Source organism: Pontibacter sp. CAU 1760 (assembly GCF_054482735.1).
Genome location: NZ_JBTLRL010000004.1, coordinates 240,350 through 355,692, shown reverse-complemented (window position 1 = coordinate 355,692; position 115,343 = coordinate 240,350). Strand labels below are relative to the sequence as shown.

The window sequence follows — 115,343 nt, the reverse complement described above, 5'->3', positions numbered from 1 at the left end:
ACCAGCTGCAGCCGGACTACATCGAGTTCTGGCAAGGCAGGCCCAACCGCCTGCACGATCGTCTGGTATATGAACTGGCTCCGGAAAATGAATGGCACATCAAACGACTGGCCCCCTGACCTGTAAATCACCAAGGCATACCATCACCCAAATCAAAACTACTACACCTTAAATGGCTGAAATACTCCCTTTGCGCGCGTGGCGCTACAACCATACGCTAGACCAACAGATAGAACAACTCACCGCCCCGCTTTTCGATGTGGTGTCGGAGAAGCAACGGCAGGCGCTTTACCAGAACCCGATCAACAGCATCCACCTTTCGGTGCCGCGCGGCGAAAACCCTGCGAGGGAGGCGGCAACTTTGCTTCAGGAATGGAAAGAGAAGGGCGTGCTGCTACAGGACCATATGCCGGGCATCTATGTCTACTACCAATATTTCCGGTTGCCGGGAAGCGAGAAAGAGTATGTGCGTAAGGGATTCGTCTGCAACATCAAAGCCTACGACTGGGACGAGGGCGTGCTACTACGCCACGAGAACACCATCCCGACAGCCGTGAACGACCGCATCGCGCTGCTGGAAGAAACCCTGATGAATACCAGCCCGACACATGGCCTCTATACGGATGCTGCTTTTTCGCTGGAGCCTTACATGGACGAAAGCATCCTGACGCCTTTGTATGAAACGGAAGATTACCAGGGGGTGCGCGACGTGTTGGCTGTGATTCATGACCATACCGTGATCAAAAAGTTTGTGGAGACACTGCGGGGGCAACAGATCCTGCTGGCTGACGGGCACCACCGGTATGAGGGTTCGCTGGAGTACCGCAAAAAACGAATGGCGGAAAACCCTGCCCATACCGGCACCGAGCCATACAATTATCATCTGATGTACCTGACCAACTCCGAGCACGACGACCTGCGCATCCTGCCGACCCACCGCGTGCTGAAGCAGATGGACATGACGGATGCGGAGTTTCTGGAGAGACTTGCAGATTACTTCATTATCAAGCCCATTGCCGAACCTTTGGAATTGAACGAGGTGATCATGGGCAAACAGTGGGCCTTCGGGCTATACATGGGTGGCGAAGCCTATAAACTCCGGCTGAAACCAGAACTGCACGAGCAGATAGACTGGAATTTCCCGCAGGAGGTGAAAGAACTGGACCTGACGGTGATGCACTACTTTATATTCGAGAAGGTACTGGGCATCTACCGCAAGGCACAGCGCGATTACAAAGAGCTGAGCTATGTGCGCAATTTCACGTCCTGCATCCGGCTGGTGGATACGAAGGAAGCCCGACTGGCCCTGATCACCAACGACATCACCATGGACCAGGTGAAACGGGTATGCCACAGCGGTGCCGTGATGCCCCAAAAATCAACATATTTTTACCCGAAAGTAATCGGTGGATTTTTATTTAGCTCAATCAAAGAAGATGAATTTGTCACGGCCCCTTCTGCTTGCCTCTAACTCCCCGCGCCGAAAAGAACTGCTGTCGCAGCTCGGCCTTGCCTTTGAGGTAAGGGTAAAAGAAGTACATGAGGAATTTCCGGAGCACCTGGTGCGCGCAGAGGTGGCCGAGTACCTGGCCTCCCACAAAGCCGACGCCTACCTGCAGGACCTGCGGCACGAGGCCCTGATCACGGCAGACACCATCGTGTGCCTCGGCGACAAGGTACTGAACAAACCGGCTACATACGATGAGGCAGTAAGGATGCTAAAGGCGCTCTCGGGCCAGGTAAACGAAGTCATCACGGGGGTATGCATCCTGACCAAAGAGCAGAAAACCATCTTTCACGACAGTACCAAGGTGTATTTCAAAAACCTAACGGACGAAGAGATTACGCACTACGTGACCCACTACAAGCCTTACGACAAGGCGGGTGCCTATGGCATTCAGGAGTGGATCGGCATGATCGGGATCGAACATATCGAAGGGTCTTATTTTAACGTGATGGGCCTGCCGGTACAGAAACTTTATACCCACCTGCAGCGGCTGGGCCTGGTATCGCTTTAAAACAGTTATACCACTAGGATAAAGGGATTCAGAATGGATTCCGTACTTTTGCAGCACGGTGACAGCCAATGCACCGACACAAATAACAACAGCATGTCTTTTATCAAATTTTATTTAGCGCCCGGCAAAGAGCACTCGCTGCTGCGCCGGCACCCGTGGGTGTTCTCAGGGGCAATCCGGAAAACGGACGGAGAGCCTGCCGAGGGCGATGTGGTGGAGGTATACTCCAGCAAAAGAGAGTTTTTAGGGATGGGCCACTTTGCACCGGGCTCTATTGCCGTGCGGCTTTTCTCGTTTGAAAAGGTCGAGCCGGACTATGCCTTCTGGAAAGGAAAAGTACAGCGAGCCTACGATTACCGCCAGCGCCTCGGCCTGACGGAAAATCCGCAGATAGACGTGTACCGCCTGATTTATGCCGAAGGCGATGGCGTGTCGGGCCTGGTGGTGGATGTGTATAAAGACACGGCCGTGATCCAGACGCATACCGTGGGCATGTACCTCGTGCGGGAGCATATCACTAGGGCCCTGCAGGAGATTTACGGGGACCGTTTACGCGCCATCTATGATAAGAGCGCCGAGTCGTTGCCAGCCAAAGCGCACATCGCACCCGTGAATGGTTACCTCTTCGGGGAGTCGAACGGCGGCGTGGTGGTGACTGAAAACGAGAACAAGTTCTTCGTGGACTGGGAAAGTGGCCAGAAGACCGGCTTCTTTATCGACCAGCGCGAAAACAGGGAATTGCTGGCGCGTTACGTCAAGGACAAATCCGTGCTGAACACGTTCTGCTATACCGGTGGATTCTCGGTTTACGCCTTGAACGCCGGGGCCAAGGAAGTGCACTCCGTAGATGTGTCGAAAAAGGCCATCGAGCTGACCATAAAGAACGGGGAACTGAGCCAGGCGCCGGAAAAGCACGAGGCCTTTGCCATGGATACGTTTGATTTCCTCAAAGGCAAGGAAGACCAGTATGATGTGATCATCCTGGACCCTCCTGCATTTGCAAAAAGCCAGAAAGTGCGCCACAATGCCCTGATGGGGTATAAGCGCCTAAATGCCGATGCGATGAAGAAAATCAAGCCGGGCGGCATCCTGTTCACCTTCTCCTGCTCGCAGGTGGTAGACAAATACCTGTTCAACAGCACCGTGATGGCTGCTGCCATTGAGGCCGGACGCACGATCAAAATCATGCACCACCTGTCGCAGCCAGCCGATCACCCGATATCTATCTTCCACCCAGAAGGGGAATACCTGAAGGGTTTGGTGCTTTTTGTGGAATAGCATCAAGAGGGTATAAGAAAAAGGCCTTTGGTATATGCTTTGAAGTAAGCACGCACCAAAGGCCTTTTTAGGTATAGGAAGGCTAGCTACCCTTGCAGCAACTCAAAAGCAGGCAGTTCCTGGGGCAAATCCATCCGGATGCGCCATTCTTTCGGGTAGTAGTTGTTCATGCGGGCTCCGATGAGTTTGGCCCATCCTAAAGGCACTTGCTTAAACTGCAGCAGCACCCAGTCGGTCCCGTTCATACCCAAGTTGATGTCTTCTTTGCGGAGATAGCGCAAGGCCTGTTCCAGATCCAACTCTATGGTGTTGAAGGCTGCTTTGTTCAGGTGCTGCGACAGGGCCAGCCCCTGCAGGGGTTTGAGTTTCCTGCCTTTCACCTCGGCCACTTCAGTACCCGCATAGATTACGTAAAGTTGTTGGTAAAGCTCGTCTATTGCCTCAAACAGGTTGGCAGGTATAGCCGAGATAACCTCCCCGTGCTGCACCCACTCAAACCTGCCCGGTTCCAAAAGCCAATCCTGCACCAGGGCCTGCTCTTTTTTGCCAGCTGGCGTAAGTTTATGCTTCTTCTTTTTAGCTTTGCCGATGGTTTCAGGTGTGGCAACTCCGCCTTTCCGGATAACCGCCATAAAAAAGCCTTCGCCCTGTACACGGTGTGGATAAAACCGGTATCCCTCCACGCCATTGGTCGTCGTCGGTACAACTCCCCAATCAGGTTGCAATTCTAATTTAAGGCTCTGGGCTTCTTCCTGGTCCGCTAGCCAAGACATGTTTTCTTCGTTTTCCTGCTCGTTCCAGGTGCAGGTGCTGTAAACCAGGATGCCGCCTGGCTTCAGGGCTTCCCACACATCCATCAGGATGCGCTGCTGCCGCTGGGCGCACAGCTTCACGTTCTCCTCCGACCACTCCCCTATGGCCTGCGGGTCTTTCCGGAACATGCCCTCTCCGCTGCAGGGCGCATCCACCACCATCACGTCAAAAAAAGCCTTTAACCTACTGAAATCACGTGGGTCGCTATTGGTAACCACCACGTTGCCGCTGCCCCACTTGGCTACGTTCTCCGCCAGGATGGAAGCCCGCGTCCGGATCACCTCATTCGAAACCAACAGGCTTTCAGGAGAGATGAGGCTGGCCAGGTGCGTGGATTTTCCGCCGGGGGCGCCGCACAGGTCCAGCACTTGCAGCGGGTTTTCCAGGCTTACTACCTGCCGCAAGGCTTGCTCCAGAAACATCGAGCTTGCCTCCTGCACATAGTAAGTGCCGGCGTGCAACAAAGGGTCGAGGGTAAAGGCTGGCCGCTCCGGCAGGTAATAGCCCTGTTCGGCCCACTGTACACGCGGTAAATCAGGTATAACCAGGGTTTTAGCCGCGTTTAGCCGGATGCTGACAGGGGCATTCGCTTGAAGGGCCTGCACAAAATCGTCGTACTCGGTGCCCAGCAGGCGCTGCATCCGGTCGGTAAAAGCTTGGGGGAATCGCATGAAAGCAAAGGTACGCCAATTTAGAGGCAGATAAAAGCAACAAGGCCGTAGCTGCTTAGACCATACCCAGCAGTTGCAAATACTCTGCTACAACCGGAATGTCTGGCGCGCACCAGGTATAGCCGGGCAAATCATGCGGCTGTGCCCAGCAGTATTGCTGGTGCTCCAGTAGCTGTATGGTGCCGCCATCATACCCGCAACGGTATGGAATCAGCGCTAGCGTACAGGCAGCATCAAGCGGATACAAGACCGGTGTAAGGCGGGTGAGCGGCGTGATGGTGATGCTTAACTCCTCTTTGATTTCCCGAACAAGGCATGCCTGTTCTGTTTCACCGGGCTCCACCTTGCCGCCCGGAAACTCCCAGCGCAGCGGCTGATCCATGTAGGGGCCTCGCTGCGTGACCAGCACAAGGCCATTGTTTTCAATCAGGGCACAGGTAACGGAGATGATCATAAGGATTGAAGTGAGCGCTTAAACTAAACTAAATTACCGTCTGACAGTAAATTAATCATCTTTCAACAGATTTAATATGATTAACTGACACGGATTTAAGAATTCATCTGCTAACTTAAGGGTATAAGCGGAGAGAGATCGGACTTAGTAAATTGAAAGACGCATTTGAATCATGCATAAAACAATTCGAGAAGTCAATTAAGCCATGCATATGTCACGGACAGCTATCAGCCTAAACTACCGTTTTTTACTGCGCATGGCAGTGTTAATGGGACTTGGCACTGCTATCGTGAGCTACTTGTTTTTGAGGGTGCTGGGGCACCATACCAGCACAGTGCCAGTTTGGGGAAATGTCAGCATGGTGACAGACATCGTTGGGTTTAGCCTCGTCACGGGGTTTCTGCTGAGTTTAGCAGCCACTTACCTAACGCGCCAAGCCATACAGGAGCGGAAAGTGCTGCCGCTGCACTGGCACCTCAAGAGCCAGACCCTCATCGATCGGCTGCCCTCTCATCCGGTTCACCGGGCGTTCATGCTGAGTTTGGCCGGGGTTGTGTTGGCTGGTATCATGCTGTACATGCTACAACTCAAGCATACCGACGGGCTGCCTTATACCCACTATACCGTGCTTTTTGTGCTGCACGCCACGTCACTTTCGGTTACGGTTACCGTGATGGCGGTATACCGTGCCCTGGGCGACAGGGTAACCAAACAGGCTCTGACGGGAAATTATTAGTAACTACTTCCCGTTACAGCCTACTTAGCTTATTTGAGTTTATTCGTGAGAATCTCGAATTCGACTGCCGGGGAAATGCGCTCATACAGCACATGGTACACGGCATCGGTGATGGGCATGGACACCTGCAGCTTTTTGTTCAGCTCAAAAATACTTTGCACCGCATAATAGCCTTCGGCCACCATGTTCATCTCCACCTGCGCCGATTTGACGGTATAGCCGCGGCCAATCATGTTGCCGAACGTGCGGTTGCGGCTGAACTGCGAATAGGCCGTCACCAATAAATCGCCCAGGTAAGCAGAGCCGCTCAGGTCCCGATGAATCGGCATGATGGCGTCCAGGAAACGCTCAATCTCATTCATGGCATTGGATACCAGCACGGCCTGGAAGTTGTCGCCGTAGTTGAGGCCGCGGGCGATGCCACAGGCCAGCGCGATCACATTTTTCATCACGGCGCAGTACTCGATGCCATCCAGGTCGTCCAGCGGGTTTGCCTTTACATAGCGGTTGCGGAGCATTTCGCAGAAACGCTCTGCAGTAGCCAGGTCATGCGAGCCGATGCTGAGGTATGACTGTTTCTCCAGTGCTACTTCCTCGGCGTGGCAAGGTCCGGCAATAACCAGTTGATGCGAGTTGGGAACATGGAAATGCTGCTCCACATAATCTGTGATCAGGATGTTCTCGTTCGGAATCATTCCTTTGATCGCCGAGATCACGACTTTCCCCTGCAGGCACTCTTCTGGAAGTTCTTTTAATACTTGCTGCAAAAAGGCGGCCGGCACTGCCAGGATCACCCAATCGGCGGCGGCCAGCGCTGCGCATACGTCAGCGGTTGGCTTTGTGTACGCCAGGTCAAAGGAGACCTGGCTCAGGTAGCGAGGGTTGTGCTTGTACTGTATGAGGTGCTGCACATCGTTGGTGTTGCGCATCCACCAATGCACCTGCGACTTATTTTCCGTCAGGATTTTGGCGAGCGCCGTTGCCCAACTTCCTCCCCCTAGTATGGCTACTTTTTCCAAATGCTTAAGCTGTTACTTTAATCTATTCTGCCGCAATGGCTTCTTTGTTTAGCGAGGCCTCATCCTTTACGGCTACCTTGGCTCCGTCTTTCAGCGTCTGGCTTACCGCCCGGAAAGGACCAGCCACTACTTTCTGTCCTGACTTCAGCCCGCTGATGATCTCGATATTCTCAAAATCGCTGATGCCGGTTTTTACTTTCACGACTTCTACCGTGTTTGTTGCGCTGTTGTACACAAATACCACTTCTTCCACCGTTGCAGTAGGTGCGCCGGCCGGCTGCGGTGCCTGCTCCTCTTGTGGCTCTTCCTCCTTCTCGTCATCCCCGGCCATGTTGGCGGCACCCGGCGAGCGCGTGGTTACGGCCGACAAAGGTACGGATAAAACATTAGGTTTGCGCTCGGTGATGATGTCCACAGAAGCCGTCATGCCCGGTCGGAAAGGGCGGCTGGAGTTGTCAGCCAAGTGGCTGTACGAGTCGTTGATCAGGCGGATGCGCACTTCGAATTCCGTAACGGCTTCGAGGGTGGTGGCATCTTTCGCGGTGTTGGCAATAGCCGTGACCACGCCTTTAAACTTCTCGTCGCGGCTGGCATAGGAGTCCACCTCCACTTCCACCGAATCGCCCAGGGCTACCCGGATGATGTCGTTCTCGTTCACGTTCACGCGCACCTCCATGTTGTTTAGGTTGGCGATCCGCATGATCTCGGTGCCCGCCATCTGCGACGTTCCCACCACGCGCTCGCCCTGCTCCACGTTCAGTTTAGACACTGTGCCGCTAACGGGTGCGTAAATGGTGGTTTTGTTCAGGTTCTCGCGCGCGTCTTTTAACGATGCCTGCGCATTCTGCACGTTAAAGCTGGAGGCCCTCACGCTCTGCCGCAAAGACTCTACTTCCTGCCGCGTGGCCTCGTAATTGGATTTGATCTGCTGCCACTCCAGTTGCGAAATAACTTTTTTCTCGAAAAGGGGCTTGTTGCGCTCGTAGTTCTGCGCTACCTGGTTAAAGCTGGCCTCAGACTGCGCCAGCCTGGCCCTTGCTTGCGCCAGGTTGGCGCGCTGCGTGTTCACCGCAGCCTGCTGGGCATCCACCATCGACTGGTAGTTATCCGGGCGGATGCGCAATAGCAGCTGGCCTTTCACCACGGAGTCTCCCTCTTCCACGTGTAGTTCTATGATCTCTCCCGACACGTCAGGGCTGATCTTGATTTCTGTCTCAGGTTGAATCTTGCCGGAGGCGCTTACTTTCTCCACGATCGTTGCTTGCTTGGCCTCTGCCAGCACTACCTCGGTGCCTTCTTCCTTGCCTATCCAGCCTGCTTTCTTGGCCACAAGAATCCCGACGAGCACCAGTACCAGCACCCCGATCAATATAGGAATCAGTTTAGATTTTTTCTTCGTCATAGTTTTAGAGCGATATGTCTTTTCCTTGATAAAAGTCCAGCACCTTTAGCTTGAAGGTATATTCATACTTGGCCTGGAGTAAGTTGGACTGGGCAGAGCGGTAGGTGTTTGCCACGATATTAAACTCCGAGGTGTTGATCACCCCCGCATTGAGCCGGAGTTCGGCATTCTCATAGTTTTTTTCAGCGGCACGCAGCTGCTCTTTCGCCGCCATGTACCGACGCTGGGCCGCCACCGCATCCACATAAGCCTGCTCAATGGTTTGGCGGAGGTTGTTACGGGCCAGTTCGGCATTTACGCGGGCATTCTGCTGCCGTATTTTAGCGCGCTGCACATTCGAGCGGGCCTGAAGCCCGTTAAAGATCGGCACCTGCAGCGAGAGTCCAACCTGCTTGTATATGTTGTCTTGCAGCTGGTCCAGGAAGTGATAGTCGGTATAAACCGGCATTTCGAAGGCGCTGGGGACATATACGACTATGGGATCCGTGCCGTCAGCGTTGTTGAACCCTAATTCCCGGCGCTGCAGCCCATTGTCAATCAGTTCGCGGCCAACCAAAAACTGGTTGGTGCTGGAGTAACGCGTGCTGATACCGGCATTTAAAGAAAGGCGCGGGGAATAACTCCCTTGGGCCACATCGATCGCCTTCTCTGCACTCATGAGCCGCAGGTCTGCCGCCTTGATACTTGGGAGCGTTTGCGCAGCCACGTCGAACACCTGGTCACTGTTGATGAGGGCAGGCGCTTCGTCGGGTTCCGGTATGTTGGGCACTTCCACCACAAAAGGCGCAGAGGCAGGCAGATTAAGCAACTGCATCAGCGAAAGGCGGGAAATGTCGCGCTGGTTCTGTGCGTTGATCAGTTCCAGGTCATCGGCCGCCAACTGCGACTCCAGGTCCAGCACGGAGTTTTGGGCCACGCTGCCAGCCTCAAACAAAATGCGCGTGCGCTCCAGTTGCTCCTGCGTCAGGGTACGGGTCATCTCTGAGATCTTGATCAGCTCGCCCGCGAAAAGAATGTTGAGGTAAGACGTGATGATCTGGAGGGTGATATCGTTTTGGGCCGAGAGGACATCCTGCTGGCTGGCCTGCAGTTCCAACTCAGTCTGCTTGATCAGGTTAAGCTGCTGGAATCCCATGAAAAGGGGCACAGAGGCACTGACCTGGTAATTTCCGGTTTTTGCCTCCTGCGTAATCAGCTGAAATGTAACAGGGTCCTGGAAAGAACCGGTGTTATAGGTATAGCTTCCGCCGGCGTTCAGGCTGGGCAAACGGCTCATGCGCTGCTCCCGCAAGTCTACCCGGTTGAGGCGCTGGGCATTCTGCGACTGCTGCACCTGCAGGTTATGCTCGCGCGCATAGCGCACGGCTTCCTCCAGTGTCCATACCACATCGCCGCTGCTGTCTTGCTGCTGCGCCATGGCCCCGGTAGCACCGGCACAGGACAGCATCAGCAGCAACAGGAGTTTCTTGGATGCTTTATTCATAGGTTTCTTTTATCAAAGGTCGATATTCGGGATGTATACTACGTTGCGCACCCAGCTCAGCTGCCGGAGATACTCCAGCGTGATGGGTTTGATGCCGGAGTCCATTTCGATGAACTGCCGCGCCCGTTCGTTTCGGCCCTTCCGCGACACGTTCATGGTGGCAATGTTGCACTCGTCATGCGCCAGCACCGAGGCGATAAAGGCAATGCTGCCCTTCACGTCGTTGGCGTCGATGATGAGGGTATGCAGGGTGGCGGAGAAGCTGGCTGAGAAACCGTCTACTTCCACTATGCTGATCACACCGCCGCCCCGGCTCTGGCCTACCACTTCCACCTCATGGTCACCGGCTTTTAAATTCAGCCGGATGGTGTTGGGGTGCATGGTCGAGGCGTTTCCGATTGATCGGAAGGTATAGCTGAGCCCCCGCTCCCTGGCATGGTCAAAAGCGTCTTTGATGCGCTTGTCGTCTGTTTTAAAGTCCAGCAGGCCGGCCACGATGGCGCGGTCGCTGCCGTGCCCTTCGTAAGTGCGGGCAAAGGAGTTGTAAAAGGTGATGATGGCCTCTTCGGGCGGAGCTCCTAAAATACGGATGGCGGCCCGGGCAATACGCACCACGCCCGCGGTATGCGAACTGGACGGTCCGATCATCACCGGACCTATCATATCAAAAACGCTGCTTTTCTCAGCCATTGGCGTAGCATGGGTAAAATATCGCGAAAATCAAATTTACCAATAATCCGGCAGACTTACCTGTTGTGGCCCATAAATAGCCCTGAATTATACCAAACCCCTGTTTCTTTCTACGAATGCTAAAGCCGAACCCACTAAAAACAGCAGGCATCTGTAAATTGCTATGTATGGAAACAGCTATAAAAGGGCTTCTGTCAGGCCGCAAAAAAAGGCATTTTTTGAATGCGGATTGGCTGCTGAAGCCTAGATTTGCTTTATTTGTGCTTTGTTTCGATCACCTCGCACCTAAAACCGGCTGAAAATGGAGCATAAGTTTGACCCTGAAGTGCTGGAGCAGCTAAAGCGGCTGGAAGAAAAGTATGTGCCGCTCGGCCAGAACCTGGCTGCCTACCTCGAAGGGCTCTACCATACCGATTTCCTCAATTACTGGGATTACATCCACCTTGATACGCTCCTGAGCCTTCAGAACCCGAGGACCAACATCCCGGATGAGAAGATCTTTATCATGTACCACCAGATCACGGAACTGTATTTTAAGCTGTGCCTGGAGGAGTACCGCCAGTTAGGGGAAGCGCAGGAGATGAGTGCCGACTTGTTTTTGCGCCGCATCAACCGCATCAACCGCTATTTTGACAACCTCATCAATTCGTTTGAAGTGATGGTGGAAGGCATGGACCCAAAGCAGTTTTTGCAATTCCGGATGGCGCTGATGCCTGCCAGTGGCTTTCAGTCGGTGCAATACCGCATGATCGAGATCGCCTCGACAGACCTCCGCAACCTGGCCGATAAAGCGAAGCGCGCCGCCTTGGGCTTGGAGAGCACCCACGAGGAGCTGATGGGGTGTATTTATTGGCGCGAGGGTGCCACGGAGATCGCCTCGGGGGCCAAGACCCTGACGTTGCTGCAGTTTGAGGAAAAGTATACCGCCCAACTGCTGCACTTTGCAAAAGACTACCAGCACAAAAACGCCTGGGCAGTGTATAAGCGCTTGCCCGACGCAGACCAGCAACGCCCAGACCTGAAAGAAGCCCTGCGGATGCTGGATAGCCACGTGAACGTGGACTGGCCGTTGATGCACTATAAATCGGCGGTGCGCTACCTGCAGAAGGACCCGGAAGTGCTGGCAGCCACTGGCGGCACCAACTGGCAGAAATACCTGCCGCCACGCTTCCAGAAGCGCATTTTCTACCCTTCGCTCTGGACAGACCAGGAAATTGACGAGTGGGGCAAAGGCTGGGTCAATAAAGTGCTCCGCGATTTAAATGATTAGTTTCTGCAGCACAAGCATATCTGCGCAACACTAGTGTCCGCTCCTGCGAACTTCAGCCGGGGAAATTGTGTTGTGTGGCGACAGTGCGAGAAAATACCCGCCTGTGGATTAAATTAAATAGAATTTTTACGGTTTAAGGCTAACTCCCTTACCCTTGGTTATGAGAAAGAAAGAACTAGAACTGGTGTTGGCACCAGAGGTTGCCTTTGATGCGCAACAGTTAGAGCACGAAATCCTGAAGAGTGCAAACGTAAAGCCTGACGATGTAAAATTCCTGCATCGCATCAAGCGTTCTGTTGATGCCCGTGGCCGGGAGCCGCTGGTGCGCGTGAAAGCAGACGTATACCTGGATACTCCACCCGCGCATATTCTCACACCCGATTATACCTATCCTGACGTCAGCAACGCCAAGCGCATCATTATTGTGGGGGCTGGACCAGCAGGCCTGTTTGCCGCACTGCGTTGCATAGAGCTAGGGTTGAAGCCGGTTGTGCTGGAGCGTGGGAAAGATGTGCGGAGCCGCCGCCGCGACCTCGCTGCCATCAACAAGGAGCATACCGTTCACCCGGACTCGAACTACTGTTTTGGAGAAGGCGGGGCCGGCACTTACTCGGATGGGAAGCTTTACACCCGCTCAAAGAAGCGGGGGGATTTGCAGCGCATCCTCCAGATACTGGTAGAGCATGGCGCCACGCCGGATATTCTGTTCGATGCCCACCCACACATCGGCACGAACAAGTTGCCGAAAATTATCGAAGCAATCCGGGAAAGCATTCGGGCAGCGGGCGGCGAGGTGATTTTTGAGCAGCGCGTAACGGATTTTATACTGGAGAACGGCGAAATGCGCGGGGCCATCACGCGAGACGGCAAAGCGCATACCGGCGAGGGCTTGATCCTGGCCACCGGCCACAGTGCCCGCGACATCTTTGAGCTGCTGCACGAGAAAAACATCACGATCGAGCCGAAGCCATTTGCTATGGGCGTGCGTGTGGAGCACCAGCAAAGCCTGATCGACAGTATCCAGTACAAGTGCGAGGCCCGCGGGCCATACCTGCCTGCCTCCTCCTATGCGCTGGTACACCAGACGCACTACCAGAACAGGCAGCGCGGCATTTTCTCTTTCTGCATGTGCCCCGGCGGCTTTATTGTGCCATCGGCCACGGCGCCTGGCGAGGTGGTGGTAAATGGCATGTCGCCGAGCCGCCGCGACTCGCGCTTTTCCAACTCCGGTATTGTGGTGGCCGTGGAGCTTGAGGATATGGATATAGCGCAACATGGCCCGTTGGCCGGACTGCGGATGCAGCAGGAACTGGAACAGAAAACCTGTCAGCTGGCAGGCGGCACCCAGGCGGCTCCTGCACAGTTGCTGAAGGATTTCACCAACAAGAAACTGAGTGACACGCTGCTTGAAACTTCCTATCAGCCTGGCCTGGTGTCGGTGGATATGAATACGCTTTTCTCGGATGAGATGGCCTACCGCCTGCGGGAGGGCTTCAAGGCTTTTGGGGCGAAAATGCGCGGCTACCTCACAAACGAGGCGCAGATTGTAGGCGTGGAGAGCCGTACCTCCTCCCCTGTCCGGATCCCGCGGGACCGCGAGACGCTGGAGCACGTGCAAGTAAAGCGCTTTTTCCCGTGCGGCGAAGGGGCCGGGTACGCAGGCGGCATCGTGTCGGCGGCGATGGACGGCGAACGCTGCGCCGAAATGGCCGCGTCGAAAGCCGGCGTACGTATACAGGACTAAGCAAATAGTGTTCTCTCACTTAGTACCGGCTGTTTTAGCGTGAGGCGCTATCAGCGCCCTTCAAACTATTTTAAATAAGCAGGAGTACAAGGAATGGTATTTCATGTTGAACTGAAGAATTTTATATATGAAGAAGACAGTTGTATTAGGCGCTACCGATAACCCCACACGCTATGCTTACAGAGCCGTGCAAAGGCTGCAGCAGCATGGGCACGAGGTGGTGCCGGTAGGTATAAAAAATGCATCGGTGGGCGGCAAAAAAATCATCACGGATCAATCGGAGGTGATCGAGGACGTGGACACGGTAACGCTTTATGTAGGGCCACAGAATCAGCCTTCCTGGTATGATTACATCATCAACCTGAAACCCAAACGCATCATCTTTAACCCGGGTACCGAAAACCGCGAACTGGAGCAATTGGCTACTGATGCCAACATCGAGACGCTGCACCACTGTACCCTGGTCATGCTGGCATCGGACAGCTATTAATTTTTTTTATACGCGACCAAACTTAGGGTTTGTCCTTGCGTATAATCCATTATAAAGCAGATGGCATTAGTTGTCTATGCTAATCAAGAAGGGACCTCTAAAAAGGGTCCCTTCTTTCTTTTAGAGCACTATTGAAACAGCCCGCGCATACTTTCAGATAAAGTATGCGCGGGCTGTTTATGCTATCATTCACTTGATTTAGTACTGCTGTTCGGACGGTGCTTCCTCCGGCTCTTCCTCTTCCATCAGGTGGCGCATGGTGGCTGCCAGTGTACTGTCTGGCAGGATGCCTGAAGTGGTAGCCTGGAGCTTGTTCATCATTCCGGACACAACGCGCATTTCTCCTTTCATCAGGGCTTTATACCCATCTTTAGCCACTTGCTCAGGTTCTGAGAGTGTGCCATTAGCAGCACGGGTATGCGATGCGTCTGCCCTTCTGAAGAACATGGTGTTGCTCGCACCGGGGCATAAAGCGGTAACGGTGATATTGGTGGATTGCAGTTCATTAGACAGCGCTTCGGAGAAAGAAAGCATAAATGCCTTCGTCGCCCCGTAAATTGCCATTAGCGGCGAAGGCATAAACGATACGAGCGAAGCCAGGTTAAGGATTTTGCCCTCGTTGCGCTCTCTCATGTGTTTCAGGAAAAGCTTGGTAAGCGTAACCGGGGTGTTGATGTTGAGCTGAATGATCGCCTGCTCACGTTCGAGGTCGGTTTCGTAAAAATACCCGTGCGCCCCGGCTCCGGCATTGTTCACCAGCACATCCACTGTAATACCGCTTTTCTTCACCTCCTCATACACTTCCTTGGCGGCATCAGGCAGTGTCAGGTCGGCGGTGATCACGCATACATACTCCAACCGATGCTCGTCCTGCAGGCTGTGTCCTAACTTCCGGAGGCGGTCGGTGCTGCGCGCCACTAAAATCAGGTTATACCCATCCTGGGCGAAGAGTTTCGCGAACTCCATTCCAAAGCCATTGGAAGCTCCGGTAATCAGAACGGTTTTGCCTTTATTTTCTTCTCTGTTGTTTTCTTCTCTCATTGTTCTCATAGGTTAAGTAGTAGGTAAGGACAGCTTTTGCCACTGTCCCTATTCTTTTACAAGCTTACCAGAGTTTTGGTTACTCAGTAACTTTCCCCTTACCAGGGTTTGAGAACTTATGAGAACAAGGCAAGTGGGCTAGCTTTCACGGCGAAGCACCTCTAACGGCGGATTGTTGAGGATGCTGCGGCTGTTGAGCATGCCGATAACGACCGTGAGGGCAGTGATACCCAGGAAGACCGGAAGCAGCGGCCAAAGATCAGGCACAAACACCACCTCGAAGCTGAACACTGCCAGTGCCCAACTCGCGGCCACGGCCAGGATCATTCCAGTGCCCGACGCCAAGGCGCCCAGGAGCAGATACTCATACGCATTGATCTGTAAGATCTGCTTGCGGCTGGCACCCAAGGTACGGAGGAGCACGCTTTCCTGCACCCGCTGAAACTTGCTGACGTTCACGGAGCCGATGAGTACCAGCAGCCCGGTGATGATGCTAAAAAGGGCCATGAACTGTATCACAAAGGAAATCTTGCCCAGAATATCATCCAGGGTTTGCAGTATCAGGTTCAGGTCGATGGCGGACACATTGGGAAACTGCCGCACCATGGCTTGCTGGAAACTGGCCGATTGGGCATCGTTTTGCGTGCGCGTCATAAGCACATGAAACTGGGGCGCATCCTCCAGCACTCCCTTCGGGAAAAGAACCAGGAAATTGCTCTGTACCCTGTTCCATTCCACTTCACGCAGGTGCGCGACCACCGTAGGCACCAGGGCGCCCTGTACGTTGAAGATCAGGGTATCCCCCAATGCTACTTTCAGCCGTTCCGCATACCGGTCCTCCAAAGAAATCGGTATGGCGCCGTCGGCAAGAGCGGCCGTGCCTTTCCAGGTCCCTGCCACACCTTCTTCAGAGTCGATCAGGGTGTCTCGGTACGTGACGCGATACTCCCTGGTAAAACTCCAGTCAGGTATACCCAGCGTCGTGTCCTTCCTGACATCGGCTGCCGTGAGCCCATTCATTTCCTCTAGCCGCATGGTCACCACGGGCACCAGTTGCAAGACCGGTAAGCCTTGCTGCTGCGTCATTTTGGCCACTTCGTCCCGCTGGGAGTTCTGGATGTCGAACAGCACCAGGTTGGGCTGGTTCTCGCTTCCCGCAATCGCCACCTCACTCAACAGCAGTCGTTGCATCAGGAACAAGGTAGCGATAAGCGTAGCGCCCAGGCCGATAGAGACTGTCAGGAGCAAGGTCTGGTTGTTAGGCCGGTACAGGTTAGCAAGGCTCTGACGCCAGACATACCCCCAGTTAGTCGGGAAGAACTTCCGGACGAGCCGCATCATCAGGTGCGCAATAAAGGCTAGCACCACAAAGCCAGCCAACACACCGCCAGTAAACGAAAGCGCCCGCAACCAGGTGCCCAGCTGCATGTAGGCAAACAGGAAAATGAACGTGAGAATCAATCCGTACACTACCCAGCGCAGCTTGTCAGGTTGTTTGGACACATGCTCTATACCCGCCCGCAGGGTAATCAACGGCGATATGTTGCGGATGCTGAGGAGTGGCAGCAGGGCAAACAGCACCGACACAATCAGGCCAATGCCTATGCCTTGCAAAATCGCCAGCCACGACACAGCCACGGTTACCTCCACTGGCAAGAAGCTTTGGAAGAGTTGCGGCAGGTATAACTGAATCAGGCTACCGAGGATGGCCCCGATGATGGAACCCAGTAAACCCATCGCCGCCACCTGGAAAAGGTAAATCAGGAAAGCCTGTGTGCCGCTTACCCCCAGGCAGCGCAAGATGCCGATGGTGGTGAGTTTCTCGCGGATGTAGACATGCACCGCACTGGCCACACCCACACAGCCCAGCAGCAGCGCTACAAAACCCACCAAGGCCAGAAATCGGGCAAGGTTCGCATATGCCTCCCCGGTGCTTTCCTTGCGGCTCTGCACCGTGTCGAACCCAAAGCCGGCTTCCTCAAACCGCGGCTCCAGCTTCTCAACCAGCTTGTCGGCATCCGTGGCGGCGGGTAATTTATAGTAATGGTAATAGCTGATCCGGCTTCCCTTTTGCAGCAAACCTGTTTCTTCGAGGTATTGACGGGGTATATAAACGGCGGGCGCAATGGTAGCCGTCATGGCTGACTGACCGGGTATTTTATTCAGCGCCCCGACTATCTCAAAGGTTAGTTTCCCTATTTTAATGGAGTCTCCCGGCTGGGTATTGTACTGCAGCAGCAGCGTGTTGTCGACTAAGGCTTTCCGTCCGCCGGCACGGAAGGTGGCGCTGGCGGCCTGGGGTTCGGACTCGATCTCGCCGTAATACGGGAAACCGCCCTGCTCCAGGGCCCGCACCTGCACCAGCCGGGTCCCCTGCGAAGCCTTAAACACCACCATCGACGCAAACCGCACTTCATCCGACCTTTCGCCACCTACAGCAAGGGAATCCAGCAGTTTCTGCATGGGCGGCTCAATCTCCTTGTTGCTCGCCACCACCAGGTCAGCCCCGATCAGCGACTTAGCCTGGTTGTTGATATCAGCCTTCAGGTTGTCGGAGAAAGAGTTGATTGCCACCAAGGCAGCTATACCCAGCACAATGGACGACAAGAAAAGCGCCAGCCTTCCGCGGTTGCGACGGCTGTCGCGCCAGGCCATTTTCAGGAGCCAGTTTACATCAAGCTTTGCTTGGGGTATAAAGTCGGGTGTAGGTTCAGACACAGCGATGGGCTAGGTTAAAAGAATACGAATGAAGTGGATGTTACTAGTGTAGGGGTGTATGGCCATTGGTGCGCTTCAGCACTTTACAGGCCCTCTGCGCGATCCACGGGGTGCGGTGCGCCGGTATCCGCGACCAGAGTGCCGCCTTTGATGCGGATGATGCGCTGTGTCTTTTCGGCTAGTTCCAGGTCATGCGTTACAAGCACTAGCGTGGTGCCGGACGCACGGTTCAGGTCAAAAAGCAACTGCTCTACTTTTTCGCCTGTTTCCTCGTCCAGGTTACCGGTAGGCTCATCTGCAAACAAAATAGAAGGCCGGTTTGAGAAAGCACGGGCCAGCGAAACGCGCTGCTGCTCCCCACCCGACAATTGCGTTGGGTAATGGTCAAACCTGTCAGCCAGCCCTACCCGCTCCAGTAACTCCATGGCTTGTCGCTGCACGTTCCGCTCCCCACGCAGCTCCAAAGGCACCATCACGTTCTCCAGGGCCGTCAGCGTCGGGATCAGCTGGAAATTCTGGAAAATAAAGCCCACGTACTGATTGCGCACCTGTGCCCGCGCGTCTTCAGAGAGATGGTCAAGCTTCACGCCATTTAAGGTCACAGAACCGGAACTGGCCCGGTCGAGCCCGGCACAAAGCCCGAGCAAGGTGGTTTTGCCTGAGCCGGAAGGCCCCACAATGGAGCAGGTATCGCCTGCCTGCAACGAAAAGCTGATGTCCTGCAGCACCGTTAACTGTCGGTCGCCGCTGTTGTAGGTTTTTTGTAAATCCTGTATATCGAGAATAATTGACACGCTGAGAAGTTTCTATATTTGTCCTGAGAAAACGGGTAGCTAGTACAAACCCGTGCAATACCGTTAAACCAAATAACTCATACACCACGTTAATAGTTTTTGAGTTATCCCTATAAATTTAGCAAACAGAGCCAGATTAGAATGACAAACCATAAATTAATGCTGATTATTTTGGCCCTCGCACTGACCGTGGGTGGATGCGGCGAAGTGGAGCAGGCCAAGGACATTGCCAGCCAGGAGGTGACCGATGATCAGAAAGAGAACAATGCCCAGGCTGCAGAAGAAAGAGTCAAGACGATTCTTTTCTTCGGGAACAGCCTGACAGCAGGGTATGGATTAGAGCCTGAGCAGGCTTTTCCGGCACTTATACAGGAGCGCATCGACTCGCTGGACCTGCCTTATAAAGTGATAAACGCCGGGGTGAGCGGCGAGACCACAGCAGGCGGAAAAGGCCGGATTGATTGGCTACTGAAGCAGCCCATTGATGTGTTTGTGCTTGAACTCGGGGCCAACGATGGCTTGCGGGGCATCAAAACGGAGGAGACTTACAGCAACCTGAAGACGATCATCCAGAAAGTGCGCCGCAAAAACCCTGATGTGCAGGTAGTGCTTGCCGGAATGCAGATTCCGCCGAGTATGGGACAGCAGTATACCCAGCAGTTTAAAGAAGTCTATACCCGCCTGGCCCAGGAAGAGCAGGTGGACCTTATCCCGTTTTTGCTGGAAGGAGTGGCGGGCAACCCGGAACTGAACCAGGGTGATGGCATCCACCCCACGGTAGAAGGCCAGAAAATTCTGACTGACAATGTTTGGGCGGTGCTGGACCCAATTTTGACGGCGCATAACCCGGCTGCAGAAAATTAATACAACCTTCCGTACTTGCTGCCGTTAGATAGAATGGCTAAAAGTTGAAAATAAAAAGAGCACAGATTCCATGAACGGAGTTTGTGCTCTTTTTTTGTGCCCCTGGGTAAACGAAAAAATGTTAGTTGCCAGAGCAACAGCATTTTATGTCGCATTTCTATGCCCTGCTGCGCTTAAACAAAATAATCGCTATTTTTACCTGGGTTATCCCTTGCCGACAAATAAGATGGGTTGGCAGGACGCATACCAAAATTTATTTTCTCCTCCAGGCAACCCATGCCTGTATACCGTGCATCTATAACACACAGCGCGAAAGCGACCCTGTTAACATTAACATCCCCGTATCTGACAAATTTGTACGCAGCGTGACCGAAGCAGAACTGATTACCGGATGCCAAAAGGCAGACAGCAAGGCGCAGAAGCTGCTTTACGAGCGGTTTGCCGGCCCCATGTACGGGGTATGCCTTCGGTACCTGAAAAACGAGATGGACGCAGAGGAGGCTTTGCTGAACGGGTTCATGAAGATCTACCAGCATGTTGGCAGGTTCGAGGGAAAAGGCAGCTTTGAGGGTTGGGTACGGCGCATCATGGTAAATGAGGCGCTGGGGTTTTTGCGAAAAAAGGAGCCGATGCACTTCTCCGTGGATGATGCCTTTTTACAGATCCCCGGTGGAGGAACTGCCGATCAGGAATTATCTGAGAACGAGCTGCTGAATCTGCTAAAGACCTTGCCCGCTGGTTACCGTGCTGTTTTTAACCTGTATGCCATTGAGGGTTACAGCCATAAGGAGATAGCGGAGATGATGCACATTACCGAAGGCACCTCGAAGTCGCAGTTAAGCAAGGCCCGGACCATGTTGCAGCGCCGGCTAAGCGGACAGGAAGTTATAGATGCATAAAATGTGAAGATGAATATGAGACCAGAAGATATAGATAAGTTATTCAAGGAGCGCCTGGGCAACACATCCCCCACACCTCCTGCGGACCTATGGAACAAGCTGCAGGAAAAAATGCAGGCGCCCGCGCCGGATGAGGGAGCAAAGCTACTGCCATTCCAGCCTGCCCAGGGAGATCACCGAAAAACCACCTGGCTATATTCCTCTTTGGCAGCAGCCGTATCGCTGGTGCTTTCTGTGGGCATTGTGTTCTATAACCTTCAGACGGGCACACCGGAATTGAACGAAGCGCTAACCAAACAGAACCCTGCACTGGAACTGGAAGAAAAGCCCACTCCTGCCAGCCCTGAAACAATAACTTCACCTGCTACAGAAGAGGCATTACTAGCAGAGACCGAAAAAGAATCTGAAAATAAGTCTGACCTGCAGGCAACCGTAGCGCCCGTTACTCCATCTAAAGAAACAAAGGCACCGACCGAGGCATTGGCAGCAGTAAAGCAGAAGCCAACACCGACACAGCCTAAGGCACGCAAAGGGGCTTTGGCGATACATACCCAACCGGCTGCTCTGGCCTCAACTGTTTCAGGCAAACAAAACCTGAAGCCTGAGCCGAGGCCTGCAGCGACAGCTACCGCAGTGGCTAAAGCCGATGTAAGCCTGAGCGCGGCCCCGGTTGAGATCACCATCATCCGGTCAGCGGCACCGGGGGAAAACGCGCAGGAAGTTGCCGTGGCGAGTGCGGAACCAGGCAATAAGCGCCAACTGGCAAAAAACATATTCAAGCAGGTGCGCAACCTGGCTACCGGCCAGGAGGTAGAGCTCTCCGAAATAGGTATAAAAGCCGATAAAGTGGCTTTAAATACGCAAATAGGCAATAAGAATTACTCAAAAGTTATCAACCTCTAATACCTCTAAAATTATGAAACGATTATTTCTACTGCTTGGCATCTGCCTGGCAACGGCTACCGGTACGTTCGCATCAAACGGACCAACAATTGGTCAGCGCCTCCAACCCGAACAGGATACGATTGTGATCAAGATGGCCAACGGTGCCAAAATGATCCTCCAACTCCAGAACATCGAGCAGCTGAAAGCCTTCCAGAACTATAGCCTGGACTCTTTGATGCGCGAACTGAACACCTACGTGGCTCGCGTAGACAAAATGGAAAAGACAGGGGACGGCCCCAAGGATATGACTGTGACATTTAACACCTCTAAGTCAAAGGACGGAAAAACGGAGCAGGTCACAGTAACGGTGCAGGAAAACGAACAGCAGACGCAAACAGGAGAAGTGAAAAAGGAACGCCACGAAATCCGGATCAACAAAAAATTTAAGATCGATGTGGAGATTGAGGAAGAGAACGGCAACACGAAGGTGAACGTGGACATGCCCACCAAAACCCAACGCGACTCCATCCAGCACAAGCGACACGAAGAAGAATATAAAGCTACCAGATTTGGGTTTGATGTGGACCTCGGTTTGAATGCCTTCACCGATAAAGGCACTGTGGACCTGCGCCCGGGTGGCTCCCGGTATGTTAGCCTGAACTGGCGCTTAAAGTCCCGGGTGGGTGGCAAAAAGAGTCCTTTCAACCTGGTATCGGGGCTTGAGTTTGCCTTCAACAACTATATGTTTGATGATAATGTAATACTGGAGGAAGTAGGCAACACGACGGTTTTCAGAGAGGTGGAGGGTGTCAACTTCGAGAAGTCAAAGTTAACGCAGTCTTCTGTGAACCTGCCGCTGATGGCCACCCTGGAGTTTGACCGTGATAACGGAAAAGACGGCTTCACGATTGGCGCCGGCCCCTTTGTAGGCTACCGCCTGGGCAGCCATACCAAACAGAAGTATGAGCTGGAAGGGCGCACGGAGAAAGACAAGACGCGCGACTCCTTTAACCTGACTGATTTCCAGTATGGCCTGGAGGGCGTGGTAGGATACGGCGGCGTAAACTTGTTTGCCAAGTACAACATGAACGACCTGTTCAAAGAAAACCGCGGGCTGCAAACCAGCGTGGTGAGTTTCGGATTCAGGTTGATGTACTAAGCAGTTCAGTTGAACCTAAAACAAAAGCGAGGAACCTGATTGGGTTCCTCGCTTTTGTTTTAGATACTTTAAGAAGCCTGCCTTCTGAAGTTGTCGATGATGATGGCCGTAGCCGTAGCCACGTTCAAGGACTCTGCCTGACCAAAGGCCGGGATTTTGATGAGTTGATTCACCTGAGCGGCCACCTCGGGCCGAATGCCGTTCGCCTCGTTGCCCAGCACCACAATGCCCTCGGGTTTTAACTGCATGGCATGAAGGTTTTCGCCGGCCAGCGAGGCTCCGTAAATCTTCGTATTAGCGTTATGCTGCTGCAGCCACACAGGCAGGTCGGTGTAGTGCACCTGCACGCGCGTGAAAGAACCCATCGAGGCCGCTATCGTTTTAGGGTTGTAGAAATCTGCGCAGGTTTCAGAACAAACGATCTTGGAGATGCCATACCAGTCGGCAATGCGAACAATGGTGCCCAGGTTACCGGGGTCGCGGATATCGTCCAGGGCAATCATAAAATCGTGCGGGTGGCATTGCAAGGGAGGCAAAGGGCGCATGCGCGCCACAGCCAGGGCCGCGTTATTGCTCGAGAAGGTGCCCGCTTTCACCAGTTCCTCTTCGCCAACGATGTCAAAGGCAAGGCCTTGCGGCAGGCTTTGGCTGTGCTGCCGGTAAAAATCACCGGTCATGAACACGTACTCTACCTCGAAATCTGCCTGCAGCAGTTCAATTACGCTCTTGGCTCCTTCCACCACAAATGCCTTGTGTTGGCTGCGGTATTTTTTTATTTGCAGGGATTTAATATACTTTACAACTGCTTTAGACAACATAAGTAGGCTATACGTTTGAAACCACGATTATACATATCTGTTCTGGCATTTACAACGGTGTGCCTGCAGGGCTGCATTACGACCCGCTACCTGGCCGAGGATGATAAGCTGCTGGTGGGCATTAAACCCGAAGGCCTTGAACTTGTAGAGCCCACTGCCATACAGGCACTTTACCAGCAGGACCCGAACCGCATCGTGCTTGCTTCCACGCCCTACCTGGCCCTGTACAACTTCGGTAAAAAGTTTTATGATCCGGCTAAAATTCAGGAGCGGATCGAGAAACAGCGGCTGAAAAAAAACCGCAAAATCGCGGAAGCCGGCACCGACTCCGTCCGGGTGCAACGCCTCCGGGCCAAGTTCGATAACCGGATTGACCGCCTCCAGGAAAGTAAAAAGGAAGGCAATTTCCTGATGAAGATTGGCGAGCCACCGGCCATCTATGATTCTCTGCAGATGCAGCGTACCATGGAGCAGGTTGACATTTACCTCAATTCCAAAGGTTTTTTTAACCATCAAGCAAGCTATACCAAAGAAGTCAAGAAAGACAAACTGGTATACATTACCATTAACATCGACGAGCACGAGCCATACCGCTACAGCGACTTCAGCTATGGTATACCTGACACGGCGGTGCTGAATCTGGTGAAGTCGGCCGCTGAACGCTCGCTGCTGCAGCTAGGCGACAGGTATGACGAAGACAAGCTGTCTGGGGAGCGGGACCGCTTGTATAGCCTGATGAAAAATAACGGGTATTATGACTTTGCCCGCGCCTACATCGAGTTTGAAGTAGACACCACCTATGCCGGTAAAACCGCTCAGGTAAAAACGCTGATCCAAAACCCCGACCAAGGGCAGCAACACCCGCAGTATACCCTGCAAAACGTATATATGAAAACAGATGCTGACCGCTTCGGCATCCCCCGCGACACAGTAACGTTCGACGGCATCAACTACCTGGCCTACAAGCATCGCTTAGCCCCACCTATACTCGACAAAAAAGTGGATATTTACCCGGGGCAGCGATATAGCCAGCTCCGCACCTCCACCACGCAACGGAAGCTGTCGGACCTGGACGTGTTTCAGTTCAACAACATCCTTTACAATAAAGTCGGCACGGATTCCACATACCTGCTGAATGCGTACATTAATGCCGTGCCTGCCAAGAAGTTTCAGGAGACCCTGGAGCTGGGTTTGAATTTCACTGAGCGTACGCCAGGGCCGTTTTCGAGCGTCAGGCTGCGGGTCAGGAACCTGTTTGGTGGTGCCGAGAACCTGGACATCGGCTTACGGGGTGGCATCGAGGGCCAGATCAGTATCGACGACAACAACCGCACCGTGCTCATCAGGGAAGTGGGCGGCGATGTGGCGCTTTCTTTCCCTGTTATCCTGTTCCCTTTCTCAAATAAGAACTTCCTCTCGTCGTACAGCCCGCGCACCCGGATTTATACCGGCTATACCAACAGCGACCGCCAGCAGTACGTGCGCACCAATTATGAACTGGGCCTGGACTACATCTGGCAGGTCACACGCAACCCGCTCAGGCCACCCGTTATGCAGTTCATCCTGTCGCCCGTGAACCTGAACGTGGTGCAGGGCGAAATTCTGGACCGCAATTTTGAGCGAAACCTGATCGCCAACAGCGAGGGCAGTCGCTCCCTGATCGAGAGTTTTTCGGATGGTATCATCTCCTTCATTGGCTTTAACTTTATCTACAATACCAACGACTTTACCCAAACCCGCGATGCGCGCTATTTCAGGGGCTTAGTTGAGGTCGGGGGATTGAGCAAGGAGTTGGGGCTGGACCTGAGCAATAACAAATTACAGACCTTCCAGTATTTCCGTATCAACCCTGATTACCGCCGTTACATTCCGCTGGGTGGCTCCCGCTTTTTCGTGTACCGCTTGAATGCGGGGGTGGCCGCACCCATCTTCGATTCGCAGGTGCTGCCCTATGAGAAGCACTTTTTTGCCGGTGGCGCCAGCAGCGTGCGGGCCTGGCAGTCGCGCCGTTTGGGCTTGGGCTCCTACGCCTCTGTCAACGCCGTCGAGAATACCGAACCGTATGACGTAGACATTACCCGCGACTATGAACTGGAGCAACCCGGCGAGGTGCTGGTGGAGGCGAACATAGAGTACAGGTTCAACATCTTCAGCTTTTTAAACGGGGCTTTATTTGTGGATGCAGGAAATGTATGGCTGTTAAGGCCTGACGCAAACAGGCCGCGTGCCAATTTTGAGTTTGACCGGTTTTACAGGGAACTAGCAGTAGGCACCGGATTTGGCATCCGCATGGACCTTTCCGTGCTCATCCTCCGCTTCGACCTGGCCACCAAGGTGTATGATCCCGCAGGTTTCCAGGGAGATAAGTTTATACTCAACAATTTCAATTTTGCTGATTTTTTCACCCGGAACAACCAAAGCACCTTGCAGATAGGGATAGGCTATCCGTTCTAAGCTTAGAGCAGGTATAAAAAAAGCAGAGGTGGCCGCATGATAACGGCCACCTCTGCTTTTTTTATACGGTCGAGTCCGGTTAGTACTCGAGCAGATTCTTAATTGCCCCGGTCACTTTGGTAGCATTGGGCAGCATCATTTTTTCCAGTTCTACATTGAGTGGTATAGCTGGGAGGTTCGCAGCGCCAAAGGTCTGTATCGGCGCATCGAGTTGCTGAAAGCAGTCTTTCGAAATCCGGCCAGCCAGAGATTCCGCGAAGGAGTTCATCAGCGGTTCCTCCGTCAGCACCAAGGCCTTTCCGTGGCGCACTACAGCGGCTTTCACGGTATCATAATCCAATGGGTTGAGCGTGCGCAGGTCCACGATCTCTATAGAACCCGGGAATTGCCTGGCAGCTGTTTTCGCCCAGTATACCCCCATGCCGTAGGTGATGACAGCCAGGCTATTGCCCCTCCTGATTTCCTGCTCATCGGCGTGCTGCACAATGTTAGCTTTGCCGAGTGGCAGGATATACGCCTCGTCTGGCTCGGGCATTTTGGCGTCTTCTGTGCCCGGCACCTTCGACCAGTAAATGCCTTTGTGCTCGAGCATCACCACCGGGTTCGGGTCCAGGAAAGCAGCTTTCATCAGTCCCTTCATATCAGCGGCATTGCTCGGGAACACGACCTTTATACCCCGGATGTTGAGGAGTGAGGATTCGATACTGCCAGAGTGATAGGGCCCGCCCCCACCATACGCCCCAATAGGGACACGGATTACGGATTGCACCGGGAACTGTCCGTTAGAAAGGTAACAGCTTTTAGACAACTCCTCCACCAATTGGTTTATACCGGGCCATATATAATCGGCAAACTGAATCTCCACGATGGCTTTCGCCCCAATTGCCGACATACCCGCCGTGGATCCAATGATATAGGCTTCCTGAATTGGCGTGTTGAACACACGGGCATCACCGTATTTTTTGGCCAGCAATGCCGCCTCACGGAATACTCCGCCTAACTCACCGCCCACATCTTGGCCATAGAACAGGGCCTCCGGGTAGGTGCGCAAAATATCGTCCACGGCATGCAGCGCGGCATCCACCATGGTTACTTTCTCGGCTCCGGCAGGCTGGCGTTCTCCTTGCTCAGCCGTAACTGGTGTGGGAGCGAACTCGTGCAAATCGAAAGTTTCAGGGTCGGGTGACGGGGCGGCCAGGGCCTTCTCATAATCCTCGGCTACCGTGTCACGCGCTTCCCGTTCCAGCGCATTTATTTCGGCCTCACTCACATCAGCATCCAGCAGGGTTTGGCGAAGTTGCGGGATCGGGTCATCCACCTGCTGCTCTTCCAGGTTGGTGCCACGGTACCACTCGCGGCGCACGCCGGAGGTATGATGGCCCAGCAGGGGCACTTTGGCGTGCACCAGCACCGGGCGGCGCACTTTGCGGGCATAGTCAAATGCAACCCGCATGCCTTCGAACGACTCCACAAAATCAGCACCGTTTACGCGCAAACGCTCCATCCCTTTAAAGCCGCCCGCATACTCATAGGCATCCATGGCGCGCATCTCGCGGCCTGTGGCAGAAATCCCCCAGTCGTTGTCCTGGATCAGGTAAACGATCGGCAGGCCTTTCAGCACCGCCATTTGGAACGCCTCGGCCACCTCACCCTCTGTCACCGAACCATCGCCCAGTGAGCAGAGCACAACAGGCTTTTCATCATTTCCCAGCAGCCCCTGCCCTTCCAGATAGGCAATGGCGTGGGCCATGCCCGTGGCCGGAATGGCTTGCATGCCGGTGGCAGAGCTTTGGTGCGGTATGGTCGGGAAGCCCTCGCGCTTCAGGGATGGGTGCCCGTAATACGTGCGCCCGCCCGAGAAAGGGTCGTCGGCTTTGGCCATCAGCTGCAACATCAACTCATACGGCTCCAACCCAATACCCAGCAGCATCGAATCGTCGCGGTAGTACAGGGAGGCATAATCGAAGGGCTGTAACTGGAAAGCTGCGGCTAGTTGAATGGCCTCGTGGCCACGCGAGGTGCTGTGCACATACTTGCTGCAAACAGCCTTGTTCTCTTCGTAAGTGTCTGCCAGGGTTTTGGCAGTTAGCATCAGCCGATACGCTTTTTTTAACAGATCAACGTGCAGCTTCGTAGCCGCCATAGTCTCTTTAGGCATAGCATTCAAAAGGTTTGCAACAAGGTACGAATTTAGGTCTTGGAAGTAAAATGTGCCCACAGGCTCGGTAGTGCCACTATAATTAGGTAATTTTGCGACATTGAAAGCCGGGATTTCGGGTTTGTAAACAGAACAATAACAGTTGCGGCTGTTTGTTCAGAAGATGGCAATATTTTAACTGATTGCCCGCGATAATTTTTTTCAAAAGAGCACCGTTCCTTTTCAAGAATGTTCAAAGACAAAGTAGAGGCGTTCATGCGCCAGTTTCAACAAGACCTGATTCAAGCCCTGGAGGCCTGCGATGGCGGTGCCACGTTTAAAGCCGATGCATGGGAACACGAAGGCGGCGGCGGGGGCATTTCCTGCATCATCGAGAAGGGGGCAGTGCTGGAAAAGGGAGGCGTAAACTTCTCCGCCGTGCAGGGCGAGCTCTCCCCTGCTTTCCTGAAGATGCTGCAAATGCCCGACCCGGCCTATGTGGCTACCGGCGTGTCAGTGGTGATGCACCCGCATAGCCCGATGGTGCCGATCACGCACATGAACGTAAGGTATTTTGAGGCGGGCAATGGGCAGGCATGGTTTGGGGGCGGCATCGACCTGACGCCTATTTACCTTAACCTGGAGCAGGCCAAGGCTTTCCATACCCAAATGAAGGCTGTCTGCGACAAGCACCATCCCGCCTATTATGCCGAGTTTAAAAAATGGGCTGATGATTATTTTTATAACGAGCACCGGGAGGAAACCCGCGGCGTGGGCGGCATCTTCTTCGACCGTTTAACCGAAACCGATGAAATTAGCCTGGAGGAGCGTTTTGCCTTTGTGCAGGATGTGGCCTATGCTTTTATACCTTTTTATACCAGCATCATCAACCAAAACCGCGACCTGCCTTATGGGGAGCGCGAAAAGCAGTGGCAGCTGTTGCGCCGGGGCCGCTATGTGGAATTCAACCTGGTGTATGACCGCGGCACGAAGTTCGGCCTGCTAACCAAAGGGCGCATCGAGTCTATCCTGATGAGCCTGCCGACAAATGCCTCGTGGCTATATAACTTTGTTCCGGAGGCGGGCAGTCCGGAGGAGCAGATGCAGGCCTACCTAAAAAAAGACATCGACTGGATAAACGCACAGTAGCGCACCATGGAGGAACTAGATCAACTGGACCAGGATGTTTTCCTGTACCTGAACGGGATGCACAGTCCGGCTTGGGACAGGGTGATGGTGCTGGTCTCTGACAAATACTTCTGGATACCCTTCTACGCCCTGCTGATCGGGTACCTGGTATGGCGCTACCGGCGCCAGAGCATCCCGATGCTGCTGTTGGCGGTGCTGGCTATTGGCCTGGCTGATTTCGTGGCCTCCGGTATGTTCAAGCCTTACTTTGCGCGCCTGCGCCCCTGCCACGACCCCGCGCTTTCTGCGGCCATAAACATTGTGAAAGGCTGTGGCGGAAAGTTTGGCTTTATGTCCTCGCACGCCTCCACGGGATTTGCGTTGGCCGTTTTCTTTAACCTGATCTTGGCTGACCGCTACCTCATTTTCAAGATCGTGCTGGTTGCCTGGGCCGTGGTGGTGTCTTATAGCCGCATCTACTTGGGCGTGCATTACCCCGGTGACACGATTGCGGGCGCTTTACTGGGTTCCTCGTTGGCTTATGGCTGCGCCCTCGGGTACAACTTCCTGTTGAACAAATACCCCTCGCTCGTGCGTTAAACCTTTACAGGGACTCGCTGTTCTTGCTGAAACCACAAGCGCCTATTTTGCCACGTCTTTCCTTCTCTTTTTTGATACTCCTTTTGCTTTGTGCGGTTGGGTCCTCCTTCGCGCAGCGCAGCTACGTGCTCTCAGGCAGGGTAACGGATGCGGTGTCCGGGCAGGGCCTGGCCGGGGCTGCCATTGGCTTGCGGCAGTATAACCTGGGAGCCACCACCGACGCCAAGGGATACTTTTCCTTCACTGCCCCGGCAGGCGCATATACCCTTGGGGTTTCCTACATCGGGTATACCCCACAGCAGCGCCTCATCGAGTTGTACAGCGACTCGCAACTTAACATAATGCTTGCACCGGCATCCTACCAGGTGCAGGAGGTAGAAGTGAAAACCACCCGCCAGCCCCCTATTACCGAAACCGCTACGCTGGGCCAACTGGAGTTGCCCATGGAGACCATCAAGACGCTGCCTGTGCTGTTTGGTGAGGTGGATATTCTCAAAACGGTGCAGTTGCTGCCGGGCGTGCAGTCGGGTGGCGAAGGGAATACCGGCTTTTATGTGCGGGGAGGCGGTAGTGACCAGAACCTGGTGCTCCTGGACAAAGCTACTATCTATAACCCGGGCCATCTTTTCAACTTCTTCTCCGTGTTTAACAGCGATGCCATCGAAAATACTACCTTGACCAAGGGTAGCATGCCAGCACGGTATGGCGGGCGGCTTTCTTCGGTGCTGGACATTGAGGGCAAGGATGGCGATACACAGGGTTTTCGGGCAGACGGCGGCATTGGGTTGATCTCTTCCCGGTTAACGGTGCAAGGGCCCTTGGCACAGGATAAAGCCTCTTTTATACTTTCTGGTCGCCGAACCTATATTGATGCACTGCTAAATCCTTTCCTGAAAAATACAGACCAGGGCGGCGTGCCTTACCGCTTCTACGATCTAAACGGCAAGCTGCAATATCACCTTTCTCCCCGGGACGAACTCTCGCTGAGCGGGTATTATGGCCGCGATATCGGAAACCTCAAACTGTCTGACGGCCGGTTTACATCCAAGTTTTTTTGGGGCAACGCCACTGCCACTGCCTTGTGGCGGCACCAGTTCAACGACAACTGGACGATGGACGTGAGCGGGGTGCTGAGCAAGTATACCTTTGAGTTTAACTGGGATTATGGCGGCTATGAGACCATCCTGCAAACAGGTGTCCGGGATTATACCTCTCAAGTGGATTTCAAGCACAAGCTGCATCCAAATCACAATTTGCAGTATGGCGTGCAGTATACTTACAACATGCTGCGGCCTCGTACCGGCGAGGCGATTGGCGAAGATGGCGAGAACTTTGGGACCACGCGGGTTTTGCCCAAATTCGGCCACGCGTCCGCCATTTATGTTTCCGACGACTGGAGCATTACACCCAGCCTGCTTTTGAGCCTGGGCTTTCGGAACAGCTTTTTCACTCAGGTTGGGCCTTTCAACTTATATAGCTATAACCCGGATGAAACGGTGGCTGACTCTGTGGTGTATGGCAACGGAGAAGCCGTGAAAAGCTTCAGCGCACCGGAGCCGCGCATTTCCGTGCGGTACCTGCTTTCCGGCCAGTCCTCCCTCAAAGCCGGGTTTACCCGTTCAGCGCAATACCTGCATTTGGTGTCGAATGCCTATACCACGCTGCCGCTTGATGTATGGGTGCCTAGTTCGGCGATTGTGGAGCCACAGCGTGCCACGCAATTTGCCCTGGGTTATTTTCAGAGCTTCGCAAAAAACCAGTATGAGGGTTCGGTAGAGGTATATTACAAAGACCTCGAAAACCAATTGGAGTACCGCCAGGGCTACTCGCCTGGCCCCAGTAACCGCGACCTGGAGTATGAGTTTGTGAGCGGAAACGGCACCTCTTATGGGGCTGAGTTCTTTCTCCGTAAAAACTACGGCGACTTCCAGGGTTGGATCGGGTATACCCTTTCCAAAACCACACGCCAGTTTCCGGACCTCAACAACGGAAACAAGTTCCCGGCTCGCTTCGACCGGCGGCACGACCTGTCTATTGTGGGCAGTTACCACCAAAACGAGCGCTGGACGTTTGGAGGCAGTTATGTGCTGGGAACCGGGCAGGCCACTACCCTACCGGTGCGCCGGTATTACCTGGAAGGCACCGTGAATTACCAGTATGGCAGCCGAAACAGTTTCAGGATGCAACCGACGCACCGCCTGGACCTAGCTGCCACCTTAACCGGGAAAAAATCGGAACACATCTCCTCGAGCTGGACCTTCTCAGTGTACAATGTCTACGGCCGCCGCAACCCTTTCCTGTATTACGTGGACAGCGAGGGCAGCCCTGACGGACAAAACTTTAAGCTGCAGGCTAAAAAGGTCTCCATCATACCTTTCCCCTTGCCTTCTGTCACCTGGAATTTTAGCTGGAAATGAAAAGTGCTTTCATACGATATTGCCTGGCACTATTGCTGCTGCTCACCCTTAGCCGCTGCGAACAGGACCTGACCATCGATTTGCCTGCCGGCAAGGAGTTGCTGGTGGTAGAAGGACATATGGAACAGGGCCATCCGCCTTTGGTCATGCTGACCCGCTCGGTACCGGTCTTCTCGGATGCCTCACTGGCTGCGTTGGAGAATAGCTTTGTGCATGGCGCGCGCATAACTGTTACCTCTCACGGAAAAAGTTACCCTTTGTGGGAGGTGCCCTCCGCTGAGTTCTCGGAAGAGTTACGGCAAGCCGTTAGCCTGCAGTTGGGTATACCCATCGCTAGTCTGCGAAATCCTGAGATATTTCAGGTTTATGTGTATACCACAACAGAACTCACCGGCGAGCTTGGTAATAGCTACCGGTTGGAAATTCAGCACCAGGGGCAAGAGCTTTCGGCTGTCACCACCATCCCGCAGTTAAACCCCATCGACTCGCTCTGGTACCTGCCGCACCCCGACCCCAAACAGGATAGCCTGAAAATACTGCACTACCGCTATGTGGACCCCGATACATTGGGCAACAGCATCCGCTATTTTACAAAGCGCAACAGCGAGCCCTTCTATGCGGGCCTTTTCAGTTCGGTGTTTAATGATGAGTTAGTGAACGGCAAAACCATTTCCTTCCCGCTGGACCGGGGAGAACCCAAAAACCAACGCGAAGTAGACCTGGAAAAGTACAGCTATTTTGGAGTAGGCGATACGGTAACCGTGCGCTGGGCCGCTATCGACATACCGCATTACCGCTTTTGGTATACCCTGGAGAACGAGCAGAACAGCAACGGCAGCCCGATCGGCACCCCCAACATCACTCAGTCCAACATCAAGGGAGGATTGGGCATTTGGGGTGGGTATGGCGTGTCATACCACCGAATTATTATCAAGTGAAGCAGTGTTAGAAGCACGTGAATCAAAGGGCATGCAGTTCCTGCGGATTAACTTTTACCCAGCAGCCTCGCCACGTACTTGCCGATGATATCGAACTCCAGGTTCACCGTATTGCCGGGCTTCACGTGTTGCAGATTGGTGTGTTCGTAGGTATAGGGGATAATGGCCACCGAAAAACGGTCATCATGTGAGTTCACGACAGTCAGGCTGATGCCGTTGATGCAAATAGAGCCCTTCTCTACGGTGACATTCCCTTTCGTAGCGTCATACTTAAAAGTGAAGACCCAGCTGCCGTTCTCATCCTCCACAGATTCGCAAATCCCGGTTTGGTCTACATGGCCCTGCACCACATGCCCGTCGAAGCGGCCATTGGCTTGCATGCAGCGCTCTAAGTTCACGACATCCCCTTCCTTCAGGTTGTTCAGGTTCGTCTTCTGCAGTGTTTCGTCGATGGCAGTAACGGTATAAGTATCGCCATTTATACCCACCACCGTCAGGCACACCCCATTATGGGCCACGCTTTGGTCTATCTTTAACTCGTTGGTAAATGAGGAGGTAAGAGTAAAGTGCTTGTTAGTGTTTTCTTCCCGTATGGCGGTCACGCGACCCAGTGTTTCTATAATCCCTGTGAACATATTCTGTGTTTTTAATCCAATGCCTTGTGCGGTAATAAGCCACAACGCACACTTGTGTTTCTGAGAATGGCAAATTAACAGCTTTTGGCATCATAAGTTCAGCTATATTTTTTAAAGTTTAAATCGTGCGGAAAGGCGAAATTCTAAGCTGAGATGATTATTTTCGCAAACTTACATTGTTAGAGCAGGTTTTAGCACGCATAAAGCTTCATTTTTAAAACGAAAAAAACAGATGCAGACAGACTCGTACAGACACAAGGGCATGCGCCGCGCTTTGGTTAAGGTGTTGCAGGAGAAAGGAATCCGTGACCCGCGCGTGTTAAATGCCATCGATGTTGTGCCGCGTCATTTCTTTTTCGAAAAAGCGTTCCTGGAGCAAGCCTACCAGGATAAAGCCTTCCCCATTGGCGAAGGGCAAACCATTTCGCAGCCCTATACTGTTGCCTTCCAGACAGAGCTGCTGCAGTTGAAGCCCTCGGACAAAGTGCTGGAGATTGGCACCGGCTCGGGTTACCAATGCTCTGTGCTTCTGCAACTAACGCCGCACGTGTACACCATCGAGTATAACCGACCGCTGTACGAGAAAGCAGTGATGTACTTTAAAAAGCAGAGCCTCCACCCCCATACCTTTCACGGCGATGGCTCCGAGGGTTTACCGGCTTATGCCCCATACGATAAGATAATAGTTACCGCAGGTGCGCCCGGCGTGCCCAAAACCCTGGTGCGGCAACTTAATGTGGGAGGTTCTTTGGTGATCCCCGTGGGGGATGAGAAAAGCCAGACAATGCTGCGCATTAACCGGGTGGCCGAGAACGAGTTTACCAGGGAGGAATTTCATGAGTTCAAGTTCGTGCCTTTGCTGGGCAAATCAGGTTGGGATAATTTGATGTAGTATCGGCTGGGATTGCGCTCGTTGGCCCGAATTGCCGTGGAAGTACGGTCCTTTATTTTCTGCTTACCGGAAAGGAGCGTATCTTTGAAGCTTCAATACACCATCATTTAAATGCGCAAAACTAAAAAAGTACAAGACTCTTACGTGATCATGACGGAGCTGGTGTTGCCTAACGACACCAATACCCTGCACAACCTGATGGGTGGCCGCATGATGCACTGGATGGATATCGTTTCCGCCATCTCGGCACAAAAACACTCTAACCGTATTGTCGTAACGGCTTCCGTAGACAATGTGTCGTTCTCTGAAAGCATCAAGCTTGGCAACGTGGTGACGCTGGAAGCAAAGGTTACCCGCGCATTCAATTCCTCTATGGAAGTACACATTGTGGTATTTGCCGAGGACATCCCGAGCGGCAAGAAAGTCATGTCGAATCAGGCCTTTTTCACGTTCGTGGCCGTAGACCAGCTGGGCAACCCGATTGATGTACCGGAGGCTGTACCTGAAACCGAGGAAGAAGTTAAGTTATACGAAGGGGCTTTGCGTCGTCGGCAGTTGCGCCTGGTTTTGGCGGGCCGTATGAAACCGAGCGAGGCCAATGAGCTAAAGTCAATTTTCGAGATAAAAGAAGACGCCAAAGGTATAACGGAATAATATGGCAGGGCTGCAGGCAGATAGCATGAACGAGGAACTTCTGAGGAACCTCTTCACCGAAACGATTTACGTGGTTGCGGGTGAAAGCCATACCCCCACTTCGTTGCCCTCATCCGCGCAAGCAGAAGAACCAATCGCTACTGCTGTGAATGCGCCCAAAGCGGTGCCTGCTACGAAGAACCTCATCACAGACCATAAGCCAATAGATACGCCGGTTATTCCCCATGCACCGGCACCCGTTAAAAAACCAGCGGCACCAGGCAAGATTGATATAAGCGGTACGAACGACAAAGGTATTGTGGTGCTGGTAACCATCACGCCCGAAGCGTTTGCGCAGCTCCCACAACTTGGGTTCCTGCAGAAGATTTTGGGGGCAATCGGACTGAAGCCGACAGATGTCGCCTACGTGAACAATGTTTCCGGCGAGATTGCCAGGTTTGAAGAGTTGCGCCAGGAACTGCAGGTGAGTTATATCATCAGCTTTGCTAGCCGCATCGACACCGACCTGCCACACGACAAGTTTACGCTATACCACCCGGTCATGCTGGGCGATGTGCCGATTGTCTTCTCGCATGCGCTGGCGAAACTGGAGCACGATGTGGAGCAAAAGAAACTGCTCTGGAATGCCCTGCAGCAAGTGTTCTTTTAAGTTAAGACCTGACTCTGTTTCATAACAAAAGAGGCTCTTTCTGAAGGGAAAGAGCCTCTTTTGTGCTTCTGATATAATCGCGTTGCGGGCTAGTTAAGCAGTGAAGCCAGCTTTTGTTCCAGGTCCTCACCTCTCAAACCTTTGGCAACTATTTTGCCTTGCGGGTCGATAAGCACTGTTTGCGGAATAGCGGAGACATTATAGAGTTGCGCCGCGCTGCTCTGCCAGCCCTGTAAATCGGATACGTGTGGCCAGGTCAAGCCGTCTTTCTCAATGGCCTGCACCCATTTGTCTTTCGATTGGTCCAGGGATACACCAAAGATCTCAAAGCCAGCCCCCTTGTTCTTGTAGGCATTGTACATCTTCACCACGTTCGGGTTTTCCTTGCGGCAAGGCGTGCACCAGCTGGCCCAGAAATCAATCAACACGTATTTGCCTCGCAACGAAGACAGTTTTTTGGTTCCCCCGTCAGGGGTTGGCAGCGCGATATCCGGCGCTGTTTGTCCGATGGCTGTGCTCTTGAAAGGCTCCAGCCGGTTCTGAAGCATGGTGGTATACTTCGACGAAGGCAGCGTTGTGCTGAAAACCGTGGCCATGCTGTCGGCAAAGGCAAAATCGTTGTTCGGGTCGATCAGGCTGGCTGTACCGAAAGCGCTTACCACGGAGTTTGGGTGTTTGGCCAGAAAGTCCTTAACCTGGTTTTGCAGGTTCTGGTAAGCGCCACGGGCTTCTTCCGCTTCCTGTACTTTCCCCTCCTGCATTGCTTTGCTGAACTTTTGCTCTAGTTCGGCCTGCTGCTGGCGGGTGTCACTCACGATCTTGTTTAACTCCAGAAACAGCTTCGTGTCCTCGGAGCCTTCCACGGTGGCCGACGAGTTCAGGTTTTTGGCATCTGCCTCCAATTGAATCTTGCCTTGGTCTACCACCAGCATGATACCGTTCTGCTGATCGGTGGCGATGCGGTAGAACGTCGGCTCCGTCACTGCGCCTTCAAACTTGAACGTGCCATCCGCCGCTATCTGTGCCGTGTCGCGGGCAATAAACTGTGCTTCACCCATCTCATACAAATAAATCGGCCCTGCCGTGGCATTGGACAGTTTACCCTGAATGGTATAGTTGTCGCCGCTGTTGCTGGCAGTCATGTCGTTGCCCTGGCAACCAGCCAGTAGGCTTAGCGTTGAGGCAAAGAAGGCAATGTTCATTCGTTTCATAAAATCAGGTTTATGCGTTCAGGCTTTCGCGGAGCAGCTTATTCGCTATTTTAGGGTCAGCCTTGCCTTTGGTTTTCTTCATGATCTCTCCCATGAACATACCAACCAGCGATTGCTTCCCTGCTTTATACTCCGCTACTTTCGCCGGGTTTTCGGCTACTACCGCTTTCACGATTTCGGCCAGTTCATCAGCATTCGAATCCTGAAGCAGGTTCTGCTCTTCGGCAACCTGTAGCGCAGTTTTTGAAGGCTGGTCCAGTAGCACAGGGTATAGCTTTTTGGCTGCCACCGAGTGGCTTACTTTATTCTCATCTACTAAAGCGATTACCTGGGCAATTTGTTCCGGCTGCAGCGGGAAGTCCTTGATATGTAATTGCAGTTCGTTGAGGTACGACTTCACAGGGCCCATCATCCAGTTAGATGCGGCCTTGTAATTTTTAGTGTGTTTGCAGAGTTCCTCAAAGTAAAGCGCAATTTCCTTGGCGTCTGTCAACACGGCGGCATCATATTCCGGTAAACCATACTCCCCTACAAAACGGGCATAGAGCTCCTGCGGGAGGCTGGGCATCCCGGCCTTGATCTTATCCAGCCAATCCTGCTCGATGATCAAAGGTGGCAGATCGGGCTCCGGGAAATAACGGTAATCGTTCATGGATTCCTTGGAGCGCTGCGAAGAGGTGAGGCCCGTGTTGGCATCATACCCGCGTGTTTCACCTTCCACCTTCTCCCCGCTTTCCAGGATCATGATCTGGCGCTCGATCTCGTGCTCAATGGCACGCTGCACGTTGCGGAAGGAGTTCATGTTCTTCACCTCCACCTTGGTGCCATATATCGTAGAGCCTTTCAGCATCACCGATACGTTGGCATCGCAGCGCAAAGAGCCTTCCTCCATGTTGCCGTCGCAAATTTCAAGGTAGCGCACCAGGCGACGAACCTCGGTCAGGAAGTTATATGCTTCCACAGAATCTCGGATGTCCGGCTCGGATACAATTTCGATCAAAGGCACACCGGCACGGTTCAGGTCTACTAGCGTCTCGATTTCGCCGGGCAGGTGCATTGACTTACCGGCGTCTTCCTCCATGTGGATGCGGGTAATCCCGATGCGCTTGTCTTCGCCATCCTCGTTTTTCACCGTTAGGTGGCCATGCGTACAAACGGGCGTTTTGTCCTGGGTGATCTGGTAGCCTTTCGGAAGATCGGGGTAGAAATAATTCTTGCGGGCATACAGGTTGTAGCGCGTAATGTCGCAGTTCGTAGCCAGGCCCATTTTCACGGCCATTTCCACTACCTTCTTGTTCACGCGCGGCAAGGTGCCCGGGTGGCCAAGCGTAATTGCGCTTACGTTGGTGTTCGGCAGCATACCGTATTCCGTGGAGTCGGCAGCATAGGCCTTGCTCTCCGTTAACATCTGCGCGTGTACTTCTAAACCAATTACGGCCTGATACTTCTCTCTTATTTCTATATCCATCTGTCTTTTACAGATTAAGCGTTCAACGTCTTCTTAACTAATTCCAGTGCTTTTTGCGGCACCGCCTGCAAGCCAGAGGCCTCTTTACCGCCGGCAGTGGCATAGAACGGCTGTCCGCCGCCGCCGCCTTTTATCTCTTTGGCGAGTTCGCGCACCAGTTGGCTGGCGTTCAGTTTTTTGTCGGCCACCAGGTTATCCGACAGCATCACCGCAATCTGCGGCTTTCCGTCTACCTCCGCTGCCAAAACCAACACCAGGTTGTCTACCACCTGCCGCAGGTCGAAGGCCAGCTTTTTAAGGTGGTCGGCATTGCCCACAGCAACAGTATCGGCCACAAAGTTCACACCGTCCAGCACCTGTACCTGCCTGGCCAGGTGATCTTTCAGAGTAGATAGTTCTTTTAACTCAAACTGCTCTAGTTGCTTTTGAAGTGCCTTGTTGTCGTCCTGCAGTTTCTGCACAGCGCCAGACAGGTTGCTTTGCGTTCCGATCGCTTCGCGCACTGCATGGAGCTCGTTCAGCTGCTGCTGCACGTATTCTTCCGCCACCGTGGCTGTTACCGCCTCGATACGGCGCACGCCGGCAGCCACGGAGCTTTCCGAAACAATTTTAAAGTAGCCGATCTCTCCGGTATTGTATACATGCGTTCCGCCGCATAATTCCACAGAGTGCTCCCGGTCAAAGGAGATCACGCGAACAAACTCCCCGTACTTCTCGCCAAACAAAGCCGTCGCGCCCATCTCTTTGGCTTCGGCAATCGGGGTGTTGCGTTGCTCATCCAGCGGGATACACTGTCGGATGCGCTCGTTTACGATGTGCTCTACTTCCCGCAACTGTGCTTCTTCCACCTTCGAGAAGTGCGAAAAATCAAAACGCAGCAGTTTCTCGCTTACCAAAGAGCCGCGCTGCTGCACATGGTCGCCTAATACCTTTCGTAAGGCAGCGTGTAACAGGTGGGTGGCCGAATGGTTTTTGCGTATAAAGTTACGGCGTTCCAGGTCAATCTGGCTTTTGAAACCCGCTTCCACGTTTTGCGGCAGCTTGGCCACGATATGCAAAATCAGGTCGTTCTCCTTTTTGGTATCCAGCACCTCTACCTGCTCCGTAGCAGAAATCAGGTAGCCGTTGTCGCCCACCTGGCCGCCACTTTCTGCATAAAACGGAGTCTGGTCGAGCACCAGGTGGTATTCGCTCTTGCTTTTGGTCTTCACCTGGCGGTAGCGCACGATGTGAGAGTCTGCCACTTCGCAGTCATACCCCACAAACTCATTTACCACATCCGGTTGCAGCACCACCCAGTCGGTTTGCTCGGTGGCAGAGGCGTTGCGGGAGCGGTTCTTCTGCTGTTCCATCTCGGCGGAGAAGCCAGCCTCGTCCACCTTCAGGCCTTTCTCACGGGCGATGAGTGCGGTTAAGTCCAGCGGGAAGCCAAACGTATCGTACAATTCGAAAGCAGTTTTGCCGTCGATGGTATTGCTGTTCGCTTTAAATCTGTCCTCCAGCGCGTCCAGGCGCTTCAGGCCGTTTTCCAGGGTGCGTAGGAAAGCGTTTTCTTCTTCCTCGATCACGCGCTGCACAAAGCTCAGCTGCTGCTTCAGTTCCGGGAAAACATGCTCCATCTGGTCTGCCAGCACAGCGGCCAGCTTGTAGAGGAATGGTTTCTTGAAGTCGAGGAAGGTAAAGCCGTAACGTACAGCACGTCGCAGGATGCGGCGAATCACATAGCCGGCTTTGTTGTTAGACGGCAGTTGTCCGTCGGTGATGGTAAAGGCAATCGCACGGATATGGTCTGACATCACGCGAATGGCGATGTCCGTTTTTTCGTTCTCGCCATACGTGACACCCGCTTCCTTAGCGATAAATTGAATAAGTGGCTGGAAAACGTCGGTATCGTAGTTCGAGCGTTTGCCTTGTATGGCCATGCACAAACGCTCGAAGCCCATACCAGTATCTACGTGCTGTGCAGGCAGTTTTACCAGTGAGCCATCGGCCAGACGGTTAAACTCCATGAACACGTTGTTCCAGATCTCCACGACCTGCGGATGGTCGTTGTTTACAAGGTCCTTACCCGGCACCTGCGCGATCTCCTCCTCGGTGCGCAAGTCAATATGGATTTCAGAGCAAGGGCCACACGGACCAGTATCGCCCATCTCCCAGAAGTTGTCTTTCTTTGAGCCGTACAGGATGCGGTCTTCTGAGATCATGGTTTTCCAGATCTCGTAGGCATCCTGGTCTTTCTCCAGGTTATCTTTTTGGTCGCCCTCAAACACAGACACGTAGAGCCTTTCTTTAGGCAGTTGGTATACCTCCGTCAGCAGTTCCCAGGCCCACTGCAGCGCTTCCTTCTTAAAGTAATCGCCGAACGACCAGTTGCCCAGCATCTCAAACATGGTATGGTGGTAGGTGTCGTAGCCTACTTCCTCCAGGTCGTTATGCTTGCCACTTACGCGCAAACATTTCTGCGTATCGGCCACACGCTTGTAGGGGGCCGGTTTGTTACCCAGAAAGTAGTCTTTGAAGGGTGCCATACCCGCATTGATAAACATCAAGGTCGGGTCGTCTTTCACGACAAGCGGTGCAGAAGGCACTACCTGGTGTTGTTTAGAAGCGAAGAAGTCGAAAAACTTCTGCCTGATTTCAGCTGAATTCATGTATGAGTATTAAGCCTTTATATATTGCGTGCTATACTTGTTGTTTAATAACAAAAAATATCGAATTTTTGTCTGTCAGAACCCCGCTCACGCAGCGCCATCTGATAGTCACAATAGAGGCAAAAGTAGCATATTTTGAGCGTAATGAGTAGTGTCTGCTTCAAAATTACTAACAGGGAGGCCTTAAATATAGCAGATTAATTATGCCTTATAAAGAAAGAGAGATCGAAAAGCAGTACTATACCATCGGTGAGGTGGCCGCGCAGTTTGACGTTGCCCCTTCCCTGATCCGGTTCTGGGAAACAGAGTTTGAGCAACTCAAGCCTAAAAAGAATAAGAAAGGTAACCGCCAATACACTCCTAAGGATATCGAAACTCTCCGTACGGTGTACCACCTTGTGAAAGAGCGCGGCTATACTATACAAGGGGCAAAGGAGGTGCTCAAAAACAAGTCTGTACAGACAAAGGACAAGATAGAGATCATCGAGTCTCTGGAGAAGGTAAAGGCCTTTTTGCAAGGAATTAAAAGCCAGCTGAATACAAAAGAGTAAGTTAGCCGTATGTGGGCGGTATGGAAGATGACCAGCGACTGTATGAAGTTGCCCTTACACGGCTGCCCGGTGTAGGTCCGCAGCTTACGCGCCAATTGGTGAGTTATTGCGGTTCACCTCAGAACGTATTTGCCTGCCCGTCCGGGAAACTCTTAAAGATACCGGGCATTGGGCCGGGAATAGCCAAAGGCATTTTAGATGGGGCCAAAAACACGCTGCTAGAAGCAGAAGCCTTGTTGCGGAAAGCGGAAGAGCAGGAAGTCGAGTTGCTCTTTTATACCTCTCCCCGCTTCCCGGACCGCCTTAAGCAATTGCCCGATGCCCCCACGCTGCTTTATTACCGCGGCAACGCCAACCTAAATCATCCCCGCATCATCAGTATCGTGGGCACCCGCCAGGTTACCTCCTATGGGCAAACGGTTACGGAGCGTATTGTGGAGGATTTAAAAGCGCATAACGTAATGGTGGTGAGCGGTTTGGCCTATGGCATTGACATCATCACTCACAGAGCAGCGCTGCAGGCAGGCTTACCCACAATTGGCGTAATGGCCAGTGGCCCGGATATAATTTACCCCGCCGTACACCGCAAATATGCCGAGCGCATGCTGCAGCAAGGCGGGCTATTAACGGAGAACATTTTCGGGACAAAACCAGACGCCCCCCGATTCCCGGCCCGCAACCGCATCATCGCGGGAATGGCTGACTGCACGCTGGTGGTGGAGGCCACTTTAAAAAGCGGCACCCTGATTACCGCTAACCTGGCCCACAGCTACGACAAGGAAGTGATGGCTGTACCGGGCAATATCAACTCTCCCTCTTCGGAAGGGCCCAATCACCTGATCAGATCCCTGAAAGCAGCCGCTTATACCACTATAACCGACTTGGTGGAGTTAATGAACTGGGACCTACAAGATGAAGCCGTGGCAAGAAACAAAGCCAGGACGCCCGTTTTTGATGCAACAGATTATACCCCCGATGAATTGAAAGTATTGCGGGTGCTGCAACAAATCAAAGAAGAACAAATGGACAACCTGAGCTGGAAATCGCAGATGCCGGTAAGTCTTTTGGCCTCTGTGCTTTTAAGCCTGGAGTTTAAAGGGATCATCAAGGCTATGCCCGGTAAAAAGTTCGGCCTGATCGGCTAAACAGTGATTGGGTGATGACTGGGATGCTCTAAAGACTGTGCTTTCGGTCAGCGATCACTTTGTCGAAATCCCACTCCACCCGGGCTTTGAATTCCTGCTGACGCACATCACAGTTATCCAGTTTGGCGCATACGGAGCATGAGTTCGGGATGCAGGGATCTGTGTGAATGAAGAACTCTACGTTGGTCGCGATTTTCTCCCGAACCACCCTGCCCACTGCCTCTACCTCGTCATGGGCTTCCTTCACGTTCAGGTACCAGGGCACGGTCAGGTGGCAGTCGATGTGCAGCGTGGTGCCGTACTTGATCACGCGTAGGTTATGAATGTCGATCCAGTTTTCGCGGCGGTTCTCATTGAGCACCTGCACGATCTCCTTCAGCAATTCGTAGTCTGCCTCATCCATTATGCCGGCCACTGACGACCGCAGAATGCGCGCGCCCGTCACGCAGATGATCCCGCCAAACAGCACGGCGACCACACTATCAATCCAGACCAGGCCGGTAAAGTAAATGAGCGCAAGGCCGAGCAGGATGCCCGCTGTGGAGTAGGCATCCGAAATCAGGTGCTTACCGCCCGCCAACAGCACCATCGACTTTGACTTAGCACCTTTTTGCGTGGTGATATAGCCCGTAATGTAGTTAATGAGGCCAGAGCCGGCAATCAGCAGCATACCAAGGTCCAGCTGTTGCAGCGGAACGGGGTCGTAGAGGTTATAGAGCGACTTTAAGATAATGATACCGCCCGCAATCAGAATGAGAGACCCTTCTAGTGTGGCAGCAATGAATTCTATTTTGCCGTGGCCGTAAGGGTGGTTTTCGTCCCGGGGACGAGCTGAAATGATCAGGCTATACAGCGAAAAGCCGCCCGCTACCACATTAATGATCGACTCGAGGGCATCGGTGAGGATGGCATTGGAGTTGGTCAGAAAGAAGGCCACGAACTTGGCCAGCAGCAGCAGTACTCCTACCAACACCACCGTTACCTGTAGCCTTATCTGTTCGTTTTGCTTTTTTATACGTCCTAACACGTTGCCTACCTGCTGCTTTTAAATCCACCTGAAAACCCTGTTTGCCGAACCGGCACCATAAGAGGGCTACAAAGGTAACATTTTAGGGTATGAATCTCTAAGAAAATCAAACCAGCGCTTACTTAAAAGCCAGGCAATCGTCCAGAAGCCATGTATAGCGAGGGGAAGAGTTTACCGGGTTTATACCAGCATGTCGCTTAAGTCCAGCCAGTTTGGGTTCATGGACTCGATCAGGCGATGCATGGAATCCTGGCCACTGCTCAGTATATCCTTTTCGCGCTTCTTGGCGATTTCCTCCACGTTGTAATGCTCGTAGTAGATCAGCCTTTGCAGGCCTGGCGCGGCGGCAGAATCAGCTTCTTTTATCTGATGTTGTAAATCCTGGGTGGTGCCTACTTTTAGGGCGTCATGCGGATGGTTTCCTAAAATGTAAACAAAGTAATTTGCCGGATTTGTCTGCATGATCTCGTGAGTTAATAGTTGAACATGATAACGGAGAGCTTGCGGTAATCTGCTGTTTGTCCCTGATTAAAAACGCCTGCTCCTGCTGCTTATTGCCGAAACGTATGTGAACCGAAGCAAGTTGTACCCGTGCACAAATTTGACCCTTAGGATTCCAACTGGTTTATACATGCCCCGCTCGTTAGCCCATACTCCTCTTTGTATCCTGCGTTAAAGCATCTAAACCTCCTGAAGACAAAATGGCATTGAGCCCAAAACTTTTGGCGGTTCTGGATAAGAGCTACGCCCCGAAAGAACGGTATGACCAGAAATTCCTGGGCAAGGACATCACTTTTGTGACAGACGCATATGGCGACCCTGCCACTTTATTTATCGGAAAAAGGCGGGCGGATGGCAGCATAGCCGGCGAGCGTTATGTACGGCGTGTGGTGCGTGACCCTGCGAGCCAGGTTATCCAGAAAAGCCACTGGGAAAATAAAGGCAAAGTGAGCCGAGGCTAGAGTTTAAATCTCCTCCAGGTCAAAGTCTTTTCCTTTGCCATACCTGATCAACTCATTCAGCAGGTAGCGGTCCAATGTGAGCAGGTCCTTTACGTTGTAGGCGCCCTCTTCGGGCATGTCAAGCACTTCAAAGTCGAAGGTCTCGCCATAATTGGTTAGCCTGTATTTTTTGCCTTTGCGGAGATTGTCAAGAGAGATAGCCATAGGGTGTCAGGCATGCTAGCGTTAAGTTCGAATAGGTGGTACGAGACCGATTTGCAAAGTAGCTAATATAAAACGAGAAAAGCCTGCTCCATCTGGGCAGGCTTTTCTAAAAATAATATAGCGGGTGATGCTTACTTGATCATTTTAGCAGACAAGAAAACTGTTCCGGAGGCAACCCTGGCAACCAGCATGCCGCTTGCAGCCCCTGAAACAGGTATCGTCAGGGTGCCGCTTCGCTTATCCAAGCTAATCTGCTTGTTGATGTAGGTGCGGCCTTTAATGTCGGAGAGCACTACATGCACTGGCAAGTCTGGGTTAAGGTTATTGTAACGAATCTCCAGGTTGTTGGTGGCTTTATTCAGGTAAATACTGCTGAACTGGGCTGCCTGCGCCACTTGCTCCACCGCTACCACTTTCGAGAAAGCGTATGAGCCATCGAAGTCAACCTGCTTCAGGCGGTAGAAAACCACAGGGGCAGCTACAGTGGCGAAATCGCTGTCGAGGCATTTGTAGCGGGAAGTAGTACTGGCATTGCCCTTGCCTGTTACCTGGTTCACGATGTCCCAAAGCTTGCCGTCTTCCGAACGCTGCACTTCGAAGTGGCTGTTGTTCGTTTCAGAAGCAGTAGCCCAGGAAAGCTCTGCATCGCCCGTTTGGTTTAAGACGGCCGAGAAGCTGATCAGCTCCACCGGTAGCGGCGCCGGCTCTGAGCCCGCCGCATACGTAGAGGGTGTCGGCTTCTCATCGGCCAAAGGAGCTGTTACACTACTCTGTGTTACCGACGTACTGCCAAATTTAACCCCTGATAAATTGTCAGCCGACTGGCTTAAGCCTGAGCGGTTGCCTCCAAGAGTAGTTACGCCTGTTGAAGATGCACGTATACCGCTACTTGAAGCTGCGCTAAAAGATGCATTAAATTGATCGACGCTTGAGATTGTTAAGCTTTTCTCTACAGTATTAACAATAGTATTTGATCTCTTTTCGAAGTTTTCGCCATCAGCCGTTTTGTAAATTTTCAACTGGTTGTCAAATAGTAGGTCAGTAAATTCATCCACCATGTATTGGAAGGTAACAGCGGCATTCAGACCGTTATTTTCGGTTGTAGCAATCTGATAGCTTCTGTTAGCAAACTTAACCTTACCCTTTTTATCAAGTAATGTGCCGGTTCTTCTTGTAACATATGTTGTACCTCCTGCCTTTCCGTTAAATTTTACACTGATGCCAATTCCATTTATATCGTAAGTGAGGCCAGCGGCAGTGGTAGGAAGTTCGGTTTCGATTGTGCCTGATATAAACCCTTTGGAAAACTCTTCCTTATCTTCCACCAATATTGACCCTAAAATAGAGTTTGCGTTGCGCTGCAAGATAACCTTATAGGCTTTGGTATAAAGCACCCCTTCATCCATGTAAAGTCTTCTATCTACAGTAAGGTTACCAACCATACTAAGTTTGGCATCGGCACTTGCTTTAATATTAAGGATGCTTAGGGTACCTGCGGGAACTTGCATGATGCCGCTACCTATAAATGCCAATTCTGAATTGCCTCCCCCCTCAATAGTACCAGTTTCAGTTATCAAATCTTTTTCGATTGTTACCTTGTTGCCGTTTAGGTCAAATTTACCTCTCTTCAAATTAAGCGATACTGTGTTGATGAGATTCTGAGACAAAGTAACGGTAGTTGGATTATCAATAATTAGTAGTTGATCCACTTTTGCAGGTAGGCCGGTACCGGTTACCTGCGCTTTAGTGCCGTTATAAACGTAGAAAGCACCAGACTTGAAATTTCTGAAATCAGTGCGGATGGCCCCTGAATTCCCATTGGCACTAATACCTTCAGTATGGCCAATGGTGAGGGTAGCATTGGCATTGACGGTGAAGTTTGAGCCGGAGGCACCTGCAGCAGTGAAGATGATGTTATTACCCAGGTATAAAGCACTGTTTGAGGCGACATCGAAAGCGCTAGCCCCGGACAGCTGAATGTCAGAGGCAAGCTGCACTTTACGGCCTGCTTCAATGGCTACTTTCTGGATAGACCCTGCCGCAGCCATGCCTTTAGAAAAGCTAAAGTCTGTAACCTTATCCTGTGCTATTTGCTTGAAGTATAGCTCACGCTTTGTAGCCAGAGGGTTGAAGCTAGAGCCAGTTGGGGCTTCCAAGCTACCGTGTAGGTATAGCTGCTCATGGACCTGCAACGTACCCGAACTTATCAGGTCACCCAGTATTGTTGTCTTTTTTGCCAGTGATAAGCTTCCAGTATTGCGCGTTAGGGGACCGTTAACGGTTAGCTCGTCTCTAGACGTTACAGTACCGGCATTAAGCAGGTTTCCACTGATGGTAGCCGTTTTAGAAAGTGAGGCACTGGCACCGGCTGCAACGTCCATTTTGCCAGTAACCGTTAGTGCTCCACTAGCTGTTGAAGTTATTGTACCGCTATTAATGAGATCTCCGGTGATGGCAGTGGTAATAGTAGACTGCTGAAACTGACCACCAGACATGATTTTCAAGTCACCTGCAAATATTTTGAATTCTTCGTATTCGCTTGCCACAGGAGGTGCCATGTTTCCTTTATTAACCACGCCGCCAGATTGTATATAGTTATACATTGCTAAATGGAAGTCGCCGGCCGCGTTGTGGGTTATTCCGCCAGAAACATCCAGCATGTTGAAACCTGCTATAGCTGTTATTGGGCCGTTGCTCGTTATGCCGCCACTTGTCACGTAAGTGTATTTTGCCAGTGGGAAAGCACTCGATGTGCTGTTGTGCTGGATACCACCTGTAACTCTCAGCATGCTAAATGCATTCGGTGCCGTTACGGTGCCACTGTTAACCAGACCGCCGCTCGACACGGTAGTTTGCAGCGCCATCTGCAGTTGGGCACCAGCCAGGTTCTGTAAAGCACCTCCGAAAGTCATGGCGTCTCTTCCCGACACCGATCCGGCATTGGTCAATATGCCGCCGATAGTGGCGGTTTTAGGCAGCGCTACACTGGCTCCGTTTGCAACATCCAACTTACCAGATACTGTCAGGGCTCCGCTAGCTGAAGAGGTGATCGTGCCACTATTCAGGAGATCTCCGGTGACCGTTGTTGTAATGGTAGGCAACTGAAGCTGGGCACCAGCTGCGTTTTGCGTATTTCCCACTACAATCAATGTTTCAAAGTCACTGGTTGTTGCAAAAGGCTTCATGGTGCCTTTGTTCAAAAGTCCGCCGCTTTTAATATCTGTTTTCTCAGCTAATTGAAACGTTCCGGTACTGTTGTGAACTATTCCGCCCGTTACCTGCAGAAGTGTTGTGGCAGCTGAGGCTTGCATAGGGCCATTGCTTGTTATACCCCCACTCAGCACGGTGGTTTGTGTAGCCAGTGGGAATGTGCCGGTCGAAATGTGGTCAAGCTTCCCACCTAGGCTTAGGGTTGTAAAGCCACTGACAGCGCTAACGGAGCCGTTATTGATCAGGCTACCAGTTGTTGTGTTAGTGGTTTTGGCTAAGGTGAGGTTAGCACCAGTGGCATTGTCGATGTTGCCCGCTACACTTAAGGTTGCAAAGGTGCTTGCTGACAACGGAAGCATAGTTCCTTTGTTTGTAAGTCCGCCGCTCTTGATGGTGGTGCTATTGGCCAAGTGGAACATTCCATTACTGTTGTGAGCGATGCCGCCTGTCACATCCAAAAGGGTAAAGGAACCCGTGGCTGTCATGGGGCCATTGCTCGTTATACCGCCGCTCGATACGGTGGTTTGCGTGGCCAGCGGAAAAGTGTCTGTTGTGTTGTGCTGTATACCGCCTGTCACGTTTAGAACATTGAATGTGGTTGGTGCCGTCATAGGGCCATTGCTGATTATACCGCCGCTCGATACGGTGGTTTGTGTGGCCAGCGGAAAAGTGCCTAATGCATTGTGCTCAAGCTTGCCACCCACCGTTAACGTTGTAAAGCCGCTTACAGCGCTTACAGTGCCGTTATTGACAAAGCCGCCGGTTGTAGTGCTTTTAGCCAACTTAATGCTGGCACCTACAGCATTGTCTATATTACCCGTCACGCTTAGTGTTGCGAAGTCAGTTTCTGACACAGGAGACATAATCCCTTTATTTATTATACCACCGCTCGTAACAGTAGTATTTGAAGCCAGCGGGAAAGTGCCTGATGCATTGTGCTGTATACCTCCCGTCACTTTTAGCACACTGAATGTGGCTGGGGCTGTGATGGTACCGTTGTTGACCAGGCCGCCGCCCAATACCGTAGTTTGTGCAGCCAAAAGCATTTGAGCATTAGCTAAGTTTTGCAAAGCGCCACTCACTGTTAATTGATCTTTAACCGACAGCGAACCGGCATTACTCAAAGCGCCACTGATAGTAGCCGAAGGAAGCGAGGAGCTGGACCCGGCCACCAAATCCAATTTCCCTGTGATTGTAAGTGTTCCGCTACCTGTATGGGTTAAGGTGCCTGCATTGCTTAAATCACCGTTAAAGGTAATTGTCTTAGTGGGCAACTGCATCTGCGCACCTTCCATGTTTTGACTATTGCCTACTATGTAAAGTTCTTCGAATGAACTACCAGCTAAAGGCATCATATTACCCTTGTTAATTAACCCACCACTCTTGATATCTGTCTTTTTAGCCAGGTGAAATATTTTGTTACTGTTGTGAGTGATTCCACCTGTTACCTGCAGAAGGTTTGTAGCAGTTGAGGCTTGCACAGGGCCATGGCTTGTTATACCCCCACTCAGCACCGTAGTTTCTGTAGCCAATGGGAATGGGCTCGATGTATTATTATGTATGATACCGCCCGCAACTTTTAGCTCTTCAAGCCCTGATGGAGTTGTCAAGGTTCCGTTATTGACCAGGCCGCCATTTACATAGGTTATCTTGGCAAGCGGGAAAGCATTGCTTGTGCTATTGTGCTCCAATTTTCCGGAAATGTCGAGCAGATCGAAAGAACTAAGGAGCGTTATTGTGCCGGCGTTTGTAAAGTTACCACCTAAGCCGTTCAGACCTAACTTGATTTTTTTAGGAAGCTGAATCGTAGCTCCGTTTTCATTTGTGATATTCCCATCAACAGTCATATCACCGGTCACAACTAAGTTGCCGGTGTTCGTAATACTTCCTTTAACTGCCAATTTCCCATTGAACCTTGTATCGCACCTGTTCTCTATGATAAGGTTTTTCCCCACTACATAATCACACGAACCAATGTTCAGTTGTTTGTTATTAGTTGACCTGATCGTCAGATCGCCAGTAACTTTCAGGTCGCATCCTAAATCTAAATTAGGCCCCTGACCTGCTGAATTCCAGATAAAGTTTGCAAAGGTTTGCTTGATACCGCTAGGCAATTCAAGTCCGGCCCACTCTACTGTGGACCCTGTGCTCCAAATGGCTTTTGGAATGGCTGTTTTATTATTGCGCAAGATGTACTTAGATCCACTATTGAAGGTGATTAGAGCATCTGCATCAAAATTTGAGGTTACATGGATGTCGTTTGACACATCGATAAGGCCATCTACTCGTATTATGCCCTCTTTTCTAACGATTAGCTCGCCAAACTTAGACATTAACAGTGAGCCGGTAGATGGAATGGTCAATACACCATCTTTAAGTACCTCTAGTTTGTCATTCTGAGCATTTCCCAAGTTATAGGTACCAAACACCTTCAGGTTACCACCAGCAGCTATAGTGAATAATCCTGCCCCATTATCGTAGGCCTTCCCATTCAGTATATTGAAAGAACCTTGTAAAACAACTGTGCCTTCATTTTTCAGATTACCACCCAACCAATTTAGCGTCCCCGAGGTGTTTATTGTGAGGGTTCTTCCAGAACTGACTTTAGTTGTTCCGTTAAGGATTACCAACAAGTCTGTTGCTATGCTGTTTGATATAGTTTCATCACTATTCACTACAACTATTTTCTTTGGCTCCGAGAAAATATTACCGTTTAGAGAATACAGTATGTATGTATTTGTTCCTTGGGCTAGCTCTATGCTAGTTGCGGAAGCAGCCAGGGTTTCCTTATCCCACAACGCAATCCCAGTTAAAGGAGAACTAGGAAGCTCACTGGTAATACCTGATTTCCGCAGTATTATATGAGACGTAATGCCTGTACTTGGAGTGAAATATAGTACAGGCTTAGAGTTTTCCAGTCTCACCTCCAGCTTTGTAGGGGGCGATTGCGCAAATCCCTGCTGTGCCCTTGTCACTAAGAGCAAAAGTGCCAGGAGATGCAATAGTGGTAGTAGTTTCTTCATAATCAATCTATATAATATATAAATATATGTATTATGCTTTGCAAATATATAGATATGTTACGATTCTTTAATACGTGTAGTTACACATGCTGCTTAAATAGTGTAACATTGGAGTGAAAAAGTACTAGCACCAATAAATTATTAAATGGAAAAGTTATATATATACATTTGTATATAGCTTTTTAAATCTAATAAGACCATATCATGGAGTGGATTTTATGACTGACTGTACAATACAGTGCTTTCCTAAAAAAAAATTAAAAAAATTTCTCTTGCCAAGTAAATCTTTTGCTTTCCCTTTGAATTTTATGCCTTTCGCCCAACTTGTCAACTGATACTATGCTTAATAAGTGTCGAGTGGAGTGTCAATCGACAGACTTAATGTTAGCCTACAGAAATGCTTTCATTGATTTATCCTCACTCCTACCCTTACCTCCCTTAAACTAGCTGCTTATAACCACTTTGACATGTTTCAGTCTGCTAATGCTGTTTGTTTTGGAAACCAAAGATGCTTGGGATATACTTATTATAAACAGCAAGAGCCTGCACAATGGCAGGCTCTCGCTCATGAAGACTAACGTACTATAGTTTACCTGATCACCTTAGCAGCCAAAAACAGTTCACCAGATGCTACTTTAGCGGCCATTATTCCTTTAGCAGAGCTGTTCAGGGGTATGACCAATGTACCTGTAGGTGCATCTAGTTTATAGGGCGCATTTACCAACAAACGCCCTTTCAGGTCAGCTAACACCACGTGCATCGGTAAGCCGGGCGCCAGGTTTGCGTAGTGCACCTCCAGGTTTCCGGTACCTGGGTTAATGCTGATGCGACGAATGCCAGTGGCCCTTTCCTGCTGCTGTACCGCGATCACCTTTGAGAACGCATGGGTACCCTTAAAGTCAACCTGTTTCAGGCGATAATACACTACAGGAGCTGTAAGCTGATCGGCTTCTTTGTCTGTATAGCTATAGGCTTTAGTGGTATTGGAATTGCCGGCACCGGCTACGCGAACAACCTGCCTGAACTGGCGGCCATCTGCAGAACGCTCCACTTCGAAATGGCTGTTATCTGCTTCTGATGCGGTTGTCCAGTATAATTGCACCTCCCCTGCCGCCGTTAGCTTAGCCGTGAAACTTGCCAGCTCCACCGGAAAAGGGTTGATGGTTGGGTCGCCCGCTGTCCAGGTAGAGGACTGGGTAGTTACTGCCTGCTGTACCCGTGAGATCCCCTCAAAACCGGAAACCGCAGGCGTGTTATGCGTAGCGGCTGTTGCACTACCCAATATAGTACTAGAGCCGGGGGGTAGGCTTTGGGTGCTGCTCGCAGTGGTAGCACCGGTAAAGCTATTGATGTTGCTTAAAGTAACCGTGCGGGCATCTTTGTTTGCCACCGATCCTTTTACAAGTCTGTAATTAGTGCCGCCGTCTTCGGAGCGCAACAGGTTGAATTTGTCCTCGAAGTTTAAAAGCAAGGCCTTTATTTCGTGCTTCATGTACTTAAACACCAGTTTAGCATCCAAGCCTTCGCCTACGGTTGTCTTGATCTGGAAGGCGCGGTTTACAACAAGATCCTTCTCGGTCGGTGTAGTGCTGCCTGTATAGCGCACCAGTTGAGTCGTTCCGGCGGGGGTGCCGTTGTAGGTTATCTCCAGGCCGATGTTGCTGAAAGCATACACTTTGTTTATCTCGTTGGTGATGTGCTCTGTTTCTACCATTCCGATCACAAAGCCTTCATCTGCCTCGTCTTCATCTTCCGTCAGCGTTGCGGTAGGCAACAGCTTCACCCGGTTGCTATGGGTATACAGGATTCCCTTTTCCATATCCAGTTTGTCATGTATGGTCACGCTGCCGGAGAGGTCTACTTTCTTCTTTACTTTTATATAGAGTTGCTTGAGCGTAACAGCGGGTATCGTGATCGTCGCGTTCTCATCATCATTCACAACAAGCAGCTCAGACTGGTTGCTTCCTTTTAAGGTGCCAAAACCCTGCGTCATTTGTCCATTCAGGGTAAGCACCTTGTGGTTGAGGTTAAATTCTCCCTGATTCAGGCGAAGGAGCTTCGTGACCGTGGTGTGCTGCGTCAGGGTCACAGCGCTAGGGTTGTCGATGGTGAGGCTGCCTTCCATTTTAGCTGGCAGCCCATACCCTGTTATTTGTGGGCTCGTGCCGGCATAGGTGTAAAATGCCTTTGCCCCGTAGTTGCGGGTTGTGGTTCTGATCGCCCCGGCTTGCTCTGAGGCAGGCGCAATTCCCTGCGCATGGCCAATCTCCAGAGAGGCCCCGTCTTCCAGTATAAAATCATTATTGGTCGCGTTCAAAGCATTTCTCACCTCGTAGGTACCTAAGTTCAGGGTAGCTCCTCCCTTTACCTGCAGCTTTCCGCTTTTAGCTGCATTGCCTGCCAGTTCCAGGTCAGAGGCCAGGGAAATACTTCTGCCATTCTCGATCAGAATTTCTCCAATGGCGCTATTGGCCAAATTTGCTTCAGGTATACGCAAGCGTGATGCTTTGTTGAGCTGAGAGGTATTGGTGAAATGTATCTTGCTCCAGCTCACCGCACTCTTAAAACTCGCCTCGCCCTGATTTTCCAGGCTGCCCTCCAGGTACAGTTCGGCATTTGGCACGAGCGTACCTCTGTTAATCAAGTCGCCTTTCACTTTTACTACTTTAGGCAAAGCAAACTTATTCCTGCTGTTGTTTTCCAGCCGGCCGCCAATGTCCAGCAGGTCATAGTCACTGCTGCTATAGGGCGAGATCTCCCCAAAGTTGATCATGTTTCCGCCAGTGGTGGTTTTCTTAGGCAATAGCATGGCTGCGCCTGCCTTATTTTCCAGGCTTCCACGTACTTTCAACTCGTTCACCACGGTCAGGGAGCCGTTGTTGTTAATGCTGCCTGTGGTACTGGTCAATTTATCGTCGAAGGAAACCATTGCATTTGTGCCTATCACTAAATCGCCTCCTAACGTATAGTCGCAGCTACCCAGGGTAAGCAGTTTGCTATTTGTGTTTTGTACAATGAGCTTGCCGTTGGGCTTCAGGTCGCAGTTCAGGTTTAGGGGACCACCCTGGTCGCTAACATCCCAGATGAAGTTGGAGAACAATTGTTTGATGCCCGTAGGCATCCCGTTGTAGTACCAAGCCATGGTAGAACCATCGAGCCAGGTGGCTTTTGGTATTTTCAGATTCTTGCGGAGATGGAAAAAAGCGCCTGGTCCAAAAGTAGTGATCGCATCATCTTTGATATAAAAGTTTGCCCTTACTTCGTCAAGCACATCCAACGTGCCGTCAACGGTGAAGATTGCCTTGGAGTCTACCCGTAGGTCTCCGTGTTTGAAAACAGTTAGTTTACCTATGGGTGCCACATGCAGTAAGCCTTTCTCCAGTATTCTAATGGTATTGTTTGGTCGGTCAACGATATTGAATTCCCCTTCAACGACTGTTTTACCCTCTGCGGATACTTGAAACAGTCCGTTGCCATTGTCATAGGTTATACCTGCGGGTACCCGGAAGACGCCTTTAACATCTATAATGCCCTGATTGCTCAGTGAGCCTCCCAACCATGCAAAACTTCCGCCTTTGGCAATGGTGAGTGTTCTGTTTGCCTGGATAGCCAATTTCCCGTTGGAGAGAACCAGTAGATTGGCGGCAAGATCACTGGAGACGTTTTGGTCGGTATAAGAGACCACAATGCGGCTGGGGGTAGAGTAGTTATAGGAATGATCGTACTGGTAAAGCAGGTAGGTATAGGTGTTTTGTTCCACTCCGATGTTCCCCCCGTTTTTAGCCGTGTTCACGGCCAAACTCCAGTCACTTGGTATATTTAGGATGGTTGGAGCAATTTTTGGCAGAAGTGTGGGAGTTTCATTCGTAACCCCCTCTTTTCGGAGAAGCAGGTAGCCCTTTAGGTCGGTGGCAGGGCTTTCTGTAAAAGAAATGCGCAGCTCACTGCCTGATAGCACTGCCGAGAGGTTTGCTGGAGCCTCAGGCGGCACATCATCCGCTAGCAAAGGCAATGGGTTGGCAACAAGGGTAGCCACCAACAAGAGCGTTAAGTAAGATAAAATTTTTCTCATGGGTTTTATTTTTAAATAGGGCGAATAAAGATGGTATCGGAAATATTATATTCGACATACTATATAGTTTTATATATGGTTTCATTTGTATTCCGTGAAATAGTTTAACTATAGATAGTTTTATATATAATAAATTATCTATTTAGAGCATAAAAATGTATATATTATATACTTTATATAATGAATATAAATGCCTTCTGAGGGAGCCAAAGCATGGATATTTATATTTATATATTAATATATATTGAATACAAGTGATTTTCACTCTCCATATTATTCTGTGTATTTTTGTCAAATAAATTTGGAAAAAGGTGCTGGAAATAATTTATGAGGACGCTACGTATGTGGCCATCAACAAGCCGAATGGCTTATTGGTACACCGCACACGGATAGCAGAAGAGAAAAAGGAGTTTGCCTTGCAGCTGCTGCGGGACCAGTTGGGCTACCGGCTATACCCCCTGCACCGCCTCGACAGAGGCACTTCCGGGGTGTTGCTTTTTTCTAAATCGCCGGAGGCGGCAGCGCCTGTCGTAAAGTCTCTTGTGGACCGGGAGCCTGATAAAACGTACTTCGCCATCGTGCGGGGCTACACTCCTGAATCCGGCATTATTGACTCTCCTATTCGCCCGGACAAAGACCACAAGCACAATCAACCCCAGGAAGCTGTGACCGGCTACACCCGATTGGCGACTGTAGAATTGCCTATACCTGTGGGGCCGTACCAGACGGCACGTTATAGCTTAGTGCGTGTAAAGCCAGAAACAGGCAGGATGCACCAGATACGCAAGCATTTTGCGCACTTACGCCACTATATTATAGGGGACAAGCGCCACGGGGATTGGCGTCATAACAAGATGTTCCTGGAGAATTTAGATAGCCCTTCCCTCTTGCTGCACGCGGCTTCGCTGACGTTCAGGCATCCGGATACAAATGAAGAGGTGCAGCTAAAGGCACAACTGCCTGCGAATACGCAAAGGCTTTGCAAGCAGTTTGGCTGGTTGGATGTGCTGGCTAGGCAGGAGGCTCTGCCGCAACCCTTGCCTATTGTTGATTGAGCACGCGGCGCACCATCTCAAGCTGCGCTCTGGCCACAATGTCGTTGTGCGAGTCAGCGTTTAGCACTAGCAGCAGGTAGGCTGTCGGCGACAAGCGCCAGTCCTGTACTACTTCGCCGTTGCTCGATCTGAACACTACTTTAAAGTTCTCGCGCAATGGCAGGTGCATGGTATGGCATACCTCCGTCGCTCTCTTGATAGCCATCCCTAGCTCTTGCATGGTATGGCAGGCATGTTGCGCTAACAGGTCAGACGCATAATAGACTAAATGCTGGTCTGCCAGGCTATCGATAAACTTATCGAACGAACTGTAATTCTGTGTTTGGTCTCTCGTAATCAGCATAACTCCCTCGTTTAATGGTGGCAGGTGCGTCTATACTATCTTCTCTTTTTTAATATCCCGAAGCTGCTCCATGAGTTTCCGTTCCTGGGCCGAAAGGTGCATTGGGAGGCTTACCTCTATTTTTACGTAAAGGTCTCCGAACTGGTCGGTTTTGCCATAAACCGGCATTCCTTTGCCTCGCAGCCGCAAGGTTTTGCCGGGCTGTGTGCCTTCAGGTATTTTTAGCTTTAACTGACCGCTCATGGTTTGCACCTGCGCCTCGCCGCCTAGTATGGCCGTATACATGTCAACTGGCAGGGTGGTGTACAGGTCGTTCCCTCGTCTCTCGAAATTGGGGTCGGGAATGATGTTCACTTTAATATAGAGGTCGCCAGCAGCACCGCCGCCCATTGCCGGGCCACCTTTCCCTTTAATCCGTAGCTGCTGCTCGTGGGCCACGCCGGGTTTGGTGGTGATGCGTAACTGTTGGTTTTTGAGGTTGATCAGGCGTGAAGTTCCCGAAAAGGCTTCCTGGAGCGTGATTTCCATCTCCGCCTGGTAGTCCTGGCCATTTTGTGCCCGGCTTCTGCCGCCGCCTTGGTTAAAGCCAGCCCCCCCACCACCAAAGAACTGCTGAAAGAAATCAGAAAAGCCGCCTCCGCCGCCACCTCCAAACATATCCTCGAAGCCGCCGCCACTATAGTAGCCCCCACCCGGGTGGCCATACTGCTGTCCTCCTCCGGCACCGGCATTCTGAAACTGCCGCCAGTTAGACCCTAACTGGTCATATTGCTGTCGCTTTGTCTCGTCGCCCAGTACCTCATAGGCTTCGCTGATATCCTTAAAACGGTCCTCGGCCGCTTTATTGTCTTTATTTTTGTCCGGGTGATATTTTTTGGCAAGACTGCGGTAGGCTTTTTTAATTTCTGCCTGAGAGGCAGATTTCTCCACTCCTAGTATTTTATAATAGTCCTTGTAGTCCATGCAGCTATCGTGTTGCTAATCTTATTGCCTTTTGTTACTTGGTTTATTTACGGAAATAAGTACCTGATGTGTCAGGATCAGGCAATTTATAAACATTTCGCACTCCTCTATCTGCTAAATCTTAAAACATTAGAGCAGAAGTTAGTGCACGTCCTGTTTTTATACTGTCTGATCGACTTTAGGATAACCGAACAATAACACATAGCCTAAAAATAAAAGCAGCACTGCCTGAGACAGTGCTGCTTTTGTTGCTATTAGTGTTCCTGTTTTCTTAAATCGAATCCGTTACTACCAATAAGGCATAAATTATACCCGGTATGAAGAACAGGAGTGTCAGGATGATACTGATCCAGAAAGAGGTGCCAATGCCGTCGTGCAGGAACACCGCCAAGGGAGGAAGAAGCACAGCCAAAATGATTTCTACAATAGAAGTGGTACTGGCTGACTGACGGTAAGCTTCCTTTACTTCCTTTTTAAAGGCTTTCTTCTCCGCTTTGGTCATGCGCTCCAGTCGCTCGGTAGCCATGGACAACACCTCTGCCTCAGCGGCCGACAAAGCTGGCTTCGCCGCAACAGTTTCTGTTCTGGCTGCAGGCGCTTTCACCACTTCAGACGATTTATTGGCTATTGCAGCGGGAACTGCTGCACCTACATTTGCTTCTAACACTGGAACTTCCGCAAGCTTAGTTTCCAGCTTAACCATATCCTCTGAAGCAAGGGCTGGGGCTACCGCATCATCTGTTGTTGCAGTGGCAGGCGCTTGCTTGGCTTTCACAGTATTATAGGCCTCTGGTTTAGCAGCTGAAAAGCGGTAATACTCGGCAGAGTTACAGGAGAACATTAATTGCCCGGCTATTAACACTGTCACTGCATGCAGTAAATTTCTGAATTTCATAGTTGTGTATTTTAAATGTGTTGAACTAGTTTGAACAGGCTGGCCTAGTATAGTTTAACATGCCAATGCCCGTTTGAATAGAATACTTTATATATCGCCTTTTTGTTATTGATTTAGCTATATATATCTTGTTTATATAGCATCGCTGGTCTGGTACCTGCTGTCGCTTTGCAGCACCTGCTCCAGGCTTTTTCGGATGACCTGTTGCAGTTCTAACCACGCAGTGCCTGCCTCTAGGGCAAATTTTTGGTTTACCTCCAGCTCAATTCCGATATACTCAGACGCGCTGAATTTGTGGCGCAGGTATGTCGGGAAGCCGTCCGCTATACCTAGGTAAGGGTAATTGAAGCGCACCAGCAAGTCAGGAGCCTGTTGGTTCAAGGCGTTTTTCCAGTCACGGCAGAAAGCCTGCTCTGGTTTGCGCTGCGGGTCGTAGAGTAGGCCAATGGCGGCATCCCGCTCCTCCCCTTTCAAGACTGGCGTGAACGTGTGCACGGCAATATGCAACACGGTTCTGCCCGCCATCACAAAATCATGGATGAGGTTTTCGACCTGCTCCCGATACGGGCTGTAATACGTCTTGATGATTAGCTGTTTATCTTCTTTGGGCAGTGGCTGGGTAACAACAGAGAAAAGCTTTTTGTGGTGCAATGACCGGTTTAACTCAATCAATAGCCGGGTCGTTTCAGCGCTGAAGGACTTTTGTGCCAAACCCTCTAACTGTTGAAAGAGCTCCAGCGCGCCGATGTCATAGCCCTCGTGCGAGGCAAGTAATTCCTGATGGTTTTCAAATAAGGGTTGATAGGGAGCGGGCACTTTATTGCCGCCGTGTTCGCAGGTTAGTATCAGTTTTATCATGTAGTATTATGGAGAAAAGATTTCGCCGTTCTGGAGGCAGTTGGCCAACTGGCGGTATACCGTTTTGATCTCATCTGTGGAAGGATCAGACCCCACCGCATTTAAAATTCGCCTGGATAAATTGCCTTGTGTAAGTAGTGTCTGTATCATCTCAATAGATGCTTTATCTCCTGAATCAGGGGCTATTTGCTGCACCACATGGTGCCATAGCGCTCTGGCAGTAACAGGAGCGCCTGTGGAAATGCCAAAGCAATGTAAATACGCTATATTCTCAATTATAGTTTCTTGCCCATCCCGGATCACTTCCAGCAGAAGCGCAGCCAAATCCTTCTCATGGAAGCTTCTTAAGTAACCCTGCGAGCACCATTGCCCTGACACCAATGCCTTTAGAGTTTCCACCACAGCTTGCAGCACCGCCATATCCGCAGCTGGACATTCCTGAATATCCAGTAACCTGATTTCGATGGTTTGGCGCGAGAAGCGCGCAATAGCACCCCGCGAGTTTAAGAACTCATCCTGCAGGTCGCCCTCCGGGTCGTAAGGCGCGATGTCCCTGAAAATGCGTTGGAAGATTTGCTCTTCATATTCTTGCCGCGTAAATACCGCCTCAGGCACGATGCTGCCCGCTATGGAAGGGATTTTGTCCTGGTTGTGGCGGTATACCTCCAGGCGCGTGTCCTGGAAGCCGGTCACCTTGCCATCTAAAATAGGAGAAGAGGCGCTGAGGGCAGGTATGATGGGCAGCAGCACCCGAATAGCCGCATGCAGCTTCCCGAATTCCTCGTCATTGGCAAAGGGTAAGTTAAGGTGGGTACTCTGCAGGTTTGCCCAACCGTGGCCCCTGCAGTCGAAGATACGGTTATAGGCTTCATACACCGCATTGTGCTCATGAGGCCACAGTGCGGTGTCGGTATAGGGGTTCATGAGCGGGTGCGCCCCGGTGGGCAGCAGCATCGCGTGGTGTTTCTCCAGCATCAGGTTTATTTTCTGCACATGCTGCTGGAACTTAGCTGCTAGTCCTGCAAAGTTTTTGACCGGGCCATTGGTCTTCAGCTCTACCACATGCAACACCAGCTCGTTGCTCCAGGCAATATCCCCAAACTCCACATCCGAGAGATAGGCCCCTACCGCCTCATAAATAAGCTTGTCGGTGATGGGCAGCACGCGCAGGCTTTCCCGCTCCACAATCATGTATTCCAGTTCAATGCCATACCCCTCAAAGAGGTGCAGCGGCCTTTTCAGCTCATTCATCGTTTCGGATCGTTTTGTAAGACTCTATGCGGCGCTTGATAGACTTCATGATGGACTTATAGAGTTCTTTTTTCAGAATCTTGTCCTCCACACCCGCATCAATGCTGGGGTTATCATTTACCTCAATCACATAGGCCTTGCCATCTATTTCTTTCAGGTCTACCCCGTATAGCCCATCCCCGATCAGGTTGGCGGCTTTTAAGGCAGTATGCAGCACATGAAAAGGCACCTGCTCAAAAGGAACGGTTTCCCCAGCTCCCTCCTCGTCCTTCTTTTTGGCGCCATTCCAGTTGTAGATTTGCCAGTGCCCTTTGGCCATGAAGTATTTGCAGGCATAAAGTGGTTGCCTGTCGAGCACCCCGATGCGCCAGTCAAAATCTGTCGGCGTATACTCCTGCCCGATAATCAACTCTGAGTCGGACAACATCAGCTCCAGTTCCTTTTTCAGGCTTTCCGCATCCTTTGCCTTCACCACCCCCTGCGAAAAGGAACTGTCTGGTTTTTTCAGCACGCAGGGTAAGCCCAAGTGTGCCTCCACTGCGCCGCAGTTATCCTTGTGGATGATCATGGTTTTGGGGATGGGCACCTTGGCCTTGGCCAGTAATTCAGCCAGGTATACCTTGTTGGTGCAGCGCAGGATCGAAACCGGGTCATCAATCACCACCATCCCCTCGGCGTGTGCCTTGCGGGCAAAGCGGTAGGTATGGTGGTTCACGGCGGTTGTTTCGCGGATAAACAGGGCGTCAAACTCGGAGAGGCGGCGATAATCGTCTTTGGTGATCAGTTCGGTATAAAACCCAAGCCCTTCGGCAGCCTCCACAAAATGCTGCAAGGCCCTCTCGTTAGAAGGAGGCGCTTTTTCCTGTGGGTCTATTAGTATCGCCAGGTCAAATATCCTGCGGGTGATGCGAACACTGGAAAAGCGATGGCGCGCAAAATATGCCAGGGCGAAACGCTTTAAGTCCGGCTGATGACTCTCAGGCACTTCATTCACGGGTATGGGCGAGATACTCTGCAGCACCCACTCATCCTTGAGCACAAATTGCGCACGCAGCAAAGGGGCCTGAAAAAGGTCATGCAACTGCTTGCACAGCTTTTCATACTTCATCGCGACGTTATGGCCAAAGTATATGCTGAGTGTAAAGTTTTTAGATTTTAATCCTGCCAGGCTTTTCTGTATCAGCTCATTCAGTTCTACCGTGATGGCCCGCACAATCGTCGGGCTTTTGAGGTCCTGCATCGTCGTGACGCTGGGTATGGCTTTGTGCCCCCGGGCCTCGGCCAACAAAGACACATAGTATCCGGCGCTCTGGTAACGGTAGGATCTGCTAAGGTTAAATATCCGGGCATTCTTGAGATCGGTATAGGCCGCATCCGTCAGGTAAGTTTGCGTATCCACCACTTCTGTGTTCTCGGTAGCCTCGTCCCAGTCTTTGGGATGGTCTACCACCACTATCTTACGCATGTATTAAGCTTGTTCAGGTTTGTTGGTATGTGCGGGTTGTATCGCCAGAAGGTTGGCATCAAATGTTGCCATCCCCAGCATGATCGAATTGATCAAGTGGGAGGCTTTCACTTCGTAGTAGTTGTCTTTGAAATACGGGTTCTCGCGGTAGGGGTCGGCCACGACAACGCTTTTCTGGTCTTCCCCAAAGCCGCATAGCACCACAAAATGCCCCATTGGGAAGCCCCGCACGTCATCATAGATGGAGATATCGTGCTCATCCGCTCTCTCGCGGGCACCCTGGTAAAGGTACGTGGCACTAAGGCCTGTGAGCAGCGGTATGTCCTCGTCAAAATACTCCCGCAGCATGGTTTTGGTTAGATCCCGGCATCGTAGCTCGCCACCTAACCGCAAAAAGTCGATGTAGGCATGCGATGCGCGGTGCAGTTTGCTCCCTTGCTTCACCTGCATTTGCAGCTCGAGTTTTTCAATAATCTCCTCATTGCTCAGCAAAAACCAAGTGGGGTCGAAAATGTGCAGGTTATAGGTATAGATGCGTGCCCGGTAGCCACGCTGCAGCGCATGGCAGGCCAGCAGCACTTCCAAAGTACCGCCTTCGTCCAGGTAAGGCACTTCTTTGATCACTTCCCCTAAAGAAATGGTGTCTTTGAAATAACGGTACACCGCATGCAGACTGGTAGGCCCACAGGTAGAATCGTCGGGTTGAGTATGGATTTTGATTGGTATCACACGGAGCCAAATGCAAAAAGAGTTCTATTCGAATCTGTATACGCAGCTTGCTTATTTTGTTATTTCATAATTCAAAGAATGTATAGCCGTAGCCTGGTAGGTTGGTCGTCGGCGCAGGTAGGTACGGTTTATAAAAAAACGGCAGGAAGAAAATGGGGTATGCAGACATCCCATTTCCTTCTTGCCGTTTCACAAGCCTTCGAAGCCTTTATTTCAAAAGCGCAGCATAAGCCTGACTAACCCTACCAAAATTGAATTGCGCCATAGCCTGTTGCATCAATTCCGCAATTTTATCATTGCACAGGTTTCCAATGCTACCCTCATGGGTATGGGTAACGGCTGCAGCAGGTTTGAAATTGCCGGCTTCTATCTGCGCGCCAACTACTTTGTAAGCATCGCGGAAAGGCATCCCCTGCAGCACCAGGGCATTCACAGCATCCACACTAAAGAGGTACTGGTATTTTTCGTCTTCCAGAATGTTATCCCTTACCTTCAACTCAGCTAGCATATAGGTCAGCATTTCGAGGCAGCTTTGTAGTTCGGCAAAACCGGGGAAGAGGTTTTCCTTCAGTAACTGTAAGTCGCGGTGATAGCCAGAGGGAAGGTTGATGAGCAGCATGGAGATTTCTGTGGGTAGTGCCTGCAACTTATTGCACTTGCCGCGCAGCAGTTCAAACACATCGGGGTTCTTTTTATGCGGCATAATGCTGGAACCGGTGGTTAGGTGGTCTGGCAGCGCGATGAAGCCAAAGTTCTGGTTCATGTACAGGCAAAGGTCCATGGACATCTTCGCGATAGTAGCCGCCACCGAGGCCATGGCCGTAGCCACCACCCGCTCAGACTTACCACGGCCCATCTGCGCGTATACCACGTTATAATTCATGGCCTCAAAGCCCAGCAGATCAGTCGTCATCTGGCGGTCCAGCGGAAAAGACGAACCATAGCCAGCAGCAGATCCCAACGGGTTTTTATCCGCAATTTTATAAGCGGCATGCAGCAAATGCATGTCGTCTACCAGGCTCTCGGCATAAGCGCCAAACCATAGCCCAAAAGAGGAGGGCATGGCCACCTGCAGATGGGTATAGCCAGGCAGGAGCACTTCCTTATACCGCTCACTTTGCTGTTGCAGCATGTCGAAAAGGCTTTTCACACCCTCCACGGTCTGCTGTAATTGGTGCCGGAAATAAAGCTTTAAATCCAGTAGCACCTGGTCGTTTCGGGAGCGGCCACTGTGTATTTTCTTCCCTGCATCGCCCACACGGCGCGTCAGTTCCAGCTCCACCTGCGAATGAATATCCTCTACGCCCGGCTCTATCGTAAAATCCCCCGCCTCAATGGCTCTGTAAATCTCCTTTAAATGAACGTGAAGCACCTCCAGCTCCTCTTGAGTTAACAAGCCAATGTGCTGCAGCATTTGGGTGTGCGCCAAAGAACCCAGTACATCAAAAGGGGCCAGCTGCATATCCAGTTCGGCATCCCGGCCTACTGTAAAGGCTTCTATTTCTGCGGCTGTGCCAGTTTCTTTTTGCCAGAGTTTCATGCGGTAAGGTGTGTATGATGATGCGTATCTATTTAATTTATAAGCCGCCTGATTTAGCAGCTTGATTCTATTTTATTGCTCGGTAAATTAACTGATAACATTCTCTAGTAAGGCGATATAAAGCGTTATACCCTCTTCTATTTCCTGCAGGTATATAAACTCGTCTGCCATATGCGACCGCCCAGAAAAGCCAGGCCCCATTTTAAGTGACGGGATAGGCAACAGCGCCTGGTCTGATGTAGTCGGTGAGCCATACGTTTGCCTACCCAGTGCAAGGCCTGACACTACCATGGGATGCTCTAAAGGGATAGACGAAGGCCGGAGTCGGACAGAACGGGGCTTCACTTCGGCTTTCACGTGCTGCTGAATAAACTCCACCGTTTCCTCAAGGGTATAAAGCTCGTTCAGGCGCACATCCACGGTAAAGGTGCAGGTATCGGGCACCACATTGTGCTGCGCTCCCGCCTGTACTACAGTCACCGTCATTTTAACTGGCCCCAGATGTTCCGAAACTTTCGGAAAGCGATACCCTTGTATCCAGACAATATCAGGCAAGGCCTCGTAAATTGCGTTGATCCCTTCTTCGCGGGCTGCGTGCCCTGCTTTTCCTTTGGCCACACAGTCCAGTACAAGCAAGCCCTTTTCTGCCACAGCCAGGTGCATTTCTGTCGGTTCTCCCACAATGGCTGCTTCCAGAGCCCCTAGTTTCGGCAGAATCAACTCTATCCCATTCCGTCCGGATATCTCCTCTTCCGCCGTAGCAGCCAGTACTAGGTTATATTTCAGGTCTGTGCGGTCATAAAAATGCAGGAAAGTCGCGATGAGGGAGACCAGGCATCCACCGGCATCATTACTACCCAGGCCGTACAATTTGCCTTCCTCCACAGTTGCCTCGAAGGGGTTTCGGGTCCACCCCGGGTTTGGCTTTACGGTGTCGTGGTGCGAGTTGAGCAGCAGCGTGGGCTTTGCGGCATCGTAATACTTGTTGAAAGCCCATACATTATTGAGCTCCCGCTTATAAGCTACTCCCTGTACTCCCAGAAAATCCGCTAAAAGGTCTGCCGTTTTATCCTCCTCTTTGCTCAGCGATGGGGTTTGGATGAGCGCTTTTAACAGGCTGACAGCGTTCTGGTAAAGTTGACTTTCGGACATGGAGAATTACTTTTCTTTGTGGTAAAGCTGCTCCGCCTTACCCGAGGATGTTTTAATGCCTTTAATCAAGGCAGAACTGAAACCGTGATGCTCCATTTCGTTCAAGCCTGCTATGGTACATCCCTTTGGGGAGGTTACCTTGTCGATTTCGTTCTCCGGGTGGCTGTTAAAGTGCAACAGCAGCGAGGCAGCTCCTTTGGCTGTCTGGGCTGCCATGCGCAGCGCGTCCTTAGCATGGAACCCGATCTCGGTGCCGCCCTGTGTGGCAGCACGGATAGATCGCAGGAAAAACGCGATCCCGCAGGCGCAAAGCGCCGTGGCCGAGGTCATCAGCTCCTCTTCGATTTCTACTGTCTCACCTACCGCCTCAAAAATCTCCCGCACAATGGCCTGGTTTTCCTGTGACGCCTTGCTACCCGAAATGCAGGTCATAGACTGCCGGATAGCAATGGCTGTATTAGGCATTGCCCGGATGACCTGCACCTCCTGCCCTAGCCGTGCAATAATATCGGCCACATTCACACCCGTAACGATGGATACAAACAGGTGGCGGGCCGGATCAACTTCGCTTTTGATGGTATCAAGTACAGCGTCAAGTTGCTGTGGCAAAATACCCAGGATGATGATGTCTGCTTCTGCCACTGCCCTGGCGTTGTCGCTGGAGGTGTGAAAGCCTTCGTTTGCCAGTTCATCCAAAGCGCGGAGGTTGCGCCGGGTCAGGGTGATGTCTGCCGCTTGGTGATTGCCGGAAGCCACCATCCCTTTAGCCAGTGCCACGCCCATGTTGCCTCCTCCCAGCACCGCTATTTTTTTATTCTCAGTACGCATATGGTTATGTCTAATAATGTTATGATCAGGAAAAGGTCTCGCTTATAAATATAAAAGGGAGAGCTCTCTGAAATAGTATATGAGATGGCTATGAAGTTTTCAGGCTTTGAACCTCCTACAAAGTATTACCTGGAAATCAGTGTACCAGCCTTTGCCCCTGCCACCATCTGACCAACAGCCGAAGCGTTGCAGATGTATACAGCGCTCACACCGCTTTCCAGCGCAGCGAAGGCATTATCTAATTTAGGCACCATACCATCCGAAACAATCCCGGTAGCCTTCAACTCCTGGTACAGGCTTCTGTTAATCTCGGGAATCACCGTTTCGATATCAGCGGCATTTTGCAAAACGCCTTTTTTCTCGAAGCAATAGATCAGCTTCACCTCGTAAAAGGGGGCCAGCGCAGTTGCCAGCACCGATGCGATTGTATCGGCATTGGTATTCAGCAATGTTCCGTTACCATCGTGGGTGAGTGGCGCAAAAACCAGTGTCAGGTCTAATGCCAAAAGGCCTTGAAGCACGGCTGCATTTATGCTTTTCGGCCCAGCCACATCTCCGGCAAAGCCATAGTCTATTTCGCGCACAGGGCGCTTCTGCGCGTATATCGCATTGCCGTCAGCCCCTGTCATACCCAGGGCATTGCAATGGAACGCTTGCAATTGGGCAACTACATTTTTGTTGATCAAACCGCCATACACCATCGTGACCAGTTCCAGCGTTTCGGCATCTGTGATGCGGCGGCCTTCTACCATGCGCGGCGTTATACCCAAGCGCTGTCCGAGAGACGAGGCAATTTTGCCGCCGCCATGCACCAATATCTTATGGCCTTCCAAAGCGGCGAAGTCACTCAGGAAACGCGTCAGTTGGGTGGCGTCATCCAAAATGTTGCCGCCAATTTTAATAATCTTCAGTTCTTCCATAAGTATGATTTAAGGTATGTGAAAGCTTCCGGGCTTCAGTTTATTGTAACCCTTCCAACATACGTTTCAGGACAGCCTGCGCCGCAAAGGTACGGTTATTGGCCTGTTGCAAAACAAGCGCATGCGGTCCGTCCAGCACCTCATCGCTTAGCTCCACATTGCGGCGTACAGGCAGGCAGTGCATTACTTTGCCCTGGTTAGTGGCTTTAAGTTTTTCTGCTGTCAGCATCCAGCCGTCCCCGTCCGTCAGCACGTTGCCGTAGTCGGCATAGCTCGACCAGTTTTTGACATAAATGAAATCGGCATCTTTTAGCGCCTCCTGCTGGTTCGTGGTTACCAGCTTGGCTCCTTCTGTGAACTCGTCCGCCAGTTCATACCCCTCCGGGTGCGTGATCACCAGGTCAACATCGGCCAGGCCCATCCACTCGGCAAAAGAATTGGCCACACACTGCGGAATAGCTTTCACGTGCGGGGCCCAGGTCAGTACAACCTTCGGGCGTTTGCCAGCTGGCTTGTTTTCGGTGATGGTGATCAGGTCGGCAAAGCTTTGCAGCGGGTGGCGCGTGGCCGATTCCAGGCTCACCACCGGCACTTTAGCATAAGTGATGAACTTGTTCAGCAGATCCTCGCTATAATCCTCTTCGCGGTCCTTTAGTTTCGGGAAAGAACGGATGCCGATGATGTCGCAGTACTGGCCCATCACGGCGGCGGCCTCTTTGATGTGCTCTACGGTGGTTCCGTTCATGATAGCCCCCTCCTGCGTCTCCAGCGCCCAGCCTTCTTTGTCCAGGTTCATCACCATCACCTGCATCCCTAAATTAACGGCAGCTATCTGGGTGCTCATACGGGTGCGCAGGCTAGGGTTCAGGAAGATCAGCCCCAAGGTCTTGTTCTCGCCGAGGTGTTTGTGTTGGTAGGGGTTCTGTTTCAGGCGTAGCGCCTCTTGCAGCAAATCATTGATATCAGCTACATCCTGTACAGCGGTAAATTTTTTCATTAGTTGGCTTGTATGGCATTTGTATGTAGAATGGACTCGAAAGCGGAAACAAACGTTTCGACTTCGCGCAAACCGATGCATAAGGGGGGCAACAGGCGCAGCGTGTTTTTATCAGAGGATGACCCCGTGAAAATACCGTGCTCCGTCAGCAGCTGCTTCCGGATCGGGGCACAGGATTCTTCCATCTCTACACCGATCATCAGGCCTTCGCCCCGTACTTCCCGCACCCCAGGCAGCTGCCGCAGGTCCTCTATCAGCCTGTTCCCGATCCGAGCGGCGTTCTGTATCAGGTTTTCCTGCTCCATTACCTCCAACACCGCCAAAGCTGCCACGCATGCCAGGTAATTACCGCCAAAAGTAGTTCCCAACATCCCATGCTTGGCTTCAATTTTCGGGCTGATGAGCACGCCTCCGATCGGGAAACCATTGCCCATCCCCTTTGCCACCGTGATGAGGTCCGGCTGGATACCGGCATGCTGGTGTGCGAAGAATTTGCCCGTGCGGCCATACCCTGTTTGTACCTCATCTAAAATCAGCAAAGCACCAACTTCCTGGCAACCCGCAGCCAGCGTTTGCAGAAAAGCCCTGTCAGGCACCTGCACACCGCCCACGCCCTGAATTCCTTCGATGATGACTGCCGCTATCTCTGCGCCGTGCTGCTCCAGGACTTCCTGAAAAGCAGCTACGTCGTTGAATGGCAGGAAAATGACGTTATCCGTTTCGTTGATGGGCGCTTGTATGGCTGGGTTGTCTGTTACGGCCACCGCAGCAGAGGTACGCCCATGGAATGCACCGGTAAAGGCAATTACTTTTTTACGACCTGTCTGGAAAGAAGCCAGCTTCAGGGCGTTTTCATTCGCCTCAGCACCGGAGTTACACAGGAAAAGCTCGTAATTGTCGTAACCACTCAGCTTGCCCAGCTTATCGGCTAGTTCCTGTTGCAGGGGCATTTGCACGGAGTTGGAGTAAAAGCCGATGTCGTAGAGTTGGCGGGCAATGCGCTTGACATAGTGCGGGTGGCTATGGCCGATGGAAATTACGGCATGTCCGCCGTAAAGGTCCAGGTAACGGCGCCCTTTGTCGTCCCAGAGGTAGGCACCCTGGGCTTTGGCTGGTGTAATATCGAAAAGCGGATAAACGTCGAAGAGATTCATATCGCTGCGGAATTAGATGTAAGAGGTTAAACAGTAAATGAAATATGTCACGTACATGATTTCAGATAGTATAAATGTTTGTTATTGATCGTAAGGGTTGATACGCTTAATTAAAAAGCGCTCGCTTTTAGTCGTAGACCGGCTTTCTCGTCCAGGCTAAACAGCAGGTTCATGTTCTGCACGGCCTGCCCCGAAGCCCCTTTCACCAGGTTGTCGATCATACTGGTGATCACCAGTTGTTCGCCCTGTTTATCAAGGTGCAAAAGGCACTTGTTGGTGTTCACCACCTGCTTGAGGTCCGGCGTGCTGTCGCTAATCACCACAAACGGATGCACGGCATAGTAGGCCTGATAGAGCGCGCGGGCTTCTTCCTGACTGAGACTGCTGCGCGTGTAAGCAGTACACAGAATGCCACGGGTAAACGGCCCCCTGTAAGGTACAAAATGTATGTCCGGCATCCCAGACTTCAACAATCCCTGCACGGTGCGGCCGATTTCACGCAGGTGCTGGTGGTTTAGGACTTTGTAATTGGAAGCATTGCTGCTGCGCCAGCTGTAATGAGAGGTGGCGCTCAGGCTTTGCCCGGCTCCGGTGCTACCCGTTATACCGCTCACATGAACCTCCTCGGTTAAAAGGTTTTCCTTGGCTAAGGGCAGCAGTGCCAATTGTATGGCTGTGGCAAAGCAACCTGGGTTAGCGATATTCGCTGCTTCTTTTATCTGCTCACGCTGCAGTTCCGGCAGGCCATACACAAACGTGCGCCCTGCGGCAGTTACCGCATCGGCTGTCGTGCTTTCGGTCCAGCGGAAATCCTGGCTCAGGTCAATAACCTTTATGCCCGGAGCAATATTGCTAGCTTCTACAAAGCGCTTTGCCTCGCCATGGCCCACGCACAGAAACAGAACGTCCACATCCTGCGCAAGGGTATCAGTAAACGCCAGGTCCGTGTCGCCCAGCAGGTCTTTATGGATTGCGTGCACCGGTTTGCCCGCTTGGCTGTTACTGTGCACAAAAGCAATCGCTACGTCAGGGTGATTCAGCAGCAGGCGCAGCAGTTCACCGCCGGTATAACCAGCGCCGCCTACAATGCCCGCCTTGATCTTTACTTCGTTCCCCATGCCTCGTCGCTGTTGATGCTGTGGTACATTTTGGTCTGGTTACCGAAGATCTTCGCAAAGCCCTTTACGTCATCCGACGTCCAGGCGCGGTTCATTTCGCCGTAGCTGCCAAATTTGTCGCTCATCAGGTCGTGGGCGCTTTCAATGCCTTCCACCTGGAAGCGGTAAGGTGCCAAAAGTACAAACACCTTACCCGTCACGTTTTGCTGCGTGCTTTCCAGGAAAGCCTCGATGTCGCGCATGGTTGGGTCAAGCAGTTGGCCTTCGTGCAGCCAGTTGCCATACCAGGCAGACAGCTGGTCTTTCCAGTACAGTTGCCACTTGGTCAGCACATGCTTCTCAAGGGTATGGTGCGCCTTGATGATCACAATCGGAGCCGCAGCCTCAAAGCCGACACGGCCCTTTATGCCGATGATGGTATCCCCCACATGAATATCGCGGCCAATAGCGAAGGGTGCTGCCAGTTCCTGCAGGTGTTGAATGGCCTGTACCGGATGCTCGAATGTCTGGTCGTTTATACCCACCAGTTCGCCTTTCTCAAATTGTAGCGTTACGCGCTCCGCTTCCTGCTTGCTCAGTTGGGTAGGGTAAGCCGACTCTGGCAAAGGCAGGTTGGAGGTCAGGGTTTCCTTACCCCCTACAGAAGTGCCCCAAATCCCTTTGTTGATAGAGTACTGCGCTTTCTGGAAGTCCATCTCCACGCCGTGTTCCTTCAGGTACTGGATTTCCTGCTCACGGGATAGCTTTTTGTCGCGTATCGGCGTGATGATCTCAACTTCCGGGATAATGGCCTGGAAAATCATGTCGAAACGCACCTGGTCGTTACCGGCACCGGTACTACCGTGCGCCACTGCGTCGGCACCGATTGCTTTGGCATGTTTGGCAATAGCAAGAGCCTGTGTCACGCGCTCAGCGCTTACAGACAGCGGATAGACGTTGTTCTTCAACACGTTGCCATACACCAGGTAGCGGATGCAGCTGTTGTAGAAATTGATGGTTTCATCGAGGTGGGTATGCTGTTTTGAGCCCATGGCGTATGCGCGTCGCTCGATGTCCTTCAACTCCTCTTCTGAGAAGCCGCCTGTATCCACAATAGCGGTATGAACTTCCAGCCCTAATTCCTGGGCAAGGTAAATGGCACAATACGAGGTGTCTAATCCGCCACTGAAGGCTAAAACTACTTTCTTCATGTATGAAATATCTTTTTGCTCTACCTATAAAAATTAAGCCGCTGTCATGTTAGAATTGGTGTGCTGCGGGTTCTGGGCCGCGCGCTGCCGGTGGCGCATCCAACGCTCCTGCACGCTGCTGGCTTTGGGCTGCTGCTTCTCCACTACGGGCAGCGAGATATAGGTCTCGTCTTTGGCGGGATCGTACAACATGGCCGTGCACATGCAGTTGCTGCGGTTTTTGCTCTGCAGAATCTCAAAATTGACACAGCTGCGGCAGCCTTTCCAGAACTCCTCATCGTCGGTCAGTTCAGAGTAAGTTACCGGCTTATACCCCAGGCTGGAGTTGATGCGCATCACGGCCAGGGCCGTGGTAAGGCCAAAGATCTTGGCGTCCGGGTACTTTTTGCGCGAAAGCTCAAATATCTTCTGCTTGATCTGACGGGCCAGGCCGCTTTTGCGCAAGTCCGGTGACACGATGAGGCCTGAGTTCGCCACATATTTGCCGTGGCCCCATGTTTCAATGTAGCAGAAACCTGCCCATCGGCCGTCGGCGTGCAACGCGATCACGGCTTTCCCTTCCAGCATTTTCTGGGTGAGGTAGTCCGGAGAGCGTTTCGCTATACCAGTTCCTCTGGCTTTGGCTGACTCCTCCATCTCAGTGCAAATCTGCTGAGAATGTGCGATGTGTTGCTCAGTGGCAACAATAACAATGAATTCTGATTGATTCATTCGTTTAAAAAAATAAAATATCCGGTCTGTGCCTACACACAGGTCAAATCAAAAAAGAACATAGCTAACACGAATAACCTGTTGAGTTAAACCTGTTGCCGTGGGCTATAAAAATATATGTTGGGGAAGTTATGACTACCGCATAGGTAATCAATTAGTACGCCGGCCTAGGGCCTGTAGCGGACTACAGATGAGATGTTCTCTAAAACTACCCTTGCAGGACGAAGGGCAGAAAAAGTCGCACGCACCGCTACCGGTGAGTGTTTTATCATGTCAGATGATAAACGCGCCTTTTTTTGCATTGTTTTAGTAGGTTGTTAATATAAAGGTATAAACATTGTACCTTAATGAACAGCACAAATGTTTCACAATATTTTTTTTAAAACCAAATCCTAAGCAGATTTTTTTTGTTCCCGATCTCGGAGGCAACCCTGTCGTGCTATTTGGTCCTAACGTGTCCCGCACTCATTTTAGTGCCTTTAGATCAGCTTTGCTGCTGCTATTTTATTTCAAAACATGTAACTTGCCACCCTATTCACTCACACCAATCACAGGTTTTAGATGCGCAGTTTGTCTTACAGGATCATCATTGGGCTTATTTTTTCGGCAATTGGCTTGGCTACGCTGCTCTTGGCAAAGCAACCGCTTGTTTCGGCTATATGGCTTAGCTTTGGGAATGGCCTTATCCTGTCCGACTTGCGCTTTACCGGGAAGGACGACAAGGGGAACACTTTTGTCAAGCCAATCCCACCCGCCCGGTTTTATACCGCCATCTTTCTGATTGTGATGGCCATTGTATTGCTGGGGCTGCAGGTGTACCTCGACTTTCAGAAAGCCGGCTAGCTAGATTTCTTACGTCAAAGATCAGATGCGGCTTTGCAGCACAAGGTCTACGTCCAGGATTTCTGTTTCCCGTCGGAGACGGATCTTAAGTTTACGGCCCGGTTTGCTCTCCAATAGCCTTAAGAGTTCTGGCAGGTTGATTTCATTGCAGTCCTTACCATTTACATCCAGCAGTTGATCGCCCGGCTCCAGGCCCACCAGCTTTGCAGGAGAGCCCTCTATCACATTCGAGACGATGTAGAGGTTTTTGCCAGGCCAGGGCGTGGTCACTTCAAACCCGGCCATGTTGTAATTGAAGGGTTCCCGGAATCGCCTGTTCGGAATCAGGATCAGGCGGTTGTGTGGGTAATCAAAAACAGTCGTGAACCTGGACAGAATATCCGACCCCAGATTTCCGTTTCGACCGGCTATATTAAGGGCCAGTTTAATGGAGGCTTCGTCCGGGTAAGAGGCCGTTAAATCCTCCATCTCATATTTCCCTAATGAAAAAGCATCCAGCCTTCCTACTTTTCCGAGTATATCGCCACTAAGGCCACGCCCCAAGTAAGCTTTCATTACCTTGGGAGGCAGCATGAGCCTTTCGTCGGTTGGCAAATAAAGCGAGAGGCTGTGGCTTGCACCGGTATCCAGCACCAGTTTTACCCGCACCGTGTCGCCGTTGTGCTGGCGCACCTTGCCGTATACGTAGGCTTTGGAGCCCTCAATGTAGAGCGGGTACTCCTCTGCTTTTTTTCGCTTCTTCAGTTTTGTGTCCGGAGGGTATAAAGTGAGGATATTGGTGTTGTAATTTATCTTGACGACAAAGTTTTTAAAAATATCATACCCGATAATGCCGTGCACGGGCATCCCCATTCGGGTAGATAAATGGAAAACATCTTCCATCAGCACATACACCTCGTTGTTTACGCCCTCAATGCCAGGCATAGAAATATTATTACCCCCGGACTGATAAGCTTCGATGGCGTGTCCTTCCCCGAGTCCACGAATCTGGATCTTGTTCACCTCGTTCAGGTCGAGCGAGTCGGTGAAGAAGAGTTGGGTGATCAGGGTGTTTTTAACCCCGGAGTCGAGAATCAGATTAAGCGGGCTGGAGCCATTGATTCTAAGTTGGATGACGATCAGGTTATGTACAAACTTGAAAGGGATGTTGACGCGCTTTTTATTGCCAGTGATGAAAACGGTGTCGCGTTCTGTTGTGGGTAAATCCCGCGCCTGCAACGCCTGTAGAGGGAGCGCAAAGAGTGAAATGCTGAGTAGCAGGCATACTAATCGAATCATATCCTGTACTTTAAAGGTGAAAAAAGATAAGCTTACCTTTATTTGTACGCAACAACAGGATGAATCAGTGAAAATCAGCCACTTATTCTTGTGAAATCAAAAAATAAGATGATAGTAATAGAGAATGCTGAATTGATGTTTAGCTTATGTTATTGCTGTCGCTTCCTGCGCTGCGCAGCTACAGCCGTGAGGTTGCGGCCTTTTTCCCTTCCGAAAAACAGGTATTTGGGGCTCCCAACGATCTGAGAACCATAAATGCCCGAGTGGCCTGAAAACAGGTAGGCCGTGACACAGGCCAGCGCCATAAACACGCTGCCATCCGCCCCGAACAACTCAATGGCCATAATGGTACACGTTAACGGCGTGTTGGTAGCCCCGGAGAAAACTGACACAAAGCCCATCCCAGCCAACAGCGCCATAGGTAGCGGCACTACCAGCGACAAGGCGCTGCCGAGCGTAGCACCCGTAAAGAATAGCGGCGTTACCTCCCCTCCTTTAAAGCCAGCCCCCAGCGTAAAGGCCGTCAGCAGTATTTTGACAAATGCCGCATACCAGGGCTGCGCCTCCACAAACGACTCCAGAATGGTGGGAATGCCTAAGCCAATGTACTTGGTAGTACCCATCAGGTAAACTACCACCGCTACGACAGCCCCGCCGAGCAATGGCCGGAAAGGAGCATAGCGAATGTGCTGCTTAAACTGCGCGGAAAAAAAATGCGTGGCCTTGGCAAATACCATCCCGGCCAACCCGAAAAGCGCGCCCACCAGCAGCGTATACCCCATGCCTGGAAGCGTCATTTCGGGTACAAACGGGATGCTGTAATGGGTATGGCCCACGCCCCAGGCCACACAGACATAATCGGCGATGATGGCAGCCAGGAAACTCGGAAGTAACGCTTCATAGCGGAGCCTGCCTAGTATAAACACCTCCAGGCCAAATACCGCACCTGCCAGCGGCGTACCGAACAGCGAGGCAAAGCCCGCGCTGATTCCGGTAATGATCAAGACCTTCCGGTCGCGGGGGCGCAGCCGGAACAACAGTGTGAACTGGTCGGCGATGGTGCCCCCCATCTGCACTGCCGTCCCCTCCCGACCTGCCGAGCCGCCAAAGAGGTGCGTAACCAGCGTGCCTAGCAACACAAGCGGGGCCATACGGAACGGCACCACCTCGCGCGGGCGCTGTATTTCCTCGAGCAACAAGTTGTTGCCCCCAGCTGCCCGTTGCCCATAATAGTAGTAGAGCAAACCTACCGCCAACCCTCCTACAGGCAGCAGCCAGATAATAGTCGGGTGGGCCTCCCGGTAATTCGTCACCCACTCTAACGACACCAGGAACACAGCAGATGCACTGCCCGCCAGAGAACCCACCAACACGCAAATCACCAGCCACTTCAGCAAGTAGAGGGTGGCTGTAGCCTGTTCGCCTGCAGAAATGGCTTTACTAAGCATTCTTTTTAAGCGGGAAGGTTGGGATGTGGATGGGTTTTTCATAAGCTGCTTTGGCAAATATACAAGAAAGGCGCAAAAGCGGTAGGTTCCCACAGTTTACTTGCTCCCTCCTGGCATTCGCATATAGTCAAAACAGATCCGATTGTGTCTCTCCGCTTTTGCAGTCAGGATTTAATTGATAGAAGAAAACAACATGACTGTTGGGTATGCCCCAGGCATCGGTTTCACTTCAAACGCAGCGGATGTTTTGTACTCAAAACCAAAGAATACCGAAAATCCAGTGTCTGCCAATCCCTTTACCCGCCTCATTCATCCGATCATAAGGCTGAATTTAGTATCTTCAAGCAGACCGCTTTACTGAATTACCGAACAAAGTTTAACTATTCTGATATATGCATTTTGTTGATCTCCTCATTTTTGCGCTGTACATGCTGGCTATGCTGGGTGTTGGCGTTTACTTTCTGAAGAAAAATGAAGGAGCCGATGATTATTATGTGGGAGGCCGCACGATGGGCAGCGCGCACATCGGGCTTTCGGTGGTCGCGACAGATGTGGGCGGCGGCTTTTCGATCGGGCTCGGTGGACTGGGATTTGCGATGGGCCTTTCCGGTGCCTGGATGCTTTTCACTGGGTTGCTGGGTGCCTGGCTGGCGGCGGTTTTCCTGATTCCGAAAGTAAAGAACAACCCCGCTTTCTCTAAATTCCTCACCTTCCCCCAAATATTCGGCTATTATTTCAATGCCCGGGTCGCTTTGCTTGCCGGAATCATATCTGCTATTGGGTATACCGGGTTCACGAGCTCGCAAATTCTGGCTGGGGCCAAACTGGCCAGCGGTACCTTCATCGACCTGGACCTGAACACTGCGCTGCTGATCATGGGCGTGATAGCGGTTGTATATACCGTAATGGGCGGTATGAAAGCCGTTATTTATACCGATACCGTGCAATGGGCTATTCTGATGGGCGGTCTCGTATTCATTGGCGTGCCGGTCTCTTTTCTGGCGGTGGGTGGCGGCGCAGACCAGATCGGGTTTGCACAGTTAACCGATTGGAACTGGTTGTCGGCGCAAAGTGCCCGCAGCATGGTGGCGATCCGGGAAACACTTCCTCCAGAGTTTCTCAGCCTCACCAACGTTAACTGGCAGCAATTGGTAAATTGGGCGATCACGATCATACCCATCTGGTTTGTGGGCATGACGCTCTACCAGCGCATCTATGCTTGCCGCGACGTAAAAACGGCGAAGCGCGCCTGGTACCTGGCAGGTTTGTTCGAGTGGCCGGTGATGGCTTTTATGGGGGTTAGCCTGGGTATACTAGCCCGCGTAGCGGCAGAGCAGGGCATGTTTGAGGCGTTGGGTGCTGGCGGTGTGGTAGACCCTGAAACCGGTTTGCCCATGCTGTTGCGTACAGTATTGCCGGTCGGGCTGATGGGGCTCATGCTCTCCTCCTACTTCTCGGCTATACTATCTACAGCCGATAGTTGCCTGATGGCTTCTTCCGGGAATATCGTGACCGATGTGATCAGCCATTTTTATAAAATCGAGCCGGATGATCCCCATACCCTGCGGCTTTCGCAGTACGTGACGCTGGCTGTAGGGGCCTTCGCGCTCTGGCTGGCCACCACCATGACCAATGTGCTGGACATGATGCTCTACTCCTATGCCTTTATGGTGTCGGGCCTGTTTGTGCCGATTATCGGGGCGCTGTTCTGGAAACGACGCAGCAGCATCGCGGCTTTTTGGGCGATGCTGCTGGGCGGCACCGTGACGGTTCTGTTACAGGTATACCTGGTTTCTGCGCCTGCCCCCAATGCCGACCTCCTGGCGTTTGCGCAAGAGATGCATTCTTTTTTCCCGAAAGAACTACTTGATACCCTAGGCACTATGACCGCTTTAGAGCAGCAGGACGCAGTTCGAGATGTCCTGGCTACCCAGAGCATCGTACAGATACCGTGGCTGGGCCTTGCCTTTCGGCTGCCCTTGCACCTCGACCCGAACCTTTACGGGCTTTTGTGCTCCCTGCTTTTATACATTACATTAACGTATATATACCCAGACAACATACACGAAAAAGATGACCGAAAGCAACAACGTCACTTACAGCGTTTATAAACCCGAAAATCAGCAAAGTCTGCACCGGGACGAAGTAATAGATTTTTTATTCAACCACCTGGATGAGTACGGTGACGCACGCCAGGACATTGCCAAGTGCATGGCCTATGCCCTCTCTGATGCCGAAGGGAAAGGCGGTGCCGTGCTGGTGGCACGCGAGAACGACAAGGTGGTAGGTGCCCTTATCCTGAACAATACGGGTATGGGCGGGTATATACCTGAGAACATTCTCGTTTACGTGGCCGTGCATGGCAGCCAGCGAGGCAAAGGGGTTGGCAAACAATTGGTGCAACTGGCCATCGAAAACTCTACGGGTAGCATTGCCCTGCACGTGGAGCCGCAAAACCCGGCCCGCCACCTGTATGAGAAAATGGGATTTACTAACAAGTATCTGGAATATAGGCTACATCGATAACAAATGGCGGTTTTAAAGCTGTACAGAGAAAAACTTAAGCATAACTACAGGCACCTGAACCAGGTCTTCGAGAAGCACCAAATTGATTGGGGCGTCGTAACCAAACTGCTTTGCGGCAACGAGTTGCTGTTACAGGAGGTGCTGGCCCTGGGTGTGCGCGAAATCCACGACTCCCGTGTATCAAACCTTAAGGCCATTAAAAAGATAGCCCCTGATGTGCAGACGGTGTATATCAAGCCCTCGCCCAAGAAAAGCATTCCAGAGATCGTGCAGTATGCCGACGTGAGCTTTGAGACAGAGCTGGAAACCATCCGGATGCTGTCTGAGGAATCGCTAAAGCAGGAAAAGACCCACAAGATCATCATCATGGTGGAGATGGGTGACCTGCGCGAGGGTGTGATGGGCGACGAACTGATTGACTTTTACGACAACGTGTTTCACTTGCCGGGCATTTCTGTCATTGGCCTGGGAGCTAATTTCAATTGCCTGCACGGGGTAATGCCCACTAAAGACAAACTGGTACAGCTCAGCCTCTACAAGCAACTCATCGAAGCGACCTTCAACAAAACAATACCCTGGGTCTCCGGTGGTACCTCCGTAACGATTCCCCTCCTTTTCAGCCATCAGTTGCCAAAAGGCATCAACCATTTCAGGGTGGGCGAGGCATTGTTTTTTGGCCTGAACCTTTTCACGGGCGAGACATTTGAGGGGATGCTGGACGATGTATTTGAGTTGGAGACAGAAATAATTGAACTGACGGAAAAGCCCATGGTGCCAAGCGGCCTGCTGGCCGAGAACCCGAGTGGCGACAGCTATGAAGTAGACGAGAGCCTGTATGGCAAAACCTCGCACCGAGCCATACTGGATGTCGGTCTGCTGGACGTAAACCCAAAGTTTCTGTTATCTAAAAATGAGGAATTCAGCGTGATTGGGGCCAGTTCCGATATGCTGGTGGTGGAATTAGGGGATAACGCGCAAAATTATAAGGTAGGTGACAGCCTGCGCTTTACCCTTCGCTATATGGGTGCGCTTAGCCTCCTGAACTCGCGTTATGTCAATAAAGAAGTCGTCTCCGGATGAGCAATTAATCTGCCTGTCAAGAGCGTTTATATTCCCGGTTTGGCCTTTAATTTTTGTAAGACTAAGCCGGGAATACTGCTTTCTAGCGAGGTGTCCGGCGCCTTAACTGTTACGGATTAATAACATTTAATCAAATGCCTCGTCTTGTTAGGAAACATAACCAAACAAGACTCAAACAAACCATGCCAAAGCTTCAGCTGCTCCGTCGAATCATATACCCCTTGCAAGACTTCATAAAAGCAGAATCGTTTAGTGGGATTCTGCTGATGTTGGTTACGCTGCTGGCACTTGCGTGGGCAAATTCGCCGTGGGGTGCCACCTATGATGCCGTATGGAACACACCCCTCACCGTAGCCGTTGGCGACTACGGCCTCACGAAAGCCGCCATACTCTGGATAAACGATGGCTTGATGGCAATTTTCTTTTTTGTGGTCGGCCTGGAAATCAAGCGGGAGATGCTGATGGGCGAACTGGCCTCCTTGCGGAGTGCCGCTTTCCCGGTTGTGGCGGCACTCGGGGGTATGCTGGTGCCTGCGGCCATTTATGCAGCGTTCAATTACAACAGTGCAGGCCTCAGTGGTTGGGGTATACCGATGGCAACTGATATTGCGTTTGCGCTCGGGATTATCACCCTGCTGGGGAACCGGGTACCGCTCACGCTTAAACTATTCTTGGTCGCCTTCGCCATTGTGGATGATATCGGGGCAGTGCTTGTGATTGCCCTGTTTTATACCGCCAAGGTCGATTATTTAATGCTATGGGTGGCTTTGCTGCAATTCGGTATTCTTATTGTCTTGAGCGCCATGCGGGTAAACAAAATCTGGATTTATGTGCTGCTCGGCATTATCATGTGGGTCGCGTTTCTCAAATCCGGCGTCCATGCCACTGTCGCGGGGATCTTGTTGGCAACGACCATCCCTGCCCGCACAAAAATAACCAAGAAGGAATTTATCGACTCAACAGATAATATTCTCAGTGAACTGCAAGTCTCCCCTTACAGGCTGGATGGCGAGGAGGACGACACACCCGAAGAAGAAGATTTTCAGGCGGCTGTGCACACCTTGGAATATAACTGCGAGGCTGCGCAGTCCCCATTACACCGACTGGAACACGCCCTTCACCCTTATGTGGCCTACCTGATCATGCCGGTATTTGCGCTTGCCAATGCAGGGCTATTTATAGACAGTAACCTAACCAGCGGTTTCTCTAACACGATTTCATGGGGCATCATACTTGGGTTGATCATTGGCAAGCCTGTAGGCATTCTGCTGTTTGCGGGTGTAGCGGCGGCCGTCGGGCTTATCACCAAACCCGCTTCGTTTACGTGGGGGCAGCTGATAGGCGCAGGCTTATTGGGAGGCATTGGCTTTACGATGTCTATTTTTATCGCCAACCTGGCTTTTGCAGGCTCCCCTTTTCTGCCACAGGCAAAGTTTGCCATACTCATCGCCTCCGTTATAGCCGGAACTATAGCTTATTTACTCTTGCGCTTCGTTTCCCCCAAACCGAAGGATGCTCTTGCGGATGACATCTAAGGCCGGTGCGAATAAAATCAACAGATCTCTCACTTTACGTCTACCCGATCAAGGCATCGATAAAGCCTACCTTCTCATCTTTGTTTTTTACGACCAGCAGCGGAATGTCCATGTCCTTGCGGAGCACTTTCTCCGTTACGCTGCCCAGTACAAATAATGCCGCCGCCGACATACCCTTCGCCCCGATCACCAGCATGTCCGCGTGCACGCGCTTGGCTTCCATCACCACCAACTCACCAATATTGTCCTGCTCTCCCTGCCGCACCAGCACAAACTCTCCACGCTCCTTCAGTTCTGGGAAGCGCGCTGTCAGGGAATCGTATTTATCGCGGGCAAAGCCCCGCATGCGCTCATCAAACTCCTCATAGCTTATGCCTAGTGTGATGTAGCCGGTTGGCACCTGGTATACGTGCAGGCATACAACTTGCACGCCCGGCTTCGACAAAGCGGAATGCAGTACCCTGTCAAGTGCCGTGTCGCTGTATTTCGAAAAATCCATACTCACCACAATGCGCCGCAACCTGGGCTCGTACGCTTCAGGCACAAAGAGCACGCTGTTGCGGCCGGTGCGCAGTAGTTTTTGCGCCAATACCCCGCTGCCGTGCAGGCGCAATTTGCGGCACACGATGATCAGGTCTATCTCTTTCACCTTCGTCCAGTGCAGCAACTGTTTCAGGGGTGTGCCTTCGTCAACAACCACCTCAGTCTCCACTTGAGGTATGTTTTGAAACGCGCCGTTCACTTTCTCACTGATCATCTGCCGGAAGCGTTCTTCGGCAGTCAGGTTATCCCGCTGCACATCCTGGAGCAGCTCAAACGGAATCTCAAGGCTTTTTTCGACATGAATGAAGCATACATAACTGATTTCGAGCTCTGTGCACAAGAAGGCCGTGTACTCCATCAGTGTATCATCGGCAGGGCTTAAATCCAGCCCGACAAGGAGGCGATTTGGCGTGTTCATGGTTTGGGGTGTTTGGTGGTAATATCAACTCTAACCGTAATACCTGCTTATTTCCGGCCAATGCTGTGCAACTTATAAAGCCGAAGCGGGTAAGTATTCATACATACGCTTATATGCAAAATTATATGCGTTTATTTATTTTTTCATGATCTTACTTCTGCTCATAGGCTTTCTAATCGCTTTCCTGGCACCGGTGCTGCACCAGTTGCTTGGCCGATGGGTGATTGTGCCGTTGGCAGCCTGGCCTTTGATGCTGCTGGCGTACTTTGGCCTGCAAGCACCAGCTATTATGGCTGGTGAGAGCCTGACGCACACACTGACGTGGGTACCCCTGCTGGGCATGGACCTGGTGATGAGACTGGATGGTCTGAGCCTGCTTTTTTCCTTGCTGATCACCTTTTTCGGTACGCTGATTCTGGTATACGCCCATGGGTATATGGGCCAGCATCCTTTGCTTGGGCGCTTTTACTTTTACCTGCTGCTATTCATGAACGCCATGCTGGGCGTGGTGCTATCAGATAATATCTACGGCCTTTTCCTGTTTTGGGAGCTTACGAGCATAAGTTCCTACCTCTTGATCGGGTTTGACCAGCACGCGGAAAAGGCGCGTGCGGCTGCCTGGCAGGCACTGCTGGTAACCGGGGGCGGTGGTTTAGCTATGTTCGGTGGGCTGCTGCTGCTGCAGGAGGCCACCGGCCAAACCAATTTCAGCCAGATAATCGAGTTGGATGGCGCTCTGGCAGATCATTGGCTTTACCTGCCCTGTTTCATTTTGATCTTGCTGGGGTGTTTTACCAAGTCAGCTCAGTTTCCGTTCCATTTTTGGTTGCCGAATGCCATGGCTGCCCCCACGCCTGTCAGTGCCTACCTGCACTCAGCCACCATGGTGAAAGCAGGTATATACCTGTTGGCACGCCTTACGCCCGTGTTAAGCGGCACTGAGCTTTGGTATACTGTTTTGGTGGGTGTTGGAGGGTTTACAGCCCTCTTAGGAGCCTTGTTAGCCCTCCAGCACTATGACTTAAAAGCCATTTTAGCCTATACTACCATCAGTGCACTTGGGCTGATGGTGACCATGCTAGGCATTGGCACAACAGAAGCAGTAAAGGCAATGTTAGCCTTCCTGCTGGCGCACGCCCTGTACAAAGGCGCACTTTTTCTGGTAGCGGGCACCATCGACCATAGCACCGGTACCAGGCATCTGCCAACTTTAAGGGGTTTAGGCAGCTCACAAAAAGCGCTGGGTATAGCGGCTACGCTCGCTGCGCTGTCGATGGCGGGGGTAATACCCTTCCTAGGCTTTATAAGCAAGGAAACGCTGTATGAGGCTTCGCTGACAAACCTGTTGGTGCTGAGCATCAACATCCTTGCGGGGGTTGCATTTGTAACGGTGGCCCTGCTGCTGAGTTATACCGTATTCTGGAAACGTACCGACGAACCAACTGCTTTGCAGCATCCAGCCTCCGGATTGCTTTTCACGCCACCGCTTTTGCTTGGGCTCACAAGCCTTGGCCTGGGCCTATCGGCTAGTTACACGGTGGCGCCTGCTCTGCTACAGGCTGCTGGTTGCCTGCTCCCGCACCGACAGGTGCACCTCGATATTGCCCTATGGCATGGCTTCACTCCCGTGTTTGCACTGAGCCTGCTTACCCTGGCTGTAGGGGCGGCAGTATATTTTCAGTTACACCACTTCCGCCGCTTGTCCGGACCCGTGGAAACACTTTACCGCTGGGGTCCCGACAGTCTCTACCAGTGGGCGTTCAAAGGCTTTCTAAGAAAATCCAAAGCTTTCATTCAGGGGTTCCAGAATGGTTACCTGCGGCAATACATTATCTACATCATCGTGTTCTTCATCTCCCTGATGACTGTTGTGCTCTGGCGAAATGAGTTGGTGGTGCACTTGCAGGATCGATTTTTTATCATGAAAGAGGTACGGTTGTATGAGCTGGTGCTCTTTGTATTGATGCTCTCAGCACTGCTTTATATTCTGAACACACGGTCCCGCCTAACGTCTATCGTGGTCATGGGCTTGGTTGGTTATTCGGCGGCGCTGCTTTATGTCTTTTTCGGAGCACCCGATGTGGCTTCCACGCAACTGCTTATCGAAACCCTGACTGTGGTGATCTTCGTGCTGATGCTGCACAGGCTGCCGGCCTTTAGTTACCTAACGCACCAATACGAGAAGTATAAATACATAACCGTAGCAGCCCTTTTCGGCATCCTTATGACGTATGTGCTGCTCCTGGTACAGCAAAGTGCTGTAGATTCGGAGTTGAGTTTATACTATGGCAGGGCCAGCTATTTGCAGGCGCATGGCAAAAATATCGTTAACGTAATACTGGTCGATTTCAGGGGCATTGACACTTTAGGGGAAATCACGGTGCTGGCCGTGGCGGCCATCGGTGTGTTCGGCCTCTTGAATAAGGAGAAAAAACAAAAGGGAGGCAAGCCATGAAAACCATCATATTCTCAACGGCTATACGCTTGCTCACGCCTGTTTTCCTGATGTTCTCGGTATACATTCTGCTGCGGGGGCACAACCACCCAGGGGGCGGGTTTGTAGGGGGACTGATTGGGGCGATTGCGTTCGTGTTTCATGTGTTGGCGCACGGCCCCTCAATCACATCACGCATTTATTTCACCATCACCTTTTACCATTATCCGCGCAAGTCCGTGGGCCATAACCGGGCCCATTACGCCATGCGCATCATCCATTACAACATTCTAAAAAGCAAAAGGCACAGGAGTAAGCACCGCTGGAATTTCATGGTGCTGCGGGTGCGCCCGGTATACTTTATGGGGTTGGGGTTATTGGCCGCTGTGCTTAGCGGCACGGTGTCGCTCTTCTTTGATTATCCTTTCATGACAGGGCTTTGGCTCAATCAAAAAATCCCCGTCCTGGGCGCGTTAGGTACTCCTCTGCTTTTCGACCTGGGGGTATACCTGCTGGTCATGGGTATGATTCTGAAACTTGTCTTCTCAATGTCAACAAAATAAACATGGAACTTCTCCTCGCATTTCTGGTGGGCACCCTATTTTCAGTCAGCCTGTACTTTATCCTGCACCGCCATTTGTTCAAAGTGATCCTCGGGTTGATCCTGTTCGGCCTGGCCACTAACCTGTTTCTCTTTGTGGCGGGCGGCATCAGTCTCGGGGAAAGCGCCATCATTGAGGGGGACCAGGTGTCGGCTACCGCATCGCAGGCCGACCCTGTGCCGCAGGCGCTCCTGCTCACGGCCATCGTGATTGGTTTTGGCTTGCAGGCTTTTGCCATTGTTATCATCCGAAAAGTGTACCAGGCGTTTAACACCAATAACATGGATGAACTGCATAGCACGGACAAAGGATAAACCAGCAGTTCAACCGCTATTTTCACTCCTCCTTAACCTCCTCACCATATGGGCACCGACCTGTTACTTGTGTTACCATTGCTTTTACCGTTATATGGCACCGTGCTCTGCCTGGTGGCCTGGCGCGTTGTCAAGATACAGGTGGTGATTGCGGGCCTGGTGCAGCTTGGCTGGTTAGCGGCGGCCATACTGCTCTTCAGCAAGGTTGTGCAGGCAGGCATCCTCACTACCCATATCGGCAATTGGGCAGCGCCTTTCAGTATCGTGTTCGTAGCGGACCTCTTTAGTGCGCTAATGCTGCTGGCTGCTTCCACCATTGGGGTGGCGGTCTACGTTTTCTCCCTGAAGAACCTTAACTTCAACCGCAAGCGGTATGGTTACTACCCCTTGTTGCTGCTGCTGCAGATGGGCGTAGCCGGTGCCTGCCTGACCGGGGATATCTTTAACCTGTATGTGTGGTTTGAGGTGATGCTGATTTGCTGCATCGCCTTGCTGGTGCTGGGCGGTACGCGAGCGCAGCTGGAGGGCACCCTGAAATACCTGACCATCAATATTGTGGCTTCGGGGCTGCTGCTGACCGGCATTGCCATTGTGTATACCCTGTACGGGTCCCTGAACATGGCCGTGATTTCGGAACTGGTTCGGCAAGCCGAGCCCATGAACCTGCGCCTGTTGTCGATGACGAGCATTTTCTTCCTGACGGGCTTTGGAATTAAATCCGCTATTTTCCCGCTGTTCTTCTGGCTGCCCGCCTCTTACCATACCCCTCCCATCGCTATCTCTGCATTTATTGCCGGGCTCATTTCAAAGGTTGGTATTTATACCCTCATCCGGCTTTTCACGCTAATTTTTGTGTCTGACCTGGGGTTTATGCTGCCGTTGATGTTGGTGCTCAGCGGCCTTACCATGGTGGTAGGGGTGGTGGGGGCCGCCGCCCAAACGGATTTTCGCAAAATCCTCTCCTTTCACATCATCAGCCAGATCGGTTATATGCTCATGGGGCTGGCGATTTATACCCCCCTGGCGCTTGCTGGGAGCATCTATTTTATTGTGCATAACATCCTGGTCAAAACAAACCTGTTTCTGGTGAGCGGGGCGGTGGCGGCAAACTACAAAACCTTCTCGCTCAAGAAACTGGGGGATGTTTACCTGAAGTTTCCGTTCCTTGCGCTGCTGTTCATGGTCTCGGCGATGGCATTGGCGGGAATCCCGCCGCTCTCAGGCTTCTGGGGTAAATTCATGCTGGCAAAAGCAGGCTTCTCCAACGGAAATTACCTGATTGTGCTCGTGTCGCTTTTCGTGAGCCTGATCACCTTGTTTTCGATGACTAAAATCTGGAACGAGGTGTTCTGGAAAAACCGAAAGAAAGGACTCCACAAACTCACCGATGCGGAGGCCCTTGCCGTGCCCTCGCCGCTCTACCTGTACGCGCCTATTGTATTTCTGACGATTGCGATGCTGGGCATCAGCCTGTACCCGCAACCCATCATTGACCTGGTGCTGAAAGCCGCCCAGCAGTTGCTCTACACCAAACCCTATGTGAACGCCGTACTAAGAACAGGGGCTTAACAGCTTGCCCCGGAAGGGGTCAACACTAAAGTATTGTTTGACAAGACACATTTAAAAACAACGGATGCGCCAGTTTTTCATTCATTGCGCTTTGGCATTTGCGGGGGTATACACGGCCCTTAAAACCAATTTTGTGCCCTTGCCCTATAATGCCCTGAGCGCGCTGCTGGTCTTCACGCTTTTTTTCTGTTTACTCTGGATGACCTCACTGCTCTATAACCGCACCTACTTCCGCAAACTCCCCAAAGGGGTGAGCCTGGCGGGTTATTTTTTAAAAGAGCTGATTATCGCAAACGTCAAGATTGCCTATGACATCGTAACGCCGCATTATTATATGCGCCCCACGGTCATCGCTTTGCCCATACGTGCCCGAACCAACGTGGAGATCATGCTATTGGCTAATATGATCACCCTCACGCCGGGCACCCTGAGCATCGACATCAGCAAGAACAGGAAAATATTGTACATCCATGCCCTGTACATCAAAAACGAGGATATAGAAGCGGTAAAGAGGCACATCCAAAACGGGTTTGAACGCAGATTACTAGAACTTACTTCATGAATCTATTTCAATTGACACTGGTCCTATCCATTAGCATCCTGAGCTTTTGCCTGCTACTGACGGCGGTTAGATTTGCCATTGGCCCCTCCCTGCCTGACCGCGTCACGTCTTTTGATTTGATTGTGGCCAACGTTATTGGGATCACCGCTATTTACACTTTGCTAACGGATGACCAGGATTTGATTGATGTGGCCATGATCTTGTCGCTCTTCGGGTTTCTGGGGTCTATTGCATTTGCCTACTACATTATGCGCCACACAAAATGAATGAAACAGCGTCAGCATTGATCATGATCAAGGAAGTGCTCAGCGGCATATTTATACTGTCGGGTGTATTGTTCATGCTGATATCGACAATCGGCTTGCTTCGCCTCCCGGACTTTTATATCCGCATGTCAGCCATTACCAAGGGCGCTACCCTAGGGGTCGGGTTGATTCTTTTAGGTATCGGCATTTATTTTAATGAGCCCAGTATGTTGCTCAAAGTGCTCGCGATCGTGATCTTTACCTTTATCACCACTCCTGTGGCGGCGCACGTGATTGGGCGCACGGCGGTGCAGCAGAAAATACCGTTCTGGAAACGTACCAATTTAAAGGAATTCAAGTCTTACCTGGTCAGCGAGAACTTCGGGGATCAGGAGAACCGGGATAAATATAAAGAAGAAGAGCTTATGAACGAGATGAAGAAGAGTAAGCAGGAGACGCGTGGCGGGAGTGATGAATAAAGGGCCTAATGGTCTCGGCGTATTGCCGCAGTGCTGCGACGGAAGTGAGCTTAAAGGCAGGGTATGAGAGCGCTGTCAGGCTGCCACCAAACACGCAGCCCGTGTCAATGTTTATCGTGTTGTTGCGCCAGTGCGGCTCATGCACCGGCGTATGGCCATACACTACTACCGATTGTCCGCAATACGCTGCGGCCCAATCCAGCCGAATAGGTAAACCCCGCTCATCGTTCTCGCCAGAAGTAGGCCCATAGAGGCACAGGGCGCGGACACCTTTGCTGTCGCGGCCATGCAGCCGCTCCTCAAGTCCGGCATGCGCCACAACCAGCCGGCCGTCATCCAGCACCAGGTGATGTGGCAAGTGGCTTAGAAACTCCCTTACCCGGTTCCTGAAGGCTTCGTCGTACCGCTCCAGTTGCTGCACCGTAAGTTCAAGGCCATGCCTGATCTGCACATTGTGGCCGAGCAGCATGCGATACAGTTTGTCGTCGTGGTTGCCACTGACGCAGTAAGCCACTTCCTGCGCAACAGCATCCATCACCAATCTTAATACTTCCGGAGAATTAGGGCCCCGATCAGTCAAATCACCCACGAATATTAATTTGTGCCCTTCCGGGGCTTGCACCTCATACCTTTCCTGTGTGGCGTCGAAAGCAACGGTATAGTGCAATTGTTTGAGCAACAGGAGTAATTCCTCAAAACAGCCGTGCACATCGCCTATAATATGAAACGGACCGTGCTCGTCGGGAAGTACCCAATATCCTTGTTGCTGCTCTTTTGATGCCATTTAGTGTAGATTTTTTTCTATCGCCTGTCTTTTTGTTCCTGACCCTTCTCTTTATAACACGAAAATGGCGGGTTAAGTTAACCGTTAATCGCTAATTTCCTGAATTTTCTGAGCAACAAGTTCGACTTTAGGTTGGGGTTCGGCGCAGTTCTTCCTAGTTTTGTAGCACTTAATAAAATGCTCTGTTCAGAGAGCAATTCAATGCCTCATTACAAAAAATACAAGATCCCGCTGCTCTGGCTTCGCCGCCATACCTCCGACCGTGAATTCATGCTTGTTTCCAGTGTGCTGGTGGGTTTAACAGCCGGATTGGCAGCGGTGGTGCTAAAGTCGCTGGTACATTACATCCATCTGCTGCTGGCCTACGGAAACCGCTTACTCGATCAGCCTTACTGGCTGGTCATTTTCCCTCTCCTGGGTATAGTCCTGACGGTTTTTATTGTCCGGACGGCATTTAACGGAAGCATTGGCCGGGGCACCGCGAATATCCTGTTCAACATTTCCCAGAAATCCAGCCTGGTGGAGCGACACAAAATGTACTCGCATGTCATTACGAGCGCCATTACCGCGGGTTTCGGTGGCTCAGCCGGATTGGAGTCTCCCATTGTGGTGACGGGCTCTGCCATCGGCTCAAACTATGGCCGCGACTATCACCTGAATTACCGCGACCGCACCTTGCTGCTTGCCTGTGGCGCGGCGGCTGGAATTGCAGCCGTGTTCAACGCGCCCATCGCCGGGGTGTTGTTTGCCATCGAGGTGCTCTTAGCCGACATCAGTATTGCCGCGTTTATCCCGCTCATTATCTCGGCAGTGGTCGGTACGCTTTGCTCTAAAATAATCCTGCAGGAAGATATCCTGTTTAACATTGGCCAGCGTGAGTATTTTGCCGCCAGCCATGTGCCTTTCTATGTATTGCTGGGCATCCTGGCCGGCATGATTTCGGTGTACTATACCCGGATGGCCCTGCGCGTGGAGGAAGTATTTGAGACGTATCAGAACAAGGTTTATACACGGGCCCTAGTGGGCGGCATACTGCTCGGTTTGCTCATCATGCTGTTCCCGCCACTCTTTGGCGAAGGCTATGACAGTATCATGATGCTGGAGCGGGGCCATGCCGCGCAGCTGCTGCAAAACAGTTGGCTGGCTTTTTTCGGCACCAACGACTGGCTGGTGCTGGGCTTTGTGGGGGCGCTTGCCCTCGTAAAGGTTTTCGCAACCACTATTACGATCGCCTCCGGCGGAAACGGCGGTAACTTTGCCCCCTCTATGTTTGTGGGCGCCAGCACGGGTTACTTCTTTTCGCGCATCGTTAACCTGCTTCACATCAGTGCGCTGCCAGTCAGCAGTTTCTCGATGGTGGGGATGGCTGGTATTCTGAGCGGGGTTATGCACGCGCCACTCACGGCAGTGTTCCTGATTGCGGAAATTACGGGCGGTTACACCCTCATGATTCCGCTGATGCTGGTGTCGGCCACTTCTTTTGCGATGGTGAAGTACTTTGAGCCTTACTCGCTCGACACCAAGAAACTCGCTCAGAAAGGCCAACTGCTAACCGGCAACAAGGACCGCACTATACTGCACATCATGAAAATCCGCCATTTGATTGAGCGGGATTTTCAGCCTGTTTCGCCGGATGCCTCGCTTGGGGAGTTAGTGGAGGTCATCGCGCATTCCCGCCGCAACCTCTTTCCGGTAGTGAACGGCGAAAAGCAGCTAGAGGGAATCATCCTGCTGGAGAACGTGCGTGAGATCATGTTCAAAACGGATAAATATGACCAGGTTTATGTACGTGAGCTTATGGTGAAGCCTGCCGCGGTGGTAGAGTACAACGACAGTATGGCCGATGTGATGAAGAAGTTTGATGAGTCCGGTGCCTGGAACCTGCCGGTGCTGCACCAGGGGGTATACATTGGCTTCGTGTCCAAATCCAGCATTTTCACCAAGTACCGTAAGCTGTTGATCAAAACTACCACCACAAACGCGTAGGGAGCGGTTACATTTTCTGCATCTTCTCCGGCACGCCCACCGTGGTCATGAAACCGTCTTTCAGGCAGTCGGTCCAGTAACTGAACACTGATTTCGCCGGATCTCGGGTTACCTGGACCGTCACCCTGCGCGGCTTCTCCCCTTTGTCCCCGGGGTTGCTTTCCTTGATCACCACTATGTTAGCCACCTTGGTCAATACCTTTTTCCCAAAGGACTGGCTTCCGTCTGTCGAGAGCACATCTATTTTCAGGTTGTCATACAGCATCACATAGCTTCCCTTGGCCTGCCTGCTGGTTAGTTCCACATCAAAATCAGCACGGCGCATGTGCCCGCTCTCAAACCGCACAAAACCAGTCGGGCCAATCATTGGGTTCAGGATCGAGAAATCCCCGGAGGCCATGCTGCCTTTAATGCGGTGATAGCCGGACTTGTTGAGCAGTGGCAGATAAATGCGCAGCTTGATCGGCACCTTCCCCATAATCAGTCCGTTTGCATTGACCACTGCCGGTTTTTTACCCGACATATGCGCCGGCATGTTGCTGACGTTCCGGGCTGTCACGTTCAACTTCCGCAGGCTGATATGCCCGCGTTTGGTGGCTTTCGGTACGAGTTCAGAGTACTTTACCGTACCATTCCGGATCACAACAGAATCCAGCAGGATGTTGGCCTGCATCTGCTGCATCAGGGTGTGCGGCAAGGGCTGATTGCCCGCATTCTCGAAGTTCTGCTTGTCTTTGTAAGCTTCCAGCACCGGGTTAGACAGGAGGATGTGCCGGGTGATCACGTTATTGGAGCGCGAGTGCGCAGCAAAATCCAGGCCGGTCAGTTGGATGTGCGGCACATGCACGTTCATGTAAGAAACCGCCTTTCCTTTTTTCTGGGCCATGGCTCTTGGCGAGACAACGGGAGTCAATTCTAAATTATTGATGTCTACCTTTTCCGTCTGGGTACTCAATGTAACGGAGTCCGTTCGAAGGGTATAGGTATTATCTGGAAAGCGGTATGTCATGCCCGTTGTGGCCAGGCGCATCTCATTGGAATAGTAGGCCCGGTTTTCGGCATGAAACGACTGGCTATCAAGTTGAAAATCATCCACGGTCAGGTTAAAGCGCGGCACAATGAAAAGTGCTTTAGCGGCTTTGGGGCTGTTGCGGTAGACAAACCCCGCACTGTCTAAGTTAATTGTGCTGATCTTCAGGTTTTTGAGAAGCCCTGACCCCGTTTCGTGCAATGGTTTGTGCTGCTGCCGGGTTGTGTCTTCGCGCATCTGGGTAACCAGCAGTTTTGGCAACTGCACCCCTAACTTGCCAATGGTAACGCCCTTTCCAAAAAGCATCTTGAAATAGTTGAGCCCCGTAATCTCGATGGCTTTGGTTCGCAGGTCTAGCAAGGTGCGCGGGGCTTCCTGATCCTGCTGAGCGATTTGCTGCCAGCGCTGGTAGTCGGGTTTAAGTTGCAGGCTATCCACTGAGAGGGCACCGGCAAACGGAGAAACCTGCAAGCCATGTAGCCGCAGCGAGTATACCCCCTTCGACTGCTTCTGCACGTTATGTTCTATCCGCTGCTGTAGCCAGTCCGTGAAGAAGATCAGCCCTACAAAAAGCAAGAGCGCAATGCCCACCACCCAGGCACCGACTTTGAGCCAGTGTTTTGCTTTGCTTTGATGTCCTTGTCTTTTATCGTTCATTTGTTTTCAAATCTTGCCTGTCATACGTTAAAAATCGAAAGAGGCTAAGCTGCAAGCTGTGAATGCTATAAAAGCAAGCGAATAAGCGCTCCTATTTGTCTATCAATAAGTCAAAAAACAAATCTATCCATGGCAAAACCAATCAAGTGGCTCGACCGCATTTTATACCCTTTTCAGGAGAATTGGCTGCAGTTGCCGGGCGGCACGATGCATTACGTGGATGAGGGGAAAGGCCAGGCTCTTGTGTTTGTGCATGGCACGCCCACCTGGTCTTTTGTGTGGAGGCAGCAGCTAAAGTCGCTGAGCAGGAACTATCGCTGCATTGCTCCCGACCACCTTGGCTTTGGCCTGTCGGATAAGCCCGGTACGTTTGCCTATACCCCGGAGGCGCACGCCGACAACCTCGAAGCGCTGATCGCCCACCTGCAACTGAAGGATATCACGCTGGTGGTGCATGATTTTGGCGGCCCTATAGGCTTGCGCTATGCGCTACGCCACCCGGAGAACGTGAAGCGCATTATTGTGCTGAACTCGTGGATGTGGAGCTTGGAAGGTGAAAAAACGATGATGAAGATCAGCCGGTTTATGAGTGGCAGCGTCGGACGTTTCCTGTATAAGCAACTGAACTTCTCGGCACGCCTTCTGCTACCTCAGGGCTATTTTCAGCGCAAGCACCTCACCAAAGATATTCACCGGCATTACCTGAAGCCCATGAACTCAGCGCAGGCGCGGCAGGGGGCCTGGCAATTCGCAGTCTCGCTTCATGCGGCTTCACCCTTTTTCAGTCAGCTTTGGGAAAACCGCGCGCGGTTAACAGGCATACCGCTGCTTCTTATTTGGGGAGAGAAAGACAAATTGCTGCCGCTGCACTGGCTAGAGAAATGGCAACAGGCATACCCTCAGGCTGAGGTGAAAAAGCTGAAAGCGGGGCATTTTCTGCAAGAGGAAAACGGTGGCGAGGTGACAGCAGCCATACGCGCTTTTTTGGAGGCGCACCCTTAAATAAAAAAGCTGGGCCACACGAACTTTTACAGTTGTGTGGCCCAGCCTGTTCTTATGGGATAAATTACTTTTTATGGCGCTCCTCGAGCACGGCCACCACATCTTTCAGTTCCAGACCAGTGGCCGATAGCAGCACGAGCAGGTGATAGAGCAAGTCCGCTGCTTCGCCTTTCATAGTGTCCAGCTTTCCGGCCACCGCATCAATCACAGTCTCCACGGCTTCTTCCCCTACTTTCTGGGCGATTTTGTTCACGCCTTTCTCATACAGGAAATTGGTATAGGAGCCTTCCACAGGGGTTTGCTTGCGCTGCTGAATCACGCCTTCCAAATCTGCGATAAAGCGGATGGCGGCGGCACGATTCGCGCCCTCCGCCTCGCCAAAGCAACTGGTGCTTCCTGTATGACAGGTCGGGCCGTTCGGCTTTACTTTGATGAGCAGCGTGTCTGCGTCGCAGTCGCGGGTAATGCTGATCACCTCCAGCGTGTTGCCGGACGTTTCGCCCTTGGTCCAGAGGCGGTTTTTGGTGCGGGAGAAAAAGGTAACCACCCCCTCCTGCCGCGTTTTGTCCAGCGCCTCCTGGTTCATATAGCCCAGCATTAATACCTGTGCTGTTAGTTCGTCCTGTATAATTACCGGCACTAAGCCGCCAGATTTCTCGAAGTCAAGTTCCACTTTTTGATAATTACAAATTAGAAATTACGAGTTCCGAATTTGGGGGTATGCGCACTGGCAATGTCCAAACTTGGCTCTCGCATATTTATACTTAAAGCCGCATGGCCAAGCCTTGCTCTTTCAGATACTGCTTCAGGTCCGGCACGCCCATCTCACGAAAGTGAAAAAGGCTGGCTGCCAGGGCGGCATCAGCATGGGCCTGCTGAAACACATCTGAGAAGTGCTGCAGATTGCCTGCACCACCCGAGGCGATTACTGGCACGGAGACGGCTTTAGCAACCTCACTTGTTATATCCAGGGCAAAGCCGGCTTTGGTGCCATCATTGTTCATGCTGGTGAGCAGAATCTCTCCGGCACCCAATTCCGTCACATACTTGCACCAGTCTACGGTAGCGTGCTCTGTTTCCACGGTACCGGCACGGGCGTATACTTTCCAGCCGGTGGCCTCGGTATACTTGGTGTCTACGGCTACGGTTATGCACTGGCTACCGAAGCGCTTGGCTAATTCCTCCACCAGTTTCGGGTTGCGAATAGCCGCTGAGTTAATAGACACCTTATCGGCACCTGCCTGCAGCAGGACTTCCACATCGGCCACAGAACTTATACCGCCTCCAACCGTGAAGGGGATGTCGATGTGCCGGGCAATGTCGCGCACCAGTTCAGCGAAGGTCTTGCGCTCTTCGTTCGTGGCCGTGATATCCAGAAACACCAGCTCGTCGGCTCCTTGTTCGGCATACCATTTGGCCAGCTCCACCGGGTCTCCGGCATCGCGGATGTTCTCGAAACGGACGCCTTTTACCGTACGCCCGTTTTTAATATCTAGGCAAGGGATAATGCGTTTAGTCAGCATATATAAATCGCTCTAAGTCTTTTAATTGAATGGTGCCCTCGTAAATGGCTTTCCCAATGATGGCCCCGGTTACGCCCATGGCCTGCAATGCCTCCACATCCTGCATGGTGGTTACACCGCCGCTGGCAATTAAACCCGCTTCCGGCAGTGTTGTTTGCAGATGCTGGTATGTTTCAAGCGAGGGGCCCTGCAGTTTGCCGTCTTTGCTCACATCGGTACAGATAAAAAGCTTGGCGCCGTAGCTGACGTAATCCGAGATAAAAGTCTCCAGGGCGTAGTCGCTTTCCTCCGTCCAGGCGCTGATAGCGATGTTCCTGCCCTTGAAATCTGCGCCGATGATGATGCGCTTCGCCCCATACTGCTCGAGCCAAGCTTTCACCTTCTCAGGCTCGCGCACAGCAATACTGCCTGCCGTGATCTGCGAAGCGCCTGCATCAAAGGCCTGCTGCACCGCCTCATCCGACTGCAAACCGCCACCGAAGTCGATGGTCAGGTTGGTGTTAGCGGCAATTTTCTCCAGCACCGCGAGGTTCACTGGCTTTTTCGCGCGGGCACCGTCCAGATCTACCAAGTGGAGGCGCTTGATGCCGTGAGCCTCAAAGCGCTTGGCTACCTCCAATGGGTTGCTGTCGTAGGTTGTTTGCTGTGAAAAGTCGCCCTCTGTCAGGCGCACGCACTGGCCGCCGATAAGGTCTATGGCTGGGATAATTTCCATCATATCGCTAAAAAGTTTTTCAGGATTTGAGCGCCGGCAGGTCCGCTTTTCTCTGGGTGAAACTGCGCCGCATAAAAGTTTTTATACTGTAAAGCCGCCGAGAATGGCTCGGGGTAAGAGGTCTGGGCTATGGTATACTCGCTCATCGGCACATAATAACTGTGCACGTAATACACGAACTCCTTCTCCTGCAGCCCCTCAAACAAAGGAGAGTCAAGGTTTTCCAACTGGTTCCAGCCCATGTGGGGCACCTTCAACTCCGTCTGGAAGCGCTTTACCTCCAAGGGTATAATCCCCAACAGGTCGGTATCGCCTTCCTCAGAGTGCTGGCAGAGCAGCTGCATACCCAGGCAAACGCCGAAAAAAGGTTGCTCTAGCGTGGGCAGGAGCTTGTCAAGGTTGCGGGCTTTCAGTTGCGCCATCGCTGAAGAGGCCTCGCCCACGCCCGGGAAGATCACTTTGTCCGCGGATTTGATGGTCTCAAAGTCAGCGCTCAGCGTGGCTTGCACCCCGAGCCGTTCCAGCGCAAACAGCACCGACTGCACATTACCCGCTTTATAATCTACAATAACTAAGTTCATTGGGATCGATTTGTTTTTTAAAACTAAGAATCAGCGTTGAAGTAAACTTCAGGCTTGATTGAGAAACAAAAAAGCCTGACCCATTTCGGAGTCAGGCTTTTGGATATATACATTAAATGCTTAGCAAATCCATAGGCAGGCGGCTCCGAAACTGTTGCTTCGTGCATGATGGTGATGCAAATGTGCCTGTGTTGCTGCCATGTAGTTTACAAATATAAAACAAGTACGCTATTATCGTTAACGAATTCCTGAAAAATTAAAGCAAAGTACCCGTTAAAAGCGCAGCCGCAATGGAGAAATAAATGACCAGACCCGTTACGTCTACTAGTGTAGCCACAAAAGGCGCTGAGGAAGTGGCTGGGTCCAGTCCCAGTTTATGCAGCAGAAACGGAATCATGGAGCCCGAAATAGTGCCCCATAGCACGATTCCGATTAGCGAAAGACCCACTGTCAGACCAATTAAGACGCTGTATGCCCCATAGTCATAAAAGCCAGCCTGCTGCCAGAGTATGATGCGCAGGAAACCCACTGCCCCCAATATCAAGCCCAGCATCAACCCAGACAATACTTCCTTGCGCATCACATACCACCAGTCGCGCAGGTATAGTTCTTTAATGGCCATGGCACGCACGATCAGCGTGGCCGCCTGCGAGCCGGAGTTACCGCCGCTTGAGATAATGAGGGGTATAAACAAGGCCAGTACCACCGCTTTCTCAATCTCCACCTCAAAGAAACCCATAGCCGAAGCCGTCAGCATTTCACCCAAAAACAGGATCATGAGCACGCTGGCACGCTTGCGCACCAAGGTTAGCAGCGGGGTTTCGGTATAGGACAGTTCCAAAGCTTCCAAACCACCGAACTTCTGAATGTCTTCGGTATCCCGGCGCTCGATCTCGTCAAAGATATCGTCAAAGGTCACGATGCCCACCAGCACGCCGTTCTCCGATACCACTGGCATTACGGCCCTGTCGTACTTGTCGAACTGTTCAATGGCCTCCTCGCGGTTCATGGTGGTGGTGAGGCACACAAACTGGTAATCCATCAAGGATTCAATGGTCCGCTCTTCCTCGGCCATCAGCAACTTGCCAATCCGGATGTCATCGATCAGCTTGTTCTCCTTGTCCACCACATACACGTGGTTCAGGGTTTCGGCTTTTTTGCCGTAACGCTTGATGTTGGCGATGGCCTGTCGCACCGTCCAGCCTTTCTTGGCCTGTATGTAGTAAGGCGTCATGAGGCGTGCAATGCTTTTCTCGGGGTAGCCCAACAGGTTCAGGGCAATGCTCTTCTCCTCATCCGACAGCAGGTTGATGGACTCCTTGATGAGCAGGTCCGGGAAATTCTCGAAAATTTCAGTTCGGTCGTCAGGGGCCATGTTCTCCAGCATCTCACCTGTGTCGCGCGAGCCAAGCTCTTTGAGGATGTCCTCCTGAATCTTATGATTGAAATAAGTGAATACCTCCGCTTTCAGCTCTCCGGGCAACAGCAGAAACGCCAAAATGCGCTCTTTGGCACTCAGTTCGGTGATGACCTCCGCGATGTCGTTGGGGTGTTTGTTGCGGAGATCTTCGAAATTAATAGCTCTCCGGAAAGTGTCCAGTGGTTTTGCCATGATCTGATTTAAAGTGCCATCCTAAAACAATGGCGCTGCTTGGTTCAAAGGTATAAGCTTGTGCCGGCTTTCAAAAACCGAAGCCTGGCTCATTCGTGAGTCAGGCTTCGGGCTAACGGACTTCATACGTAGGGCAAGCAACCCAGGGTTGAAAATTGCAGCAAGCAGGCTAGAAACTTTCGCGCAGCGCGTAGGCCTGGCGCATCCGTCGAATCAAACGCGAAGACTCAGCAAAGTCCAGGGTTTGTTGGCCATCTGAGAACGCCTCCTCCGGCTTTTGATGCGTTTCGTAGATCACGCCATCTGCCCCTGCCATCACGGCTGCCAAGGCCATATCGGCCACAAAGTCGCGTAGACCGATGCCATGCGAGGGGTCCACAATCACGGGCAGGTGGGTTTTCTCTTTCAGCACCGGCACCGCGTTAAGGTCCAGGATATTGCGGTAAGCTTTCTCATATCCTCGGATGCCGCGCTCGCACAGCATGATATCCTCGTTACCGTTCGAGAAGATATATTCTGCCGCCTGTAGCAATTCCTCAATGGTACCAGAAATACCGCGCTTCAGCAAGACTGGTTTCTGTGCCTCGCCCAGCGAGTCGAGCAGGTTAAAGTTCTGGCTGTTGCGCGCCCCTACCTGGAACACATCCACATAGTCAATCATCTCATCGATCTGCGACACCTGCATCACCTCCGTGATGATCTTGATGCCATTCTCGCGGCAGAGGCGGTAAAACATCTGCAGGCCCTCAATGCCCATACCCCGGAAAGCATAAGGTGAGCTGCGCGGCTTGAATACGCCGCCGCGCATGATCTGCACATTGTTCTCCTTCAGGTGCTCCACCACTAGTTCGATCTGCTTTTCGCTTTCGATAGAGCACGGACCGGCCATAATGCTGAAGTTGCCCTCACCTATGGTCACACCGTCTCCCAAATCAATGCGGGTAGGCTCCACGCGCCACTTGCGCGAGATCAGCTTATACTCCTCTGACACGCGGTGAATGTCTGCCACGCCCGGCAATTGCCCGATCGAACGGATGTCGAACTCTTTCTTGCCGATGGCCACCAGGTAATCGCCACGCTGGGTTTTTACCTCGCTGGCTTTGTAGCCTATTTTGTCAACCTGCTGTAGGATGTTTTCTTTCAGATTGTCAGGGATGCCCTGCTGCAGTTGTATGATCATGTTAGTTTCTGATGCTTTGGATAAATGTTTGGATGTTCTCGGCCACGGTTCCCTCCTGCCCCAGCGCCTTGATAAAGGCACTGCCGATAATAGCTCCACGGGCATGGTTACAGGCTTGCGAAAACGTGTCACGGTTGTGGATGCCGAAACCGATCATCCCCGGATTGCGCAGCCCCATCTTGCCTACCCTGCTAAAGTAGTCCGTGTTCACGACGGCCTGGCCGGTAGTGCTACCCGTGGTTGAGGCGGACGACACCATGTACACAAAGCCGTTGGTATGGCTGTCGATTTCGCGGATGCGCTGCTCCGGGGTATGTGGCGTAATGAGGAAAATTTTGCTCAGGTTGTTCTGTTCGAAAATCTCCTTATACTCCCGCACATAGTCAGCCAGCGGTAGGTCAGGCAGGATGATGCCGTCGATGCCTACCTCACGGGCTTTCTGGCAGAAGCGCTCCACACCATACTGCATCACCGGGTTCAGGTAGCCCATTAGCACCAACGGAATCTGGGTATGCTTTCGGATCTCCTGAAGCTGTTCAAATAGCTTCGGTATAGTCATACCGTTTTTAAGGGCAATCTCACTGCTTTTCTGGATGGTGGGGCCATCGGCCAAAGGGTCAGAGAACGGCATGCCCACCTCTATCAGGTCCACGCCGTTTTTCTCTAATTCCAGGATGATCGGCACCGTGTCTTCCAGGTTCGGGTAGCCCGCCGTGAAGTATACCGACAGCAGGCCCTGCGGCTTCTGCTCAAAGAGTGTTTTTATTCTATTATCCATTCAAGTCGAATCGATCTAAGTAGGTTGACAAATCTTTATCGCCGCGACCGGAAAGGTTCACGATCACCACATCATCCGGCTTGGCCCCGATTCTGTCCAGGACCGCAAGGGCGTGGGCACTTTCAAGGGCAGGGATGATGCCTTCGAGGCGGGTCAGTTCCAGCACGGCCTCCAGCGCCTCAGCATCCGTTATGCTCTCGAAAATAGCGCGCTTAGAGTCGAACAGGTGCGCGTGCAACGGACCAACACCAGGATAGTCTAAGCCGGCCGAGATAGAGTATGGCTCGGTTACCTGCCCGTCCGCGGTCTGCATCAGCAGCGTGCGGCTGCCGTGTATCACGCCTTCCGTGCCCAGCACCGACGTAGCCGCCGACTCACCAGAATCAACACCCATGCCAGCGGCCTCCACGGCTACCAGTTTCACTTCCGGAGTATCAAGGTAATGGTAGAAGGCACCGGCTGCGTTGCTGCCACCACCCACGCAGGCTATCACATAATCCGGGTTCTCACTGCCCGTCTTCTCCTTCAACTGCCACTTCATCTCTTCCGAGATAATCGCCTGGAAGCGAGCCACCATATCCGGGTAAGGGTGCGGGCCAACCACAGAGCCGATGATGTAGTAGGTGTCCTCCGGATTGTTGATCCAGTCACGGATCGCCTCATTGGTGGCGTCTTTCAGGGTGCGGCTGCCGCTGGTGGCGGGCACCACGGTGGCCCCGAGCATTTTCATGCGGGCCACGTTCGGGGCCTGCCGCTGAATGTCAATCTCGCCCATGTATACGATGCACTCCAGCCCCATCAGAGCACACACCGTTGCAGTTGCTACGCCATGCTGGCCGGCACCCGTTTCGGCGATAATGCGCTTTTTACCCAGGCGCTTGGCCATCAATACCTGCCCCACGGTATTGTTGATCTTGTGGGCACCGGTATGGTTCAGGTCCTCGCGCTTGAGGTAGATGTTGGTCTTATGCTTTTCAGAAAGTCGCTTGGCATAGTAGAGCGGCGTAGGCCGGCCCACATAGTCCTTTAACAAGCTTTGCAATTCCTCCTGGAAATCAGGCTCCTGCATGATCTTGAGGTAATTCTGCCGAAGCTCCTCCACGTTGGGGTAAAGCATCTCGGGTATATAAGCTCCTCCGAATTTGCCGTAGAAGCCGTTATCGTCAACTGAGTATTTCATAGGGATACATTATCTATATAATCCAGCATGCGGCACCAGCCAGTCTGTGCTGCTTTAGTTGGTATTCAGGCTCAACTGCCAATAATCACGCTGTGCTTATTAGTTAGCCACTTGCCTGAAACTGGCAATCATTTGCTCTAGTTCCGGCACTTTTTTCAAACCTGGCTCCTGCTCAAACCCGCTGTTCACATCCACCGCATAAGGCTTCGGCCGTAGTTTCTGAAAATCCTCGCTCTGCAGCAAATCCAGGGTCAGGCCACCGCTCAGAAAGTAGGGTTTGTCCGAAACATAGGCTTTCAGCAGTTCCCAGTCAAAGCTAACTCCGTTACCGCCATAGTGTTTACCGCGCGTGTCAAAAAGAAAGAATTCGCAGTAGCGCTCATACAGCAGTGTGTTCTCGAAAGAGAAGCTTTCACCCACCGAAAATGCCTTGATCACCTTTATACCTGCCTCCTGCAGTTCCTGGCATTGCCGGGGTGTTTCACGACCGTGCAACTGCACCAGGTCAAGGCCGAATGTTTTGACTGTAGCTAGTACTTGCTCAGGCGTCTCATTTACAAAAACACCCACTTTTTGCACGGAGGAAGGAAGCGATGCGAGCAGCTCAGGCGTTATATACGCTGAGGCAAACCGCTTAGACTCCTCGTAGAAAATGAAGCCCATGTAATCGGGCTGCAGGGCTGCCACTTGCCGGATATTTTCCGGATCGCGCATGCCGCAAACTTTTATTTTCATGCCAGTGCGCCTGTTTTTTTAGCCTGTAAAGCCCGAAGTTCCTTGATGAAAGCGGCAGCGGCCTGCTCTGGCCTGCTGCTCGTCATAAAGCTTTCCCCGATCAGGAAACCGTTGTATCCTGCTTCCTGCAAGTCCACCAGAGTTTGGGGCTTGCTTAAACCGCTTTCGGAAATCTTTGTAAAGCCGGACGGGATATGGCTGGCTAGCTCATAAGACAGTTCGATCTCCGTAGTGAATGTCTTTAGATTGCGGTTGTTCACGCCCACCACCGTCACGTACTCGCTCAGGTTTTGCTGCAACTCCTCCAGGTTGTGTACCTCCAGCAGCACCTCTAAGCCCAAAGAACGGGCAAATGCCGCGAGTTCCTTCAGGCGCGCAGGTTCCAGGGCGGCGGCAATCAGCAGAATAGCATCCGCCCCGATCGACTTTGCCTCCACGATCTGGTATTCATCTACCGTAAAATCTTTCCGCAGGATCGGGCAATAGTTGTACTTGCGGCCAATCAGTAAATCCTCGTTCTTGCCGCCAAAATAATTGGTGTCGGTCAGGATGGACAGGGCCGAAGCGCCCGCCTGCATGTATCCGATGGAGGTACGCTCCACTGAAACGTATGGGTTGATATCTCCTTTAGAAGGTGACTTGCGCTTGATCTCTGCAATGATGCCGCTTTTATCTGGCCGCAGCAGGTAATGCTCCAGCGAAATGCAGGTGGTATCAAAGTAAAGGCTCTTTTCGAGCAGTTTGATAGGGTATAACTCACGGCGCTCCGCTACCTCTTTGTGCTTTTGCGCTATAATCTCGTCGAGTATGTTCATGTTGTATTCAGTTCTTATGATCGTATGCGGTATCCAAATTTAAGCGTTTGCCAGCGCTTTATCCTGCACTAGCTTATTAAATAGAGCAAAAGCCTTGCCTGACACTAGAATCTCGCGGGCCGTTTCCACAGCCTGCTGCGGTGCTAACGCTGGCTGGGCAGTTTGGAGCGCCATACCGGCATTTGCTGCCACCACAGAAGTTTGCGCCTCGGTGCCCTCCCCTTTCAGCACGTTCAGGAAGATACGTGCCGAGGACTCGACATCGTGACCACCCGCAATCTGCTCGTGTTTTAAAGTAGGCAGTCCTAAGGTCTCCGCATCATACAAAGCCTCCCGGTTGTCCGAAACCACTTTAAAGGGACTCGTCAGGGAAATTTCATCGTAGCCATCCAGGGTATGGATGATGCTGTAGCGCACGTCGGGCTGCTGCTGGTACAGGTAGCCATACATACGGGCAAGCTCCAGGCTAAACACGCCCACCATCTGCCGCTTCGGGAAAGCCGGGTTCACCATCGGCCCCAGCATGTTAAAGAACGTCTTCACACCCAGGTCGCGCCGGATCGGGCCCACGCTTTTCATGGCCGGGTGAAAGAGGGGTGCATGCAGGAAGCAGATGTTATACGTGGCAATGCTACGCTCCAGTGCATCGGTGTCTGTGGTGAATTTTATACCCAAGGCCTCCAGCACATTGGAGGAGCCACAGGACGACGAAACACCGTAATTGCCGTGTTTAGCTACCGGTATACCGGCGGCGGCCACCACAAACGAGGAGAGCGTGCTGATGTTAAACGTGTCTTTACCGTCGCCCCCCGTGCCGCACAAATCCATGGGGTTGTAAGCATCCAGGTCTACGCGGTGGCAAAGCTCCAGCAGGGCGTTACGGAAGCCTTCCAGTTCCTCCACCGTGATGCTACGCATCATGTATACCGTCAGAAAGCTGGAAATCTGGCTTTGGTTATAATGGCCCGCCGCTACGTTCACGAGCACTTCGTGCGCCTGCTCCTTAGTCAGTGTTTTATGTTCAAATAAATGATTCAGTATCTCTTTCATTGTTGTGATGCTTGATGCAAGGTATAAACTTGGCAACTGAAATTAAATTTAAAAACCGGTTTGGAGGATAACCAGACAGTAAAGCCTGGCGTTAACCCGCTAATGCTCTAACCAGTTTTTGAGCATCTGCCGCCCATGCTCCGTCAAAACCGACTCTGGGTGAAACTGCACCCCGCGCACGTCATGCTCCTGATGGCGCAGCGCCATGATGCGGCCCTGCTCGTCCAGGGCCGTAGGCACAAGGCAAGCAGGCATGTCCTGCTCCACCAACCAAGAATGGTACCGCCCTGATGCAAACTCCTTCGGCACCTCCCGGAATAAAGGCTCGTCCTCACGAATCACTTTAACCGGCGTCGCGATGCCATGCCATACCTCATTGCTGTTAATCAACTTACCGCCGTAAACCTCTCCGATGGCTTGATGCCCGAGGCATACCCCAAACAGGCTTTTCTCGTGGCCATACCGTTTGATGACGTCTTTCAGGATACCCGCTTCGTCAGGTATACCCGGCCCCGGAGAAAGCAGGATCTTATGGAAAGCACTTACTTCTTCCAGTGTTATTTTGTCGTTTCGGCGTACCGTAACCTGGGCGCCCAGCTCCTGCAGCAGGTGCACGAGGTTATAGGTAAACGAATCGTAGTTATCTATTACAAGTACTTCCATAATTAGTCAATGTCTTGTGCTATTTGAAGTGCGCGGCGCAGGGCCATCAGTTTGTTATCTACTTCCTGCAGCTCGCTTTCAGGGTTGGAGGCTGCCACAATGCCTGCTCCTGCCTGGAAAAACAGTTTATAGTCCTTGCTCAGGAACGAGCGGATCATGATGGCGCTGTTGAAGTTGCCGTTGAAGTCGAGGAAGCCGATGCAGCCCCCGTAAAAGGCCCGGTTCGTGGACTCATACCGATCGATGAGGCGCATGGCCATGTGCTTGGGAGCGCCGGAAAGGGTGCCAGCCGGGAACGTGCTGGCGACCATCTGCAGCGAGTCCTCCTGCCGGTGCAACTGCCCGGATACTTTTGATACCAGGTGGATGACATGCGAATAGAACTGAATTTCGCGGAAGGTCTCTACTTTCACACTGTGCCCGTTGCGGCTAATGTCGTTGCGGGCCAGGTCAACCAGCATCACGTGCTCGGCGTTTTCCTTCGGGTCGGCCAGTAGTTTTTCAGCGAGTGCGGCGTCCGCGGCGTCATCGCCGGTGCGCCTGAAAGTACCCGCGATCGGAAAAATACTGGCTTTCTTGTCTTTAATCACCAACTGAGCCTCCGGCGAAGAGCCAAATATCTTGAAGCTGCCGTAATCGAAGTAAAACAGGTAGGGAGATGGATTGACAGAACGCAGGGCACGGTAAACATTGAACTCATCGCCACGGAAGGCTTGAGCAAAGCGCCGCGAGAGCACCAACTGGAATACATCGCCCCGGAAGCAGTGCTGCTTGGCTTTCTCAATGTTCTTCAGGAAATTGTGGCTGCTGATATTGTGCTCTTCCTCACCCACCGTAGAGAAAGTATAGCTCGGGATGTTACGGCTGTTAAGTAATACCTCCAGTTCCTTGATGCCGTCAGTCGTACCACCGGCCTCGTGGGTATGGGCAAAGATAAAGGCCTCGTTAGAGAAGTGGTTAATCGCGATGATGTGCCGGTAAACAGCATAATACAGGTCAGGTATATCCTGCCGGTCTGGGCGCAGGTTCAACTCAATGTCCTCGAAATAGCGGACGGCATCATAGTTCATGTACCCAAACAGGCCGTTGTGGATAAAATTGAAGTTGTTGTGTTCCTCAATCTCAAAGCTGCCTGCAAAGGCGGCCAGTTGCGCCGGTACGTTCACCTCCGGGGTGATGGGGGTATGGCGCACCGTGTTGTCGGGAAACGTCTCCGTCAGCACTTCGTTCTCGGCTTTGATGGTGGCAATGGGGGTACAGCAAATGTAGGAAAAGCTGTTTTCGGCCCCATGGTAATCCGAGCTTTCCAGCAGGATGCTGTTTGGAAAACGGTCGCGCAGTTTCAGGTACACACTCACCGGGGTGAGTGTGTCGGCCAGCATGCGCTTATACGTGGTACTGATCTTGTATTTTTTCATCGCTTTAGGTAAGAGTCACAAACAAAAAACCCGCTATTCGAGGTGAACAGCGGGTTTCAATTTTTTATATCGTGTGCTATATGGTTGCGAAACTATATAGCGGGGCTGTTCACGCTCTGATTTGAAACGTGCCACCACCATGCCATATGAATGTTCTGAATCACTTTGTAATTTCTCGCTCTAAGTGTTGTTTTATTCCCGTTATGGTTGCAAATCTATTCTCTTATCTTAAACTTCCCAAACTTTTTTGCAAATTTTATGGCGCTGCCCCTCAGGTTTTTCGAATTTATCAATCTTTGAGGGCTACTTCCTGCGGGGCGCTTCCGCCCAGGTTCCGGATCAGGGAATTATAGAACACAATGCATTTCCCAAACACATCCACCGAAAGGCGCTCATTCACGTTGTGCACCAGCAGGATGTTTTCGCGGTCTACCACCTGCGGCGCGAAACGGTAAATATTATCGCTCAGTGCTGCATAATGCTTGGCGTCGGTAGAACCCGGGAACAGCGCAGGCACGACCGCGCATACTTCCGGGAAAGTCTCCAGGATGCTTTCGCTAAGTGCCTCATAGCTCCAACTGTTGGTAGCACTTGGCGTTGACGGGGCAGAATACACCCCATAAGCAGCTATCTCCACCCGATCATCCCGGATCGCGTCGTATACGTGCCTCATCACGGTTTCGCTCGTTTCACCAGTCAAAATCCGGAAGTTGATCACGGTTTTGGCAACGCGTGGCATCACATTGTCCTTTTCTCCGGCAGTGAGCATGGTGGGCGCCATTTGCGTCCGGATCAGGGCATTGGTGGCCTGATCTTTACCCAGCCGCTTCAACATATGGCCTTTAAAAAGCCAGTAATGCCGCATCGCCAGTTTGTACTTGCCCCCCATTTGCCCGGCCAGTAAACGAAATGTCTCTTTGGTGGTAGGAGTCATGCGGGCCTCAAACGGATGGTCTTGCAGCTGCGTAATCGCCTTACTCAGTATCGTGACAGGTGATTCTGACGGCGGTACCGAAGAATGGCCACCATCGCCACTCACCGACAGTTGCAGGTTTAAATTACCCTTCGATGCCGTTCCAACAAAGGCCACTGGATCCTTCAAGCGCGGGATAATGTTTTCGGCCACAGCCATACCCTCATCGAGCACCGCCTCTAACCGAACGCCCTGCTCCTGCAGATAGTGACTGATTTGGGCAGCACCGTCTTCGCCGCCTTTCTCTTCGTCATGTCCGAAAGCAATGTAGATGGTGCGCACCGGGTTATACCCTGCCTGTAGCAACTGCTCGACAGCTTCTAAAATGGCTATAACCCTGTACTTATCGTCCATGGAGCCCCTGCCCCAGACATACCCCTCCCGCACTGTTCCCTCAAATGGGAGATGCTCCCAATCGGCCAGGGTTGCCTGCTCTACGGGCACTACATCCAGGTGAGCGCTTAACAGCACCGGTTTCAGGTCGGGTTGGACGCCTGGCCAGGTATACAGCAGGCTATAGTTGTTGATGGTGATTTTGTTTAAGCGCTCATGTACCAGCGGAAAAGCCTCCTCCAGGTAAGCATGCAAGTCTAAAAAAGAAGCGGTGTTAATTGTAGCGGAGTCATCAGACGACACCGTCTGGAAGGTCAGGAGCCTGGAGAGTTTCTCAATGGCAGAAGGTATAACTGGCGGGGAAACGGCGGCCGTGTCTGGAGGAAGAACGGGGGCTGCCCTTGCTACCGAAACGGAGAAGGCAATTACAAGCAGGTATATTGAAATATGGCGCATGGTCAGGAAATTGATGCCATATAGAAAAGGTTAATCTAAGCAGCTGCTACAGCCACAAGGACAATGAAAGGTGATTAATTTTTCTAAAAGCTAGTGAATACTTAACTTATGTACGGTTACTATTTTAACCCGGTCAGCAACTTTGTCAGTTCCCGACACAATAAAAACAGCGGTTAACAGTCATAAATAGCTAAAATGTCGCTAACCGGGATACAATTTTACCCGTCAAGCTACAAAAAAAGGAGGGAAAGCCATGGCCTCCCCTCCTTCTAAGCTGTTAAGCCGTCAGTTTTTATAATATCCCTTTGGTGCTGGGGATGGCTGTGTCAGTGGGGTCCACTTGCACTGCCATGCGGATGGCGCGGGCAAAAGCCTTGTACAGGGCCTCTATTTTATGGTGCTCGTTTTCGCCCTCTACTTTTATGTTTAGGTTTGACTTAGAAGTGTCGCTAAACGATTTGAAGAAGTGAAAAAACATCTCCGTCGGCATGTCCCCTACTTTCTCACGCTTAAATGTTCCATTCCATACCGTCCAGGGCCTGCCGCTAAAGTCGATGGCTACTTGCGCCAGCACATCATCCATCGGAAGTATGAAAAAACCGTATCGGCTGATGCCGCGCTTTTCGCCCAGCGCCTGCAAAAAGGCCTCTCCCAGGGCCAATGCAGTATCTTCGATGGTATGGTGCTCGTCAATGTGCAGGTCGCCTTTCACGTGTATAGTCAAGTCTAACTTGGCGTGCTTAGCCACTTGCTCCAGCATATGGTCAAAAAAGCCCAAGCCGGTGTGAATCTCCATTTTTCCGGTGCCATCCAGATTCAGCTCCACACGGATATCCGTTTCAGACGTTTTGCGCTGCACTGCGGCCTGCCGCTTGCGGGGCTGCTTCAGGAAGGTATAAATCTCGTCCCAGTTGTTAGTGCTGAGCGCCGCACCCTCGGCTTGCGTCTCCCCGATAAAGATAGCCTGTGCTCCCAGGTTCTGGGCCAGTTTAACGTCTGTCTGCCGGTCTCCGATCACGTAGCTGTTCTGAAGGTCGTACGCCCCCGAGAGGTACTGCTGCATCATGCCGACTCCCGGTTTGCGGGTCTCCAAGCCTTCGTGCTCAAAGCTGCGGTCAATCAGTATCTCCCCGAACTGTATACCCTCGCTCTCCAGAATCTCCAGCATCTTGTTTTGGAATGGCCAAAAGGTGTCTTCCGGATAAGAGTCGGTTCCCAGACCATCCTGGTTTGTCACCATCACAAACTCATAATCCAGTTCCCGGAAAATCCGGGCCATGTTGCTGATGGATTTAGGTATAAAAGCGAATTTATCGAAGGAATCCACTTGAAAATCCGACTTAGGCTCTACCAGGATAGTGCCATCACGGTCGATGAAGAGTGCTTTTTTCATTTGAAGGGAACGCTATGGGTGAGCGAAAACTATTTAGGTATGCTCCCTCACCTGTTTATTACTGTTTAGTTTACTTGAAATCGGCGATAGCCTGTAAAAGCTGCTGGTTCTCTTCCAGCGTGCCAACAGAGATGCGCAGGCAGCCCCCGCACCCCGGCAAAGTAGATCGGTTGCGTACCACGATGCCTCTCTCCAGCAGATAGTTGTAAAGGCCATTGGCATCCGTTACCTGCACCAGTATAAAATTGGCATCCGACGGAAACACCTTCACCACAGCCGGTAAAGCAGGCAATGTGTGCATGAGCAGCGTACGTTCCTGTACAATCTCCTCTACCATGTCTTTCAGAGCCTCTGTACGCGTTAAGGCTTCTAGCGCCAGCTCCTGCGTTGCCTCGTTGATGTTGTATGGCGGCTTTATTTTGTCGAGCACCGAGATGATCTCCGCTGAGGCAAAAGCCAGCCCGAGGCGCAGGCCTGCCATACCCCAGGCCTTCGAGAAAGTCTGCAGCACCACCAGGTTTGGGAACTCCTCGAGTCGGGTTGTCCAGCTGGGCGTGTCGCAAAAGTCCACGTAGGCTTCGTCCAGTACCACTAACCCGTTGAATTGGCGGAGCACTTGCTCAATGGGGCTGGTTTCAATGGCGTTGCCGGTCGGGTTGTTTGGCGTACAGATGAAAATGATGCGCGTGGTGGGCTTTACCTTGGCCAGTAAGGCTTCTACCGGTAGCTGGAAATCAGCGGTGAGTTGCACAGCCTCCAGCTCCACATCGTTCAGGTTGGCCGACACTTCATACATCCCATAGGTTGGGGGCAGGTGCAGCATCGAATCCTGACCGGGGCGGCATACCATCCGAAACAGTAAGTCAATGGCTTCGTCGCTGCCATTGCCTAAAAATATCTGCTCCGGCTGCACACCCCTCAACTCAGCGATGACTGTTTTCAGCTGCTTTTGGTGAGGGTCTGGGTAACGGTTGTAATTGTTGCCTGCCAGGCTGCCCAGGTTGTTTTCGTTGGCATCCAGGAATACGCTGGCATTGCCTTTAAACTCGTCCCGAGCCGATGAATAGGGCTTCATCTTCAGCACATTCGGGCGGATGATATCGTTCAGGTTAAACACGGTTTACCTCTTTTAGTCTGATGGATACTGCATTTTTGTGGGCTTCCAGGCCTTCGGCTGCGGCCATCGTCTCGATGGTAGCGCCTATCTGCTGCAAACCGGCCGGCGTAATGTGCTGAAACGTGATCTTCTTCACAAAGCTGTCCAGCGAAACGCCGCTGTAAGCGCGGGCATAGCCATTGGTGGGCAAGGTATGGTTCGTGCCGGATGCATAGTCGCCGGCTGATTCCGGACTGTAATTACCCAGGAAAACAGACCCTGCGTTGGTTATACTGTCCAGCGCGCCCTCAAAATTGGTGATAGAGAGAATCAGGTGCTCGGGAGCATACACGTTAGAGAAATCCAGCATGTCCGCAACGCTTTCAAACACGATGCTCAGGCTGTTATCCAGCGCCTGCGCGGCAAAAGCCTCCCGCGGCAGCATGGCCAGCTGCGCCTGCAGTTCCTGCGCTACCTGCTCGACCAGCTGCTCCGAATTCGTTAAAAGCACCACCTGTGAGTCGGGCCCGTGCTCAGCCTGCGATAGCAAGTCGGCTGCCACAAAAGCCGGGTTGGCCGATTCATCTGCAATCACCAGCACCTCTGACGGACCGGCAGGCAGATCGATGGCTACGCCCAATTTGCTTACCAGCTGCTTGGCCACGGTAACATACTGGTTGCCAGGCCCGAAAATTTTATACACTGCCGGTACGCTTTCGGTACCAAAGGCCATGGCTGCAATGGCCTGAGCGCCACCGGCCTTTACCACCTGTGTGATACCAAGCAAAGAAGCTGTGTAGAGTATGGCCGGGTGTATGGTGCCATCCTTTTGAGGCGGCGTACAAAGCACAATTTCGCTGCAGCCGGCAATGCGAGCCGGTATTCCCAGCATCAGCAAAGTCGAGAAAAGTGGTGCCGTGCCTCCGGGTATGTATAAACCCACTTTTTCGATGGCAACGCTTTTGCGCCAGCACGTAACGCCGGGCATTGTCTCCACTTGCTTTACGGGCTCTGCCTGTTGGGTATGAAACAGCTGGATATTGGAAAAGGCCTGCAAAATCGCCCCTTTCAAATCAGCAGGCAGCATACCCTCGGCTGCGATTATTTCTTCGGGAGTAGCCAGCAGCTGCTCCAGTTGCACGCCATCGTACGTAGCGGCCAGTTCCAGCAGGGCTGCATCGCCCTGTTCCTGCACCAGCTTAAAAGTTTGCCCGATGCCAGGCTCCAGCTCTGCCAGATTTTTTGTGGGGCGCGTAACCAGCTCCTGCCATACCCCCCTTTCCGGATTGATGAGATTGCGCATGGCTTAAATGATCATTTTTTCGATAGGGATAACCAGGATGCCCTGTGCTCCGGCAGCCTTAATCTTCTCGATAATCTCCCAGAAATCATCCTCGTTCACCACTGAGTGCAGCGAGCTCCAGCCATCTTCCGCTAATGGCAGGATGGTCGGCGCTTTGATGCTCGGCAACATCGCACGTATCTCGCTCAGTTTATCATTCGGCGCGTTCAGCAGGATATACTTTTTCTTTTGGGCGCGCTGCACCGCGTGTACCCTGAAGAGTAGTTTTTCAAGGATTGCTTTCTTCTCTGTGTCAAGCTTTTCATTTGCTATCAGCACTGCCTCTGAGGTAAACACACGCTCCACCTCTTTCAGGCCATTGCTGATCAGGGTGCTGCCTGAGCTTACGATATCGCAGATAGCCTCGGCTAAACCAATGCTTGGTGCAATCTCCACCGAACCGCTTATCGTGTGGATGTGCGCTTCCACGCCCTGCTCCTGCAGGTACGCCTGCAACAGATTAGGGTAAGAGGTTGCTATGTTCTTGCCGTTCAGGTCACTGATGGAGGTATATTCGGTGGTCTTGGGCACTGCCAGGGACAGGCGGCACTTCGAGAAACCCAGTTTCTCGACGGTCAATTCCTGCTTTCCTTCTTCTACCAGCACATTCTGGCCTACAATGCCAATGTCAGCTACGCCATCAGCCACATAACCGGGGATATCGTCGTCGCGGAGATAAAGGATCTCGAGCGGGAAATTAGTTGATTCTGTTTTGAGCTTCAACGAACTGTTTACAAAGGAAATACCGCACTCACGGATCAGTTTAAGCGAGTCTTCGCTCAGTCTGCCGGACTTTTGGATAGCTAATCGTAGCATATGTGGGAGTAAATTTTTTAGCGTATATAAAAGATTATTCTGCTTTGCATGGTGCAAAGTAAACAAATTGGGTCAATACCCGACGGGGCCATATGATGATGCTATTCCTCTGACGAGGAATGATGGAAATGAAAATGCACATGCGCAGCCAAGGCAGTAGGATTTGCCTGTAGAGAGTGGATGCTATATAGGAAAGATGCGTGCATTTAGGAAAACAAAGTAAAGCTGTTTTTTTTAAATTTAAAACAAACTTCCAAAAAAATAAACTACTACATGCAATATGTGGCAGTTTTTAACTTGATACCCTTGAAACCCTTATTCAGAAATAAGTTCGAAGAGTTTTTTAAAAATGTATTTACAAACTACCATCGTGGTAAGGATAAAGTAATCGTAATCGCTGTAAAGAAAATCCTCTCAGAAATTGATAACCCTTATACCTCCTGAATTTAAAAAAAGTTGTTTTGGAAAAGCATAAAATTTGTACCCTACAAAGAATGGCCTCAGCTACTGCTCAGACGCAATTTGCCAGGTAGTTGAGAATTGCTTTTTGTCACACGGAAGTTGTAAGCTTATGCTTGAGGAGTAGTCAATCAAAGATAACTCCCATCCGTTATCGATGGGTGTAGGATCTGCACACCTGCTGGAACTAACCGGATTCTATTAAAAAAAAGCTTTCCTGAAAAGCAAAAGAGCCAGCCCCATTCCGGGACCGGCTCTTTTGCTTTTCAGGAAAGCTTAAACTTGCTTCTTAGCGCTTCAGCACCATCTTCAGCGTTTTAACGCCTGAAGTTGTAATTAAGCGGGCAAAGTAAACTCCTTCCGGCATGCTGCGGTTCGTAAACTCATACGCATAGGTCTTGCCAGCTTCTGTTGTTCCCTGGTCTACTTTCTTCACCAAAGCTCCCTTCACATCATATACTTCCAACGCAAAGCTTTCTTCTGCAACAGCAGTGAAAGTAATGGTTGTTCTGTCATTGAACGGGTTAGGATAGTTGATAAAAGTATTAGACTCTGGAAGTGCAGTCGCTGCGACTAGCTTAGAAGATCCAGCAGATTTAACATTTGGCGTATGGATTACGATGGAACCTCCTCCCAGGAGAGTACTTTCAGAAGCTAAGATCGCATTATCATCTCCCATCTGGTTATCATAAACTACAGTACCACTCATCTCCCAAATCTTCATTCGGAATCTATCTTTCCCGTCACCGCCAGTCGCGTTTCCATCTACTATGGAAACCATGAAGCCATAATTTCCACTTCCATTAATAGTACCTGTTCCTTTGTAAATTGCTTTTGTGCCAGCAACAACTAACGAACCTTCGTTATAGCTTGTTGATCTAAAGTTCAAGTTACCAGCCTGGAATTGGAATTCAGTATTACCAGTAGGTACATTGCTGCCTTTCTTGTACTGTGAGTTAAAGCCAAAGTTCGCTTTACCTTTAGCAGTTTTATCTACAGTATAAGCTCCTAGAGGTGACTCAATCCAACCACCACCAGTTACAAACCCAGCAGTAGGATCAAAAACGGAGAAGTAAGCAGCGGCTCCTGTGCAACCACTTGAAGTTTTGACTTCTACTTTATATAAACCAACAGTGCTTATTTCTGAAGCTGGAATAGCAAGAGTTGCGCGACCTTCGCCATCAGATGTAGTTGATGTACCTTTTTTTACTCCATTGACATAAAACTCAACACTTACCCCCTGAAGATTACCACCAGAAGTTGATTTTATGCTTGCAGAAAGTGTAGTTCCAGATCCAATCTGAACAGAAGTACCGCTTGCAGATGCATCAATTACTATACCCCTGATTTCGAACTTATTGGTTGCATCCAGGCTGAGAGTATAGTTTGATCCGGCAGACAATGAACCTAACACAAAATCATAAGTATTAACATTCTCTCCTGCTATACGTCCAAGTTTGGTTATGCCAAAAGCAGCTTCTGCTAAACCCGCATCATTAGAGAATACAAATACAGGATCTGTTATCTGACCACAAAACTTATGCTGACCAGCAGTCGGACTAATTGTTACTATTCGTTTCTCAACAACAAGCGTTACTGAATTATTCGCCTCATTGTAGTTGTCTGTTGCAGCAGCCTTTACAGATAAAGTGTGCGAACCTGCATCTAATACAGTTCCCAATTCAGGATCGTAAGTCGGGCTACTTGGGGCATAACCACCAGCAACACCAGCTACAGAAGCATTTAGCTGAGTGGCAGAAAGCGCCGTGCCGTAAACAATGTTATCTGGGTTATACCATGTGAGGGTCTGGTCAGCCTTTGCTGCGGCAACATTCACTTTCACCTCTAGGGCTGCATTGTAGTTGTCGTTACCTGCCTGGTTGTAAATCACCTCACCAGTTCCGATACCAGAGTTCATCTTGTAGGTAGCACCGATGTTGCTCAATGGAGCAGAGCTTGTGTAAGCTACAGGAAGACCTGACGTGGAAGTGGCAGCAACCGCGAACTCAGTGTTATACACTGCACTTGCAGGAGAAGCAGTAGCCACTGTGATGGTCTGGTTTGCCTTGCCGATGGCGAAGGCGAAAGGTGCAGAAGCCTGACCCTCGTAGTTGTTGTCGGCTGCCAGAGTGGCCACTACACTGTAAGAACCAGCAAGTGTTGGCTTGGTAGCAGAAGCTGCATACGCTGCGCCTCCGTTGCTGGTGCCGCTGTAGCTGTATGTCACTGCGCCAGTTGAGCCAGTCTTAGTAACTGCTGCCGGACCTTGCGCTGATGTATTGTAAGTGAAAGTGTCATCTCCCGTTACAGCTACAGTAGAAGCAGCCTTGCCGATGGCGAAGGCGAAAGGTGCAGAAGCCTGACCCTCGTAGTTGTTGTCGGCTGCCAGAGTGGCCACTACACTGTAAGAACCAGCAAGTGTTGGCTTGGTAGCAGAAGCTGCATAC

General features: G+C 51.7%; 97 protein-coding genes and 2 pseudogenes (1 of these 99 cut by a window edge). 38 read left to right on the top strand and 61 right to left on the bottom strand.

The features are described 5' to 3' along the window. The 4 genes from pdxH to ACXYMU_RS08125 form a co-directional block, all read left to right on the top strand. On the top strand, positions 1-119 hold the 3' end of the coding sequence (gene pdxH / locus ACXYMU_RS08140; protein ID WP_458985869.1) for a pyridoxamine 5'-phosphate oxidase. 535 nt of this gene lie to the left of the window's left edge; the window shows 119 of its 654 coding nt (coding positions 536-654); its start codon lies off the left edge, out of view; it ends in the stop codon at positions 117-119. A 53-nt stretch (positions 120-172) separates the two neighbouring features. After that, complete coding sequence (locus tag ACXYMU_RS08135) at positions 173-1,471, top strand: DUF1015 domain-containing protein (protein ID WP_458985868.1); 1,299 nt, start codon at positions 173-175, stop codon at positions 1,469-1,471. Next, positions 1,437-2,018, top strand: coding sequence for a Maf family nucleotide pyrophosphatase (locus ACXYMU_RS08130; protein WP_458985867.1), 582 nt, complete (start codon positions 1,437-1,439; stop codon positions 2,016-2,018). The genes ACXYMU_RS08135 and ACXYMU_RS08130 overlap by 35 nt, the downstream gene beginning before the upstream one ends. Before the next feature lie 93 nt (positions 2,019-2,111). Beyond that, positions 2,112-3,296 (top strand): class I SAM-dependent rRNA methyltransferase, encoded by a 1,185-nt coding sequence (locus ACXYMU_RS08125; protein WP_458985910.1) that lies wholly within the window; start codon positions 2,112-2,114, stop codon positions 3,294-3,296. 86 nt (positions 3,297-3,382) lie between these two features. Here ACXYMU_RS08125 and ACXYMU_RS08120 read toward each other — a convergent pair whose 3' ends face one another. Then, positions 3,383-4,780 carry a methyltransferase RsmF C-terminal domain-like protein gene (locus tag ACXYMU_RS08120; protein ID WP_458985866.1) on the bottom strand — a complete coding sequence of 466 codons (1,398 nt, stop codon included), beginning with the start codon at positions 4,778-4,780 and terminating at the stop codon, positions 3,383-3,385. Between the two features lie 55 nt (positions 4,781-4,835). After that, complete coding sequence (locus ACXYMU_RS08115; RefSeq protein WP_458985865.1) at positions 4,836-5,234, bottom strand: (deoxy)nucleoside triphosphate pyrophosphohydrolase; 399 nt, start codon at positions 5,232-5,234, stop codon at positions 4,836-4,838. A gap of 211 nt (positions 5,235-5,445) precedes the next feature. On the opposite strand from ACXYMU_RS08115, the gene ACXYMU_RS08110 reads away from it, so the two are divergent. Continuing rightward, positions 5,446-5,970: a hypothetical protein gene (locus tag ACXYMU_RS08110; RefSeq protein WP_458985864.1), complete on the top strand. Its 525-nt coding sequence runs from the start codon at positions 5,446-5,448 to the stop codon at positions 5,968-5,970. A gap of 29 nt (positions 5,971-5,999) precedes the next feature. On the opposite strand, the gene ACXYMU_RS08105 is transcribed toward ACXYMU_RS08110, so the two are convergent. Genes ACXYMU_RS08105 through sdaAB form a run of 4 tightly spaced genes read right to left on the bottom strand, consistent with a single transcriptional unit; the run spans position 6,000 to position 10,564 of the window. Continuing rightward, entirely contained in the window at positions 6,000-6,989 is a 990-nt protein-coding gene (locus ACXYMU_RS08105) for an NAD(P)H-dependent glycerol-3-phosphate dehydrogenase (RefSeq protein ID WP_458985863.1), read from the bottom strand. Positions 6,990-7,011: 22 nt separating this feature from the next. Continuing rightward, positions 7,012-8,391 (bottom strand): efflux RND transporter periplasmic adaptor subunit, encoded by a 1,380-nt coding sequence (locus tag ACXYMU_RS08100; RefSeq protein WP_458985862.1) that lies wholly within the window; start codon positions 8,389-8,391, stop codon positions 7,012-7,014. 4 nt (positions 8,392-8,395) lie between these two features. Next, positions 8,396-9,874, bottom strand: coding sequence for a TolC family protein (locus tag ACXYMU_RS08095; protein ID WP_458985861.1), 1,479 nt, complete (start codon positions 9,872-9,874; stop codon positions 8,396-8,398). A 12-nt stretch (positions 9,875-9,886) separates the two neighbouring features. After that, positions 9,887-10,564, bottom strand: coding sequence for an L-serine ammonia-lyase, iron-sulfur-dependent subunit beta (gene sdaAB, locus ACXYMU_RS08090; protein ID WP_458985860.1), 678 nt, complete (start codon positions 10,562-10,564; stop codon positions 9,887-9,889). A gap of 301 nt (positions 10,565-10,865) precedes the next feature. Here sdaAB and ACXYMU_RS08085 point away from each other — a divergent pair, with 301 nt between their 5' ends. The 3 genes from ACXYMU_RS08085 to ACXYMU_RS08075 all read left to right on the top strand — a co-directional run bounded on the left by ACXYMU_RS08085 (position 10,866) and on the right by ACXYMU_RS08075 (position 14,068). After that, on the top strand, positions 10,866-11,834 hold the full coding sequence (locus ACXYMU_RS08085) for a tryptophan 2,3-dioxygenase family protein (RefSeq protein ID WP_458985859.1): 969 nt from the start codon (positions 10,866-10,868) through the stop codon (positions 11,832-11,834). 160 nt (positions 11,835-11,994) lie between these two features. After that, entirely contained in the window at positions 11,995-13,578 is a 1,584-nt protein-coding gene (locus ACXYMU_RS08080) for an NAD(P)/FAD-dependent oxidoreductase (RefSeq protein ID WP_458985858.1), read from the top strand. A gap of 127 nt (positions 13,579-13,705) precedes the next feature. Beyond that, entirely contained in the window at positions 13,706-14,068 is a 363-nt protein-coding gene (locus ACXYMU_RS08075) for a CoA-binding protein (protein WP_458985857.1), read from the top strand. Positions 14,069-14,266: 198 nt separating this feature from the next. Here ACXYMU_RS08075 and ACXYMU_RS08070 read toward each other — a convergent pair whose 3' ends face one another. The 3 genes from ACXYMU_RS08070 to ACXYMU_RS08060 form a co-directional block, all read right to left on the bottom strand. Further along, a complete protein-coding gene (locus tag ACXYMU_RS08070; RefSeq protein WP_458985856.1) occupies positions 14,267-15,118 on the bottom strand; it encodes an SDR family NAD(P)-dependent oxidoreductase in 852 nt (283 codons plus the stop codon). Positions 15,119-15,247: 129 nt separating this feature from the next. Continuing rightward, positions 15,248-17,764, bottom strand: coding sequence for an ABC transporter permease (locus ACXYMU_RS08065; RefSeq protein WP_458985909.1), 2,517 nt, complete (start codon positions 17,762-17,764; stop codon positions 15,248-15,250). A 146-nt stretch (positions 17,765-17,910) separates the two neighbouring features. Beyond that, positions 17,911-18,621: an ABC transporter ATP-binding protein gene (locus tag ACXYMU_RS08060; RefSeq protein ID WP_458985855.1), complete on the bottom strand. Its 711-nt coding sequence runs from the start codon at positions 18,619-18,621 to the stop codon at positions 17,911-17,913. A 159-nt stretch (positions 18,622-18,780) separates the two neighbouring features. Here ACXYMU_RS08060 and ACXYMU_RS08055 point away from each other — a divergent pair, with 159 nt between their 5' ends. The 4 genes from ACXYMU_RS08055 to ACXYMU_RS08040 all read left to right on the top strand — a co-directional run bounded on the left by ACXYMU_RS08055 (position 18,781) and on the right by ACXYMU_RS08040 (position 22,428). Continuing rightward, a complete protein-coding gene (locus ACXYMU_RS08055) occupies positions 18,781-19,485 on the top strand; it encodes an arylesterase (protein WP_458985854.1) in 705 nt (234 codons plus the stop codon). 365 nt (positions 19,486-19,850) lie between these two features. Next, positions 19,851-20,384, top strand: coding sequence for an RNA polymerase sigma factor (locus ACXYMU_RS08050; protein ID WP_458985853.1), 534 nt, complete (start codon positions 19,851-19,853; stop codon positions 20,382-20,384). Positions 20,385-20,399: 15 nt separating this feature from the next. Then, the gene (locus tag ACXYMU_RS08045; protein WP_458985852.1) at positions 20,400-21,287 is read left to right on the top strand and encodes a hypothetical protein; all 888 of its coding nucleotides are present in this window, start codon (positions 20,400-20,402) and stop codon (positions 21,285-21,287) included. Positions 21,288-21,300: 13 nt separating this feature from the next. Beyond that, positions 21,301-22,428, top strand: coding sequence for an outer membrane beta-barrel protein (locus ACXYMU_RS08040; protein WP_458985851.1), 1,128 nt, complete (start codon positions 21,301-21,303; stop codon positions 22,426-22,428). Between the two features lie 68 nt (positions 22,429-22,496). Here ACXYMU_RS08040 and ACXYMU_RS08035 read toward each other — a convergent pair whose 3' ends face one another. After that, positions 22,497-23,246, bottom strand: coding sequence for a TrmH family RNA methyltransferase (locus tag ACXYMU_RS08035; RefSeq protein WP_458985850.1), 750 nt, complete (start codon positions 23,244-23,246; stop codon positions 22,497-22,499). A gap of 15 nt (positions 23,247-23,261) precedes the next feature. Between ACXYMU_RS08035 and tamL the strand changes: the two genes are divergently transcribed. Further along, positions 23,262-25,700 (top strand): translocation and assembly module lipoprotein TamL, encoded by a 2,439-nt coding sequence (gene tamL, locus ACXYMU_RS08030; RefSeq protein WP_458985849.1) that lies wholly within the window; start codon positions 23,262-23,264, stop codon positions 25,698-25,700. Between the two features lie 79 nt (positions 25,701-25,779). Here tamL and ACXYMU_RS08025 read toward each other — a convergent pair whose 3' ends face one another. Beyond that, the gene (locus ACXYMU_RS08025; RefSeq protein WP_458985848.1) at positions 25,780-27,858 is read right to left on the bottom strand and encodes an alpha-ketoacid dehydrogenase subunit alpha/beta; all 2,079 of its coding nucleotides are present in this window, start codon (positions 27,856-27,858) and stop codon (positions 25,780-25,782) included. Positions 27,859-28,086: 228 nt separating this feature from the next. Here ACXYMU_RS08025 and hemF point away from each other — a divergent pair, with 228 nt between their 5' ends. The 4 genes from hemF to ACXYMU_RS08005 all read left to right on the top strand — a co-directional run bounded on the left by hemF (position 28,087) and on the right by ACXYMU_RS08005 (position 32,920). Beyond that, entirely contained in the window at positions 28,087-28,986 is a 900-nt protein-coding gene (gene hemF / locus ACXYMU_RS08020; protein ID WP_458985847.1) for an oxygen-dependent coproporphyrinogen oxidase, read from the top strand. A gap of 6 nt (positions 28,987-28,992) precedes the next feature. Next, the gene (locus ACXYMU_RS08015) at positions 28,993-29,565 is read left to right on the top strand and encodes a phosphatase PAP2 family protein (RefSeq protein ID WP_458985846.1); all 573 of its coding nucleotides are present in this window, start codon (positions 28,993-28,995) and stop codon (positions 29,563-29,565) included. Between the two features lie 71 nt (positions 29,566-29,636). Continuing rightward, entirely contained in the window at positions 29,637-31,982 is a 2,346-nt protein-coding gene (locus tag ACXYMU_RS08010; RefSeq protein WP_458985845.1) for a TonB-dependent receptor, read from the top strand. Continuing rightward, the gene (locus ACXYMU_RS08005; RefSeq protein ID WP_458985844.1) at positions 31,979-32,920 is read left to right on the top strand and encodes a DUF4249 family protein; all 942 of its coding nucleotides are present in this window, start codon (positions 31,979-31,981) and stop codon (positions 32,918-32,920) included. Before ACXYMU_RS08010 ends, ACXYMU_RS08005 begins: the two co-directional genes overlap by 4 nt. Before the next feature lie 47 nt (positions 32,921-32,967). Here ACXYMU_RS08005 and ACXYMU_RS08000 read toward each other — a convergent pair whose 3' ends face one another. Next, positions 32,968-33,555 carry a riboflavin synthase gene (locus tag ACXYMU_RS08000; protein ID WP_458985843.1) on the bottom strand — a complete coding sequence of 196 codons (588 nt, stop codon included), beginning with the start codon at positions 33,553-33,555 and terminating at the stop codon, positions 32,968-32,970. Positions 33,556-33,787: 232 nt separating this feature from the next. Between ACXYMU_RS08000 and ACXYMU_RS07995 the strand changes: the two genes are divergently transcribed. The 3 genes from ACXYMU_RS07995 (at position 33,788) to ACXYMU_RS07985 (ending at position 35,750) form a co-directional block, all read left to right on the top strand. Then, positions 33,788-34,447, top strand: a complete 660-nt coding sequence (locus ACXYMU_RS07995; protein WP_458985842.1) for a protein-L-isoaspartate(D-aspartate) O-methyltransferase — start codon at positions 33,788-33,790, stop codon at positions 34,445-34,447. A 111-nt stretch (positions 34,448-34,558) separates the two neighbouring features. Continuing rightward, the gene (locus ACXYMU_RS07990) at positions 34,559-35,101 is read left to right on the top strand and encodes an acyl-CoA thioesterase (protein ID WP_458985841.1); all 543 of its coding nucleotides are present in this window, start codon (positions 34,559-34,561) and stop codon (positions 35,099-35,101) included. Position 35,102: 1 nt separating this feature from the next. Further along, positions 35,103-35,750 (top strand): hypothetical protein, encoded by a 648-nt coding sequence (locus ACXYMU_RS07985; protein WP_458985840.1) that lies wholly within the window; start codon positions 35,103-35,105, stop codon positions 35,748-35,750. Positions 35,751-35,839: 89 nt separating this feature from the next. Here the strand turns inward: ACXYMU_RS07985 and ACXYMU_RS07980 are convergent, their stop codons facing one another. The 3 genes from ACXYMU_RS07980 to alaS are packed head-to-tail and all read right to left on the bottom strand — an operon-like array spanning position 35,840 to position 41,080. Further along, positions 35,840-36,961 (bottom strand): redoxin domain-containing protein, encoded by a 1,122-nt coding sequence (locus ACXYMU_RS07980; protein WP_458985839.1) that lies wholly within the window; start codon positions 36,959-36,961, stop codon positions 35,840-35,842. 10 nt (positions 36,962-36,971) lie between these two features. Next, positions 36,972-38,429, bottom strand: coding sequence for an Asp-tRNA(Asn)/Glu-tRNA(Gln) amidotransferase subunit GatB (gatB, locus tag ACXYMU_RS07975; protein ID WP_458985838.1), 1,458 nt, complete (start codon positions 38,427-38,429; stop codon positions 36,972-36,974). Between the two features lie 14 nt (positions 38,430-38,443). Further along, entirely contained in the window at positions 38,444-41,080 is a 2,637-nt protein-coding gene (gene alaS, locus ACXYMU_RS07970) for an alanine--tRNA ligase (RefSeq protein WP_458985837.1), read from the bottom strand. 203 nt (positions 41,081-41,283) lie between these two features. On the opposite strand from alaS, the gene ACXYMU_RS07965 reads away from it, so the two are divergent. Then, positions 41,284-41,631: a MerR family transcriptional regulator gene (locus tag ACXYMU_RS07965; RefSeq protein WP_458985836.1), complete on the top strand. Its 348-nt coding sequence runs from the start codon at positions 41,284-41,286 to the stop codon at positions 41,629-41,631. A gap of 20 nt (positions 41,632-41,651) precedes the next feature. Then, the gene (gene dprA / locus ACXYMU_RS07960; RefSeq protein ID WP_458985835.1) at positions 41,652-42,776 is read left to right on the top strand and encodes a DNA-processing protein DprA; all 1,125 of its coding nucleotides are present in this window, start codon (positions 41,652-41,654) and stop codon (positions 42,774-42,776) included. Positions 42,777-42,804: 28 nt separating this feature from the next. Here dprA and ACXYMU_RS07955 read toward each other — a convergent pair whose 3' ends face one another. Together ACXYMU_RS07955 and ACXYMU_RS07950 are read right to left on the bottom strand one after the other, a co-directional pair. Beyond that, positions 42,805-43,803, bottom strand: coding sequence for a cation diffusion facilitator family transporter (locus tag ACXYMU_RS07955; RefSeq protein WP_458985834.1), 999 nt, complete (start codon positions 43,801-43,803; stop codon positions 42,805-42,807). A gap of 180 nt (positions 43,804-43,983) precedes the next feature. After that, the gene (locus ACXYMU_RS07950; RefSeq protein ID WP_458985833.1) at positions 43,984-44,265 is read right to left on the bottom strand and encodes a GIY-YIG nuclease family protein; all 282 of its coding nucleotides are present in this window, start codon (positions 44,263-44,265) and stop codon (positions 43,984-43,986) included. Between the two features lie 239 nt (positions 44,266-44,504). Here ACXYMU_RS07950 and ACXYMU_RS07945 point away from each other — a divergent pair, with 239 nt between their 5' ends. Then, the gene (locus tag ACXYMU_RS07945; protein ID WP_458985832.1) at positions 44,505-44,765 is read left to right on the top strand and encodes a hypothetical protein; all 261 of its coding nucleotides are present in this window, start codon (positions 44,505-44,507) and stop codon (positions 44,763-44,765) included. A gap of 3 nt (positions 44,766-44,768) precedes the next feature. On the opposite strand, the gene ACXYMU_RS07940 is transcribed toward ACXYMU_RS07945, so the two are convergent. The 3 genes from ACXYMU_RS07940 to ACXYMU_RS07930 form a co-directional block, all read right to left on the bottom strand. After that, a complete protein-coding gene (locus ACXYMU_RS07940; RefSeq protein WP_458985831.1) occupies positions 44,769-44,969 on the bottom strand; it encodes a hypothetical protein in 201 nt (66 codons plus the stop codon). A gap of 131 nt (positions 44,970-45,100) precedes the next feature. Then, a complete protein-coding gene (locus ACXYMU_RS07935) occupies positions 45,101-51,202 on the bottom strand; it encodes a beta strand repeat-containing protein (protein WP_458985830.1) in 6,102 nt (2,033 codons plus the stop codon). 589 nt (positions 51,203-51,791) lie between these two features. Then, the gene (locus tag ACXYMU_RS07930; protein WP_458985829.1) at positions 51,792-55,274 is read right to left on the bottom strand and encodes a hypothetical protein; all 3,483 of its coding nucleotides are present in this window, start codon (positions 55,272-55,274) and stop codon (positions 51,792-51,794) included. Positions 55,275-55,585: 311 nt separating this feature from the next. Here ACXYMU_RS07930 and ACXYMU_RS07925 point away from each other — a divergent pair, with 311 nt between their 5' ends. Then, positions 55,586-56,329 (top strand): pseudouridine synthase, encoded by a 744-nt coding sequence (locus ACXYMU_RS07925; protein WP_458985828.1) that lies wholly within the window; start codon positions 55,586-55,588, stop codon positions 56,327-56,329. On the opposite strand, the gene ACXYMU_RS07920 is transcribed toward ACXYMU_RS07925, so the two are convergent. From ACXYMU_RS07920 to ACXYMU_RS07845, 16 genes are all read right to left on the bottom strand, one after another. Next, complete coding sequence (locus tag ACXYMU_RS07920) at positions 56,316-56,672, bottom strand: hypothetical protein (protein WP_458985827.1); 357 nt, start codon at positions 56,670-56,672, stop codon at positions 56,316-56,318. The genes ACXYMU_RS07925 and ACXYMU_RS07920 overlap by 14 nt on opposite strands. Before the next feature lie 30 nt (positions 56,673-56,702). Beyond that, the gene (locus ACXYMU_RS07915) at positions 56,703-57,635 is read right to left on the bottom strand and encodes a DnaJ C-terminal domain-containing protein (protein WP_458985826.1); all 933 of its coding nucleotides are present in this window, start codon (positions 57,633-57,635) and stop codon (positions 56,703-56,705) included. 271 nt (positions 57,636-57,906) lie between these two features. Beyond that, positions 57,907-58,530, bottom strand: coding sequence for a YqaE/Pmp3 family membrane protein (locus ACXYMU_RS07910; protein WP_458985825.1), 624 nt, complete (start codon positions 58,528-58,530; stop codon positions 57,907-57,909). Between the two features lie 132 nt (positions 58,531-58,662). Further along, a complete protein-coding gene (locus tag ACXYMU_RS07905) occupies positions 58,663-59,388 on the bottom strand; it encodes an N-formylglutamate amidohydrolase (protein ID WP_458985824.1) in 726 nt (241 codons plus the stop codon). 6 nt (positions 59,389-59,394) lie between these two features. Then, positions 59,395-60,639 carry a carboxylate-amine ligase gene (locus ACXYMU_RS07900; RefSeq protein WP_458985823.1) on the bottom strand — a complete coding sequence of 415 codons (1,245 nt, stop codon included), beginning with the start codon at positions 60,637-60,639 and terminating at the stop codon, positions 59,395-59,397. Continuing rightward, entirely contained in the window at positions 60,632-62,104 is a 1,473-nt protein-coding gene (locus tag ACXYMU_RS07895) for a RimK family protein (protein WP_458985822.1), read from the bottom strand. The genes ACXYMU_RS07900 and ACXYMU_RS07895 overlap by 8 nt, the downstream gene beginning before the upstream one ends. Positions 62,105-62,107: 3 nt before the next feature. Continuing rightward, positions 62,108-62,833: a peptidase-C39 like family protein gene (locus tag ACXYMU_RS07890; protein ID WP_458985821.1), complete on the bottom strand. Its 726-nt coding sequence runs from the start codon at positions 62,831-62,833 to the stop codon at positions 62,108-62,110. Between the two features lie 208 nt (positions 62,834-63,041). Then, on the bottom strand, positions 63,042-64,373 hold the full coding sequence (argH, locus tag ACXYMU_RS07885; protein ID WP_458985820.1) for an argininosuccinate lyase: 1,332 nt from the start codon (positions 64,371-64,373) through the stop codon (positions 63,042-63,044). Positions 64,374-64,460: 87 nt separating this feature from the next. Beyond that, a complete protein-coding gene (locus ACXYMU_RS07880) occupies positions 64,461-65,525 on the bottom strand; it encodes a M20 family metallo-hydrolase (RefSeq protein ID WP_458985819.1) in 1,065 nt (354 codons plus the stop codon). Between the two features lie 6 nt (positions 65,526-65,531). Then, complete coding sequence (gene proC, locus ACXYMU_RS07875; RefSeq protein WP_458985818.1) at positions 65,532-66,353, bottom strand: pyrroline-5-carboxylate reductase; 822 nt, start codon at positions 66,351-66,353, stop codon at positions 65,532-65,534. A gap of 125 nt (positions 66,354-66,478) precedes the next feature. Continuing rightward, complete coding sequence (argB, locus tag ACXYMU_RS07870) at positions 66,479-67,273, bottom strand: acetylglutamate kinase (protein WP_458985817.1); 795 nt, start codon at positions 67,271-67,273, stop codon at positions 66,479-66,481. Between the two features lie 40 nt (positions 67,274-67,313). Next, on the bottom strand, positions 67,314-68,270 hold the full coding sequence (locus ACXYMU_RS07865) for a Rossmann-fold NAD(P)-binding domain-containing protein (RefSeq protein WP_458985816.1): 957 nt from the start codon (positions 68,268-68,270) through the stop codon (positions 67,314-67,316). After that, positions 68,270-69,424, bottom strand: coding sequence for an aspartate aminotransferase family protein (locus tag ACXYMU_RS07860; protein WP_458985815.1), 1,155 nt, complete (start codon positions 69,422-69,424; stop codon positions 68,270-68,272). The genes ACXYMU_RS07865 and ACXYMU_RS07860 overlap by 1 nt, the downstream gene beginning before the upstream one ends. Before the next feature lie 110 nt (positions 69,425-69,534). Beyond that, a complete protein-coding gene (gene argC / locus ACXYMU_RS07855) occupies positions 69,535-70,542 on the bottom strand; it encodes an N-acetyl-gamma-glutamyl-phosphate reductase (protein WP_458985814.1) in 1,008 nt (335 codons plus the stop codon). Then, positions 70,527-71,732: an argininosuccinate synthase gene (locus tag ACXYMU_RS07850; RefSeq protein ID WP_458985813.1), complete on the bottom strand. Its 1,206-nt coding sequence runs from the start codon at positions 71,730-71,732 to the stop codon at positions 70,527-70,529. Before ACXYMU_RS07850 ends, argC begins: the two co-directional genes overlap by 16 nt. A 33-nt stretch (positions 71,733-71,765) precedes the next feature. Further along, entirely contained in the window at positions 71,766-72,443 is a 678-nt protein-coding gene (locus ACXYMU_RS07845; protein ID WP_458985812.1) for a GNAT family N-acetyltransferase, read from the bottom strand. Between the two features lie 561 nt (positions 72,444-73,004). On the opposite strand from ACXYMU_RS07845, the gene ACXYMU_RS07840 reads away from it, so the two are divergent. After that, the gene (locus ACXYMU_RS07840; RefSeq protein WP_458985811.1) at positions 73,005-73,286 is read left to right on the top strand and encodes a hypothetical protein; all 282 of its coding nucleotides are present in this window, start codon (positions 73,005-73,007) and stop codon (positions 73,284-73,286) included. Positions 73,287-73,307: 21 nt separating this feature from the next. On the opposite strand, the gene ACXYMU_RS07835 is transcribed toward ACXYMU_RS07840, so the two are convergent. Both ACXYMU_RS07835 and ACXYMU_RS07830 read right to left on the bottom strand, forming a co-directional pair. Then, entirely contained in the window at positions 73,308-74,564 is a 1,257-nt protein-coding gene (locus ACXYMU_RS07835) for an aspartyl protease family protein (protein WP_458985810.1), read from the bottom strand. 149 nt (positions 74,565-74,713) lie between these two features. After that, complete coding sequence (locus tag ACXYMU_RS07830) at positions 74,714-76,012, bottom strand: voltage-gated chloride channel family protein (protein WP_458985809.1); 1,299 nt, start codon at positions 76,010-76,012, stop codon at positions 74,714-74,716. A 392-nt stretch (positions 76,013-76,404) separates the two neighbouring features. Here ACXYMU_RS07830 and ACXYMU_RS07825 point away from each other — a divergent pair, with 392 nt between their 5' ends. The 4 genes from ACXYMU_RS07825 (at position 76,405) to nhaA (ending at position 81,153) form a co-directional block, all read left to right on the top strand. Beyond that, entirely contained in the window at positions 76,405-78,123 is a 1,719-nt protein-coding gene (locus tag ACXYMU_RS07825) for a sodium:solute symporter family protein (protein ID WP_458985808.1), read from the top strand. Beyond that, positions 78,086-78,538, top strand: a complete 453-nt coding sequence (locus tag ACXYMU_RS07820; RefSeq protein WP_458985807.1) for a GNAT family N-acetyltransferase — start codon at positions 78,086-78,088, stop codon at positions 78,536-78,538. The genes ACXYMU_RS07825 and ACXYMU_RS07820 overlap by 38 nt, the downstream gene beginning before the upstream one ends. Positions 78,539-78,541: 3 nt before the next feature. Next, entirely contained in the window at positions 78,542-79,618 is a 1,077-nt protein-coding gene (locus ACXYMU_RS07815; protein ID WP_458985806.1) for an alanine racemase, read from the top strand. Positions 79,619-79,800: 182 nt separating this feature from the next. Next, positions 79,801-81,153, top strand: a complete 1,353-nt coding sequence (nhaA, locus tag ACXYMU_RS07810) for a Na+/H+ antiporter NhaA (protein WP_458985805.1) — start codon at positions 79,801-79,803, stop codon at positions 81,151-81,153. A gap of 40 nt (positions 81,154-81,193) precedes the next feature. Here nhaA and ACXYMU_RS07805 read toward each other — a convergent pair whose 3' ends face one another. Then, on the bottom strand, positions 81,194-82,114 hold the full coding sequence (locus ACXYMU_RS07805; protein WP_458985804.1) for a universal stress protein: 921 nt from the start codon (positions 82,112-82,114) through the stop codon (positions 81,194-81,196). Positions 82,115-82,259: 145 nt separating this feature from the next. Between ACXYMU_RS07805 and mbhE the strand changes: the two genes are divergently transcribed. The 7 genes from mbhE to mnhG all read left to right on the top strand — a co-directional run bounded on the left by mbhE (position 82,260) and on the right by mnhG (position 88,319). Continuing rightward, a complete protein-coding gene (gene mbhE / locus ACXYMU_RS07800) occupies positions 82,260-84,569 on the top strand; it encodes a hydrogen gas-evolving membrane-bound hydrogenase subunit E (RefSeq protein WP_458985803.1) in 2,310 nt (769 codons plus the stop codon). Further along, on the top strand, positions 84,566-85,111 hold the full coding sequence (locus ACXYMU_RS07795) for an MnhB domain-containing protein (protein ID WP_458985802.1): 546 nt from the start codon (positions 84,566-84,568) through the stop codon (positions 85,109-85,111). The genes mbhE and ACXYMU_RS07795 overlap by 4 nt, the downstream gene beginning before the upstream one ends. 2 nt (positions 85,112-85,113) lie before the next feature. Next, positions 85,114-85,464 (top strand): NADH-quinone oxidoreductase subunit K, encoded by a 351-nt coding sequence (locus ACXYMU_RS07790; protein ID WP_458985801.1) that lies wholly within the window; start codon positions 85,114-85,116, stop codon positions 85,462-85,464. A 69-nt stretch (positions 85,465-85,533) separates the two neighbouring features. Further along, positions 85,534-87,033 (top strand): proton-conducting transporter transmembrane domain-containing protein, encoded by a 1,500-nt coding sequence (locus ACXYMU_RS07785; RefSeq protein ID WP_458985908.1) that lies wholly within the window; start codon positions 85,534-85,536, stop codon positions 87,031-87,033. Positions 87,034-87,097: 64 nt separating this feature from the next. Further along, on the top strand, positions 87,098-87,595 hold the full coding sequence (locus ACXYMU_RS07780; protein WP_458985800.1) for a Na+/H+ antiporter subunit E: 498 nt from the start codon (positions 87,098-87,100) through the stop codon (positions 87,593-87,595). Continuing rightward, positions 87,592-87,861, top strand: a complete 270-nt coding sequence (locus ACXYMU_RS07775; protein WP_458985799.1) for a monovalent cation/H+ antiporter complex subunit F — start codon at positions 87,592-87,594, stop codon at positions 87,859-87,861. The genes ACXYMU_RS07780 and ACXYMU_RS07775 overlap by 4 nt, the downstream gene beginning before the upstream one ends. Further along, a complete protein-coding gene (mnhG, locus tag ACXYMU_RS07770) occupies positions 87,858-88,319 on the top strand; it encodes a monovalent cation/H(+) antiporter subunit G (RefSeq protein ID WP_458985798.1) in 462 nt (153 codons plus the stop codon). The genes ACXYMU_RS07775 and mnhG overlap by 4 nt, the downstream gene beginning before the upstream one ends. Here the strand turns inward: mnhG and ACXYMU_RS07765 are convergent. Beyond that, a complete protein-coding gene (locus ACXYMU_RS07765; RefSeq protein ID WP_458985797.1) occupies positions 88,264-89,103 on the bottom strand; it encodes a metallophosphoesterase in 840 nt (279 codons plus the stop codon). The genes mnhG and ACXYMU_RS07765 overlap by 56 nt on opposite strands. 201 nt (positions 89,104-89,304) lie before the next feature. Between ACXYMU_RS07765 and ACXYMU_RS07760 the strand changes: the two genes are divergently transcribed. Then, positions 89,305-91,089 (top strand): chloride channel protein, encoded by a 1,785-nt coding sequence (locus ACXYMU_RS07760; RefSeq protein ID WP_458985796.1) that lies wholly within the window; start codon positions 89,305-89,307, stop codon positions 91,087-91,089. Positions 91,090-91,096: 7 nt separating this feature from the next. Here the strand turns inward: ACXYMU_RS07760 and ACXYMU_RS07755 are convergent, their stop codons facing one another. Beyond that, complete coding sequence (locus tag ACXYMU_RS07755; RefSeq protein WP_458985795.1) at positions 91,097-92,776, bottom strand: hypothetical protein; 1,680 nt, start codon at positions 92,774-92,776, stop codon at positions 91,097-91,099. A gap of 129 nt (positions 92,777-92,905) precedes the next feature. On the opposite strand from ACXYMU_RS07755, the gene ACXYMU_RS07750 reads away from it, so the two are divergent. Further along, on the top strand, positions 92,906-93,778 hold the full coding sequence (locus ACXYMU_RS07750; protein ID WP_458985794.1) for an alpha/beta fold hydrolase: 873 nt from the start codon (positions 92,906-92,908) through the stop codon (positions 93,776-93,778). A gap of 64 nt (positions 93,779-93,842) precedes the next feature. Here the strand turns inward: ACXYMU_RS07750 and hisIE are convergent, their stop codons facing one another. The 20 genes and pseudogenes from hisIE to ACXYMU_RS07650 all read right to left on the bottom strand — a co-directional run. Next, on the bottom strand, positions 93,843-94,451 hold the full coding sequence (gene hisIE, locus ACXYMU_RS07745; protein WP_458985793.1) for a bifunctional phosphoribosyl-AMP cyclohydrolase/phosphoribosyl-ATP diphosphatase HisIE: 609 nt from the start codon (positions 94,449-94,451) through the stop codon (positions 93,843-93,845). 91 nt (positions 94,452-94,542) lie between these two features. Beyond that, positions 94,543-95,301, bottom strand: a complete 759-nt coding sequence (gene hisF / locus ACXYMU_RS07740) for an imidazole glycerol phosphate synthase subunit HisF (protein ID WP_458985792.1) — start codon at positions 95,299-95,301, stop codon at positions 94,543-94,545. After that, positions 95,291-96,019, bottom strand: coding sequence for a 1-(5-phosphoribosyl)-5-[(5-phosphoribosylamino)methylideneamino]imidazole-4-carboxamide isomerase (hisA, locus tag ACXYMU_RS07735; RefSeq protein ID WP_458985791.1), 729 nt, complete (start codon positions 96,017-96,019; stop codon positions 95,291-95,293). Before hisA ends, hisF begins: the two co-directional genes overlap by 11 nt. Further along, positions 96,016-96,597: an imidazole glycerol phosphate synthase subunit HisH gene (gene hisH, locus ACXYMU_RS07730; protein WP_458985790.1), complete on the bottom strand. Its 582-nt coding sequence runs from the start codon at positions 96,595-96,597 to the stop codon at positions 96,016-96,018. Before hisH ends, hisA begins: the two co-directional genes overlap by 4 nt. 256 nt (positions 96,598-96,853) lie before the next feature. Next, on the bottom strand, positions 96,854-98,209 hold the full coding sequence (gene mgtE / locus ACXYMU_RS07725; protein WP_458985789.1) for a magnesium transporter: 1,356 nt from the start codon (positions 98,207-98,209) through the stop codon (positions 96,854-96,856). A gap of 169 nt (positions 98,210-98,378) precedes the next feature. Next, on the bottom strand, positions 98,379-99,389 hold the full coding sequence (locus ACXYMU_RS07720; RefSeq protein ID WP_458985788.1) for a bifunctional 3-deoxy-7-phosphoheptulonate synthase/chorismate mutase: 1,011 nt from the start codon (positions 99,387-99,389) through the stop codon (positions 98,379-98,381). 1 nt (position 99,390) lies between these two features. Next, complete coding sequence (gene trpA, locus ACXYMU_RS07715) at positions 99,391-100,167, bottom strand: tryptophan synthase subunit alpha (protein ID WP_458985787.1); 777 nt, start codon at positions 100,165-100,167, stop codon at positions 99,391-99,393. Next, entirely contained in the window at positions 100,160-101,347 is a 1,188-nt protein-coding gene (gene trpB / locus ACXYMU_RS07710; RefSeq protein WP_458985786.1) for a tryptophan synthase subunit beta, read from the bottom strand. Before trpB ends, trpA begins: the two co-directional genes overlap by 8 nt. Positions 101,348-101,446: 99 nt before the next feature. Continuing rightward, positions 101,447-102,082, bottom strand: coding sequence for a phosphoribosylanthranilate isomerase (locus ACXYMU_RS07705; RefSeq protein ID WP_458985785.1), 636 nt, complete (start codon positions 102,080-102,082; stop codon positions 101,447-101,449). Next, on the bottom strand, positions 102,079-102,897 hold the full coding sequence (gene trpC, locus ACXYMU_RS07700; RefSeq protein ID WP_458985784.1) for an indole-3-glycerol phosphate synthase TrpC: 819 nt from the start codon (positions 102,895-102,897) through the stop codon (positions 102,079-102,081). The genes ACXYMU_RS07705 and trpC overlap by 4 nt, the downstream gene beginning before the upstream one ends. A gap of 39 nt (positions 102,898-102,936) precedes the next feature. Next, on the bottom strand, positions 102,937-103,947 hold the full coding sequence (trpD, locus tag ACXYMU_RS07695; RefSeq protein ID WP_458985783.1) for an anthranilate phosphoribosyltransferase: 1,011 nt from the start codon (positions 103,945-103,947) through the stop codon (positions 102,937-102,939). 99 nt (positions 103,948-104,046) lie between these two features. Next, positions 104,047-104,610: an anthranilate synthase component II gene (locus ACXYMU_RS07690; protein ID WP_458985782.1), complete on the bottom strand. Its 564-nt coding sequence runs from the start codon at positions 104,608-104,610 to the stop codon at positions 104,047-104,049. A gap of 2 nt (positions 104,611-104,612) precedes the next feature. After that, positions 104,613-105,401: pseudogene (locus tag ACXYMU_RS07685) on the bottom strand (anthranilate synthase component I family protein); the annotation flags it as partial. Positions 105,402-105,554: 153 nt separating this feature from the next. Next, positions 105,555-105,992, bottom strand: a pseudogene (locus ACXYMU_RS07680) (anthranilate synthase component I family protein); the annotation flags it as partial. Positions 105,993-106,317: 325 nt separating this feature from the next. Further along, positions 106,318-107,790: a M20/M25/M40 family metallo-hydrolase gene (locus tag ACXYMU_RS07675; RefSeq protein WP_458985781.1), complete on the bottom strand. Its 1,473-nt coding sequence runs from the start codon at positions 107,788-107,790 to the stop codon at positions 106,318-106,320. Positions 107,791-108,082: 292 nt separating this feature from the next. Then, positions 108,083-109,183, bottom strand: coding sequence for a bifunctional histidinol-phosphatase/imidazoleglycerol-phosphate dehydratase HisB (hisB, locus tag ACXYMU_RS07670; protein ID WP_458985780.1), 1,101 nt, complete (start codon positions 109,181-109,183; stop codon positions 108,083-108,085). Positions 109,184-109,253: 70 nt separating this feature from the next. Beyond that, positions 109,254-110,300: a histidinol-phosphate transaminase gene (hisC, locus tag ACXYMU_RS07665; protein ID WP_458985779.1), complete on the bottom strand. Its 1,047-nt coding sequence runs from the start codon at positions 110,298-110,300 to the stop codon at positions 109,254-109,256. Beyond that, positions 110,293-111,582 (bottom strand): histidinol dehydrogenase, encoded by a 1,290-nt coding sequence (gene hisD / locus ACXYMU_RS07660; RefSeq protein ID WP_458985778.1) that lies wholly within the window; start codon positions 111,580-111,582, stop codon positions 110,293-110,295. Before hisD ends, hisC begins: the two co-directional genes overlap by 8 nt. A gap of 3 nt (positions 111,583-111,585) precedes the next feature. After that, complete coding sequence (gene hisG / locus ACXYMU_RS07655; protein ID WP_458985777.1) at positions 111,586-112,437, bottom strand: ATP phosphoribosyltransferase; 852 nt, start codon at positions 112,435-112,437, stop codon at positions 111,586-111,588. A 748-nt stretch (positions 112,438-113,185) separates the two neighbouring features. Continuing rightward, positions 113,186-115,343 (bottom strand): T9SS type A sorting domain-containing protein (locus ACXYMU_RS07650; RefSeq protein ID WP_458985776.1); only part of this gene is annotated, 2,158 nt, incomplete at its 5' end.

Excerpts from the sequence above, each read along its gene's own strand:
- ACXYMU_RS07720 (WP_458985788.1), bottom strand. The coding sequence starts at position 99,389 with ATGATCATACAACTGCAGCAGGGCATCCCTGACAATCTGAAAGAAAAC.
- ACXYMU_RS07825 (WP_458985808.1), top strand. The coding sequence starts at position 76,405 with ATGCATTTTGTTGATCTCCTCATTTTTGCGCTGTACATGCTGGCTATG.
- ACXYMU_RS07780 (WP_458985800.1), top strand. The coding sequence starts at position 87,098 with ATGCGCCAGTTTTTCATTCATTGCGCTTTGGCATTTGCGGGGGTATAC.
- nhaA (WP_458985805.1), top strand. The coding sequence starts at position 79,801 with ATGCCAAAGCTTCAGCTGCTCCGTCGAATCATATACCCCTTGCAAGAC.
- ACXYMU_RS08005 (WP_458985844.1), top strand. The coding sequence starts at position 31,979 with ATGAAAAGTGCTTTCATACGATATTGCCTGGCACTATTGCTGCTGCTC.
- ACXYMU_RS07760 (WP_458985796.1), top strand. The coding sequence starts at position 89,305 with ATGCCTCATTACAAAAAATACAAGATCCCGCTGCTCTGGCTTCGCCGC.
- ACXYMU_RS07860 (WP_458985815.1), bottom strand. The coding sequence starts at position 69,424 with ATGAATCTCTTCGACGTTTATCCGCTTTTCGATATTACACCAGCCAAA.
- ACXYMU_RS07995 (WP_458985842.1), top strand. The coding sequence starts at position 33,788 with ATGCAGACAGACTCGTACAGACACAAGGGCATGCGCCGCGCTTTGGTT.
- ACXYMU_RS07790 (WP_458985801.1), top strand. The coding sequence starts at position 85,114 with ATGGAACTTCTCCTCGCATTTCTGGTGGGCACCCTATTTTCAGTCAGC.
- ACXYMU_RS07750 (WP_458985794.1), top strand. The coding sequence starts at position 92,906 with ATGGCAAAACCAATCAAGTGGCTCGACCGCATTTTATACCCTTTTCAG.
- ACXYMU_RS07915 (WP_458985826.1), bottom strand. The coding sequence starts at position 57,635 with ATGGACTACAAGGACTATTATAAAATACTAGGAGTGGAGAAATCTGCC.
- argC (WP_458985814.1), bottom strand. The coding sequence starts at position 70,542 with ATGGGGAACGAAGTAAAGATCAAGGCGGGCATTGTAGGCGGCGCTGGT.
- ACXYMU_RS07945 (WP_458985832.1), top strand. The coding sequence starts at position 44,505 with ATGGCATTGAGCCCAAAACTTTTGGCGGTTCTGGATAAGAGCTACGCC.
- hisA (WP_458985791.1), bottom strand. The coding sequence starts at position 96,019 with ATGATGGAAATTATCCCAGCCATAGACCTTATCGGCGGCCAGTGCGTG.
- ACXYMU_RS07965 (WP_458985836.1), top strand. The coding sequence starts at position 41,284 with ATGCCTTATAAAGAAAGAGAGATCGAAAAGCAGTACTATACCATCGGT.
- ACXYMU_RS08080 (WP_458985858.1), top strand. The coding sequence starts at position 11,995 with ATGAGAAAGAAAGAACTAGAACTGGTGTTGGCACCAGAGGTTGCCTTT.
- ACXYMU_RS07675 (WP_458985781.1), bottom strand. The coding sequence starts at position 107,790 with ATGCGCCATATTTCAATATACCTGCTTGTAATTGCCTTCTCCGTTTCG.
- mbhE (WP_458985803.1), top strand. The coding sequence starts at position 82,260 with ATGATCTTACTTCTGCTCATAGGCTTTCTAATCGCTTTCCTGGCACCG.
- ACXYMU_RS07820 (WP_458985807.1), top strand. The coding sequence starts at position 78,086 with ATGACCGAAAGCAACAACGTCACTTACAGCGTTTATAAACCCGAAAAT.
- ACXYMU_RS08025 (WP_458985848.1), bottom strand. The coding sequence starts at position 27,858 with ATGCCTAAAGAGACTATGGCGGCTACGAAGCTGCACGTTGATCTGTTA.
- ACXYMU_RS08100 (WP_458985862.1), bottom strand. The coding sequence starts at position 8,391 with ATGACGAAGAAAAAATCTAAACTGATTCCTATATTGATCGGGGTGCTG.
- ACXYMU_RS07805 (WP_458985804.1), bottom strand. The coding sequence starts at position 82,114 with ATGAACACGCCAAATCGCCTCCTTGTCGGGCTGGATTTAAGCCCTGCC.
- ACXYMU_RS07705 (WP_458985785.1), bottom strand. The coding sequence starts at position 102,082 with ATGAAAATAAAAGTTTGCGGCATGCGCGATCCGGAAAATATCCGGCAA.
- ACXYMU_RS07990 (WP_458985841.1), top strand. The coding sequence starts at position 34,559 with ATGCGCAAAACTAAAAAAGTACAAGACTCTTACGTGATCATGACGGAG.
- ACXYMU_RS08070 (WP_458985856.1), bottom strand. The coding sequence starts at position 15,118 with ATGAGAACAATGAGAGAAGAAAACAACAGAGAAGAAAATAAAGGCAAA.
- ACXYMU_RS07795 (WP_458985802.1), top strand. The coding sequence starts at position 84,566 with ATGAAAACCATCATATTCTCAACGGCTATACGCTTGCTCACGCCTGTT.
- ACXYMU_RS08055 (WP_458985854.1), top strand. The coding sequence starts at position 18,781 with ATGCTGATTATTTTGGCCCTCGCACTGACCGTGGGTGGATGCGGCGAA.
- ACXYMU_RS07755 (WP_458985795.1), bottom strand. The coding sequence starts at position 92,776 with ATGAACGATAAAAGACAAGGACATCAAAGCAAAGCAAAACACTGGCTC.
- ACXYMU_RS08095 (WP_458985861.1), bottom strand. The coding sequence starts at position 9,874 with ATGAATAAAGCATCCAAGAAACTCCTGTTGCTGCTGATGCTGTCCTGT.
- ACXYMU_RS07850 (WP_458985813.1), bottom strand. The coding sequence starts at position 71,732 with ATGAAGAAAGTAGTTTTAGCCTTCAGTGGCGGATTAGACACCTCGTAT.
- ACXYMU_RS07985 (WP_458985840.1), top strand. The coding sequence starts at position 35,103 with ATGGCAGGGCTGCAGGCAGATAGCATGAACGAGGAACTTCTGAGGAAC.
- ACXYMU_RS08120 (WP_458985866.1), bottom strand. The coding sequence starts at position 4,780 with ATGCGATTCCCCCAAGCTTTTACCGACCGGATGCAGCGCCTGCTGGGC.
- trpD (WP_458985783.1), bottom strand. The coding sequence starts at position 103,947 with ATGAAAGAGATACTGAATCATTTATTTGAACATAAAACACTGACTAAG.
- ACXYMU_RS07840 (WP_458985811.1), top strand. The coding sequence starts at position 73,005 with ATGCGCAGTTTGTCTTACAGGATCATCATTGGGCTTATTTTTTCGGCA.
- ACXYMU_RS07765 (WP_458985797.1), bottom strand. The coding sequence starts at position 89,103 with ATGGCATCAAAAGAGCAGCAACAAGGATATTGGGTACTTCCCGACGAG.
- ACXYMU_RS08040 (WP_458985851.1), top strand. The coding sequence starts at position 21,301 with ATGAAACGATTATTTCTACTGCTTGGCATCTGCCTGGCAACGGCTACC.
- ACXYMU_RS07815 (WP_458985806.1), top strand. The coding sequence starts at position 78,542 with ATGGCGGTTTTAAAGCTGTACAGAGAAAAACTTAAGCATAACTACAGG.
- ACXYMU_RS07835 (WP_458985810.1), bottom strand. The coding sequence starts at position 74,564 with ATGATTCGATTAGTATGCCTGCTACTCAGCATTTCACTCTTTGCGCTC.
- ACXYMU_RS08045 (WP_458985852.1), top strand. The coding sequence starts at position 20,400 with ATGAGACCAGAAGATATAGATAAGTTATTCAAGGAGCGCCTGGGCAAC.
- ACXYMU_RS07910 (WP_458985825.1), bottom strand. The coding sequence starts at position 58,530 with ATGAAATTCAGAAATTTACTGCATGCAGTGACAGTGTTAATAGCCGGG.
- ACXYMU_RS07845 (WP_458985812.1), bottom strand. The coding sequence starts at position 72,443 with ATGAATCAATCAGAATTCATTGTTATTGTTGCCACTGAGCAACACATC.
- argH (WP_458985820.1), bottom strand. The coding sequence starts at position 64,373 with ATGAAACTCTGGCAAAAAGAAACTGGCACAGCCGCAGAAATAGAAGCC.
- ACXYMU_RS08075 (WP_458985857.1), top strand. The coding sequence starts at position 13,706 with ATGAAGAAGACAGTTGTATTAGGCGCTACCGATAACCCCACACGCTAT.
- ACXYMU_RS07950 (WP_458985833.1), bottom strand. The coding sequence starts at position 44,265 with ATGCAGACAAATCCGGCAAATTACTTTGTTTACATTTTAGGAAACCAT.
- hisD (WP_458985778.1), bottom strand. The coding sequence starts at position 111,582 with ATGCGCAATCTCATCAATCCGGAAAGGGGGGTATGGCAGGAGCTGGTT.
- ACXYMU_RS08000 (WP_458985843.1), bottom strand. The coding sequence starts at position 33,555 with ATGTTCACAGGGATTATAGAAACACTGGGTCGCGTGACCGCCATACGG.
- trpC (WP_458985784.1), bottom strand. The coding sequence starts at position 102,897 with ATGAACATACTCGACGAGATTATAGCGCAAAAGCACAAAGAGGTAGCG.
- ACXYMU_RS07690 (WP_458985782.1), bottom strand. The coding sequence starts at position 104,610 with ATGGAAGTACTTGTAATAGATAACTACGATTCGTTTACCTATAACCTC.
- ACXYMU_RS07935 (WP_458985830.1), bottom strand. The coding sequence starts at position 51,202 with ATGAAGAAACTACTACCACTATTGCATCTCCTGGCACTTTTGCTCTTA.
- ACXYMU_RS07895 (WP_458985822.1), bottom strand. The coding sequence starts at position 62,104 with ATGCGTAAGATAGTGGTGGTAGACCATCCCAAAGACTGGGACGAGGCT.
- ACXYMU_RS08065 (WP_458985909.1), bottom strand. The coding sequence starts at position 17,764 with ATGGCCTGGCGCGACAGCCGTCGCAACCGCGGAAGGCTGGCGCTTTTC.
- mgtE (WP_458985789.1), bottom strand. The coding sequence starts at position 98,209 with ATGGCAAAACCACTGGACACTTTCCGGAGAGCTATTAATTTCGAAGAT.
- ACXYMU_RS07900 (WP_458985823.1), bottom strand. The coding sequence starts at position 60,639 with ATGAATGAGCTGAAAAGGCCGCTGCACCTCTTTGAGGGGTATGGCATT.
- dprA (WP_458985835.1), top strand. The coding sequence starts at position 41,652 with ATGGAAGATGACCAGCGACTGTATGAAGTTGCCCTTACACGGCTGCCC.
- hemF (WP_458985847.1), top strand. The coding sequence starts at position 28,087 with ATGTTCAAAGACAAAGTAGAGGCGTTCATGCGCCAGTTTCAACAAGAC.
- hisH (WP_458985790.1), bottom strand. The coding sequence starts at position 96,597 with ATGAACTTAGTTATTGTAGATTATAAAGCGGGTAATGTGCAGTCGGTG.
- ACXYMU_RS07930 (WP_458985829.1), bottom strand. The coding sequence starts at position 55,274 with ATGAGAAAAATTTTATCTTACTTAACGCTCTTGTTGGTGGCTACCCTT.
- argB (WP_458985817.1), bottom strand. The coding sequence starts at position 67,273 with ATGGAAGAACTGAAGATTATTAAAATTGGCGGCAACATTTTGGATGAC.
- ACXYMU_RS07980 (WP_458985839.1), bottom strand. The coding sequence starts at position 36,961 with ATGAAACGAATGAACATTGCCTTCTTTGCCTCAACGCTAAGCCTACTG.
- ACXYMU_RS08085 (WP_458985859.1), top strand. The coding sequence starts at position 10,866 with ATGGAGCATAAGTTTGACCCTGAAGTGCTGGAGCAGCTAAAGCGGCTG.
- ACXYMU_RS08130 (WP_458985867.1), top strand. The coding sequence starts at position 1,437 with ATGAATTTGTCACGGCCCCTTCTGCTTGCCTCTAACTCCCCGCGCCGA.
- proC (WP_458985818.1), bottom strand. The coding sequence starts at position 66,353 with ATGCGTACTGAGAATAAAAAAATAGCGGTGCTGGGAGGAGGCAACATG.
- hisB (WP_458985780.1), bottom strand. The coding sequence starts at position 109,183 with ATGAAAAAAGCACTCTTCATCGACCGTGATGGCACTATCCTGGTAGAG.
- hisF (WP_458985792.1), bottom strand. The coding sequence starts at position 95,301 with ATGCTGACTAAACGCATTATCCCTTGCCTAGATATTAAAAACGGGCGT.
- ACXYMU_RS07905 (WP_458985824.1), bottom strand. The coding sequence starts at position 59,388 with ATGATAAAACTGATACTAACCTGCGAACACGGCGGCAATAAAGTGCCC.
- ACXYMU_RS08125 (WP_458985910.1), top strand. The coding sequence starts at position 2,112 with ATGTCTTTTATCAAATTTTATTTAGCGCCCGGCAAAGAGCACTCGCTG.
- trpA (WP_458985787.1), bottom strand. The coding sequence starts at position 100,167 with ATGGATAATAGAATAAAAACACTCTTTGAGCAGAAGCCGCAGGGCCTG.
- gatB (WP_458985838.1), bottom strand. The coding sequence starts at position 38,429 with ATGGATATAGAAATAAGAGAGAAGTATCAGGCCGTAATTGGTTTAGAA.
- ACXYMU_RS08110 (WP_458985864.1), top strand. The coding sequence starts at position 5,446 with ATGTCACGGACAGCTATCAGCCTAAACTACCGTTTTTTACTGCGCATG.
- sdaAB (WP_458985860.1), bottom strand. The coding sequence starts at position 10,564 with ATGGCTGAGAAAAGCAGCGTTTTTGATATGATAGGTCCGGTGATGATC.
- ACXYMU_RS08015 (WP_458985846.1), top strand. The coding sequence starts at position 28,993 with ATGGAGGAACTAGATCAACTGGACCAGGATGTTTTCCTGTACCTGAAC.
- hisG (WP_458985777.1), bottom strand. The coding sequence starts at position 112,437 with ATGCTACGATTAGCTATCCAAAAGTCCGGCAGACTGAGCGAAGACTCG.
- ACXYMU_RS07775 (WP_458985799.1), top strand. The coding sequence starts at position 87,592 with ATGAATCTATTTCAATTGACACTGGTCCTATCCATTAGCATCCTGAGC.
- ACXYMU_RS08115 (WP_458985865.1), bottom strand. The coding sequence starts at position 5,234 with ATGATCATCTCCGTTACCTGTGCCCTGATTGAAAACAATGGCCTTGTG.
- ACXYMU_RS08135 (WP_458985868.1), top strand. The coding sequence starts at position 173 with ATGGCTGAAATACTCCCTTTGCGCGCGTGGCGCTACAACCATACGCTA.
- trpB (WP_458985786.1), bottom strand. The coding sequence starts at position 101,347 with ATGAAATACTCAGTTGACGATAACGGCTTCTACGGCAAATTCGGAGGA.
- mnhG (WP_458985798.1), top strand. The coding sequence starts at position 87,858 with ATGAATGAAACAGCGTCAGCATTGATCATGATCAAGGAAGTGCTCAGC.
- ACXYMU_RS07920 (WP_458985827.1), bottom strand. The coding sequence starts at position 56,672 with ATGCTGATTACGAGAGACCAAACACAGAATTACAGTTCGTTCGATAAG.
- ACXYMU_RS07830 (WP_458985809.1), bottom strand. The coding sequence starts at position 76,012 with ATGCTTAGTAAAGCCATTTCTGCAGGCGAACAGGCTACAGCCACCCTC.
- ACXYMU_RS07880 (WP_458985819.1), bottom strand. The coding sequence starts at position 65,525 with ATGTCCGAAAGTCAACTTTACCAGAACGCTGTCAGCCTGTTAAAAGCG.
- alaS (WP_458985837.1), bottom strand. The coding sequence starts at position 41,080 with ATGAATTCAGCTGAAATCAGGCAGAAGTTTTTCGACTTCTTCGCTTCT.
- ACXYMU_RS08035 (WP_458985850.1), bottom strand. The coding sequence starts at position 23,246 with ATGTTGTCTAAAGCAGTTGTAAAGTATATTAAATCCCTGCAAATAAAA.
- ACXYMU_RS07865 (WP_458985816.1), bottom strand. The coding sequence starts at position 68,270 with ATGAAAAAATTTACCGCTGTACAGGATGTAGCTGATATCAATGATTTG.
- ACXYMU_RS07940 (WP_458985831.1), bottom strand. The coding sequence starts at position 44,969 with ATGGCTATCTCTCTTGACAATCTCCGCAAAGGCAAAAAATACAGGCTA.